At 45.2% G+C, this 113306-nt stretch carries 121 protein-coding genes, 7 tRNA genes and 1 other RNA gene (2 of these 129 cut by a window edge); 44 read left to right on the top strand and 85 right to left on the bottom strand.

Features of this window, described 5'->3' with window-relative positions:
• From WCT25_02795 to WCT25_02785, 3 genes are all read left to right on the top strand, one after another.
• A protein-coding gene (locus WCT25_02795; protein MFA6536336.1) for a hypothetical protein crosses the window boundary here: on the top strand, positions 1 to 87 show its 3' portion. 135 nt of this gene lie to the left of the window's left edge; the window shows 87 of its 222 coding nt (coding positions 136–222); its start codon lies beyond the left edge, outside the window; it ends in the stop codon at positions 85 to 87.
• Positions 88 to 316: 229 nt separating this feature from the next.
• Positions 317 to 1534, top strand: coding sequence for a S1 RNA-binding domain-containing protein (locus WCT25_02790; GenBank protein MFA6536335.1), 1218 nt, complete (start codon positions 317 to 319; stop codon positions 1532 to 1534).
• A gap of 177 nt (positions 1535 to 1711) precedes the next feature.
• Complete coding sequence (locus WCT25_02785) at positions 1712 to 2050, top strand: hypothetical protein (GenBank protein ID MFA6536334.1); 339 nt, start codon at positions 1712 to 1714, stop codon at positions 2048 to 2050.
• Between the two features lie 80 nt (positions 2051 to 2130).
• On the opposite strand, the gene WCT25_02780 is transcribed toward WCT25_02785, so the two are convergent.
• The 3 genes from WCT25_02780 to pth form a co-directional block, all read right to left on the bottom strand.
• A complete protein-coding gene (locus WCT25_02780) occupies positions 2131 to 3132 on the bottom strand; it encodes a hypothetical protein (protein MFA6536333.1) in 1002 nt (333 codons plus the stop codon).
• A gap of 237 nt (positions 3133 to 3369) precedes the next feature.
• Positions 3370 to 4374, bottom strand: a complete 1005-nt coding sequence (locus WCT25_02775; GenBank protein ID MFA6536332.1) for a hypothetical protein — start codon at positions 4372 to 4374, stop codon at positions 3370 to 3372.
• A 238-nt stretch (positions 4375 to 4612) separates the two neighbouring features.
• Positions 4613 to 5209 carry an aminoacyl-tRNA hydrolase gene (pth, locus tag WCT25_02770; protein MFA6536331.1) on the bottom strand — a complete coding sequence of 199 codons (597 nt, stop codon included), beginning with the start codon at positions 5207 to 5209 and terminating at the stop codon, positions 4613 to 4615.
• Between the two features lie 317 nt (positions 5210 to 5526).
• On the opposite strand from pth, the gene lepB reads away from it, so the two are divergent.
• From lepB to ftsA, 5 genes are all read left to right on the top strand, one after another.
• Positions 5527 to 6123, top strand: a complete 597-nt coding sequence (gene lepB / locus WCT25_02765) for a signal peptidase I (protein ID MFA6536330.1) — start codon at positions 5527 to 5529, stop codon at positions 6121 to 6123.
• A 17-nt stretch (positions 6124 to 6140) separates the two neighbouring features.
• Positions 6141 to 7379, top strand: coding sequence for a His/Gly/Thr/Pro-type tRNA ligase C-terminal domain-containing protein (locus tag WCT25_02760; GenBank protein ID MFA6536329.1), 1239 nt, complete (start codon positions 6141 to 6143; stop codon positions 7377 to 7379).
• Positions 7380 to 7562: 183 nt separating this feature from the next.
• Positions 7563 to 7817, top strand: a complete 255-nt coding sequence (locus WCT25_02755) for a hypothetical protein (GenBank protein MFA6536328.1) — start codon at positions 7563 to 7565, stop codon at positions 7815 to 7817.
• Between the two features lies 1 nt (position 7818).
• Positions 7819 to 8226 carry an rRNA maturation RNase YbeY gene (gene ybeY / locus WCT25_02750; GenBank protein MFA6536327.1) on the top strand — a complete coding sequence of 136 codons (408 nt, stop codon included), beginning with the start codon at positions 7819 to 7821 and terminating at the stop codon, positions 8224 to 8226.
• A 95-nt stretch (positions 8227 to 8321) separates the two neighbouring features.
• On the top strand, positions 8322 to 9494 hold the full coding sequence (gene ftsA, locus WCT25_02745; protein MFA6536326.1) for a cell division protein FtsA: 1173 nt from the start codon (positions 8322 to 8324) through the stop codon (positions 9492 to 9494).
• A gap of 70 nt (positions 9495 to 9564) precedes the next feature.
• Here ftsA and WCT25_02740 read toward each other — a convergent pair whose 3' ends face one another.
• Positions 9565 to 9813: a hypothetical protein gene (locus WCT25_02740; GenBank protein MFA6536325.1), complete on the bottom strand. Its 249-nt coding sequence runs from the start codon at positions 9811 to 9813 to the stop codon at positions 9565 to 9567.
• Between the two features lie 201 nt (positions 9814 to 10014).
• Between WCT25_02740 and ftsZ the strand changes: the two genes are divergently transcribed.
• Positions 10015 to 11187 (top strand): cell division protein FtsZ, encoded by a 1173-nt coding sequence (gene ftsZ, locus WCT25_02735; protein ID MFA6536324.1) that lies wholly within the window; start codon positions 10015 to 10017, stop codon positions 11185 to 11187.
• Positions 11188 to 11407: 220 nt separating this feature from the next.
• Positions 11408 to 12346, top strand: a complete 939-nt coding sequence (locus WCT25_02730; protein MFA6536323.1) for an FAD-dependent oxidoreductase — start codon at positions 11408 to 11410, stop codon at positions 12344 to 12346.
• Between the two features lie 6 nt (positions 12347 to 12352).
• On the opposite strand, the gene WCT25_02725 is transcribed toward WCT25_02730, so the two are convergent.
• The 25 genes from WCT25_02725 to WCT25_02605 form a co-directional block, all read right to left on the bottom strand.
• Positions 12353 to 13069, bottom strand: coding sequence for an NTP transferase domain-containing protein (locus WCT25_02725; GenBank protein ID MFA6536322.1), 717 nt, complete (start codon positions 13067 to 13069; stop codon positions 12353 to 12355).
• 72 nt (positions 13070 to 13141) lie between these two features.
• Positions 13142 to 13483 (bottom strand): hypothetical protein, encoded by a 342-nt coding sequence (locus WCT25_02720; GenBank protein ID MFA6536321.1) that lies wholly within the window; start codon positions 13481 to 13483, stop codon positions 13142 to 13144.
• Between the two features lie 53 nt (positions 13484 to 13536).
• On the bottom strand, positions 13537 to 14163 hold the full coding sequence (locus tag WCT25_02715; protein ID MFA6536320.1) for a Type 1 glutamine amidotransferase-like domain-containing protein: 627 nt from the start codon (positions 14161 to 14163) through the stop codon (positions 13537 to 13539).
• The gene (locus WCT25_02710) at positions 14160 to 14654 is read right to left on the bottom strand and encodes a hypothetical protein (protein MFA6536319.1); all 495 of its coding nucleotides are present in this window, start codon (positions 14652 to 14654) and stop codon (positions 14160 to 14162) included. Before WCT25_02710 ends, WCT25_02715 begins: the two co-directional genes overlap by 4 nt.
• Before the next feature lie 35 nt (positions 14655 to 14689).
• A tRNA-Val gene (locus WCT25_02705) sits at positions 14690 to 14761 on the bottom strand.
• On the bottom strand, positions 14752 to 15456 hold the full coding sequence (locus tag WCT25_02700) for a hypothetical protein (protein ID MFA6536318.1): 705 nt from the start codon (positions 15454 to 15456) through the stop codon (positions 14752 to 14754). Before WCT25_02700 ends, WCT25_02705 begins: the two co-directional genes overlap by 10 nt.
• A gap of 27 nt (positions 15457 to 15483) precedes the next feature.
• On the bottom strand, positions 15484 to 15903 hold the full coding sequence (locus WCT25_02695; GenBank protein ID MFA6536317.1) for an NUDIX domain-containing protein: 420 nt from the start codon (positions 15901 to 15903) through the stop codon (positions 15484 to 15486).
• Between the two features lie 68 nt (positions 15904 to 15971).
• Positions 15972 to 17165 (bottom strand): MFS transporter, encoded by a 1194-nt coding sequence (locus tag WCT25_02690; GenBank protein MFA6536316.1) that lies wholly within the window; start codon positions 17163 to 17165, stop codon positions 15972 to 15974.
• Between the two features lie 145 nt (positions 17166 to 17310).
• Complete coding sequence (locus WCT25_02685) at positions 17311 to 17586, bottom strand: hypothetical protein (protein ID MFA6536315.1); 276 nt, start codon at positions 17584 to 17586, stop codon at positions 17311 to 17313.
• Positions 17587 to 18316: 730 nt separating this feature from the next.
• Positions 18317 to 18877, bottom strand: coding sequence for an AAA family ATPase (locus WCT25_02680; GenBank protein ID MFA6536314.1), 561 nt, complete (start codon positions 18875 to 18877; stop codon positions 18317 to 18319).
• Positions 18878 to 19043: 166 nt separating this feature from the next.
• Positions 19044 to 19589, bottom strand: a complete 546-nt coding sequence (locus WCT25_02675; protein MFA6536313.1) for a YbaK/EbsC family protein — start codon at positions 19587 to 19589, stop codon at positions 19044 to 19046.
• Between the two features lie 31 nt (positions 19590 to 19620).
• Positions 19621 to 19980 (bottom strand): VOC family protein, encoded by a 360-nt coding sequence (locus tag WCT25_02670; protein MFA6536312.1) that lies wholly within the window; start codon positions 19978 to 19980, stop codon positions 19621 to 19623.
• Between the two features lie 12 nt (positions 19981 to 19992).
• Positions 19993 to 20601: a hypothetical protein gene (locus tag WCT25_02665; GenBank protein MFA6536311.1), complete on the bottom strand. Its 609-nt coding sequence runs from the start codon at positions 20599 to 20601 to the stop codon at positions 19993 to 19995.
• 118 nt (positions 20602 to 20719) lie between these two features.
• Complete coding sequence (locus WCT25_02660) at positions 20720 to 21073, bottom strand: pyrimidine dimer DNA glycosylase/endonuclease V (protein ID MFA6536310.1); 354 nt, start codon at positions 21071 to 21073, stop codon at positions 20720 to 20722.
• Positions 21074 to 21122: 49 nt separating this feature from the next.
• Positions 21123 to 21518, bottom strand: a complete 396-nt coding sequence (locus WCT25_02655; protein MFA6536309.1) for a hypothetical protein — start codon at positions 21516 to 21518, stop codon at positions 21123 to 21125.
• 11 nt (positions 21519 to 21529) lie between these two features.
• Positions 21530 to 22234, bottom strand: coding sequence for a helix-turn-helix domain-containing protein (locus tag WCT25_02650; GenBank protein MFA6536308.1), 705 nt, complete (start codon positions 22232 to 22234; stop codon positions 21530 to 21532).
• A 144-nt stretch (positions 22235 to 22378) separates the two neighbouring features.
• Entirely contained in the window at positions 22379 to 22900 is a 522-nt protein-coding gene (locus WCT25_02645; GenBank protein ID MFA6536307.1) for a hypothetical protein, read from the bottom strand.
• Between the two features lie 6 nt (positions 22901 to 22906).
• A complete protein-coding gene (dcm, locus tag WCT25_02640; protein ID MFA6536306.1) occupies positions 22907 to 24322 on the bottom strand; it encodes a DNA (cytosine-5-)-methyltransferase in 1416 nt (471 codons plus the stop codon).
• Between the two features lie 31 nt (positions 24323 to 24353).
• On the bottom strand, positions 24354 to 25742 hold the full coding sequence (locus tag WCT25_02635; GenBank protein MFA6536305.1) for a Sau3AI family type II restriction endonuclease: 1389 nt from the start codon (positions 25740 to 25742) through the stop codon (positions 24354 to 24356).
• A 22-nt stretch (positions 25743 to 25764) separates the two neighbouring features.
• Positions 25765 to 27369 carry an AAA family ATPase gene (locus tag WCT25_02630; protein MFA6536304.1) on the bottom strand — a complete coding sequence of 535 codons (1605 nt, stop codon included), beginning with the start codon at positions 27367 to 27369 and terminating at the stop codon, positions 25765 to 25767.
• A gap of 12 nt (positions 27370 to 27381) precedes the next feature.
• Complete coding sequence (gene radC, locus WCT25_02625; GenBank protein MFA6536303.1) at positions 27382 to 28035, bottom strand: DNA repair protein RadC; 654 nt, start codon at positions 28033 to 28035, stop codon at positions 27382 to 27384.
• Between the two features lie 176 nt (positions 28036 to 28211).
• A complete protein-coding gene (locus WCT25_02620) occupies positions 28212 to 28409 on the bottom strand; it encodes a hypothetical protein (protein ID MFA6536302.1) in 198 nt (65 codons plus the stop codon).
• A gap of 111 nt (positions 28410 to 28520) precedes the next feature.
• Complete coding sequence (locus WCT25_02615) at positions 28521 to 28769, bottom strand: hypothetical protein (protein ID MFA6536301.1); 249 nt, start codon at positions 28767 to 28769, stop codon at positions 28521 to 28523.
• Entirely contained in the window at positions 28751 to 29023 is a 273-nt protein-coding gene (locus WCT25_02610; GenBank protein ID MFA6536300.1) for a winged helix-turn-helix domain-containing protein, read from the bottom strand. The genes WCT25_02615 and WCT25_02610 overlap by 19 nt, the downstream gene beginning before the upstream one ends.
• A gap of 256 nt (positions 29024 to 29279) precedes the next feature.
• Positions 29280 to 29351 (bottom strand) — tRNA-Glu (locus WCT25_02605).
• Positions 29352 to 30681: 1330 nt separating this feature from the next.
• Here WCT25_02605 and WCT25_02600 point away from each other — a divergent pair.
• From WCT25_02600 to WCT25_02590, 3 genes are all read left to right on the top strand, one after another.
• Positions 30682 to 30772 (top strand) — tRNA-Ser (locus tag WCT25_02600).
• A gap of 17 nt (positions 30773 to 30789) precedes the next feature.
• Positions 30790 to 31560: an ABC transporter permease gene (locus tag WCT25_02595; protein MFA6536299.1), complete on the top strand. Its 771-nt coding sequence runs from the start codon at positions 30790 to 30792 to the stop codon at positions 31558 to 31560.
• Positions 31557 to 32342, top strand: coding sequence for an ABC transporter ATP-binding protein (locus WCT25_02590; protein ID MFA6536298.1), 786 nt, complete (start codon positions 31557 to 31559; stop codon positions 32340 to 32342). Before WCT25_02595 ends, WCT25_02590 begins: the two co-directional genes overlap by 4 nt.
• On the opposite strand, the gene WCT25_02585 is transcribed toward WCT25_02590, so the two are convergent.
• From WCT25_02585 to WCT25_02575, 3 genes are read right to left on the bottom strand one after another with little or no spacing between them, the layout of a single operon-like run.
• Entirely contained in the window at positions 32339 to 35194 is a 2856-nt protein-coding gene (locus tag WCT25_02585) for a glycosyltransferase (protein MFA6536297.1), read from the bottom strand. The two genes, WCT25_02590 and WCT25_02585, sit on opposite strands and share 4 nt — an antisense overlap.
• On the bottom strand, positions 35191 to 36282 hold the full coding sequence (locus tag WCT25_02580; protein MFA6536296.1) for a glycosyltransferase: 1092 nt from the start codon (positions 36280 to 36282) through the stop codon (positions 35191 to 35193). The genes WCT25_02585 and WCT25_02580 overlap by 4 nt, the downstream gene beginning before the upstream one ends.
• On the bottom strand, positions 36282 to 37436 hold the full coding sequence (locus WCT25_02575) for a glycosyltransferase family 2 protein (GenBank protein ID MFA6536295.1): 1155 nt from the start codon (positions 37434 to 37436) through the stop codon (positions 36282 to 36284). Before WCT25_02575 ends, WCT25_02580 begins: the two co-directional genes overlap by 1 nt.
• A gap of 61 nt (positions 37437 to 37497) precedes the next feature.
• On the opposite strand from WCT25_02575, the gene WCT25_02570 reads away from it, so the two are divergent.
• The 4 genes from WCT25_02570 to tsaD all read left to right on the top strand — a co-directional run bounded on the left by WCT25_02570 (position 37498) and on the right by tsaD (position 42990).
• On the top strand, positions 37498 to 39255 hold the full coding sequence (locus WCT25_02570; protein ID MFA6536294.1) for a hypothetical protein: 1758 nt from the start codon (positions 37498 to 37500) through the stop codon (positions 39253 to 39255).
• A 90-nt stretch (positions 39256 to 39345) separates the two neighbouring features.
• Positions 39346 to 39969 carry a hypothetical protein gene (locus WCT25_02565; GenBank protein MFA6536293.1) on the top strand — a complete coding sequence of 208 codons (624 nt, stop codon included), beginning with the start codon at positions 39346 to 39348 and terminating at the stop codon, positions 39967 to 39969.
• A 67-nt stretch (positions 39970 to 40036) separates the two neighbouring features.
• The gene (locus tag WCT25_02560) at positions 40037 to 41089 is read left to right on the top strand and encodes a hypothetical protein (GenBank protein ID MFA6536292.1); all 1053 of its coding nucleotides are present in this window, start codon (positions 40037 to 40039) and stop codon (positions 41087 to 41089) included.
• Positions 41090 to 41694: 605 nt separating this feature from the next.
• The gene (gene tsaD / locus WCT25_02555) at positions 41695 to 42990 is read left to right on the top strand and encodes a tRNA (adenosine(37)-N6)-threonylcarbamoyltransferase complex transferase subunit TsaD (protein ID MFA6536291.1); all 1296 of its coding nucleotides are present in this window, start codon (positions 41695 to 41697) and stop codon (positions 42988 to 42990) included.
• A gap of 6 nt (positions 42991 to 42996) precedes the next feature.
• Here tsaD and WCT25_02550 read toward each other — a convergent pair whose 3' ends face one another.
• Positions 42997 to 44241: a hypothetical protein gene (locus WCT25_02550; protein MFA6536290.1), complete on the bottom strand. Its 1245-nt coding sequence runs from the start codon at positions 44239 to 44241 to the stop codon at positions 42997 to 42999.
• Positions 44242 to 45075: 834 nt separating this feature from the next.
• On the opposite strand from WCT25_02550, the gene WCT25_02545 reads away from it, so the two are divergent.
• The 3 genes from WCT25_02545 (at position 45076) to WCT25_02535 (ending at position 48525) form a co-directional block, all read left to right on the top strand.
• Positions 45076 to 47268 carry a valine--tRNA ligase gene (locus WCT25_02545; GenBank protein ID MFA6536289.1) on the top strand — a complete coding sequence of 731 codons (2193 nt, stop codon included), beginning with the start codon at positions 45076 to 45078 and terminating at the stop codon, positions 47266 to 47268.
• Between the two features lie 103 nt (positions 47269 to 47371).
• Entirely contained in the window at positions 47372 to 48061 is a 690-nt protein-coding gene (locus WCT25_02540; GenBank protein MFA6536288.1) for a PrsW family glutamic-type intramembrane protease, read from the top strand.
• Positions 48062 to 48066: 5 nt separating this feature from the next.
• Positions 48067 to 48525, top strand: coding sequence for an Hsp20/alpha crystallin family protein (locus WCT25_02535; GenBank protein ID MFA6536287.1), 459 nt, complete (start codon positions 48067 to 48069; stop codon positions 48523 to 48525).
• Between the two features lie 48 nt (positions 48526 to 48573).
• Here the strand turns inward: WCT25_02535 and WCT25_02530 are convergent.
• From WCT25_02530 to WCT25_02515, 4 genes are all read right to left on the bottom strand, one after another.
• Positions 48574 to 48649: transfer RNA gene (locus WCT25_02530), tRNA-Phe, on the bottom strand.
• A gap of 35 nt (positions 48650 to 48684) precedes the next feature.
• Positions 48685 to 48963 (bottom strand): hypothetical protein, encoded by a 279-nt coding sequence (locus tag WCT25_02525; GenBank protein MFA6536286.1) that lies wholly within the window; start codon positions 48961 to 48963, stop codon positions 48685 to 48687.
• A 270-nt stretch (positions 48964 to 49233) separates the two neighbouring features.
• Positions 49234 to 49305: transfer RNA gene (locus WCT25_02520), tRNA-Arg, on the bottom strand.
• A gap of 103 nt (positions 49306 to 49408) precedes the next feature.
• Positions 49409 to 49642: a glutaredoxin family protein gene (locus WCT25_02515; GenBank protein ID MFA6536285.1), complete on the bottom strand. Its 234-nt coding sequence runs from the start codon at positions 49640 to 49642 to the stop codon at positions 49409 to 49411.
• A 99-nt stretch (positions 49643 to 49741) separates the two neighbouring features.
• Here WCT25_02515 and WCT25_02510 point away from each other — a divergent pair.
• Positions 49742 to 49812: transfer RNA gene (locus tag WCT25_02510), tRNA-Gly, on the top strand.
• A gap of 13 nt (positions 49813 to 49825) precedes the next feature.
• Here WCT25_02510 and WCT25_02505 read toward each other — a convergent pair.
• The 6 genes from WCT25_02505 to rnpB all read right to left on the bottom strand — a co-directional run bounded on the left by WCT25_02505 (position 49826) and on the right by rnpB (position 57064).
• A complete protein-coding gene (locus WCT25_02505) occupies positions 49826 to 50200 on the bottom strand; it encodes a hypothetical protein (GenBank protein MFA6536284.1) in 375 nt (124 codons plus the stop codon).
• A gap of 210 nt (positions 50201 to 50410) precedes the next feature.
• Complete coding sequence (locus tag WCT25_02500; protein ID MFA6536283.1) at positions 50411 to 50632, bottom strand: hypothetical protein; 222 nt, start codon at positions 50630 to 50632, stop codon at positions 50411 to 50413.
• Positions 50633 to 50709: 77 nt separating this feature from the next.
• Complete coding sequence (lepA, locus tag WCT25_02495; protein MFA6536282.1) at positions 50710 to 52590, bottom strand: translation elongation factor 4; 1881 nt, start codon at positions 52588 to 52590, stop codon at positions 50710 to 50712.
• A gap of 39 nt (positions 52591 to 52629) precedes the next feature.
• Positions 52630 to 54306 carry a lipid II flippase MurJ gene (locus WCT25_02490; GenBank protein ID MFA6536281.1) on the bottom strand — a complete coding sequence of 559 codons (1677 nt, stop codon included), beginning with the start codon at positions 54304 to 54306 and terminating at the stop codon, positions 52630 to 52632.
• A 25-nt stretch (positions 54307 to 54331) separates the two neighbouring features.
• Positions 54332 to 56407, bottom strand: a complete 2076-nt coding sequence (locus tag WCT25_02485; protein ID MFA6536280.1) for a tetratricopeptide repeat protein — start codon at positions 56405 to 56407, stop codon at positions 54332 to 54334.
• Positions 56408 to 56607: 200 nt separating this feature from the next.
• Positions 56608 to 57064: RNase P RNA component class A (gene rnpB / locus WCT25_02480), an RNA gene on the bottom strand.
• Positions 57065 to 57187: 123 nt separating this feature from the next.
• Here rnpB and WCT25_02475 point away from each other — a divergent pair.
• On the top strand, positions 57188 to 57586 hold the full coding sequence (locus WCT25_02475) for a hypothetical protein (GenBank protein MFA6536279.1): 399 nt from the start codon (positions 57188 to 57190) through the stop codon (positions 57584 to 57586).
• A gap of 86 nt (positions 57587 to 57672) precedes the next feature.
• Here WCT25_02475 and WCT25_02470 read toward each other — a convergent pair whose 3' ends face one another.
• The 6 genes from WCT25_02470 to WCT25_02445 all read right to left on the bottom strand — a co-directional run bounded on the left by WCT25_02470 (position 57673) and on the right by WCT25_02445 (position 64595).
• Positions 57673 to 59955 (bottom strand): ATP cone domain-containing protein, encoded by a 2283-nt coding sequence (locus WCT25_02470; protein ID MFA6536278.1) that lies wholly within the window; start codon positions 59953 to 59955, stop codon positions 57673 to 57675.
• Between the two features lie 184 nt (positions 59956 to 60139).
• Complete coding sequence (locus tag WCT25_02465) at positions 60140 to 60646, bottom strand: DUF192 domain-containing protein (protein MFA6536277.1); 507 nt, start codon at positions 60644 to 60646, stop codon at positions 60140 to 60142.
• Complete coding sequence (msrB, locus tag WCT25_02460) at positions 60643 to 61053, bottom strand: peptide-methionine (R)-S-oxide reductase MsrB (protein ID MFA6536276.1); 411 nt, start codon at positions 61051 to 61053, stop codon at positions 60643 to 60645. Before msrB ends, WCT25_02465 begins: the two co-directional genes overlap by 4 nt.
• Before the next feature lie 122 nt (positions 61054 to 61175).
• On the bottom strand, positions 61176 to 61688 hold the full coding sequence (locus WCT25_02455; GenBank protein ID MFA6536275.1) for a CYTH domain-containing protein: 513 nt from the start codon (positions 61686 to 61688) through the stop codon (positions 61176 to 61178).
• A 177-nt stretch (positions 61689 to 61865) separates the two neighbouring features.
• Complete coding sequence (locus tag WCT25_02450) at positions 61866 to 62795, bottom strand: sodium:calcium antiporter (GenBank protein MFA6536274.1); 930 nt, start codon at positions 62793 to 62795, stop codon at positions 61866 to 61868.
• A 69-nt stretch (positions 62796 to 62864) separates the two neighbouring features.
• Positions 62865 to 64595 carry a helix-turn-helix domain-containing protein gene (locus WCT25_02445; protein ID MFA6536273.1) on the bottom strand — a complete coding sequence of 577 codons (1731 nt, stop codon included), beginning with the start codon at positions 64593 to 64595 and terminating at the stop codon, positions 62865 to 62867.
• Between the two features lie 384 nt (positions 64596 to 64979).
• Between WCT25_02445 and WCT25_02440 the strand changes: the two genes are divergently transcribed.
• The 4 genes from WCT25_02440 (at position 64980) to WCT25_02425 (ending at position 68730) form a co-directional block, all read left to right on the top strand.
• Entirely contained in the window at positions 64980 to 65969 is a 990-nt protein-coding gene (locus WCT25_02440; protein ID MFA6536272.1) for a recombinase family protein, read from the top strand.
• A gap of 64 nt (positions 65970 to 66033) precedes the next feature.
• The gene (locus WCT25_02435; protein ID MFA6536271.1) at positions 66034 to 66771 is read left to right on the top strand and encodes an ABC-three component system protein; all 738 of its coding nucleotides are present in this window, start codon (positions 66034 to 66036) and stop codon (positions 66769 to 66771) included.
• The gene (locus WCT25_02430; GenBank protein MFA6536270.1) at positions 66768 to 66992 is read left to right on the top strand and encodes an ABC-three component system middle component 6; all 225 of its coding nucleotides are present in this window, start codon (positions 66768 to 66770) and stop codon (positions 66990 to 66992) included. The genes WCT25_02435 and WCT25_02430 overlap by 4 nt, the downstream gene beginning before the upstream one ends.
• Positions 66985 to 68730: a DUF2326 domain-containing protein gene (locus tag WCT25_02425; protein ID MFA6536269.1), complete on the top strand. Its 1746-nt coding sequence runs from the start codon at positions 66985 to 66987 to the stop codon at positions 68728 to 68730. The genes WCT25_02430 and WCT25_02425 overlap by 8 nt, the downstream gene beginning before the upstream one ends.
• Before the next feature lie 104 nt (positions 68731 to 68834).
• Here the strand turns inward: WCT25_02425 and WCT25_02420 are convergent.
• From WCT25_02420 to WCT25_02390, 7 genes are all read right to left on the bottom strand, one after another.
• Positions 68835 to 68922 (bottom strand) — tRNA-Ser (locus tag WCT25_02420).
• Positions 68923 to 68993: 71 nt separating this feature from the next.
• The gene (locus tag WCT25_02415; protein MFA6536268.1) at positions 68994 to 69365 is read right to left on the bottom strand and encodes a hypothetical protein; all 372 of its coding nucleotides are present in this window, start codon (positions 69363 to 69365) and stop codon (positions 68994 to 68996) included.
• A gap of 25 nt (positions 69366 to 69390) precedes the next feature.
• Complete coding sequence (locus WCT25_02410; protein MFA6536267.1) at positions 69391 to 70038, bottom strand: CDP-alcohol phosphatidyltransferase family protein; 648 nt, start codon at positions 70036 to 70038, stop codon at positions 69391 to 69393.
• A gap of 6 nt (positions 70039 to 70044) precedes the next feature.
• The gene (locus WCT25_02405; protein ID MFA6536266.1) at positions 70045 to 70968 is read right to left on the bottom strand and encodes a TPM domain-containing protein; all 924 of its coding nucleotides are present in this window, start codon (positions 70966 to 70968) and stop codon (positions 70045 to 70047) included.
• 44 nt (positions 70969 to 71012) lie between these two features.
• Entirely contained in the window at positions 71013 to 71570 is a 558-nt protein-coding gene (locus WCT25_02400) for a LemA family protein (GenBank protein ID MFA6536265.1), read from the bottom strand.
• A gap of 73 nt (positions 71571 to 71643) precedes the next feature.
• Entirely contained in the window at positions 71644 to 73278 is a 1635-nt protein-coding gene (gene groL / locus WCT25_02395) for a chaperonin GroEL (GenBank protein ID MFA6536264.1), read from the bottom strand.
• 116 nt (positions 73279 to 73394) lie between these two features.
• Entirely contained in the window at positions 73395 to 73703 is a 309-nt protein-coding gene (locus tag WCT25_02390) for a co-chaperone GroES (protein MFA6536263.1), read from the bottom strand.
• 163 nt (positions 73704 to 73866) lie between these two features.
• On the opposite strand from WCT25_02390, the gene WCT25_02385 reads away from it, so the two are divergent.
• The 6 genes from WCT25_02385 to WCT25_02360 all read left to right on the top strand — a co-directional run bounded on the left by WCT25_02385 (position 73867) and on the right by WCT25_02360 (position 80689).
• The gene (locus tag WCT25_02385; protein MFA6536262.1) at positions 73867 to 74337 is read left to right on the top strand and encodes a hypothetical protein; all 471 of its coding nucleotides are present in this window, start codon (positions 73867 to 73869) and stop codon (positions 74335 to 74337) included.
• A 246-nt stretch (positions 74338 to 74583) separates the two neighbouring features.
• Positions 74584 to 74820: a preprotein translocase subunit SecG gene (secG, locus tag WCT25_02380; GenBank protein MFA6536261.1), complete on the top strand. Its 237-nt coding sequence runs from the start codon at positions 74584 to 74586 to the stop codon at positions 74818 to 74820.
• A 96-nt stretch (positions 74821 to 74916) separates the two neighbouring features.
• Entirely contained in the window at positions 74917 to 76689 is a 1773-nt protein-coding gene (locus tag WCT25_02375) for an ABC transporter substrate-binding protein (protein ID MFA6536260.1), read from the top strand.
• Between the two features lie 85 nt (positions 76690 to 76774).
• A complete protein-coding gene (locus WCT25_02370; GenBank protein ID MFA6536259.1) occupies positions 76775 to 78733 on the top strand; it encodes a ribonuclease J in 1959 nt (652 codons plus the stop codon).
• Between the two features lie 7 nt (positions 78734 to 78740).
• Entirely contained in the window at positions 78741 to 79910 is a 1170-nt protein-coding gene (locus tag WCT25_02365; GenBank protein MFA6536258.1) for an MFS transporter, read from the top strand.
• A gap of 260 nt (positions 79911 to 80170) precedes the next feature.
• A complete protein-coding gene (locus WCT25_02360; GenBank protein MFA6536257.1) occupies positions 80171 to 80689 on the top strand; it encodes a hypothetical protein in 519 nt (172 codons plus the stop codon).
• Between the two features lie 98 nt (positions 80690 to 80787).
• Here WCT25_02360 and WCT25_02355 read toward each other — a convergent pair whose 3' ends face one another.
• The 13 genes from WCT25_02355 to WCT25_02295 form a co-directional block, all read right to left on the bottom strand.
• Positions 80788 to 81300: a GerMN domain-containing protein gene (locus WCT25_02355; protein ID MFA6536256.1), complete on the bottom strand. Its 513-nt coding sequence runs from the start codon at positions 81298 to 81300 to the stop codon at positions 80788 to 80790.
• Positions 81301 to 81302: 2 nt separating this feature from the next.
• On the bottom strand, positions 81303 to 81542 hold the full coding sequence (locus tag WCT25_02350) for a glutaredoxin (protein ID MFA6536255.1): 240 nt from the start codon (positions 81540 to 81542) through the stop codon (positions 81303 to 81305).
• Positions 81543 to 81642: 100 nt separating this feature from the next.
• Positions 81643 to 82155 carry a Gmad2 immunoglobulin-like domain-containing protein gene (locus WCT25_02345; GenBank protein MFA6536254.1) on the bottom strand — a complete coding sequence of 171 codons (513 nt, stop codon included), beginning with the start codon at positions 82153 to 82155 and terminating at the stop codon, positions 81643 to 81645.
• A gap of 548 nt (positions 82156 to 82703) precedes the next feature.
• Complete coding sequence (locus WCT25_02340; protein MFA6536253.1) at positions 82704 to 83300, bottom strand: CYTH domain-containing protein; 597 nt, start codon at positions 83298 to 83300, stop codon at positions 82704 to 82706.
• Positions 83301 to 83924 carry a cyclase family protein gene (locus WCT25_02335; GenBank protein ID MFA6536252.1) on the bottom strand — a complete coding sequence of 208 codons (624 nt, stop codon included), beginning with the start codon at positions 83922 to 83924 and terminating at the stop codon, positions 83301 to 83303.
• A gap of 27 nt (positions 83925 to 83951) precedes the next feature.
• Positions 83952 to 84341 carry a four helix bundle protein gene (locus WCT25_02330; GenBank protein MFA6536251.1) on the bottom strand — a complete coding sequence of 130 codons (390 nt, stop codon included), beginning with the start codon at positions 84339 to 84341 and terminating at the stop codon, positions 83952 to 83954.
• Between the two features lie 37 nt (positions 84342 to 84378).
• The gene (gene gnd, locus WCT25_02325) at positions 84379 to 85275 is read right to left on the bottom strand and encodes a decarboxylating 6-phosphogluconate dehydrogenase (protein ID MFA6536250.1); all 897 of its coding nucleotides are present in this window, start codon (positions 85273 to 85275) and stop codon (positions 84379 to 84381) included.
• A 10-nt stretch (positions 85276 to 85285) separates the two neighbouring features.
• On the bottom strand, positions 85286 to 86743 hold the full coding sequence (zwf, locus tag WCT25_02320; protein ID MFA6536249.1) for a glucose-6-phosphate dehydrogenase: 1458 nt from the start codon (positions 86741 to 86743) through the stop codon (positions 85286 to 85288).
• Between the two features lie 34 nt (positions 86744 to 86777).
• A complete protein-coding gene (gene msrA / locus WCT25_02315) occupies positions 86778 to 87257 on the bottom strand; it encodes a peptide-methionine (S)-S-oxide reductase MsrA (protein ID MFA6536248.1) in 480 nt (159 codons plus the stop codon).
• Between the two features lie 18 nt (positions 87258 to 87275).
• On the bottom strand, positions 87276 to 87503 hold the full coding sequence (locus tag WCT25_02310; protein ID MFA6536247.1) for an SHOCT domain-containing protein: 228 nt from the start codon (positions 87501 to 87503) through the stop codon (positions 87276 to 87278).
• Positions 87504 to 87598: 95 nt separating this feature from the next.
• Positions 87599 to 88063, bottom strand: a complete 465-nt coding sequence (locus tag WCT25_02305; protein MFA6536246.1) for a hypothetical protein — start codon at positions 88061 to 88063, stop codon at positions 87599 to 87601.
• 117 nt (positions 88064 to 88180) lie between these two features.
• A complete protein-coding gene (typA, locus tag WCT25_02300) occupies positions 88181 to 89971 on the bottom strand; it encodes a translational GTPase TypA (protein ID MFA6536245.1) in 1791 nt (596 codons plus the stop codon).
• 81 nt (positions 89972 to 90052) lie between these two features.
• Positions 90053 to 90448, bottom strand: coding sequence for a cupin domain-containing protein (locus tag WCT25_02295; GenBank protein MFA6536244.1), 396 nt, complete (start codon positions 90446 to 90448; stop codon positions 90053 to 90055).
• A gap of 51 nt (positions 90449 to 90499) precedes the next feature.
• Between WCT25_02295 and WCT25_02290 the strand changes: the two genes are divergently transcribed.
• Positions 90500 to 91369 (top strand): M23 family metallopeptidase, encoded by an 870-nt coding sequence (locus WCT25_02290; GenBank protein ID MFA6536243.1) that lies wholly within the window; start codon positions 90500 to 90502, stop codon positions 91367 to 91369.
• Here WCT25_02290 and WCT25_02285 read toward each other — a convergent pair.
• The 4 genes from WCT25_02285 to WCT25_02270 form a co-directional block, all read right to left on the bottom strand.
• On the bottom strand, positions 91356 to 91541 hold the full coding sequence (locus WCT25_02285) for a hypothetical protein (GenBank protein MFA6536242.1): 186 nt from the start codon (positions 91539 to 91541) through the stop codon (positions 91356 to 91358). The genes WCT25_02290 and WCT25_02285 overlap by 14 nt on opposite strands.
• A 194-nt stretch (positions 91542 to 91735) precedes the next feature.
• Positions 91736 to 92977 (bottom strand): DEAD/DEAH box helicase, encoded by a 1242-nt coding sequence (locus tag WCT25_02280; GenBank protein ID MFA6536241.1) that lies wholly within the window; start codon positions 92975 to 92977, stop codon positions 91736 to 91738.
• Positions 92978 to 93167: 190 nt separating this feature from the next.
• A complete protein-coding gene (locus WCT25_02275; GenBank protein ID MFA6536240.1) occupies positions 93168 to 93365 on the bottom strand; it encodes a cold shock domain-containing protein in 198 nt (65 codons plus the stop codon).
• Positions 93366 to 93568: 203 nt separating this feature from the next.
• Positions 93569 to 93880, bottom strand: a complete 312-nt coding sequence (locus tag WCT25_02270) for a hypothetical protein (protein MFA6536239.1) — start codon at positions 93878 to 93880, stop codon at positions 93569 to 93571.
• 70 nt (positions 93881 to 93950) lie between these two features.
• Here WCT25_02270 and WCT25_02265 point away from each other — a divergent pair, with 70 nt between their 5' ends.
• Positions 93951 to 94355, top strand: coding sequence for a hypothetical protein (locus WCT25_02265; GenBank protein MFA6536238.1), 405 nt, complete (start codon positions 93951 to 93953; stop codon positions 94353 to 94355).
• 47 nt (positions 94356 to 94402) lie between these two features.
• Here the strand turns inward: WCT25_02265 and WCT25_02260 are convergent, their stop codons facing one another.
• The 3 genes from WCT25_02260 to WCT25_02250 form a co-directional block, all read right to left on the bottom strand.
• Positions 94403 to 94921 (bottom strand): CxxC-x17-CxxC domain-containing protein, encoded by a 519-nt coding sequence (locus WCT25_02260; GenBank protein ID MFA6536237.1) that lies wholly within the window; start codon positions 94919 to 94921, stop codon positions 94403 to 94405.
• 105 nt (positions 94922 to 95026) lie between these two features.
• Positions 95027 to 95752, bottom strand: a complete 726-nt coding sequence (locus tag WCT25_02255; protein MFA6536236.1) for a hypothetical protein — start codon at positions 95750 to 95752, stop codon at positions 95027 to 95029.
• Between the two features lie 149 nt (positions 95753 to 95901).
• Entirely contained in the window at positions 95902 to 96165 is a 264-nt protein-coding gene (locus WCT25_02250) for an SWIB/MDM2 domain-containing protein (protein MFA6536235.1), read from the bottom strand.
• A gap of 170 nt (positions 96166 to 96335) precedes the next feature.
• Here WCT25_02250 and WCT25_02245 point away from each other — a divergent pair, with 170 nt between their 5' ends.
• Together WCT25_02245 and WCT25_02240 are read left to right on the top strand one after the other, a co-directional pair.
• A complete protein-coding gene (locus tag WCT25_02245; GenBank protein MFA6536234.1) occupies positions 96336 to 97745 on the top strand; it encodes a nitronate monooxygenase in 1410 nt (469 codons plus the stop codon).
• Between the two features lie 173 nt (positions 97746 to 97918).
• Complete coding sequence (locus tag WCT25_02240; protein ID MFA6536233.1) at positions 97919 to 98629, top strand: pseudouridine synthase; 711 nt, start codon at positions 97919 to 97921, stop codon at positions 98627 to 98629.
• A 4-nt stretch (positions 98630 to 98633) separates the two neighbouring features.
• Here WCT25_02240 and WCT25_02235 read toward each other — a convergent pair whose 3' ends face one another.
• From WCT25_02235 to WCT25_02220, 4 genes are all read right to left on the bottom strand, one after another.
• A complete protein-coding gene (locus WCT25_02235; GenBank protein MFA6536232.1) occupies positions 98634 to 100100 on the bottom strand; it encodes an ABC-F family ATP-binding cassette domain-containing protein in 1467 nt (488 codons plus the stop codon).
• A 39-nt stretch (positions 100101 to 100139) separates the two neighbouring features.
• Positions 100140 to 100535, bottom strand: a complete 396-nt coding sequence (locus WCT25_02230; protein ID MFA6536231.1) for a TspO/MBR family protein — start codon at positions 100533 to 100535, stop codon at positions 100140 to 100142.
• A 119-nt stretch (positions 100536 to 100654) separates the two neighbouring features.
• Positions 100655 to 101434 (bottom strand): methyltransferase domain-containing protein, encoded by a 780-nt coding sequence (locus WCT25_02225; GenBank protein ID MFA6536230.1) that lies wholly within the window; start codon positions 101432 to 101434, stop codon positions 100655 to 100657.
• A 74-nt stretch (positions 101435 to 101508) separates the two neighbouring features.
• Positions 101509 to 102468 carry a hypothetical protein gene (locus WCT25_02220; protein ID MFA6536229.1) on the bottom strand — a complete coding sequence of 320 codons (960 nt, stop codon included), beginning with the start codon at positions 102466 to 102468 and terminating at the stop codon, positions 101509 to 101511.
• Between the two features lie 113 nt (positions 102469 to 102581).
• Between WCT25_02220 and WCT25_02215 the strand changes: the two genes are divergently transcribed.
• From WCT25_02215 to WCT25_02195, 5 genes are all read left to right on the top strand, one after another.
• Positions 102582 to 103547, top strand: a complete 966-nt coding sequence (locus WCT25_02215; GenBank protein ID MFA6536228.1) for a hypothetical protein — start codon at positions 102582 to 102584, stop codon at positions 103545 to 103547.
• Between the two features lie 87 nt (positions 103548 to 103634).
• Positions 103635 to 103835, top strand: a complete 201-nt coding sequence (locus tag WCT25_02210; GenBank protein ID MFA6536227.1) for a hypothetical protein — start codon at positions 103635 to 103637, stop codon at positions 103833 to 103835.
• A 234-nt stretch (positions 103836 to 104069) separates the two neighbouring features.
• The gene (locus WCT25_02205) at positions 104070 to 104393 is read left to right on the top strand and encodes a YerC/YecD family TrpR-related protein (protein ID MFA6536226.1); all 324 of its coding nucleotides are present in this window, start codon (positions 104070 to 104072) and stop codon (positions 104391 to 104393) included.
• A gap of 115 nt (positions 104394 to 104508) precedes the next feature.
• Positions 104509 to 105405 carry a hypothetical protein gene (locus tag WCT25_02200; GenBank protein MFA6536225.1) on the top strand — a complete coding sequence of 299 codons (897 nt, stop codon included), beginning with the start codon at positions 104509 to 104511 and terminating at the stop codon, positions 105403 to 105405.
• 73 nt (positions 105406 to 105478) lie between these two features.
• A complete protein-coding gene (locus WCT25_02195; GenBank protein MFA6536224.1) occupies positions 105479 to 106300 on the top strand; it encodes a succinylglutamate desuccinylase/aspartoacylase family protein in 822 nt (273 codons plus the stop codon).
• On the opposite strand, the gene WCT25_02190 is transcribed toward WCT25_02195, so the two are convergent.
• The 4 genes from WCT25_02190 to WCT25_02175 are packed head-to-tail and all read right to left on the bottom strand — an operon-like array spanning position 106293 to position 110798.
• Positions 106293 to 107681, bottom strand: a complete 1389-nt coding sequence (locus tag WCT25_02190; GenBank protein MFA6536223.1) for an LssY C-terminal domain-containing protein — start codon at positions 107679 to 107681, stop codon at positions 106293 to 106295. The two genes, WCT25_02195 and WCT25_02190, sit on opposite strands and share 8 nt — an antisense overlap.
• Positions 107682 to 107686: 5 nt before the next feature.
• Positions 107687 to 109498 (bottom strand): glycosyltransferase, encoded by a 1812-nt coding sequence (locus WCT25_02185; protein ID MFA6536222.1) that lies wholly within the window; start codon positions 109496 to 109498, stop codon positions 107687 to 107689.
• Positions 109499 to 109526: 28 nt separating this feature from the next.
• On the bottom strand, positions 109527 to 110423 hold the full coding sequence (locus tag WCT25_02180; protein ID MFA6536221.1) for an alpha/beta hydrolase: 897 nt from the start codon (positions 110421 to 110423) through the stop codon (positions 109527 to 109529).
• Between the two features lie 33 nt (positions 110424 to 110456).
• Positions 110457 to 110798 carry a tRNA-binding protein gene (locus tag WCT25_02175; protein MFA6536220.1) on the bottom strand — a complete coding sequence of 114 codons (342 nt, stop codon included), beginning with the start codon at positions 110796 to 110798 and terminating at the stop codon, positions 110457 to 110459.
• Between the two features lie 144 nt (positions 110799 to 110942).
• Here WCT25_02175 and WCT25_02170 point away from each other — a divergent pair, with 144 nt between their 5' ends.
• A complete protein-coding gene (locus WCT25_02170) occupies positions 110943 to 111608 on the top strand; it encodes a hypothetical protein (protein MFA6536219.1) in 666 nt (221 codons plus the stop codon).
• Positions 111609 to 111701: 93 nt separating this feature from the next.
• On the opposite strand, the gene WCT25_02165 is transcribed toward WCT25_02170, so the two are convergent.
• On the bottom strand, positions 111702 to 112580 hold the full coding sequence (locus tag WCT25_02165) for an inositol monophosphatase family protein (protein ID MFA6536218.1): 879 nt from the start codon (positions 112578 to 112580) through the stop codon (positions 111702 to 111704).
• Between the two features lie 158 nt (positions 112581 to 112738).
• On the opposite strand from WCT25_02165, the gene WCT25_02160 reads away from it, so the two are divergent.
• Positions 112739 to 113023 carry a hypothetical protein gene (locus WCT25_02160; protein ID MFA6536217.1) on the top strand — a complete coding sequence of 95 codons (285 nt, stop codon included), beginning with the start codon at positions 112739 to 112741 and terminating at the stop codon, positions 113021 to 113023.
• 2 nt (positions 113024 to 113025) lie between these two features.
• Positions 113026 to 113306: the beginning of a hypothetical protein gene (locus WCT25_02155; GenBank protein MFA6536216.1), read on the top strand. It continues 334 nt past the right edge of the window; 281 of the gene's 615 nt are visible here — the first part of the coding sequence; it begins with the start codon at positions 113026 to 113028; its stop codon lies off the right edge, out of view.

The following is a 113306-nucleotide window of genomic DNA, read 5'->3' as shown; positions in this document are numbered from 1 at the left end:
GTTGAGGCTTCAAGGTTCCCGAACCACATCGATACGAAAAAGCGACCGTCCTACATTTTGGTCACCCACCAAATCGATTATGAGTGATTTGCTTCCTGACCCTGTCCCCGACCCCGCCCCGACCTTTGTCAGACAAAGCGTCGGGGCTTTTATCTTCTTCACTACTGACTACTACCTACTTACTACTAACTACTATCTATTTACTATTTCCCCTTCCTCAGGTATACTCTCTCCCATTATTAGAAGTACTGGCAAGTAACCTCGCTTAGGGATCATTCAGTCCACGAGTAGCGAAACCTGCCGGCTTTTTAAATATATGGGAATTTTTAGCAGAAAGTCGGCCAAGACTGATGAAGTCAAAGTGGCCGAAGAAGTTGTAGAAACCAAGGAGGCCAAGAAGGCCACCAAAGAAATTAAAGAAAAAGATAAAGTCGAGGAAACCAACGAAGAAAAAGAAGCCCGCCAAAAGAAGCAGAGCTTGATGGGCAAGTTGATGTCCGAAACCAAGAACCCGCCATCAGTTGGCGACTTGGTTGAAGGTCCGGTGATTGCCATCGAAAAAGCTTCCGTCTATGTCGACCTCGCTCCGTACGGAACCGGTATCATTTACGGCCGGGAATTTATCGTTGCCCGAGAAATCATTAAAAAAATCAATGTCGGCGATGTCATCGCGGCCAAGGTTGTCGGCACCGACCACGAAGAAGGTTATTGGGAACTTTCCCTCAAGGAAGCTCGCCAAGCGATTGTTTGGAGCGAAGCCGAAGCGGCTATCGCCTCGAAAACTATTTTCGAATTGCCAGTCAAAGAGGCCAACAAAGGCGGTTTGATTTTGGAATGGCAAGGCATCTCCGGTTTCTTGCCGGCTTCCCAGTTGAAGCCAGAGCACTACCCTCGCGTTGAGGATGGCGACAAGGACCGAATTTTGGAAGAATTGAAAAAATTGCTCGGCCAGAAAATTGCCGTCGCGATTATCGGCGCCAACCCTAAAGAAGGCAAGCTGATTTTCTCCGAGAAAAATCCTGAACAGAAGGAAAAGGAAAAAATTGTCGAGAAATACACGATTGGCGATGTTTTGGATGGCGAAGTCACCGGCATCGTTGATTTCGGAGTCTTCGTGAAAGTTGAAGACGGTCTCGAAGGTTTGGTCCACATCAGCGAAATGGATTGGGCGCTGGTTGAAAATCCAAAATTGCTTTACAAAGTCGGCGACAAAATCCGCGTCAAAGTCATCGATGTCAAAGATGGCAAAATTTCCCTCTCCATCAAGGCCCTGAAGCCGAACCCTTGGATTGAGGCCGGCAAGAAATACAAGAAAGATCAGCTGGTCAAGGGCGTGGTCATCAAATTCAACAAGCATGGCGCTCTCGCCTCAATTGAAGAGGGTGTGGCCGGTTTGGTCCATGTGAGCGAATTTGGCAGTGAAGAAAAGTTGCGCGAGAAATTGGAGCTCGGCAAAACCTACTCATTCAAGATTGCCCTCTTTGATGCCAAGGAGCAGAAGATGGCGCTGTCTTTTGTTGAGGCGACTAAGTAGTAAGTAGCCCCGACGCTTTGTCTTACAAAGGTCGGGGTCCCGACTTCTGACGTCAGGATTAGTAGGTAGTAGTAAGTAGTGGAGAATAAGACAAAACCCCCGCTCGAAACGAGCGGGGGTTTTGATTGACAAACTAATTTAAAGATGTAATCTAAGCCGAGAAGAGAAAGGAAAATTATGGCTTGTATCAGACCCTGTCCTTACTGCGAAAGAATGACTACTACGCCTTGGCATCCCGAGTGTCGCTCGGAATTCCTGGAAGACCTACTGGCCAGAGTGAAATCCGTACTCGAGACCGGGCAAACTCTGCCGAAAGCTCTCGCCAAAAAAATCCGAGCAGAAAAATTCCGAACAAAGAGGGAGTTTGAGAGACTCCGGCGTGTCGATGCCGACCGTCAAATCAAGAAACAGATGCACAATCTCGCCAAATTGGATTTCATGCAAAAGGCCGGCGCCGAATTCGACCGAAAAAATCCGGACCCTAATCCTTCGACCTACGCCAGCAAAATCGGCTGACGACTTCGCCCCGCGCATGCAACATGCGCGGGGCTTTTAAATTTAAAACCCCCCACTTGCTCGCAAGTGAGGGGCGGTTTTCAATAATTGAACGCGCCAATTAAATCGGTCTCCAGATTGGAGACTCCGTCTTCGAGGGCATCAAACCTGCTGATCAACCAGTAGCCGTGATCGCGATAACCGACCAGCAGATGACTCTTGAAACTCGTCGGTACCGCTTCGGGCGCGACACCGACTCGCCATTTCGGCACCCTCGCAACCAGAAAGACGCGACTGAAGCAACGCCCATCATCGGCACGCCTCCGTAAGGCCTTAACCGAAGTCGGCATGAAACCGACAAGTCGCGCTTTCATCCACCAGGTTCGCTTGAGGCAACGATGCGACAAGATTCCCAAGGTAAATATAACCGTAATCGACCAATGCCAGAGGGCCGCAGCCAGTAAAAGCAGAATACCAATTCCAAAAGCAAAGTCTTCAGTTGACACTTTGTCCGGATCCAATCCTGAACCATTGTTACCGAAAAAGATTGAGACCAAAGCGACAACCCCGACTACAAAAACGCCGCCGGCAATCCAGTTTATCACCGAGAAAAATTTCAAGGTTCCTGCGGGCCAATAAGTCAGCCCAAGGAAACAAAGAATCAGGGCGAGAACCGGAAAAAGCAGGCAGTTCAAGTAGGAGTTCCGCTTCTCCAGTTTCCGGTAAACATCACGATAAAATTCGGCGCAATGGCCCGGCAGGTCGCAGCCAAGACCACCGACAAATTCCACAGGACGACGATTGAGCTCAAATGGCACCCAAGTCGGCCAGCCATTTTTGTCTCGCTCGGTGAAGATCTCCGGCTTGAGCGGCCGGACTTCTCCCAGACTCAAGATACGGTTAAGCGCCACGCCTTTCCAGATTTGATTTCCCAAGTCATCTCGCAAGGCGCACCAGGGCCGCGTCTCCGCGTGACTTTTGGCTGATGAAATCCTGCTTTGCGCCTCCTGAAGCTTCGCCTCAAGAGCCTCGATATCAACAAGAGCAAGAGGCTCCTCAAGAAAATCTGCGAGGTTTTCGACCGGCAAGTCAGCTTTTTTCATAGAACACCTTTCTTTTTCCAAACAGAGCTTTTTGCGGAAGCAAAGAGTTGTCGGGAGTCTGTTTGCCATGATAAACAAAAAACTTGGTTTGTAAAGCAGAAGAGCCCCGAAAACTTGCGGCAAGTTTTCGGGGCTCTTCTGCTTCCCCTTCTTCCTAACAGCCAATAGCTAGTAGCTAAAAGCTAACTAAAAAACCACCCGAATCAATCGAGTGGTTGCGAGGAACTGCTGAGACAATTAGACCGCCGGATCATTTGGCTTGGTGACGAACTCATCGGCAACATACTGCTCGGCCGTGGTCGTTTCCCACGCATCAATAAGCCAGAACCGCTCGCCGTCGAAACCGACCGTGAGAGGGTCACCCTTCAAAGTCGGCATCGGCATCGGTTCATTCCTGACTTCCCATCTCGGCACTTCGGCGAGCAGGAAGATTTCCTTGAAACCGCCACACAACTTAGCTTCGTTAATCTTGGCACGGGCCGAAGCCGGAATCATGCCAGAGAATTTGGCACTCGCGACCCAGAGACGCCTGAAAGAGATTTGCGAAAAGGCTCCCAGAATAAGAAGACCTGCGATTGGCCAGAGTACCATCAACAAAAGAAAGCAAGCCCCGAAAATTATACCCTGCTTGAGTCTGCCTTCAGTCGCTTCCGCCACAATCGCGGTTATAAATAAAACGGTGCCGAATAAAATCGACGCCGGAAAAGTCTGATCCAAGACAGACGAAACAGTCAGGTCACTGAGCCAGAAAAACAGGTAGGCCAAAGCGACGGCGAAAATGGGAAAAATCAGACTTCCCAAGAAACCATTCCGGGCGGCCAACTTTTCCTTGACATCCCGGTAATAATTTAGACAGCAGACCGGAAGGACATCATTGCCTTCACTCTGAATGGTCGCTTCAGCGCTCCCCAAACTAAATGGCGCCAAAAGCGGCAGACCATCTTTGTTGCGCACAGCAAACGCGGCCGGGTCGAGCAATTTGGCTTCGCCGAGATGTGAAATGTTGTTCATCGTCTTGGCTAGGCCAACTTCTTCGAGAGCCACCCTTTCCTGTTTGGCCAACTCTGCCGAGGCTTCTGCCTCAACCGGCAAAAGTCGAGAGCGAATTCCTTGGATCTTCTTGAGACAAGACTCGCGTTCAGCGAGATCGTCGGTGACCGGAACGACTCTGGCATGGGCCAAAGCCTGTTTGATTCCGGCACCCGGAGCGTAATCCAACACGACAGTTTCGGCAGTTTTCATAGAACACCTTTCAGATTGTTTGAGCGGAGCTTATTTACACCAGTAAAAAGTTGCCCAAATTTCTACCACTCATGCTACAGGACTTATTTAAAATGTCAAGAGGCCGAAGTTTCGTGGCGAAACTTCGGCCTCTTTTCTCTCTTTGTTTCTCTCTTTGTTTTCCTAACTACTTACTACCCACTACTAATCCCAACGTCAGAAGTCGGGACCCCGACCTTTGTCTGACAAAGCGTCGGGGCTAGTTAAACTGACTCATCGCCTTATCCTTCCCCTCATTCGCCAGACATTCGAGCGCTTCGGCAATTCTTTTGGCAATTTTTTTGATAGTTTCAAGCTCCGGCTTTTTAAATTCACTGATGATAAAATCTCCCACCGCTTTCTCCCCTTGCGGTTTTTTGATTTTGCCGGACGGCGTCGCCGGCGAGATGCCGACCCGAATTCGCACAAACTCTTGAGTTTTAATCGTGCGGATAATCGACTCGACTCCGCGATGACCACCGGAGCTCTTATTAAAAGAAATTTTATATTTGCCAAGCGGAATGTCCAAATCGTCGTGAATCACCGCAAGCCCAAGCGCCGCTTTTTTACTCTTCACCAACTGTTTAAGTGTCTCGCCGGATTTATTCATGAAAGTCTCAGGAAGAACAAGTGACAATTGACCTTTGACATTTGACCCTTTACCTTTGGATACAAGGGCCTTAAGTTTTTTATCAAATTCCCAATCCGGCAATTCTTGAGATTTTCTAAACACTTCCAAAACGATTCGCCCGACATTGTGTCGAGTATTTAAATATTCTTCTCCGGGATTACCTAAACCAGCGATGATGTAAGACATAAAAAATTTTGAATTAAGATGAAAAGATTATAGCATGACCACCTCGGGCACTAAATTCAACACGACACACGAAACACCCTTGTGTAAATCATAGCGGTTGTAATACAATTGCCCCACTTATGGATCCCGTTAGAGATATTTTGTTTCGATACGCAAAGACAGTTGGAAATTTCACAGCAAGCTAAAGTTCAGAATTACATTCAATAACTCCGCGGAAACGCCACCAAACAAAAAGTCGGATAAATTATTAGCAATGATAACTTATAGGAAAATGCCCCAATATCACAACAACCCGGGCGTTTCCTATCTCTAACGGGATGGAGGAAAACAAATTAGAAAATTCCGAGCCGAAAGAAATTCTAGTTGAAACTCCGAAAAAGCGCCCAAACTCCTGGGGCGAACTCGTTCGCTTTGCCATTGTCGCCCTTGTCATTGTCATTCCAATCCGTCTTTTCATCGCCTCGCCTTTTATTGTCTCCGGTTCTTCAATGGAGCCGACCTTTCTCTCTGGCCAATACTTAATTATCGACGAGCTTAGCTATCATTTTGAGGCACCCAAGCGCGGCGAAGTCATCGTCTTCCACTATCCGAAAGACACGACCAAATTTTTCATCAAGCGAATCATCGGCTTGCCCACCGAGACCATCACAATCAAGGATGGGAAAATCGAGATTAGAAATACCAAAGGTGTGCGCCAAGAGCTTAGCGAACCGTATATTAAATATCCGCTGGGTGGCAACCAAAAGCGAGTTTTGGGACCGGACGAATACTTCGTGATGGGCGACAATCGCGCTGCGAGTTCGGATTCCCGATTCTGGGGACCGCTACCGGAGAAATTAATCGTCGGTCGCGCACTGTTTCGTCTTGCCCCAATTTCGACCTTTGCAGCCTTTCCGGGAGAATATGATTTTTAACTAAAAACAAAACGCTTATGAAAAAACAAGCTTCAGCCAAAAAGAAAACTTCTAAATCTGCCAAGAAAAGCACCGAGAAAGAAATTTATCTCGAAGGCAAAATGGATACACCGGCTGAGGTTGCCGTTTATTACGGTTTCAAAACCACTACCGACCCGATCATCAAAAAGGACGACATCGCCAAGGCTAAGGGTCTGGAAGAATCCGACCCGCGCAAAGGCGCCGACGGCCCGCGCTTCCCGCTTGAAGAACGCGTGGCAATCATGCGAACTTTTGCCGAGAAAAACTGGGGCGCCGAAAATCCGCCAGTTTCAATCTTTTACCGCACGCCTCTGCCGGGTGAAAAAAAGTCGACTAAAGCCGGCTCCAAACATGTGAGTTTCGGTTTGGAAATTATGGGCACCACCAAGAGCATCGCCGAGGCTTTGATTTTGGAAACTGTCATCGCTATTTTGAAAGAAGAGGGTTTTGAAAATCTCCACATTGAAATCAACAGTCTAGGCAACAGCGATTCGGCCACTAAATTTAGCCGAGAGCTTACCGCCTATTATCGCAAACACTTGGGTGACCTTTCGGCTGGTTGTCGGCAGGCTTTCAAAGACGGAGCTTTTGAGGTCTTGGGTTGCAACAGCCACGATTGCTGTTTGAAATTGACCGAGAGCGCCCCGCGAGCTGTGAGCTTTCTGAACGAAACCGACCGCATTCACTTCCAGGAAATTTTGGAGTTTCTCGAGAGCACCGGTGTCTCCTACCAAATCAACAACTCGCTCGTCGGCAATCGCAATTTTGAAACCGGCACAATTTTTGAAATTCGCGAAGACGGCAATGACCGCAGTAAACCACCCCTGGCCTACGGCGCGCGCTATGAGGGCTTGGCCAGAAAATTGGGCGCGAGACGGGACATTCCGAGTGTCGGCATCTCGGTAAGTTATGAAAGAAAAAACAAATCGGCCGGAACCAACCATCGAATCAAGAAGCCGAAAGTTTTTTACATCCAGCTCGGTTTTGAAGCCAAGCGCAAAAGCTTGGGCGTCATCGAACTTTTGCGCCACGCCAAAATTCCGGTTTACCAGTCTATCTCCCGCGACCGCCTTGGCAGTCAATTTGCCGCCGCCGAAAAAATGGGCGTTCCTTATATTATGATTATGGGCCAGAAAGAAGCCGTCGAAAACTCGGTCATTGTCCGCAATCTGGCCAACCGTTCGCAAGAAACTGTGCCAATCGCCGACTTGCCGAAATACCTGAGGAAAATCTAAATCGGAAATGTCAAAATGGAAAATGACATATTAAAATTCTAAATTTTTAAGAAATTTTTGCCTTTTCAACTGTCATTTTCATTTTTGAGATTTACATTTTCATTTCAGAACACATCCTAAGCCTTAAAATCGCCTAGCTATTCGCACTTGCCCGCAATTCAGAGTCATGTTAAGCTATGCCCCATGCCAATTAATGTTGAAATAACTAGAAATCCGACCGAGAATAACCTAAGCGCTTTGCGCCGTTTTACCAAACGCGTCCAAGGTTCTGGCGTTTTGCCTCGAGTTCGCGGAATCCGTTATCAGACCCGAAAACTTTCATCATACAAGGTCAAAATGAAGACCCTAAAGGTTCTAGCCAGACGCGCTGAAGTTGCCAAACTAATCAAACTCGGCAAGATGGCCGAGAAAGTCGTCCACGGCAAGCGAACCGCCTAAAATGAAGGAGGCGACCTTCAATCTCAATATTTCAAAGTTAGTTACGGGCCCCGCCGCGCTTAAGAGCGCGGCGGGGCTTCCCTTTGAGCCGATTAAAAATCATGTTTTGGGCCCGAAATACCAGCTTAACCTAAACCTCATCACTCCGGCCGAATCAAAAAAATTAAACTTGAAATATCGCGCGAAAAATCACTCAACCGACATTTTAAGCTTCCCGCTTTCCAAAGACGAGGGCGAAATTTATCTGGATTTGAAAACCAGCGCCACCGAAGCCGTCAAATTTGACCGGCCTTTTGAAAACTTTTTGCTTTTCCTTTTTATCCACGGACTTTTTCATCTCAAGGGCCTCGACCATGGCGCTAAAATGGAAAAATTGGAGGTGACCTGTCGCCGGCATTTCCAAATCTAAGCCAAGACACCAATCGCCAAACCTAATCCACAGTTAAGCCAAATTTTGGCATTCGGCCTTTTCTTTTTAGTGCTATAATTGGCCCATAAAATCTTATGGCGCGCAAAATCGCAGTCGGCATTGACATCGGGTCATATCAAATCAAAGTGGTAGTGGCCGAACACCTGAAGGATAAACCAAATCCTCAAATTTTAGGCATGGGTTACGCCGAGAGTCGGGGCCTTAGACACGGCTACATCATCAGCCTAAGCGACGCCGCCAGAAGTCTGCGTGTCGCGATTGAACAGGCCGAGAAAACTGCCAAAATAAAAATTCGCAAAGCTTTCGTTTCGGTTGGAGGCATCGGTCTTGGCAGTGTGACGTCCCAGGCTTCGGTCGTGGTTTCCAAAGCCGATTCCGAAATTACCGAGCTTGATGTTAAGAAGGTTTTGGAACAAAGCGAACGCGATATTCCGGCTTCACAATCAGCCAACCGGAAAATTTTGCACACCATTCCCCTGCAATACAAAGTCGACGGTAAACCGGTTTTGGGAAGGCCACATGGTATGCGTGGGAGCAAACTTGAAGTCCGAACTCTCTTCATCACTTCACTTGAACAGCATTTGAATGATTTGATTCAGGCCGTCGCCGAGGCCGGTGTTGATGTCGAAGATGTTATGGCTGCCCCGCTTGCGGCCAGTCTGGTCACCCTTTCCAAACAGCAAAAAATTGCCGGCTGCGTCCTTGCCAACATCGGTTCCGAAACTGTCTCAATCGCTATTTTTGAAAACAACATTCCAATCTCGCTCGATGTTTTTCCCATTGGCTCGACCGACATTACCAACGATATTGCTCTGGGTCTAAAAATTTCTCTCGAAGACGCCGAGAAATTGAAAGTCGGCACTGACGGCGAAATCCAGTACCCGCGCAAGAAATTGGAGGAAATTATTTTGGCCAGACTTTCCGACATTTTTGACCTCATCGAAGCTCACTTGAAAAAAGTTGGTCGTAGTGGCCTTCTGCCGGCCGGTATTATCATCACCGGTGGCGGTTCAGGAATTACTACCATCGAGGACTTGGCCAAGGCCGCTCTTAAATTGCCATCGCGAATCGGCACCCTAAGTTTTGGCGCCCACCTTGGCGACCATATCAAAGATGCGACTTGGTCAGTGGCCTACGGTCTTTGCATTTGGGGACTCACCACAAGCGACGACGCCTCGCTCGGCACCAAAATGATCAAACAGGGCGGTGGCGATTTGATGAAAATGATTCAGAGATTTTTGCCATAACTCATTTCAAAAAATATTAATTCCCCAGACAAGAAAAACCGCCCCTCGAAGCTCGGGGCGGTTTTGTTTTTCAGGTACCTGAAATTGAGACTTTAATTCGGTCTCTTGTGAAAGCAAGAACCGTAATCCTGCCTCTCAAATCATCATTGGCGACCGCCTCATTAGAGAGAACGCAGTGGGCCAGACAAATGACATCAAAAAGGCTGTCACCTGGCGGGGCATCGATGTTGGTGTCACCCAGCCCGACAATATTAACAATTAAGACCCGCGGAGACTTGGTCGCGTCCAAATCAAGTTTGGCCAATTCAGTTTTCGTCATAATAAACCACCTTTTGAGTTGCCTTTTCTAGTCAAAAACTAGCACTCGATACTAAGGATGTCAACTCTTTACAATTAATCCCCTTTGGCTATCATTAAGACCAATCATTTATGAGGCCGTTATCAACCATTATCTTATTGGTTGATAGTGATTTTGAGTTCCAAACTACTCACTACTCACTACCAACTACCAACTAATTTCATGCCCCAAATTACACCCGAAGTAGAAACTTTTGCCCGCATCAAAGTCATCGGCGTCGGCGGTTCCGGCAAGAACGCGATCAACCACATGGTGAACTCCAAGGTCAAAGGCGTTGAGTTTATCGTCATCAATACTGACGCGCAAGATTTACACCACTCGCTCGCCAAGAAAAAAATCCACATCGGCAAAAACTTGACCAAAGGATTGGGCACCGGCATGAATCCGGAATTGGGCAAGCGCGCTGTAGAGGAAACCAAGGAAGAAATTCAGGAATCCTTGAAAGGTGCGGATATGGTTTTCATCGCCGGAGGTTTCGGTGGTGGCACCGGCACCGGCGCTTCGCCGGTTGTGGCGAAGACTGCCAAGGAATTGGGCGCTCTCACTGTCGCCGTGGTCACCAAACCTTTCTTCTTTGAGGGCATCCAGCGAATGCGTTTGGCCGAACAGGGCTTGGATGAATTACGCAAATCGGTTGACGCCGTCATCATCATTCCAAACGACCGCCTACTCACCAGCATTACAAAAGAAACCACCGCCAAGGCCGCTTTCGCTATGTGCGATGAAGTTTTGAAACAAGCCGTCGAGGGCATTTCCGATTTGATTACCACCCCGGGTATCATCAACACCGACTTTGCCGACGTGCGCGCGATTATGGAAAATGCCGGCTCCGCTTTGATGGGCGTTGGCACCGCTTCCGGCGAAAAACGCGCCGAAGAAGCTGCCAAGGCCGCCATCAATTCCCCACTTTTGGATATTTCAATTTCTGGTGCCAAGGGTGTACTCTTCTCGATTGCCGGTGGCGACGATTTGACCATGTTTGAAATTCAGGATGCTGCCAAGATTATTACCGAATCAATCGACCCGAACGCCAAAGTTATCTTCGGAACCGTCAAAGACGAAAAGCTCAAGAAAAACGAACTCAAAATTACCGTCATTGCCTCCGGTTTTCCGGATGCCCCGGGCACCAAGAAAAGTCTGTTTCAAGCCCAAGGCGATGAAGACAATAAGCGTGGCAAAATTTTCAATGTCATGAGCTCGCCAAAGAAGGAGGAGTCGGCTGCGAAAGTCGAGGAGAAAAAGCCGGCTCCAGCACCAACTCCTGCCCCGGCAATTGAAGAAGATGATGATTGGGGCGCCGTGCCAGCTTTTCTAAGGAGAAGCAAACTAAAGTAACAGATAGTAGTAAGTAGATAGTAGTAAGTAGATAGTAGTAAGTAGATAGTAGTAAGTAGATAGTAGTAAGTAGATAGTAGTAAGTAGATAGTAGTAAGTAGATAGTAGTTAGTAGATAAGAATGAAAAAACCGCGAAGTCTCCGAGACTTCGCGGTTTGGTTGTCTCCCCCACTTCTGTTATTATTAGCTCTGTATTTTCTTATTCCTAATTCATAAATCATGAATCCTGAATCAAATCTCTATGATCTGGCCATCATCGGTGGCGGTCCGGCCGGCGTCGGCGCCGGAGTTTACGCCTCCCGCAAAAAATTAAAGACTGTTTTGATTACCAAGGATTTCCAGGGTCAAAGCTCGGTCTCCGAGGGTATCGAAAATTGGATTGGCACCATCAAAATTTCCGGCGCTGATTTGGCCAAATCTCTCGAAAATCATCTGAGAGCTTACGCCGATGATACTGTCGACATTAAAACCGGTGAATTCTGCAGCAAAATCGAGAAAACCGATTCCGGCTTTAAAGTTGCCACCAACAAAAGCTCTTACGAAGTGAAAACCGTCCTCATTACCGCCGGCAGTCGACGGCGGAAGCTCGAAGCCAAGGGCGCCGACAAGTTTGAACACAACGGCATCACTTACTGTGCCTCCTGCGATGGCCCCCTTTTCGCCGGTCAGGATGTTGCCGTAGTTGGTGGTGGCAACGCCGCTTTTGAGACCGTGGCCCAACTCGCCGCCTACTGCAAATCTGTCACCCTGATCAATCGCAGTGAAAATTTTCGAGCCGATCCCATCACCGTTGAAAAAATTTCCAAAAATCCAAAGGTAAAAATCCTTACCAATACCGTGGTCGTCGAAGCCAAGGGCGACAAATTTCTAAAATCAATTATTCTGGGCAATTTGATTAGCAAAAAGGAGACCGGGCTACCGATTAGCGGAGTCTTTGTGGAAATCGGCAGTGTTCCCAACACCGATTTTTCAAAAGATGTTGTCGAGCACGACCAGTACAATCGAATCGTTGTCGATCCAAAAAACCAAGAATCAAAGACCGAAGGCATTTGGGCGGCCGGCGACTGTACCGACGGGCTCTATCACCAAAACAACATCGCGGTCGGCGACGCGATTAAAGCCGTCGAGGACATCTACCTCCACATTCACACCCGCTAGAGAGACTTAAACAAATTCAGCCAACTGATCTTGCGTATTAAATCCAATCGCCTCGTTTTTTGGTATCTCGAAGGTTTCCACCTTGCACCCGGCCTTAAGAGCAACCTCGACAATATCAGTTAGGTAGTACTCATTTGTCACCGAGTTGGGCCGAAGCCGGCCAATATTATTTTTAACAAAATCGCCGTCTAAACAATAAAAGCCGGCATTAACTTCTCTAATCGCCAACTCTTCGGGCGTGGCATTTTTCTTTTCCACAATCCTTAATACGAGATTATTTTGGTCACGCACAATCCGACCATAGTCAGAAAATAGCTCACCGTCGATTAGAACTGTGCCAATAACTACCTCAGCCGTTTTCGACTCACCGACTCGAAGCAAGCCCCCAAGCGTCTCGGCGGATACAAATGGCATATCCGCATAAAGCACTAAAATTCTTTGCGCTTTCAGCAAATGACCCCTCGCCACCATCAAAGCATGGCCCGTCCCCAACGGTTCACCCTGTTCAATAAAATCACCCTCAAAATCGGGCAGAGACTCTTTGATCATTTCCCCTTGGTGCCCGATTACCACGGCCGGATGAAGATTTGGGATCTTTTTCACGGTGTCCAAAACATGGTGCAAAAGCGGTTTTTGATTAAGTTTAATCAGCGGCTTCGGCAACTCCCCACCCATCCGCGTCCCTTTTCCGGCCGCCAAAATCAGCGCTACAGTCCTCTTCATTTACTTTGGTATTTAGAAAATTAAAAAGCCGCTCATTATAACTGAAGCGGTAGATAAATATAACAGATTTAGTTAAACCTTAGCAAAACCGTTAAAGTGGGCGGACTTATCCCTAAAAATTTCCCTCACCTCATACTTGCCGACAGTGTAAATCTCGCCTTCAATCAAGATATGCTTGGCCTCCTTAATCACGATACTCGCGAGTGGCAAAGATAATTCCTGATTTCCCTTCGTCTCAAGCAGTGGCAATTCGCCAAAGAGCCAATAATTTCTCTGGCCCTTTTTCAGAAAATCGTAAATTTTGCCGACTTCAAGCTTTAGGGGGACACACTCCTCTTTTTTCCTGGCACCTTTCCTGAACTCAGAATAATTCCTTAGGGCCAAATCCGGATTAAATTCAACTTGAATACCCATAAATGTGTCCCCACACTATACCAGGTCAGAACCTATTTTCAAGTCCCAGAAAATTATTTCAAAATGGTTTCACTCCGTTCACCATAGAACTTTTCTTCGCTACTATTGATCAAAATTCCTTGTCCATCTCTTAAAATCCGAAGCGGATATTTTAGGGTTTTCATTTTTTCTTTTACCAAATTTTCCGCTTCATCTTTGTAATGAACTTTTAGTACAAATGGAACATAATTCAAAGCCGTAAAATCAGTTAAACCGAATCTGTCTCTGCCTGTTTCATTCCAGTTTGCCACTTCAATCGTGGGACACATGATATACGCTCCTGCACTTGTGCCGACATAAACTTTTTCCACACTTAATAATTCTTTCAAAACTTCCGCAAAGCCAGTTTCTCTGATTGCTTTTAGAAGATAAAAAGTATTTCCACCCTCGACATGAATAACATTTTTATTTTTGAAAAAGTTTAACAGCTCATCTTTACTTTTTCCCTCAATATCTATTTCCTCAAAAGGGATTTTATTTTCTCGCATAACATTTTTCACTTTTTCAAAAAATGTTATGTCTCTCGCACCTTTTGAGGCGGTCGTAACATATCCGATTTTCATTTCTGATTTTGAAATGCCCGTCAGGTCGTAACCATACTTCAAAAGAAAACTTAAATCTGAAGCAAGAATGATTTTCATATATTTTCAACAACCATTTTCTCAATTCCCGACTTTTCAACTTCGGAATCAATTTGTGCTCTCATATTAAAAACATCTTTCTCATTTGTGTCTCTCCGTCTAATTCTTTCTCGTAAAACATTGTCAGGAACAGTAATTTCAATAACCAAATCTGACGGAAAAACGATTGTACCGAAAACCGGATGACCAGCTTCAATTTTGATTAACTCGTGGGCTTTCTTAGTCATAAATTGACCAACTTCCGGTGTCCAGGGTCCACAAACATAATCAACTTCTTGTTGCGTTAGCAACGGCTCAATTCCTCTCCGTTTGTTGCCAAAAAGCAAATCGTCCATATCAACCGCCTCGGGTAAATAGCGAAGTAAGCTTGACTTTCCAACACAACTTGCACCGACGACACAGATTCGTTTTTCGGCATTGGACGAAAAAATGTGAGATATTTTTTCAACGGCTGCCGGAGATTTTTCTTTGGTTAATTCTGGATTTTCCACAATTTCATTGTATCATTTTTTGTTAATTTACACTGTGCGCGCTGAGGGGATTGAACCCCCGACCCTTGTCACGTCAAGACAATGCTCTACCACTGAGCTAAGCGCGCAATCCTTGGTTTTGACCGATTATTCTTTCACAAAACTTTTTACTAAGATACACTAATTTTCTTTGTATCGCAACATGCCCACATCTTACAATACAAACTCCCTTATAGTCAGGATATGTTGGTCTTCCTTTTGTTCTTTTATCCTGAGAAACCGCCTGAAACGCGGCCAGAGGGAGACCTAGCTTCTCTGACCAATACTTTTTAATCATATTAGGATCTTGATCAGCCCTTAAATGTAGCTGGCATGTAATTTTATTTTTTTCAACTCTATAAAAATTTAACAACATAGCTACAAAAAACCTTAGAATGGTCGGGTCTGAATTGCCAATACCCGTATCCAAGCTCTTTTTGAATCCTTCGCCTAGATATAGCATTGCCAAAGCTAATTCGGAAACTGATCCATGTGGTAAATTGATCTGTTCCAAAGTTTTGTCCGCCTCGGCCTCGGCAAGCCTTAGTCGATTTTCTTTCTGCTTATTGTGCCAGATTACCGCCTTTTCGCGAGCCTTAACCAAGCCTAGTCTTCTATTTACCTCCAGTTTGTGCTCCTGCTGCGAAGACAGCCTGATTAGCCGAAACCACCCACTCAAGGTCGACCGAGGAATTTTAAGCCTCTTTTCTATTATTTTAATAGAGAGGCCATCCTGTCTAAGTTTAATGGCTCGAGGCTTTAATCCGTACCACTGTGATATCATTAGACCATTATATCATCAGTGGTTTCGTCACGGCAAATCAAAAAGCACGCTGGTGAAAAACTCCTTGTCTTTCGGATGAGTCAGATACTTTATCACTTCATATTTCGGGAACCAGCGGGCCTCGCTAATATCAGGCTCCCGGGGATCCAAATCATCGACTTGAGTCCGAAAAAGAAACATATCGATAGTCTTGTGGGTGTTCACATCCTCTTTCCCGTCGGAGCCAGTGCGGTAGCGCTGATAGGTCCCAAGCGGTTTAATATAATTCAAATCCTCCGGCTCAATTCCGGATTCTTCATAAATCTTTCTTTGCGCCGCATCCATGGCGCTTTCAGATTTCTCAAGCGGGCCTTTGGGTAACGACCAGCAAGCCCCGTCCTGACAAACCAAAAGCACTTCGCCTTTTGGGCCGATTACTACCCCGCCGGCACTATGAATCTCTTGCATATTTAGATTGTACTCCGATCTAAAGATCCCGCCAGTTAAAGTCAAATGTTAAGTCAACAGGTCCAAATTCAGGCCCGAACTGGGCCGTTTAAAATCTTCGGCAACATAATGACAAAGACAATCATCGCCAACAAAGCTACGCCGGCCGCAAACCCGAAGGCGTAGGCCGGGCCAAACACCCAAAGCATTCCGGCAATTGCCGAAGCTGGCAAGTAAATAATGCCGTTTACAAAATTCGACATCCCAATCGCCGTGGCGCGTCGGTCAGTCTCTAAATCCGAGATAAAAGCTTTGCTCTGCGCTTCATCAATCGTGTAAAAGAGTCCGAACAACAAAAACAAAACGATCACTTGCCACTTGTCTGTCGCGAAGACAAAACCGAGGGACATTAAAATGTAAATACCGTAGCCAAGAGCAATAATGTATTTCCGACCCAGCCAATCCCCCAACTTCCCGACCGGCACCGAGAAAATCACAAAAGAGATGTTGAACAGCGCAAAAAGCAAAGTGACATCCTTAATTTCAAAACCAAGGTCATAGGCACGAAGCAAAAGGAAACCGAAACTGAAATAGGCCAGAGAGAAAATTCCGGACGGGATAAGATAAAGCTTGAATCCCCGACTCAAATCTTTCCAGGCCTTGAAAATATTTTCTCGTTCGTGAGGCACTCCCGGCTGATCCTTCATCATGGCCAAGACGACAACCGAAAGCACGGCGCCAATGACAGCAATCAAAAAAATTAGACGGAAAGTGCCCAAGCCTTGACCCAACGACAACAACAGGAAGTAGGCAATGAGCGGACCGAGAATTGCTCCGGTCTTGTCCATGGCTTTATGCAAGCCGAAAGCATAACCCCGATTGGCCGGTTCAGCCACCGCCGAAAGCCAGGCGTCCTTTGGCGGCCCCCGAAAACTTTTACCCAGGCGCTCCACTACCCGAAAAGCCGAAAGCGCGGAGACCGAACTGCCAAACAAGAGCCCCACTTTGGCCAAGGCCGAGAAGCCATACCCGAAAAGCGCCAACGGCTTTCGTTTCCCCGACTTGTCAGATAGCCAGCCAGTAAAATAATCCAGAGACGAGGCCGAGAAGTCCGACAGGCCCTCAATTAGACCGAGGAGCGCCGTCGAGGCACCGGCGACGATAGTGAAAAATATTGAAAAAACCGAAAAAATCGCTTCGGAACTGATATCGGTCAGAAAGCTAACCACCCCAAGCTTCAAGACATCAGGATGAACATTCAAAAATCTTTTCTTGTTTTCCATATAGGCCAATTATATAGAAGCCGCCACTCTAAGACCAGCCACGATTATAGGGTTCTTAACTCTTTATATTCGTGTGCCCTATTCGTAAGGGTTCTTAACAAAAAGCCCCGCGCGTCAGAACGCGCGGGGCCGAAACTCCAACTTGCTAAGCTGTCACCTCAACCGAGGCGACCGCTTTCACCTTAGTCAAAGCCGGGTCAGAGGTGTTCACACGAATCACCCTCTGCACCGTATCGGCCATGCAGACCCGACAACGACAAATTGTTGTGGTGTTAAAGTGCTCCGAACCGTCGCCATTGCTGTGCCTCCGAACAATCTTGACATTTTGGCAGGTCGCGCACTCAAATTCAACCCACAAATTCATTCGGTCAATTCTTTTGGACCTGGGAACCGACCAGGAAGCGAATCTCTTTTTAGCCATACTTTTAGCCTTTCATAGTTTTGACGCCAAACCTAAATTCAGGTAGCACCCGAATCCGGCCATCGTTCTACCCCGCACCATACCCGAACAGACACCCCCTTGTCAAACCGACCAATCACCCCCCCCAGCCCCGCCGTCCCCGTCGGCGGGGCCACCAAACTCCCGAACGGCTCATTTAACCGTTAAATGAGCCGTTCTGCTTTAGAAGTGGGCGACCTAAATCTCTTGGGCGACTTTGTTTTCTTACGAGCGTAGCTAATTAGAAAACAAGAAGTACTCTCGTGATGCGGAGCGATTAGAGATTGGAAGTACTCTTGTGGTACCGTTCCAAAGCTAAATTTTCTCGACTAGTAGCCTGTTTCGCTCTATTACTTGCTTTCATAGAAAAACCCTTTTCCCGATTTAAAACAAGACCGAACCTTGTAGAGATTCTCTATTTTAGCTTTTTGCAAAAAGCTAAAATAGAGAAAGAAGGATATTATTCAAGGCGAAATTTCATCAGTCAATTTTACGATATATTTCACAAGGCCAGACAGCGCAGGATTTAAATTTTTATTGTGACTGCGGATTCATCCCCGCCCGCTTTGAGGCGGGGATGAATCCGCAGTGAGAATCGTGTGTTGGCGGAGCCGACACTACTACAACAAAGTTTGCCCGGTTGCCTCGCCTAATACCCCGCCCTGGTCCGCGGGGGAACAGCTATGCTGTGGGAATAGGACGAGGCCAAACTTTATTTTAAGCGCGACAGGTATTCCTCGGCCTCTCGGCTGTTGTTAAAAAATTTATATTCGTACTTCTCGGCTTCCCTTTTATAAAATTCTGCCTGCTCGACGAACCGAAGAGCCTCAATTTTCTGCAATTCTTCAGTCGCGCCCCAGCGAGGCCTGGCCCTAAGCCTTTCCAGGAGTTCATCAGAGGAAGTGTTTAGCAAAACAATTCCGTCAAAAGGCAAATCTCGCTTGGCCAGATGTGGCAGAATATTCACAGCTTCAAATGCGGCTGGACGGCCTGTCGCTATTATTTTTTTAATTTTTTCCAAGATGACCGGCCAAAATGCTTCTGACTGATTCACGAGATTCTGCCAATCTTGTTCGGGCGCTGTTGTATTCCAATATTCTTTTTCATCTTGATTAGAAAAGAAATCAACCCAAGGTCGGGTCTCCTTATTTTGCCATAACTCCTCTCGCCAACTATCAATATCAACATGTATTCCTCCAATCAACTCCGCAGTTTTCTTGGCCAACGTACTTTTTCCTGAATTTGGAGTGCCGGTGATAAATATGTATTTCATATTCACAAAGAATATCATAGGGCGCCACCATTCACACCCGACCCCGCCACACGGGGCCAAAGAGTGTGGCGGGGTCTCTCCAGAAACCAACGGCTCACCCAAATACCCGAACGGCTCATTTAACCGTTAAATGAGCCGTTCGGCTTTAGAAGTGAGCCGTTTGAAACTACTTTGATTGCCCGAGGCCGACCAGAATTTGAGCATTAGGTAAGGAAGCAAGAATTTCCCCCGGAACTGCAATTTTCGATTTTCTAATCCCGCTCCCGATAATTACGTAGTCTAAATCTGCCACAGCTTTATCAATCAAAATCGGCCAGTCATTCGGCAACCCAATTGGACAAATTCCACCATACTCCATGCGAGTTTTTTCTACCGCAAGTTCCATTGGGGCAAAGGAAACCTTGCGGGCATCCAAAGTCCGTCTAGCCAAGCCATTCACATCCGCTCGAGTATTACTTAAAATCACACAAGCTGCGTACCAAACTTTTTCGGCTCGTTTCGCCTCTAGAATCACACAATTAGCTACTATTCCGGCTTCATTTTTATATTTTTGACAGAATTGAGCTGTATCAGAAAATGACGGGTCAATCTCTACCACACCCACCGCCCCCTGTTGCGGCAAAGCTAACAGCGTTTGAGCGGTAGAATTGGCTAGTAAATCCTTGTGTGTGGCAGCTGAAAGAAAACTTAGTGTGCCTAATTTAATTTCCATTTGTTTATTCCTTAAATTTTTTCCAACAACTTCAGCCTACAGTTCCATCTTTTCTCTGATGGAGAATAATCTCATTATTGTCCGGGTCGCAAATCGTAGCTATAAAACACACTTCAGTCTCGCTCGGCTCCTCGCTGATTTTTACTCCTTTATCCTTCAGGGTTTTGACAAATTTATCAACATCATCAACGGCCAAAGCTACCGCTGAGCCGCCTTTGATTGGTTGCTTGTTTGCGTGGATTGCCAGAACAACATTTCCGGCATCAAACTCTCCCCAGTATCCACCATATTCGCTGACAAATTTGAGTCCCAACACATCACGGTAAAACTTAACCGCTCGCTCATAATCAGTCACATTGTATAAAACAAAATCAGTTCCTTTTATTTTCATGTCCTCAATATACTAAATTTTCTCGTAGAAAACACCTTGACCGATCTTTCCAACTTGCCTAATCCGGTTCTCCCTTTCCAACACTTCAAGATACCTCGTTGCCGTAGCATCAGATACCCGAAGCAATTTCTCTGCTTCGTCATTTGAAATTTTGCCTGCCCCGCGTAGCTTTAGCGTAGTGGGGACTTTTCCATCAAGTGCCGCCATAATTTTTTCAAGTTTCCTACTCTTGGTCTCTTGAATCTTGGCCCAAGCCTTCGGCAAATTGCCCCGATTAATCAGAGCTGCATTCTGGCCTGAAATCGGAACTGAAACAGGTGCAGAAACCTCTGGGGCCGGCCCCGCCGCCTCCGAAGTCGGCGGGGCGGAAGCCACCTCGGCCAAAGGTTGGCCCACCGGCAAATCCGAACTCGAAATGATATCTTTCACCCCCTCCAAATTTCCGCTTTCCCCAGAGCCTCCCACGGCCCCAGACGGCCCCTCAGGCGCCAATGTTCCACTTGGCGCCCCCACTTCAGGTGCAATTTCAGGTGGGGCCATTTCGGAGCTTGGGGTTACTACTTCCGGTTCAGGCGGAGGTATTGAGGTGTCGGTCGGAGTTTGTGTTTGTTCGTCGGACATAAGCCCCATTTTAGCACAAACAGACTTAGCCATGATTATTCCAAATCTTTTCTTCGGAAGGTTGCAACAATGACGCCCGACCCCCTTTATCTCTTTTACCCTAAATTGTCACATCCCCTCACTTACTCCGATGATGCAGAGCAAAGCACTCGCAAGGCTTGTTTCTCAATATCACTCTTTGCTCCTTGATGGTATTTATAAAAACAATTTGACCACCTTTACCTTTTGCAAGTTTCCTATCAAGCAATGACTGATGCTTATAGCCTCGCTTCTCCATCTCTTTTACCAACGCTTGATGTCTACCAAAAAGCGCGCGAGTTTTCCCTACCCACCTTTTAGTTTCCGGATGCTGAGAATACCCGCCCTTACCGCCGTGTTTGGTCAAAATATTCCAAAGACCATGAAGCTCCCGGTGTTCTCCCAGCAGGTGCTTTCTGCATAAATGTTTTGGGTGTATGTCCCAGACGCGCATAAATTGTTTACTTAAATATGTCCCCCCCGCAAGAACGGTTCTTGCGAGCCTATTTGCAATGCTCTTTATACTCTGGGTAATTTTCTCGAATCAGCATTTTCCACTCCGCAGTCTCGTTATGACCACTTAAGTCCGTCTTACCGTATACAAGCAATACGGACACGAACTGCTTGTCCTTATGCCAGGCAACAATACACCTATTGCCAGAGGACTTAGCCGATTCTCCACTTTTGGCCACAGTAAACTTCATCTTAATTATCTTTACGCCATCGACATCAGATATCGTCTCGGCCTTATCGGTGAGAAGCAGTGAATCTATATGCTCAAGCGAAAAAACAATCGCTCTAAGCGTGACATCCCAATGCTGGTTATACTTCTTAGCGAAACTACTTATGAAGTGCCTTTCAGCATATTTCTCAATCCGTACGGAATAATTACCTTGCATGACCATTTCAATCAGTACACCTTATCGGCGTCTTCCTGGGTTATCAATTCATAAGGTATCACTTCATTATCTCGACAAACAGTGTAAGGAAATTGATTGTGCGTAAAAGTAACAATATCTTGAGTGTTTTTGCCTCTCCATTTTTTGGCAATCCTCTCCATCAACTTCCTTTCCTCGGCAGAGATAGTTGTAATTTTCTCATTTTTATTACTTTCCGATTCCGTAATTAAGAAAACATCCTTTCCGTCCTCTTTCTTCCTTTCAATATTAATTTTTCCATCTTCCTCCAACTCATCGAGAACACGAAAAAAAGTATCGGGCACCGGACCGTAGGCAAATTTTTTATATTGCATTCCACTCATACTTTCTAGATGGTCATAGAACCACGCAAAATCTGCAAAATAAAGAAGTTTGGCAAGCTTAGTCTTTGTAACCCTTCCATTTCTAGAAATTGAAAGGTTCATCCTAAGGTAAGCAAGTATCATCTGCTTATATTTCTCAACATTTTCTATTGTTCCAGAGACTAGCTCGTTCAAGCCGATTCCAAAAAAGTTAGCAAGCTTTTGAGCCTCATCAAGATCGAGATTCTGTTTTTTCCCAGCTTCAATTGCCGTATACGTCGGGCGGGAGACCCCGATAGCTTGCGCGACTTGTTCCTGAGAAAGACCTTTTTTAAGACGAAATTCCTTAATTTTTTGTATATACTTGTTGGTCATACCAAAAAGTATATACAAAACTTGTAAAAAAATCAAGCAATTTCTGTTGATAACTTGACATCCAAAATGCGGGCCTTAGAATACAGATATTATTGCCCTATCGGCCCAGTGAGGCCCCGCCGTGGGACACGGCGGGGCCAAAAACTACAACCCGACCTCAATGAAAAACTGCTTAAGGTCAACAATTCCAATCTTTCCCCTTAATTCTGCTTCAATTTCAGCTTGAACTTCGATTTCCTCAATCCTCACTTTCTCCTCCTTACTGAATAGATAGTTATACAATTCCGGAGCTCTGACAAAAATATCATTAATTTTTTCACCGAGACTTTTAGAGTCTTTAATCCCTTTAATCTTCATATACTCGTCAACTAATATCTCGTTGAAGAGATACCCAACATCAAACATTCGCCTCCGCCTAGCCTCGGCCACAGCCAAAGTCTTAAAACCATGTTCCTTGCGATAGGCCTCTACCGCGCATCGTTCACAGATGTGATGGATCTTACCCTTCTTGTCCTTAAAACCACTGCCGATATGCACAATATTTTGGAGGAGGCAATACGCGCAAGTAATTCCAGAGGGTCCGCCTTCCGGTTTTTCATTTTTATCGGAGAGACGATAGTATTTCAAAACAATCCCTGCCAAAACTTTTTCTTTGCCTTTTTTCATAAATTATTAACTTAAATATGTCCCCCTCACAAGAACGGTTCTCACGAGCCTCTTGGGGACATCTTCACCTAGTGGTTGTGGCGAGCGTTCGCCCCTTAAATATTTTTTCCTTTTTCCACTCATCCTGCCCTTTTTTGGCTTCTTGTTTATAAATTCAATCAGAGCTTTGCCAAGACCTTCAATGACACCGACAACTAACGCATTTCCCATAATAAACGCCCTCTTTGTATCTGGAGTAATCTTCCCGTTATGCATAAATTTTGTGTGGCCTTCCGGAAACATATTCAACCTCTCAAGCTCCTCTGAGGTCAATCTACGCAACTTACCGGTCTTTGTTTTTATCACATGCTTGAATCTGGAAGGTGAGATACCTCCTTCACCGGTCACAATTGTTCGGGACGGCTTTTCAAGAGAATCGGGAAAGACCATAGAGCCTTCTGAATAATCATAGGTAAAACCTCCCTTACTTTTTCGGGCCTCCTTCTTCCCTCCCTTCAAATATTTCCATGTTGGCAAATCTTTTTTATCAATGAAAAATTCTTTTTGTATTTTTTTCTCATCCGGCTCAATAATATCCTTCAAAATAATAAATTTGCCGTCATAATCAGGGGTAACTTTGTACGTATAAACTTCACCATTTATCATGATGCCAGAAATTTCAAAAGGACTTTTTTGGGGACTGCCCATTGAAAAATTTTTAGTTAATTTTACGAGATCTTTTTCCAATGTGAATTTATTTTTATTTAGGACTATATTTTTTACCGGAAAAGCCTTGGCGGTAACCCCGTCTTTATTTATCCATCTTTCCTTATCTTCTTGCGCTTCGAGATTTTTATAAATTTCCGTGCCTTTTTTATAGCCCAAAATATAGACTCTCCTTCTTCTTTGAGGCATCCCGTATTCTGCGGCGTTTATGACCCTCCACTCAACGGCATAGCCCAAATTATTAAGTGAGGAAAGCATCACAGCAAAATCACGACCTCTTTGTACTGATGGGGATTTGAGCAGACGGTCGACGTTCTCCAATAAAAGGAACGAAGGGGCCTTTTTACCTTTCCTTTGAAGAATATTGTATATTGACCACCACAAAACACCCTTTTTCCCTTCTAAGCCCTTCGCCTGACTTAATGTCCTAGCTACTGAGTAATCTTGACAAGGAAATCCTCCGACTAAAAGATCATGGTCTCGAATTTCGTGGAATTTATTATCAATAATTTTTTGAATATCCTCATTCGAGTGTCCATCTTTACCAAAATTTACTTCATAGATTTGAGAAGCATGCTGAGTACTTGCACCCGGTTCCCACTGACTACTCCAAACTACCTCATACCTGATGTGCCCATTATTTCTTGTAGCAGTCTCCAAACCAACACGAAAGCCACCTACGCCTGCAAACAGTTCAACAACTCGAATTCTTTTCATGTTCCCATTCTAACAAATAGAGATAAAAAGATCAATCTTGATCTTGACTGTTTTCTATGGCTTGCTGTATATATTTAGCGTTTAACCAGAAACAGCGCTTCATTTCTAATGTTTTTTGAGGTGTTTCTATTGTGTCCGTAGAATCTTTCCCGTGCGGGCGAACATGTGCAACCTTACTATCTTTAATTTTTGGTAATTCGTCATATCTTCCATCATTAATACAATCAACAGTTTTTTTCCAAACATTTTCTGCTTCAGCAATATCTTTCATTGGGAAATTCCAAAACATAGTTTTTTTGAGTAGTATGTCACCACTTCCTTTTTGTTTTTGAAACACAACGAATAAGAATTTTTTAGTCTCAAGTTGCAGGTGAAAATCAGCCATTGATTCTTCTTCGTCATCATTCCAAATTTGGATCATTAAATCTTTATAATCAAACGCAGGGAATGACATAGATTCCCTGAGTGTTCCACTAGATTCAAGTGTTATTACTTTAAGAGTTATATTAGCCTTTTCTAGTTCCTCAATATTATTTGAATTAACACCAAGAATCCTATTAACAATCAATCTCTTATAACTTTTTGCTTTTGTGCCAAGATTTGAGCCAAGTTTCTTAAGTATCTCTTTATCAGTTTTTCCTATAAATGCAGAAAATTTTTCCTTAATTAAATCTTCGATGGTTTCAATCCGTCTCTGTTTCTTAAAAATTGAATCCGTATTTGTTTTTTCGCCAAGTAGTTTTGTTTTAATTAGGTAATTTATATATTGTTGTTTGAAGGAAAATGCACGAGGTTTTGCAGGTGCACGATTCATTGGCTGGTCTCTTACAACTCTACTGTTCGCAGCCTTCGTACAAGCACCAAGATAATAGGTATCGCCTTCAGATAGAAGATGCGCTTCTCCTCGTTTTATTTTAGAAACAATATACTCCCAATCTTTCTGAATTTGAAAAACATCCTCATTGGAAATATCTTCTAGTAAATTCAATAAATGAACAAATTTAAATTCATAATCAAGAATGCTCTTATTTTCTATCCATAAGTAAAACATTAATAACAGTGACTTGTTTTTCTTCAAGAAAGAGCTTAGCTTCCATGTTTCATTTACAACAGTGTCGTAGTTAATCATCGAAAAAACTAATCTTTCCTTTGAAACCAATTTGTTATTGCTATGTTTCTTTAGCGGAGTTGTTTTAAGTTCAACTTCTGCAATTTTAAAATCTGGCTCGCTAATATTTCCTGGATTAATGTCGAAAAAGTATTTTTCTACCAAATCACCCAAGAAGCCTTTGCGCTTCATTCCGTATTCTCCAATTTGGGCCTCAATAATTCCGATTGCTTCTGTAGAGATAGCTCTACGCAAAGATTTATGCAAAATTGTTTCTGCTTTCTCCAAAACTTGCTCTTTTGTTTGATACATTTTTGTCATCGAAATGAAAAAGTTAGTTATTTAAAAAAGTTACAAATTCTGTATTATGAACAACAGACAGTTTACCTTCTTTTAACTGGCGTAGAACTTCAAGAGGTTTTTTAAACTTGCCTGTAACTGGAACTTTATCAAATCTAATATACGTCTCAAGGTCTATCGGGAAGTCTTTAATGTCTACGGTGAATAAATTTTTTGCATCTACAACAGCTTTATTCCAAGCTTTATGGTTTGCTGAAGTATCACCATCTTTATCAAACATAACGGAATGCTTGATGCCAAACTGCTCACATAGTTTCATAAAATTAGGCAAGTTGCTTTTATTCCCACAATCAACTATGTATGAATTTTTATCAAGGCTATTTTCTCTCGTAAGATAATTTAAGAAGGCTTTATCAGATGGGCCTTCCACTAGAATAACCTTATCAACAAAAAACATAGTATTACGATCAGGGTTAAGCCAAAGTACAAAATCAAAATCTGGTGCATTTGTTTTAAGATTATTCAAAAAAATTTCTGTTGCACTGTACTTAGTAGAAATACCAGAATTTTTTACAAATCTTGATACACATTTTAGAGATTCATTTTTTGCACTAATGAGATTGGGTGAATGCGTACAAATAAGTACCTGGCTGTTATTGGTCTTAGAAAGATCTTCAAGATTTCTTAACAACTTACACTCTTGATCATAATGAAGAAGTGCCTCCGGTTCCTCATACAAGAGAAGGGTTATCTCACCGCTAAATTTCTTTTTATCAGTCTTTATTTTTTTGCTTTCTATCTCAGCCCACAAAAGAAGTAGGTTATTTACAATCGAACGTTGGGCACCTGAACCAAGATTCATTGGGTCTTCTTCAACCCCTGTTTCATTTGAAATTAATCTTAGTTTGGCTCCCGACAAAATAATGTCTTCCGGAGAAGGAGCGGAAATTGTTATTTGAGATTTTAAACCCCAACCACTAAGTCGGTTTGATAAATTTTCTTCAATCTCAGTCACACTTCTAAATTCGCCAGTCGCTTTAACTGGACTCTTTAAATCATTCGCAAATTCCTCAGTATTTTTAATAAGATTATTCCACGAAGGAAGGTCTGTAAGCGTCTCTGTAAGTATTCGACTTATTAGTTTTGAAAATAGGGATGATTTTGTCTTTTTTAATTCCTCCCCTAAATCTTTAACAGCGGGGATATAAATAACCGTTCCTAATTTTCCCACAGCAACGTTTTTTGCTCCAAAAAATTCTTCCTCTACTTCCTTTATTTCACTAGTTGTCGAATCTTTAGTAAATCCGTGTGATTCACCCTTCAAAGAATCTCTCGCATATCTTTTGACTACAGAAAGAATATTATTGGGTAATTTGTATTGCTCAGGAAGCTGTAAGAATTCATCGTCGGAAAGCTTATACTCCATAGTAATCTCTATTGGCTTATTGGAACCATCTGCTCGGCAAAAGTCCTCGGCTTTCACATCATATTCACCATAAAAAGCTCTGATTGCATGCATTACTGATGATTTGCCGGCATTGTTTTGACCGACGAATGTCCACACATCATCAAGGGGTCCAGTTATTTCAACTTCTTTGATTGAGCGGAAATTATTTATTTTTATTGATTTTATTTTCATACAATTACTTTCTTACACTTCAATCTTTGACCACGAATCATTTACTACAATAATATGATCAATTATTTTAATATCTAGAATTTTCCCAGCATGAATTAATTTTTTTGTTATCTCAATATCGGCTTGCGAGGGTTCCAAATCTCCAGAGGGATGATTGTGAGCAATAATAACTGAAGAAGCATTATTTTTTATTGCACCCTCAAATACTTCTCTAGGGTGAACAAGGCTTTCATTTAAAGTTCCAACTGAAATAATTTCTTTTTTTATCTCTTGATTTCTACTATCTAGATAAAAAACTACAAAATGCTCTTTTTTGCTTCCCCTAATATCTTCCATTCGTTCCCAAACATCTTTAGAAGAAAGTAGAATTGATGATTTTTTACCTTTCAACATTCGTCTTCCAAGCTCAAAACAAGCAATAATCTCACAAGCCTTTACTGGCCCCAACCCGTGGATTGTCTTTAATTCGTCAATTGTGATATTAATAAATTTTTCATTTTCGAATTTTTGTAAAATCTTTTGCGCTAATTTTAAAACATTTAAATCTTTTGTACCTGTTCGAAGTAGAATTGCCAAAAGTTCAGCGTCGGATAATTTACCTGCGCCATACTTTTGCAGCTTTTCTCTTGGCCTATCAATTTTTTGAAGATCCTTGATCTTGGTCATAAATTTCTTTTCCCAAACCTATTGGCTATTGGCTAGTGGCTATAACCTATTCTAGCCCCACATTTTTCGGTGACCGAACGTCGAGTGAGGAAATACTGAGGTCAGTAGACCGAATGTGACAAACGGCAACGAAAGCGTCTTTCCGCACTTTTTACTTTACACTTTCAACTTTTCACTTACTTCCTCCCACCCGCCGGAACCAAAGCCTTAAGCCACGGCAAAGAATCCTCAATCATCAAGAGCCAAATCCCGGCGATTACATAAGTCGAGCCGGCTATAAAAAGCCGGCGAGTCCAACTCACCTCCCACGCCTTATCCATCTCCACCCTTTGGTTTCTGATTTTGATATCCTCAATTTCCTTTCCAATATCCATATAATATTTTAGCCACTAACTTCTGACCGAGCGTCGAGCGAGGGAATACTGAGCGCAGCAGCGCGAACGTGCTATCCCTAATTTCCAAAATTTCTTTTTCAATCTCCATACCTATATCTTAAATCCTGAATCTTGAACCTGCCTGCCGGTAGGTAGGTCTTGAATCACAGACCCCAGATCTACCCACCAAATATACGCCCAAAACCCCCGCTTTACAATCACCCAAACCCCCACCTCCACCCCGCCACCATCACCCCTTTCCCTCCCCTTTCTCTCTTCTTTTTCTTTTCTTCTCTTCTTTCCTTCCCCACTCTCTCTCCTACTTCTCCACTCCCCTTTCTCTATTTTAGCTTTTTGCAAAATGCTAGAATGCCCTCAGCTCGAGGTGTTAATTTGTGAAGTACAAACGGTCCGTTGCTACGCTTCATCAACAAACCGGCAATACTCATTTTACGGATGTGGTCCGAAACGTTCATATACCCGATTCCCAACTTATCCGCCACATCAATAACCGATAATTCTGGCTCTGCTTGGAGCAACTCAAGAATCTTGAGACGATTGTGATTGGCAAAACCTTTCACAATTCTTTCGACTATTCGATAATTAATCGCCATCCAAAAATTATACACCACAACCTCCCATTTCTCTATTCTAGCTTTTTGCAAAAAGCTAGAATAGAACGGCCCGATTTATTAGTGATCCTACGGGGAGATTCGACCCTTACAGGGTCAGTACCCTGTTTGGATTTTTCTTACGCTTCAGAAGCTTAGAAAAATACTCAAACAGGCTTCGACTCCCCGACGCAGAGCGTTTAGCTCTGCTTAGGGTCACAACGCAAAACCGCCTCTCGGCGGTTGCGCATTTGCGTTGTGACCCTACGGGGAGTCGAACCCCGATTACAGCCTTGAAAAGGCCGTGTCCTAACCACTAGACGATAGGGCCAATATTTTATTATCAAACTAAACCGGGTTCGACTCCTTTGAGTCGGTCACAGATATTTTTCTGCTGAAAAATTCTGCGACCCCGCCTCACTCGCCTTCGCTCGCTCCGGCCTTGCGCTTGGGTCCCACCCCAAGCTCACCCCTCTACAGCCTTGAAAAGGCCGTGTCCTAACCATTAGACGATAGGGCCAGCATTTAGTTGGTAGTGTGTAGTGGGTAGTTTGTAGTTAAGGATTGAGAAAAGACAGAGCTAACTACAACACAGAGAGCATAGCATTTTTTGCGAAAATCGCAAAAATTTATACAATCAGCATCTTGCCTGAGACGTTGATAGATGTATGCTACAATTGTTTTATGCTTAGATATTTTTTCACTCAAGAAGACCTGGATCAAATATTTACGCCCCTAAAGCACACCTACGGTTCATGGTCAAAGCTGGCAAAGGATTACGGTATCTCAACACGTAGCCTTCAAGACTGGCGAAATAGCAGAACTGCTCTACCTGAAAATTTTATCAAGTCAGTTTCGACTAAATTGCCATTCAGTTTACCGAGGCCAGCAAGAAAAATTGACGAATCAAAAATTAAGTCAACGAACGGAAAAATTGGCGGGCTGACGAGACAGGCTTTGTACGGCAACCCGGGAACAGCGGATGGTCGAAGACTTGGCGGGATTAGATCATCTGAAACCATGAGAGCCCAAGGTGTAACTTTTTTCTCACCTCTCGCTATCAAAGAGCCTGACCACTCGGTCAGGCTGGCCGAACTTATTGGTATAATCTTAGGTGACGGCGGAATGACAAGAAGACAGATCGTAATTACTCTGCACAAAATTGATGATGAACAATACTCTAAATATGTCGCGGATCTTATCAAAAAGGTCTTCGACATAAAACCTTCATTGGTATATCGGAAAAACACAAACGTCATAGACGTTATCGTATCGAGAACATTGGCAGTAAATTACTTATGTAAAATGGGCTTGTCGCCCGGAAGTAAGGTCAGGGAACAGGTCAAGGTGCCATCTTGGATTTCTAAATCTGACAACTACAGAAAGGCTTGCCTAAGAGGACTGTTCGACACAGACGGTTGTTTTTACGTTGATAGACATTTTATTAAAAATAAACTATATTTTCACAGTGGGATGAATTTTACAAATAGATCTTTACCGATCTTAGGCTTTTTCAAGGAGTCACTTGAGCATCTAGGTTTTCACCCAACCCAGAAGACCCGATTCGCAATTTTTTGGAGACGGGAAAAGGAAATAAAAAGATACCTGGATAAAATCGGGTCTTCAAATCCTAAAATCTGGAATAGGTATCGTAAATTTATGGAAGGGTACCGAAGTGGTTATAACGGCACCGACTCGAAATCGGTTGGGGGCGTAAGCCCCACGCGAGTTCGAATCTCGCCCCTTCCGCCAAAATTCGGAATCAGAAAATGAATCCCCTACTCCAAGAAATAAAAAGCGTCCTTGGGCTTAGCCTCTCCTTGGCCAAGGCGAATTTCAAAGTCCGAAATGAGGGCAGTTTTCTTGGCATTTTTTGGTATCTCCTTGAGCCTCTCGTCTTTTTTCTAATTCTATTTTTTATCAGTAGCACCTTAGCCCAAGACTCAATCGAAAAATACCCGCTTTATCTTTTCATCGGCCTAATCATGTTCAATTTTTGGAGCGCCGTCACCGGCTTTTCAACCCAAGTAATTTCTAGCCACTCCGGTTTTATCAAGTCGCTTAAGATCAAGATGGAACCCTTCGTTCTCTCTGGGGTTTGGCAATTCATTTTCTCTCACCTCTTCGAGCTGGTCGCTTTGCTAATTTTTGCTTTCTTTTTTCAAGTTGACATCAGCTGGCTAATTTTTTATCCAATAATTCTATTTTTTTTCACCCTTTTCACAGCCGGTATTTCTCTCATACTTTCGGTCTGCGGTGTCTACATCGGTGACCTCCGAAATGTTTGGGTCGTCTTTACTCGCCTACTTTGGTTCGCCACGCCGATTTTTTATTCAATTAATCCGAGCAGCCCCCTACACCGGCTCAACACTTGGAACCCCCTTTCTTACTTCATCACCGCAGCAAGAGATATTGTTATTTATCAAAAAATCCCAAGCGTCGAGACTGTCACAATCATCACGCTTGGCAGTATTGCCGTCTTCCTGTTGGGCCTTTTGATTTTCGAAAAGTTTAAAAATCGTCTAGCCGAAAAATTATGAGCGAAAAAATTAGACGCATCGAAATCAAAAATCTCTCCAAGAAATTCCGCGCCGACTTTAGGAAAAGCGACACCGCTCTTTCGCGGTTCGTCGGCCTCCTTTCCGGTCATACCGAGAAAAGAGAAATTCCTGTACTCGATGATATCTCTTTCGAGGTCTCCGCCGGCGAAATCCTCGGCATCATCGGCAAAAACGGGGCCGGCAAAAGCACCTTGCTCCGCCTCATCGCCGAGGTCTATCAGCCGGATTCCGGCCAAATCACGACCCGTGGCAAGACCGTCTACCTGACAGGCGTGAATCAAGGCTCCGTCCCCAAGCTCACGATGCGCGAAAATATTTACCTAATGGGCTCCGTCATGGGCTTGAGCCAAAAGGACATCGGCTCTCGTTTTGATGAAATCGTCGACTTCTCCGGTCTGCGCGAATTTGTCGACATGAAGGTTTACCAATTTTCTACCGGCATGCTCGCCCGCCTCAATTTTTCGACCGTCATTCACTGCATCAAACACCAAAGCCCCGACATCCTGCTTCTCGACGAAATCCTTTCTTCTGGCGGCGATGCCAAATTTAAGGAAAAGGCCACGCAGAGGATGGACGACCTCATCAAGGGTGGCGCCGCCGTCATCCTCGTGAGTCACGACGAAGAAAGCATCTTGAAAAATTGCCACAAAGCCATCTGGCTCGATCAGGGTAAGATCCGAGAAATCGGCACGCCAGCAAGCGTTTTTCAAAAATATTTGGAGGCCATGAAACTCAAACCCGAAAATACCAGTCAGTCTTAATTTTTATCCGGAAAATATCTTTTTAGTGACAAATATAATCCCTGGTTATTTCCCTTGATTTTCTGTCCGACCAAACCCAACAACCTGAAATAGCCGTCACCCAAATCAAAACTGGCAACAATCTTAGCCTGTCTCCAAAATAGGCGCATCTTAAGTCGTGCCCGAGGTTTACGAGCCGACTCAATCCTACTCGGCGCCACCGATTTCAGCTTCCCCTCCTCGTTCCTTACCCAGAAATATTCCCTCAACCCGGCCTTAACCTCTTCATCGTGAGTTGTCCACTCCAAAATACCGTCTCGATTAATCGTCACATCAAAATTCGGATCAAAATTCCTCACCCGCAAAATGTTATCTCTATACGAATATCGCCTTTCAGGAATTGTGCCATGCCACAAATGAAAAATATCACCGGGAATAAAATAGATACTATTTTGAACCTCCTTATATGCCAACAGCGACCAGCGATCCTGTCTTTTGATTAAGCCCTCCGACAAACCGTTTAGATTTGTAAAATGCCGCCAACCGCAAAAAGCCCGAATCATCACCGAATCGGCCGCCCCGGTAATCGCCCTGTCATAGAATCCAATCTTGTCCATAACTTCCCTTCTAGCAGCGCAGACAAAACCCGGTTCATATTTAGTGAAATCCCCAGACACCATTTCGTTGGTTTTTAACTTCCAGGCCAAAGCAAAGCTTAGACTAGGCTCAACCGGTTTCTTACTGGCCTCGCCAGCCTTGTGTTCTTCAATTTTTTTGACACCCGACTCCATCCTGACAACCCTCTCGAAAGGTTGAACGACTTTGTACTGTTCGAGCAATTCCGAGGTCTTCCTAATCCAATCGTTATCGGAAAAAATAATGTCACAATCCACCCAAGCAAACTTGTCGCAACCACCGGGCAAATGCTTTAGGCCGACATTAAGCAACGCTTCTTTCTGCCACATAATATTTTCTCTGCCACCTCGAATCCGGACAACAATTTCAGCATCACTATCCTTGAGCTCAAACTCACCACCATCAAATACCAACTCGACGGCTACAAGCTTGAGACCTTGCCGCCTAGATTCCTCGCGAAAAACCAAATAATTTTCATACTTATTTTTGTAACCGGCCGGATTAAAAAAAGAGGTGATGCCCCAAAATTCTCCCGGCAGAGATTTGGGAGATTTAGCTGCCAACTTAGAATTATTCCTGACGACTGAAAAATTGTTTTCATAGTACTGCTGGTTTAGCTTAATTCGCCTCGACAAATTCGAATCATTACTTACTCCCTCATTTTTCTCATGCCACTGGTGAATCGCTTGCGTATAATTCGAAACATTCAAAATCTCAACGCCGGAATTCTGCAACCGATTCATCATATCCAAATCTTCCGAACCCCAACTCTCATAAAATTCATCATACCCGCCGAGTTGCTTCAAAATTTCTGTCTCGGTAAATAAAATCCCGACACCATACGGGAAGTGCCCCTCATATTTATCGCCTCGATAGGTCGATTGTTTTACGAGCCGATTGAAATTTCCAACCACATCCGTACCGGAATCAACTGCACCTTTAGAGCAATCCAAAATTCCTGGATAAAGACCTACCCCGTCTTTAAATTCACCGGCGATTGAGACACAGGTCTCCAGATAGCTCCTTTCAAGAACCACATCGACATCGGCGACAAGTACATACTTTGATTTTACTTCCCTAAGACCGAGATTCAGGCATTTTGATTTATTCCAAACTTCATTTTTTCGTCCGGTCCAAATGCCTCGGGCATTAAATTCTTCACAGAGTCCACCAAAAAAATTTTTGTGTCTCTTTTCACTGCCATAATCGATGATAATAATTTTTAAAAGAGACTGTTTATGAGACTGGCCCCTCAAACTTTTTAAACAATTTTTAATCCGATAATCGTAGCGATTTCTCACCGGCACCAAAACCGTAATACTCTCATCAAAACTCCTTTCACACTTCTTCCCTAAAACCGGAGCCGACTTGCGCCTCGAACGGGCCAGGCCAAATCGCCAAGCCACACCGGTCACCAGATCGAAAAGCAAATACCCGAAACCCTTGTCAAAAATCGTCGCCCTAAGATTAGAGAGCGACTCACGAATCGGCTTGCGGGCCTGTTCAGTTTCCTTCAAGAAATTAGTTTGCCGTAAAAAGAAATGGTGAGCCGTGGTAATTTTCTGGCACCAAAAACCACCCCAAAAATACTTGCGCGCCACAGCCAGAAAATTATCACAATGCTCGTGCGCGACTCTGATATCATTTTTGATGACCGGAATAATCTCCTTTTTCAACAGCCGAATCGCCAAGTCGGTATCATTACCCCTCGCAAAACTGCGGCTGCTAAATCCCAATTTTTCCAAAAATTGTCGGCCGATTGCAAAATTTTTGGTATCCACCATAACCATTCGGTCGCCCCGCTTAAAAGCTTCGAATCTCTCCTCAGCTCTCAAATCGGCCTGCCGACTCCAAAAATTTTGCTTAAGCCCAATTTCCCCACCTTGAACCGCAACGGCCTCTTTGGCCAAAATTGGCCCCGCCATGGCCCTTACCCAGCCTTTTGGCGCCACACAGTCCGAATCGGTCATTAAAATTACCTCCCCCTTGGCTTGTTTTTCACCAGTATTCCGGGCCGCTCCGCGACCGATTTTCGGCTCAAAAACATACTTTAAATTTTGATGCTTTTCCGCCAAACCCGAAATGATTTCCTTGGTCCCATCAGTCGAATTATTGTCCACCGCAATCACCTCAAAATTCTCAAAATCTTGAGCCAAAACCGAACGCAAACAAGCGCCGAGATACTTTTCGGAATTACGCGCCGGAATTATGACGCTGACTAAAATTTCTTTTTTCATTCTTTTTGAATCACTCTTTTAATCTTGGACCCAAACTCTGCCACGCTAAAAATTTTGGCCCTTGCCAAACACGCCTCCCGATAAGCTGTCGGATTTTCATTAATCTTCCTGACAGCCTCGACGATTGTTTCTGCCTCCAAATTATTAATCAATACCCCCGTACCATTGGTGACAGTCTCTCTGTAACCGCCTTCGTCTATCGCCACGACTGGTTTGCCGGAGGCCATTGCTTCGACCGGTGTCATACCAAAATCCTCATCTTTCGCGGTCGTGATAAATCCTTTGCACCGTGAATACAGATCAATCAATTTTTCATTCGTCGCCCAATTTATTATCTCAACGTTTGCCGGTTTGATTTTCTCCAGATATTTCTTGTAGCTTTCAAACTGTCTTGAGCCCTTCTCATAACTGCCAACAATAACCAGTCTCTCATCCGGCATTTTGGCAAAAGCTCCCATCTGATTTTCAATCCGTTTGTGCCGAGTTAGACGATTGACCGACAGCCAGAAATTTTCACTTGGCCGATTGAGGTACTTGGAGATATCAGTCGGCGGATAAATAATTTCCGATTCCTGATTATAAAATTTTTTAACTCGAGCCCGCGTATTTTCTGAAATCGAAACCATCTGGTCAGCGCTTTTGGCATATCTTATAGTCAACCAGCGGTTAAACCGGACCCACGCGTCGAAAATCGGCCGTTGCCACCAGCTCAATAAATCCTCTCTCACATGATTCCTAAATTGCCACAACTCATTGAGTGGCGAGAAGATATACCAAAGATTCGGATGATGATTTACCAAACCGGACATTGCCCAGTCACCGGCGATAATATAAAAATCATACTGCCGACCAAGATTTAGGCGTCGAAAACGCCATAAGGTCAACTGCTGTCGGAAGGGCGCATTTTTCGGCACCCAACCAATCGACTTAATCCTAGGCAAGACTTCACCAAAACCCATTTGCTTAATCTTTTCCGCGCTAACATTCGTGGTATAAAGGTCAGCCTTAAACTCACGGGTGAGAGTCAGAGCCACGACTTCCGCCCCGCCGATATTGTCTAGAAAATTATGAAGAATCGCGATTTTCATTATTGCTTAGATTTAATCCCTAGAGTGCTTAGCATAAAGGCCGAAAAGAAGGTCTGGACCCCAACTACGAGCAGGGTGAGCGCCACAATCGAATTTTTGATTTCATCAAGCTCGCCAAAACCGGACGAAAACCATTTTACAAAAATAAAAAGATAAATCAAAAGTCCGAGCAGAAAAAAAGTCATTCCCAGAATGCTGGCGCGTTCGACGGTGATTTTTCTGAAGAGCGATTCAATGAGCCGGTTATGATCGCCCAGATGAGAGATGGCATAAATTTTTGAAAAAGCCGAAAAGGCAACCAACTGATAGCCGAGGAGAATCATCACCGAAAAGACGAACATAGGATGGACATAAAAATTCATACCAAACAAATTCAGACTGCCAAAGTAAAAGCCGACTAAGCCGATGACTCCCAAACCCAAAATAATAAGACCGGGTAAAAGGAAAAGCAAAAGCGGTGAATAAAGCAAAATAAAACGCAAATGTCGCCAGCCATCACTAAACGATTCGAGCTTTGAATCCCCGAACCTTTTTCGATAAGAAATGTCTACCTCACCGATCTTGAGGCCTCGCCTCGCGACTTTAATTACCATTTCCGAAGCAAACTCCATACCGGTGGTATTTAAGTCGACAGCTTCAAGAGCCCTTCTGGTAATTGCCCTCATCCCGCAATGTACATCTTTAATTTTCGCGCCGAAAAATGCTCGGACGAGAAATGACAAAAACGGATTGCCAATCCTGCGGTGCAGCCACGGCATCACCAAATTGACATCCTTGGTGGCAAACCGATTCCCTACCACCAAATCAAAACCGGACTTCAATTTAGAGACAAAATCAGTAATCAAAGAAAAATCATATGTACCATCACCATCCGCCATAATCAAATATTTTCCCGATGCCACCGCCAAACCTTTTAAATATGCCGCACCGTAACCGGGCCTTTCTTCATTAACCAAAACCAAATCAGCAAATTTTTTCTGGTACTCAGAAACAATCTCCGCCGTTTTGTCAGTCGAATTATTATCAACCACAACAATTTCGGCCGACAAATTTCGCTTCCTAATAACACCCATCGCCTCCTCCAGACAAAAACCGATACCCTTTTCCTCATTTAGGCACGGGATGACCACTGATATTTCGTGATTTTTAGTCATATATTCATTCGTGTGCCCCATTCGTAGGGGTTCTTAACTATTTTCATGCTAAAGTGTTCCTATGTTTATGGCCTGTTTTGGAATAATTCTCTCGATTATACCACTCTCCTTGGCCCTCCTGTTTAAGGACCGTTTTAAAGGTTTTTTGACCATTTCAGCGGGTTTAATCGGTTTCCATCTAATCTTGGCAGTCGCCTCACAGGCTCTAGGAGTTTTTACCTACAATCTTCTCATCTCGACTCATTCAATCGTCGTTTTAGTTTCCCTAATAATCCTTTTTTTAAAAAGACACCGAACAGATAAACCCAAACTGGCTATCAACTATTTTATTATTTTCACTGTTTTCATTATTACCTTCCAACTCTGGTCTGTCCACTATTCCTACACCGGCCTCATCACCACCTCAAATGGCTATCAGACGGTCGAGAATAGTAGCTCCGACTATCCCTACTTTTCGGATGAATGGATCGGCATTTCGCTCATCAACTATTCAATCGAGAATAAATCTCTCCCTTTAGTCAATCCTCTCTGGCAAAACGGCCGTTTCAATAATCCGACATTCCCCTTTTTTTCCACCATTTCAGAGTTTTTCTTAATCACGGAGCTTAACCCCTTAACGACTTACCCCGCGCTCGCAATCTTATCCGGTCTCCTAATTTGCTTTTTGGCTTATTTGATTTCGAGACGACTTGGCGCCGGCTTGCCCGCTTCACTTTTGGTAGCACTTTCAATTCCTTATATTGTAAACGGCGCCAACCTGCCGGGCATTTGGAATTTCCTGCCTCTCACGGCTGGATTAATTCTTTTTTTATTTGCTCTTTTGTCCGTCGCTTCCGAAAAGAGAACTCTAGTGGCAATTTTTTCAATCTTATCAATAATTTTCTACCCGCCAATAATCGCTTTCTCACTACCCTTGATCATCGCCGTGGGACTAAAAAATCGTAGCCAAAAAGAAATTTGGCTGACTCTTGGTTCACTCGCCATTATTTTCCTAGTCGCCCTAGCCTTCATTTTTGGCAACAGCAACCTCATCTCACTTAAAGATTCGATTCTTTCCCTGATCTTCCGAACCAATCTTCAAAACGGCATCCCGAAATTTAACATTTTTACGATAATCCCAATCTGGGTCATACTTCTCGCACTTCCAGGCTTCTGGCAAGAATTTAAAAACAAAAACTGGCCAATTATCGGCCTCACCCTAATCGGCCTCGTTTTTTGGACAGTTTACTCCGGCACCCAAAAAGTTTTTATCATTGAATACCAACGAGTAATTGTTATCACCTCAATTTTGCTCACTATTCTTTCTGGTCTTGGGGCCGCCGATATTTTTGCCTGGCTCCAAAAAAAATATCGGCGACTTTCCGATTTCAATTTAACCATCCTGATTTTAATAATTTTCACTCTCGCCTCACCTTTCTACACCAGATATACCGACTGGCAGAAACTGGTAATGCAAATCCGCGTCGGCGAAAGCCTAGCCAAAATTGCGCCCGCCTCCCCGGCCAATATCTATCTGACTCCAGCCGACCTCGAACTTTTCAAAAATATCAAAAACCAACGCTTTATCGCTCCGCCATGGAAAGGCCTTGTCATCGGCGTCGCGACACAAAATTTTCCACTGGACTCCAAACCCTCAACCCTAACCAACAAAATTTTGACTTACAACACCTTCCTCTCTGCCAACTGCGCCGAAAAAACTGCCCTCGCCCAAAAATTCCAAATCGCCTACGCCTACTCCGCGCCGTTCACCTGCCCCAACTTCACCAAACTTGGCGAAAGTGACAAAAATTTAGTTCTATACAAATTTCAAGCAAGGTAAAAAACTGAACTGTTTACAGTCTGATTGCAATTGCCACTGTAAGGCGGTAACATTTATACATTAGTAAGCTAACTTTTAACCAATACTGAAATGACTCCTAATAATCTCGGCGAGCCTAACCAGCCACCAATCGACGCCAAACGTGCCTGGCTTTCTTTGATAGTTGTTTTGATTTTGGCTCTTATAATCGGCTACGGCAAAAACCGAGAAATTAAATTTGATGTCAACAAGCAAGTCGCCGATGTAATCATATACTCTTCCGACGATTATTCCCATGGATTAATAAACAGCTCAGGAACGCATAGTTTGGTTCAAAGTGACGACACACACGATACTGCGCTTAGTAACTTCCTCGACGACCACGATCTCACTCAAAGTGCTAAAGATAACGGAACGCATGAAAAAGCAGTGAGCGATTTTATTGACGATCATGATACGACTATAAGTATCCAGGAAGATAAGGATAACGGAACGCATGAAAAAGCGGTGAGCGATTTTTTTGACGATCACGATACGACTATAAGTATCCAGGAAGATAAAGCTAACGGCACCCATGATGAAGAGCTTAGCGTCTTTTTCGATTCAGGATTTGCTTCAGACGACCTAGACTTTAACCTAAATAGTCAGTCAAACATTAATAATGTAAACAACAGCGACTCTGGTGGGATATTCGACGCAATTACTGACTGGTTCAATGGATTCTTCAATTGGTAAATTGCGGCGGCTAGTTACACGAGCGTGTAACGACTTTACAATCAAGAAGTCCTCAACGATTGGTTTTATGTTAGCTTATGGATTGGCAATTTGTCTTATTTTGCCTTTGTTTTTTTCGATACCAAGCAACTTTAGACTCAACCAATTTTACATCTTGGCCAACGACCTCTCATACAATACGCTTCGTCCTTCGGAAATGTTTCAGTCATTTCGAAGTTACTATTCTCTGGGGATAAATAATCTTCTATCACTTACCCTGCCAGTCCCAGATTATACCCAACCTGTAGAATTCTTAAATTACATCTGGAAGCGTTTGCCAAGTCTGGCAATCGTCTACCCAACTGAAGGCTATTACTACTATCGGTTAAAAATTCCAAATAAAATTATAGCCGGTAACATCAGATTTTCAGACATAGAAAATGGGATCTTGCATTTCGGTTATTTCGACATGGACAACCCCCATGCAACCTCAACAAAGAACTGGGCCGGGGACATCACTGCCCATGACGGGCTAGCAATCAAACGCGAATCAGGACATGAATACAAAATCTCGTACCTCGGAAAAACAGTGACATTTATACTTAATGATTCCAATCAGCAACTGCCTAAAAATCTTAAGCTGCTAGCCGACGAACAGTTCATCTCTCAAATTGTAGACGAGTCAGGAATACGCTTCGTACTAATTTTCAACAACAAGACAAGCGCCTTTTACTTCATAGCAAATCCAGATGAGAATATCGGGGATGAATTGACCGACTTAGGAAACAACTATCGGCTAGGGAAGAATACGGATTTTGTTTTCTATCAAGGTCCCCAACGCCTACTTCTGGTTGGAATAGCCAGACAAAATGTGGCGAAAAACAATTATTTTGACGGACCATTCGATCAAGTGCCACCTCATTTAAACCTCCGCGCCAAGCTTTATCTGGCCTATCCTCAGTCGCGACTTCGATACGGCGGACTCGACCCAAATGGAAATTATATCGAAAAGTCCAATACTCGGGTCGCTATCACCCCTTATTATCAATACAGTAACTATACCGATTTGATAAAACACAATCTGAGATGCTCCTCCCAAAAAGACGACTCGAAATTTTGGACATGCTTAACCCATTTTTAGCTAAACAAAACTGCCCAACTTCGCCCGACTCAGCGAAAGCGGTGAGGGCTTAGTTTTGTACAAATTTGTTCAACAAAAATAAAGGCCGGCAATCTCTCGATTACCGGCACACCACGTAGAAAACTCAATCACTTTGAAACCTCGACAGATTGCTGATTTGCCAATTCAGCGAACCTTGACAGGAACTGGGTAAGCCACTTGGCCGCCGACCCGCCGACTGCCAAACTAAATTCGCAATAATACCCGCTGTCACTACACCCCAAATCGATTGGCAACTCAGCCGCACAAGACTCGGACTCAAAAGGGCGACGGGCCAATCTCTCGCTTTTACAAACTGAGACCGAACTCGCATCCCCTTGATCAATCAGGCGGAGCCATAAATCACCATGGGTAGCAGGAGCCACAGTGTGCGTCCAATAACAATCCGGCGACAATTGCAATTGAATCGGCTCGAAGTCCCGCTGTCGAAATTCATCAAAAAGACGGGCTATAGTTGCATCCACAATTTTCCTTTCATTTAAGTTTACCTTCTGCTTTCAGCTTACTACCAAATTTAGGAAAGTCAAGACATGCAAGTCGCCAGTTTGTCCTGTATATTAAATCCCATGATAATTCTCGGCATTGAAACATCCTGCGACGAAACTGCCATTTCCTTGATTGAATTCAAGAAACCGCTTTTTGGCCAGCCAAAAATAAAAATTTTGGCCAATGAACTGATTTCGCAAATCAAAATCCACGAGCAATATGGCGGAGTTTTTCCAATGATGGCCAAACGCGAACACAGCCAGAATCTAGTTCCAATCCTATTGAAAGTTTTAAAGGAACTAGATTCTGGAAATTCCAAATCACAAGAAACAAAAACCAAACAAACTTCAAATCCAAAATTACAAACCTTAAACACCCCCGAAATTACAAATCTCTATTCTAGTGTTTTGCAAAAGACTGCAATAGACTTTGCGAAAGATACGATTCTTTTTGAGAATATAAAAAATAATTTGAGTAGACTGGTAAAGCCAAAGAAGCTCGATGCGATTGCTGTCACTAATGGCCCCGGACTTGAGCCCTGTCTTTGGACCGGTCTAAACTTCGCTCGCGCGCTCGGCGAACTCTGGAAAGTGCCGGTGACCCCGGTAAATCATATGGAAGGACACGTCCTTGTTTCGCTACTGCGAGAACAAGGAATTTCCAATAACCAATTTCCAAATTCCAAATCTGAAAAACTACTCCCTACCCACTACTCACTACAAACCCCTGCGTTTCCTGCCATTGCCCTGCTCATTTCCGGCGGGCACACTGAACTGGTTTTGATGAGGGACTGGGGAAAGTATGAAATTGTCGGGCAAACCAAAGATGACGCTGTCGGCGAGGCATTTGATAAAGTTGCCCGCGTTCTCGGCCTACCATATCCCGGCGGACCCCAAATCTCAGCCCTGGCTGAGATTGCTCGGAATCCTTCACTACCCACTACTCACTACCCACTACCCACTATTTCTCTCCCTCGGCCAATGCTCAAAAGCGGTGACTTGAATTTTTCTTTCTCCGGTCTTAAAACCGCCGTGCTTTATCTAGCACAAAAAATCGGCACGCTCTCCGATACCGACAAGCAGCAAATCGCTCGAGAATTTGAAGACTCAGTCGTAGAAGTTCTCACCACTAAAACCGCCAAAGCCATTGAAAAGTTTGGCGCCAAAAGTCTGATTTTGGGTGGTGGAGTCATCGCCAACAAAGAAATCCGCCAGGCTTTCACCAAGTTGGCGCAAGAAAAAAATCTTAAGCTATTTCTCCCCCAGCTCGACCACGCCACCGATAATGCCATTATGATTTCCATCGCCGGCGCCTTGAATTTCAAGCACCAGGCGAACCAAAATCTTTCCGCCTTGGGGAATCTAAAACTTTCTTAAATTACCCTAAAGCTTTTTGGAGAAGAGCATTGAAAATCGTTGTTCAATCAATTCAAAGAGCTGACTCATTTGCTCATTAAGTTCACGATTAACCCCACTCACATGTTTTCGAAGGGCTTCTCTTTGATCGTTCAGCGCCGATCTCTCCTCTTCGCTTAATGAGCCTAAATTGAGAATTCTGTTGTGGTCAAAATAGACCGCCTGTTCAAAAAGTTTACTGCCAAGACCCACTTCATTCCGAATTTCCCCGCGTAGAGGTTCCCTTAATGCCTCTGCCTGCGCTTTTATCTTAGACGCTTCTTCTGAGAAGTTGTCCTTTTTAAAACTGAACCAAGAACTTTTCCGCGAAGCCCCGAACAAGTCATCACTCAGTTTCTCAAGACTCGCCACACTAGGCAAGGTAGGCACATCACGTCCAGCACTCAATGCTTGGCGTATATTTTCGGCATGTTGCATGGCTAAAGTCCTGTGGTTGTTGACCTGCTCCGTCAAGGATGTCAGAGTAGCTTTTATCTCCGCCGCCTCCTCTCTTTGTGAGGTCTCGGCTCTGACCTGTCCCCGTCGCCTCGATTCAGTATTAACTGCCTTCGCCAAATCTTCTGGTGAAATATCTCCTACCGTCTCGCCGGCCTGTTTTCGGGCCTCCAAAATCTGTTCGGCAGCGAATTGTTCAGGATTCTCCATCGTTCGCTTCTGCTCTTCGTCAAACCCCTTCCAATTTACCCGGGCTGCCCCAATTTTCTCCGGCACTTCCTCATCTCCTCTATTAAGTAAGGCCACCTTCTCATCCAGGGTTATTTTCATCTTCTCCAGCTCTTTTTTAGCTTCAGCAATCGCGGCAGATACCTCAGCCGAAGAACCCTTAGCCGAAGCTTCTAAATCAGCTTTTGCGCCTTCGAACTCCTTGACCAATGCTTCGTAGTTTTGATTTAACCTAAGAATTTCTTGATCCAAAGCATACCTACCTTTTGGACCCCAAACTCTCTCCCCAATCTCCGCTTCCTCTCTTTCTGCGCCGACTAGAGGTCGGTCAAAATTCGGCTTGTAATATTGGACACTTCTCTCTGCCAATTTGGCATTACCCTCGGCCATATCAGTAGCCTCGGCAATGATGGCCGCCTTTCTGTCATCATCCGCTTTAATCCCTTCTCGTTTTTGTCTCTCAATTTCTTCTCTTATGAGACGCAGTTTTTCTAATGGACCAGGAGACTCGTGGGAAGCTTCTTGGAGATTGGGGTGTTCAGTTTTCATCAAAATTAGTTATTGTTTTAATATCACCATAATGAACCCAAGCCCTAAATTACACAAGCGCCAGGATGTTTAAAAAACATTGACTTTATATTTAAATCTGTAATTTAAGGCCCGAGCGCAAGCGCTCGGGCCTTTTAATTTTCATAAGATTCACCACGCGGATTCACAAAAAGGTCAGCCTTTGACCTAAAATAGGGCTACACAGGGGCTTATTTCACGAGGACTCAAAACTTATTTGAAAAATGCTTGACTTTTATACTCCAATATGCTAAACTACTGATAGTTGATCTTTAAGAATCACCGGTGACCAACGCGGCTTGCGCAAGCGAACCGCCCATCACCGGAGAGATCGGTCAGGATGTTAAATCCAAGGACTCGCAAGAGTCGCCTTTCGGAGGGAGAATCCGACATCTGTGATCCGATCTGGAACAGGTACGGGCATTCAAGGCTCCTGGGGATCTGCGTCGTATTCGAACGTAGAAACCAAAACCCCTGCAGGGCAACCGGCAACCTAAAAAAGGAAACGCCGATTGTTGGGCCCCGAAAAATCGCCGCGCTTAAACGGTGACACGGAGAGACTCTCTCCCATGTGTCCGGCGAATTAGCCATCGGCGCACAAAGAGCACGCAAAAAGGATTGGCCTCCCTCCCGGGGACTAGTCCATTCCCGCTCAGTCGCCCTCGCGCCCCACCGTTCCTCTGCCGGGTTTGGAGAAATCCGACCCGGCACGATTTCCCCGCCACACTTTTCACCAAAAGTCGTGGCAACCCCGATCGCATTTGCGACCGGGGTTTGTTTTTTGTTTTAAGCCATATTTTTTGCTATGATTTGGCGATGGCGGACCCAAAACCCGAAATCCAAAATTTGTATAATATCCCTGAGAAATTCCTAAAACCCTACGACCCCAAGGAGACCGAGGAGAAAATTTACCAGCTCTGGGAAAAGAGCGGTTTTTTCAATCCTGACAACCTCCCCACTACTCACTACTCACTACCCACTACTCACTTCACCCTAATAATGCCCCCGACCAATGCCAACGGCTCGCTTCATGCCGGCCACGGCTTGGTTATGACTATCGAGGACATCATCATCCGCTACAAGCGCCTCAAGGGCTTCAAAACCCTCTGGCTACCCGGACTCGACCATGCCGGTTTTGAGACGCAGGTAGTTTATGAAAAACAATTGGAAAAAGAAGGTCGCTCGCGTTTTGAAATCGAACCTAAAAAACTCTACCAGGAAATTCTCGACTTCACTCTGAAAAATTCCAGCAACATCAAGTCGCAAGTCCGAAAAATTGGCGCTTCGTGTGATTGGTCGCGCGAAAGATTTACCCTTGATGAGAATATCGTCAAAACCGTTTATCAGACTTTCAAGCAACTCTCCGACGACAAACTACTCTATCGAGGTAAGAAAATCATCAGCTGGTGCCCCAAACACCAAACTTCTTTTTCCGACCTGGAAATCAAGGACGAAGAAAAAATCGACCAATTTTATTATTTGAAATACGGACCATTTACAATTTCCACCGCGCGCCCAGAAACCAAATTCGGCGACAAATATGTTGTCATGCATCCGAAAGATAAGCGTTATGCCGAGTACAAAGACGGCCAGAAAATCGAGCTCGAGTGGATAAATGGCCCAATCACCGCGACCGTCGTCAAAGACGAGGCTATCGATATGGAATTTGGCACCGGCGTCATGACCATCACTCCGTGGCACGACCCAGTAGACTTTGAAATTGCCGAGAGACATAATTTGGACAAAGAACAGGTCATCGACGAACGAGGCAAGCTATTGCCGATTGCTGGCGAATTTGCCGGAATGAGCATCAATAAAGCCCGACCGCTAATCATTGAGAAACTTAAAGCCAAAGGTTTAGTAGAAAAAATCGATGAAAAGTACAAGCATGTCGTTCGCACCTGCTACAAATGTGGCACGACAATCGAGCCTCAAATCAAAAGCCAGTGGTTTATCAGAATGAAGCCGCTCGCCGAAAAAGCGCTCAATGTTATCAAAAGCGGCGAGATTAAATATATTCCGGAACATTATGAAAAAATCAGTGTCCACTGGTTGGAAAATATCATTGACTGGAATATTTCTCGTCAAATTGTCTGGGGTATCCCAATTCCGGCCAAAATCTGCGACTCCTGCAATGATGGCTTTGTCGATTTAGACAATAAATTAGAGAAGTGCGAAAAATGTGGTGGCCAGTTAAGACAGGACAACGATACCTTTGATACCTGGTTCTCGTCGGGGCAATGGCCTTTTGCCACTCTCGGTTTCCCGGACAGTAAAGACTTCAAGGATTATTACCCAACGGATGTGATGGAAACTGCTGGCGAAATCATCTTCTTTTGGGTATCAAGAATGATTATGCTGGGACTTTACCGCACCGGAAAAATTCCATTTAAAACCGTTTACTTGCACGGCCTGGTTCTCGACGCTAAGGGTCAAAAGATGAGCAAGAGCAAAGGCAATGTCATCAATCCACTCGACCTGACCGACAAATTTGGCACTGATGCTTTCCGAATGGGCATGGTAATCGGTAACACGCCAGGCACTTCACTTGCGCTTTCCGAGGATAAAATTCGCGGTTACAAGAATTTTGCCAACAAGCTTTGGAACATCACCCGATTTATTTTGGAGAAAACATCCGGCCATAAATTTGATGCCAATTTCAAGACTTACACCGAAAAAGACTCGACTTTAATCAAAGAACGAGATGCTCTAATTACCGAAATCACCAAAGAAATGGACGAGTATAAATTTTACCTGGTTGGCGAAAAGCTATACCACTACACTTGGCACAATTTGGCTGATATAATTCTCGAGGAGACCAAAACAATTTTCGCGACTGGCACTGAAGCCGAAAAAAATTCCCGCGCACAATTTTTACTCCACACTCTGCAAAAACTCCTGATTACTCTTCACCCCTTCATCCCTTTTGTGACCGAGGAAATCTGGTCCAACCTAGCAAAGGAAATCACCGACCAGCAATTACTGATGGTCTCAAAGTGGCCAATCTAATTAGTTGGTAGTGCGTAGTGAGTAGTTTGCAGTTGTAAAAAATCAGCTAGCATTCACTCTCCCCACTACCCACTACAAACTACTCACTATAAACTAGCTAAACATGTTTTCTATCAACACTATAATTTGGGCAATGCTGGGCGGGATTCTACCGGCACTTTTCTGGCTCTGGTTTTGGATTAGAGAAGACCGCCTTCACCCCGAACCGCGAGGCATGCTCCTGTCGGCTTTTTTGGCCGGTATGATTGTGGTGCCAGTCGCCGGCTGGCTGGAGAGCCAGGTCTCTGATTATCGCCTCTCATTGCTCATGACTATCATAATCTGGGCCACAATCGAGGAAATGCTCAAATTTGTTGCCGCCGCTTTCTGCTTAGAAAGTAAACACTGCGACGAACCGCTCGACCCAATGATCTACCTCATCACCGCCGCCCTAGGCTTTGCCGCCTTGGAAAATACCCTGTTCATCATCACCCCACTATTGAAAGGCGACATTATTGGTTCCTTAATCTCCGGAAACCTCCGCTTTGTAGGCGCCAGCTTGCTCCATGTCTGCACCTCAGGGATTTTGGGCGCCTCCATGGCCTTGGTCTACTACCGCAGTCGAAAGATAAAGAACTGGTTCCTTATTCTCGGGGTTGTCCTCGCCATTACATTGCACACCCTCTTCAACTCTTTTATAATAGATGTAAGTAATGAGAAAGTAATTGCCGTCTTTTCAGTCGTTTGGATGACGATAATTCTACTTATCCTAATCTTTGAAAAAGTAAAAACCATTAGCAAGTTTAAAAATTAAATCATATGGCCAAGAGATCTTTTTTTGAAAAATTAACCGGTACTATTCGACTTGATGAGAAGGCGATGAATGACGATGCCGGCTCCGAGATTGAGGAAAAAGGTGAAAATTGGCTGGAGGAAGGTGGCGATGTCGGCCAGCTGACAGTTGATGTCCATCAGACCCCCAATGAAATTATCGTCAAGGCCATGGTCGCCGGAGTCAAACCGGAAGACCTCGATATTTCCATCACCAGAGATATGGTGACAATCAAAGGCACCCGTGAAGAAACCCACGAGGTAGCTGACGAGGATTATTTCGTCAAGGAACTCTATTGGGGCTCATTTTCTAGGACCATTCTCCTACCGGCCGAGGTCCAAGCCGACGAAGCCGATGCTTCCGAGAAACACGGCCTCCTTACGATTCGTCTGCCGAAGATTGACAAAGGCAAGCAAACCAAACTCCGGGTCAAATCAAATTCATAAGCCAAACCAAAACCGCCCTAGGGCGGTTTTGGTTTTGTTTTAATATTTTGGTGCCGAGACCCAGGTTCGAACTGGGGACCCTTCCCTCTTCAGGGGAATGCTCTACCAACTGAGCTATCTCGGCATTTATCTGGCAGACCCAGACCTAGAGAGTTTAGCCTATCTGCCGAGATTTTTCAACAAATCAGTCGCTCCACCGGCCACGCTTTTTACAGTGCCAACATCCGCACCTAAACCACTATAGACACCCATCAACTGGTTTACATAGGGCTGGATGAAGTAATACGACCCCACCGATAGACCGATAATCACGAGCCAGTACGCGGCCCTGACAACTGTCCCCCATCTGGCCTTGCTATAAAGCTTATGCAGAAGTTTATTATTCTCGGCCACCTGCTCGGCAATATCGCGGAGCATTTGTTTTTCGTCGGGATTCATAAGAAGTGAGTAGTTAGCCCCAACGCTTCGGTCGGGATCCCGACTTCTGACGTCGGGATTATTAGTTTATTGTTAAAGACAAAATGATTATAGCACAGGAAATCTAGTACTTCCCAAACTACCCACTACTCACTTATTCATGTGCCCTCGGCCAGAATTGACTACCACGTAGCCAGGTGCTTTTCCATCTCCCAGAGTCGATAAGGAAAAGCCTTTCAATTCCGGCACACAAGCAAGCAGTTGCTTGCTCTCGGCCAAAACTTCGTTTTGTGCCCTCGGCCAGAATTGAACTGACATCAGACCCTTAGGACGGGCCTGTTCTATCCGTTGAACTACGAGGGCAATGAAATTAAGATATCACACAAACCAAAAACCTTGAAGCATCTGCTCCAAGGTTTTTGTCTTATCTTTATACTTATACCTATACTTTATACTTATACTTCCCTTAGATTCCCAACAAACTAGAGATCTTCGCCTCGTCAAATCCGACAATTAACTCATCTCCAATCTCAATCACCGGCACCCCCATTTGCCCGCTCTTATCAATCATCTCCTGTCTCTTGGCCAAATCGGTTCCAACATTGTAATCGGTAAACTTTACTCCGTTAGCATTGAAGAAATCCTTGGCCAGGTGGCAAAAGTGGCAGGTCGCAGTCGAATAAATAGTCACATTTTTCATGTTGTTTAGAAGTTATTTATAAAGCCAAATTATTATATCACAACCGCAAGACTTCAAGACTTATCGTCTGCCGAAATTAGTGGTATATTTTCACAGTAGGCGGGTATAGTATAGTGGCAATATGCGTGCTTCCCAAGCATGAGACGGGGTTTCGATTACCCCTACCCGCACAACATTAGAGCCTTACTTAAACAAGCCGACAAGCCAACTCCAAAAACCGGAGCTCTTGGCTTCCGAACTGGAATTGGTCGCCGATTGGTCGACAATAAAAACCACCTTCTCCCCCGCCTTGGCCACCGGAAATTTTTCCCGAATTGCCGCCTCAACACCCGATTCAGTCTCCAAAGAATTCACTTTAACACCGAGTTCTGACCTGCGAAGCTGGAGCGAATTATATTCTTTCTCGGTTTCAGTCAATTTATTAGCGCTTAGCTTATTCTTTTCATAAACTCCCCAAGTAGCCTTGACCAGAAGCAAAAAAAACAAAATTAAAACCACCAAGGTCAGCTGGGAATAGATCAGACGCTTAATTTTTCTCCTTTCTTGAAATTCTCTCATAAAGATGCGAAAATAGCCTTAATCTGCGCTTTTAGTATAACAGATAACTGCAGAGCCCACTCATATGCTTTTTCACAAAAAGAGTAAAAAGATAATCAACATTATCTGGATCATCATGTCGATTCTCATCATCATCAGTATGATTATCCTCTACATGCCAAACCTCTATCAGTAGACAGTTAAAAACAGCCCCAGATGGGGGCTGTTTTGCTATTTGTGAGCCGTGGCTATTGACTTATCTTTCCGAAAACAAGCAAACGGCCAGGCCACGATAAACCAAAGTGCGCCCAGAAGGTAGGCGGAGCAGATTCCCAGCCAGATGATAATCCCGACCAAGCCCATCCGCCGCCAAATCTTGACGGCCAGACAAACCAAAATCAAAGCCACCACCGCAAGGAAACCGACCGTAGCCGTAGAAATTGCAAGTATCATATCAGGCCTTTCTCTTTTTACATCTTAGCAGAAAGCCCTCCCCTTGCAACCGTCTGACAAAACCGGCAAACTCGAGACTACTCCCCGGATCTCAACATTTTCAAAAAGACATCTTGGGGAATATTAACCTTACCTCTCGCCTTCATTCTCTTTTTGCCTTCTTTTTGTCGTTCACGCAGTTTCATCTTACGAGTAATATCGCCACCATACATATGTTGCGTGACATCCTTTTTCATAGCCGAAATAGTTCGAGAAGAAATAATCCGACCCAAGGCCTGTCCTTGAATTTTCGTAGTAAACATCTGTCGAGGTAAAATTTTGTAAAGCTTTTCTACAGCCTCCTCCGACTCCAATTCAACTCTCTTCCGCGAAACGATTCTGGAGAACGCCGGTACCGGCTCGTCGGCAACCAAAATTTCCAACCGAACAACATCAGCCTCCTTGCTCTCGCCGATTTGATAAGACAACGACGCAAAACCGGAGGAGACACTCTTAAGTTTATCGAAAAAATTGCGCATCAGTTCACGCAAAGGCATCGCGACCGAGACCGAGGTGCGGTTATCGCCAAAATTTTCGGTGGCGCCGACAATCGCCTCATGTTCAAAAAGCAACGACATCAGATTGCCCAAATACTCTGCCGGCAAGATTATTTGCAAATCCGCCCAAGGCTCAAAGACTTTGGCAATCTGGCCGTAATCTGGAAAGGCCGAAGGAGAATAGGCAATAATCTGCTTCCCTTTTTTATCTTCAATTTCATAAGTAATCGAAGGTGTCGTGACAACTAAATTCAAATTAAATTCACGATGCAATCGTTCAGAAATAATTTCCAAATGAAGCATCCCCAAGAAACCGCACCGGAAACCCCGACCCAGAAGTCCAGACGATTCCTCTTCATAGGTGAAAGACGAATCAGACAAACATAGCCGATCGAGCGCCTGTCGCAATAATATGAAATCATCCTGACTTTCGGGATAAACCGAGGCCCAAACCACCGGCTTCGGGCGCTGGTAGCCGGAAAGTGCCGGCAAAGGCTTTTTGGCGAGAGTGATGGTGTCTCCAACCGAGGCAATGCCCGGCTTTTTAATTCCTGTCACAATATAACCGATTTCTCCGGCACCCAAAGAGTCCCGGGGCCTCAAATCAGGAGAAAAAATCCCCACCTCAATTGGCGAAAAACTTTCACCCGCCACACAAAAAAGCAACTTATCGAATTTGGTGACAGTCCCATCAAAAACTCTCAAATAAACAATCACGCCGGTATGATTGGAGTATTGAAAATCAAAAACCAAACCCCGAAAAGATCCACTTTGAGAAAATTCTTCTTTCGGAGGTGGAACCCGCTTCACAATTTCTTCAAGCAACTTTGGTACACCTTCTCCGGTTCGTCCGGAAACTTCCAGGATTTCCGCTTCCGAAATATTCAGCAATTTGGCCAATTCTTGCTTAACTTCGACAACTCTTGCCAAAGGCGAATCAATTTTTGTGACAACCGGAATAATCACCAGACCTTGCTCGCGCGCCATGCCGAGCGTAGTGAGAGTTTGAGCCTGCACACCCTGCGTAGCGTCAACTAAAAGTAGTGAACCCTCAACCGCCTTCAGAGCGCGCGACACTTCATAGGAAAAATCGATGTGCCCAGGAGTATCAATCAGATTCAGAACATATTCTGAATTTGCAAACTCGAAATTATCTTGATCATTTGAATTTTGGATTTGAGATTTGTTTGGAACTTCGGATTTAGAATTTGGTGTTTCTGAATGATTTACTCTGTAAATCATTCGGACCGGTGTCATCTTGATAGTAATTCCCCGCTCCCGCTCAAGCTCCATCGAATCAAGCACTTGATCATGCATTTTTCTCTTTTCGATAGTGTGAGTAAACTCCAAAAGCCGATCGGCTAAAGTCGACTTACCATGATCAATATGAGCGATGATGCTGAAATTTCTAATGTTTTGCATGACAACAATTCACAAATTACATCAATTGCCGAATCTGCCCTAACTAAGCTCCGGTTGCTCGAGACTAACCAATTTAGTCTTCCAAATCTTGTGGTGCAAAGTCCGCCACACTTCACCAAGCTCTCGACTTTTAAGCAGTCTGAGGATTATGACATAAGTAAGTATTCCACCCAAGCCCGCTCCGAAACCTTGCAAAAATACCCCGAAAACCGTATTAAGATCAAAAATTCGCGAGAAAACCCCGAGCAAGAGATATGCTACCCCGCCCATCAGCACCGCCGAAGCAAAGGTTTGATAAAGGACGATCAAAACCGGCGCTGAAAACTCTCGATACTCTTTTGAGAAATCCAGCCAATGAATAACCAGATTCACAATCGCCCCAATCGAGAAGGCCAAAGGCAACATCAAGGCCACTGTGCCGGAGATGTCGGAAACTCGAAGCAAACTCGCGACAAAGTCGGCAAACATTTGATGAGAAGCGAAGAACTGTGTCAGACCGTAGCCCAAAACCACCATCAAAATTGCCGAGATGGCGTTAATCACCAAAGGTCGCTTGGTGTGACCTCTTGAATAATATGACCGTACGAAAAGCAGAAGCAAATTTTGGCAGACTAGAGAAACTGAAAAAATTGCAAGTGCAGCAGCCGTGAGCCGCGTATCAGACCAGTTAAAATGACCGGAACCTAAAATTGTTCGGACAATTTGGGCCCGCAAAACAATGAACAAAATTGAAAGCGGTACTGACCAAAAAATAATGTGCCTGGCCGAGTCAATCATCTGAGCAATAAACTCGGCACGCCGACCGGAGGTGAAATGACGGGTCAAAACCGGAAAGGCCGCCAAGGAGTAACTGACACCGATAATCGAAAGCGAGACCGATTGCAAATTAAATGACAGATTAAACACCGAAACCGAACCGAAAGCCAAAGTCGAAGCAATGGCAATCAAGAAAAACTCGGCAATTTCGTTTGAGGAGGCGGTAATGGTTCGAGGTAGAGACAGAAGCACCACTCGCCGAACCGAACTGAAAGCAATCTTAAGTTTTAATATCGGAAACATCCCCTGCTTAATGACAAAAGGCAACTGAATCGCCATATGCATGACGGCGCCGATTGCCACCCCATAGGCTAGGCCCGCCAGACCAAAAATCGGCCGTAAGACGACAATGCCAAAGATTATCCCAAGGTTGTATAAAAGCGGACTGATGGCGTAGATGAAAAATCGGTTGTAAACCTGGGTGATGCTCGCAAAAAAGTTTGAAAAGCCGAGAAAAAGTGGCGACAGAAGCATGATTCGAGCCATCAAAACCAACTCGGGGTGGTTGACACTTAAAGTCGGAAAAAACCAAGACATCAGCTCTGGCATCAAGACAAAAGCCAGCGCCACTACGACCAAAATAACGAAAAGAAAAATTGTGAAAACTTCGCTGATGAATTCTTTACCCTCCTCCTTGCTTTTATCCAGACGCTCGACCAAAAATGGAATCAAAACAGAAATGGAAACCAGCGAGGCCACCGAAGCGAAAATTAAATCCGGCACCCGGAAAGCGGCATAATAAACATCAAGCGAACTGGTAGCCCCGAAATAATTGGCCAAAAGACGGTCTCGAAACAAAGCCAAGACCTGTGAGAGCAAGGCAAAAAAGCCCAACAAGTAGGCTGCCTCGTGAAGACCGTTGATCTCCCGATTTATGAAGCTAAACAGTTTTTTAACCATTACAGTCCCTAGGTTACCCCCTCACCTATCTTAACTGATTTAACAGCGATTGCGCGTCAGAGTAATCCGGCTTGGCCAGAAGAGCTTTGTTAAGAAAATCTCTGGCCTCGGAGCGATTGCCACGACCAAGTTCAAGGCGACCCAGGAAGGCCATGACCATCGGACTATTCGGATTTAGGGTCAAAGCTTGATTGTAAGCAGACTTGGCATTCTCATAAGCATTCGCAATATTGGTCGGCATAATCGTCTCATAAATTCTTCCCAAATACAGCCAGTTTTGATAATTACCCTGGTCAAGCTTCACCGCCTCAAGCGCCACGGCCTCCGCCTGGCCCAGCAGAGCTTGGAATCGTGTCCTCAACTCTTCACCGGTGACTTTTTTGCCAGACACCAAATTATTCATTTTGCCCAAATAAACATCGGCCAGCGATCGGTAGTAAAGATCGTTTCGGCTCAAGGCCACCGCTTTAGCGACTCCACTTTCAGCTTGATCAAAGTCTCCGCCACCAAAGGCCGTGATACCCTGATTGAAATAAATCGAGGAAGCAAATCGTTCGGCATAAAGATAGCCCAAAGCGATCGTGGCGATAAAAACCAAAACCAAAACAAAGACATAAGCAAAGCTCGATTTCGGCTTCTCCACCAAAGAGACTGCACCAATCGAGATTGCGCCCTCACGCGAGGCTGAGGCAACAAACAGACCGAAGAAGATAAAGGCCAAAGTCACAATCGAAACCCCCGGTGTGTAAGCAATCAAGATCACCAGCAAGTAAAGCGAACCGAAAAATGACGAAACCGTGAGATAGCGATTAAGTTGATTACCAATTGGTAAACTCAAAACCGAATAACCGAGATAAACAAAGACCAGCAAGAAGAACAGCCAAGCCAAAGTACCGATAGCGCCAACCGTCACCATGGCAGTCGGGATCAAGCCGTAGCCAGAATTAAAGTCGCTATTCCAAAAAGCAGTCTGATTGACTTCAGCCGGCTTGTTCAAAACCCAGGCTGAGAAAAATCGGTTTGGACCGACACCGAAAAATTGGCTGGCTCCTGCACTGGACTTGGCAAGTGACAAAGTAGCCATCATCGTTGGCCTAACATCCAGACTTTTAATACTGAAACGATCGGCCAAGGCGCCGGCAATCGGCTTGCCGCCAATAATAAAAACCAAGGTTATCACCATTACCAAAAGCGGGATAATCGGAATCCGCCTCGGCAAGCTTATCTTCGGAGTCTTGACCGTAGCCACCTCGGCCCCGAGAGGCGTGGCTTCAGACGATCGAAACGAGAGCGCTCCGCCACCAAAGGAAATGCTGTAAACCAGAAGCATTAAGGCAAAAATACCGATGCACCACCAAACTAAAGCGAAATCAACCAGGGCCAAGAAGAACAAGGCGACTAAGATGGCGAGTGCTACCAAAATCTTAGCGAAGTGTTTTAGCTTAAACATTTCGATAGTTGAGAGCAAGACTACCGCCACCAAACCAAAGAAGACTCCGAAGTCGAACCATGAGCCGATGGTATTTACGGTAATGGTACTAAGGAAAGACAGCTTAATTAAACTGAAGTTGAAAACAATTTCCGCCAAACGGATAAATTGGAAAATAGATACCAAAATAAAAACGGTGAAAATCGAGCCGTAAAAGTAAAACATGCGCTCTGGTCGACGGAACAAAAAGGCGGTGAGCATCGAGAGAATTATAAGAATCAAAACGAAAGCAAAAGTTTCGGTTTCATTCCCCAATCCGATAAAAGAAGTTAGGAAGGCCGACGAGGCGAAAGTAGAGACCAGATAGACCAGCGCCAAAACCCCGAAGGCCCAGAAAATCGGGTGCTTGAAAGTCACCAACACGCCATCTTTGAGTCTGGCGACAATCCAAAGACAAAAAGCCAGGGCAACTAGCCAAGCGACCAGACTAACCTTAAGAGAGTTTTGGGAGACAAAAGGCAGAGGTGCTAGGACCAACAAACTCAAAACCGAAGCGGCAATAATCAGAAGATAAGAAATCTTCTCCAAAAATGAAGACTTCGGCGAAGGTAGAGGACGACTCGAGCTCGCTACCGGAGTCGAGCCAGGAGTATTAATTTTTATAGTTGTCATGGGCCTCAAAACTTATCAATAATGGCTTAATTATATTAGATACGGGGCATAAAACAAGTTAGGAACCCTTACGAATAGGGCATACGAATATAAAGACAGTTAAGAACCCTTACGAATAGGGCACACGAATAGGAGCACGAGAGAACATTTAAAAAACCACAAAAGCAAAATCCTCCGCTTTGGGCGGAGGATTTTGACTTTGTTGATTCGCGTCTATAAGCCGAATTCTGTCCTCAATCTTGCGATTGATGAATAGTTATTTATCTAGGCCTAAAATCGCTTTTAGGCTCGAGCGATTCCCCGCGCGAAGCGCGGAAATATCGATATATCGAAATATCGAAATCTCCGCGCTTCGCGCGGTGCGATCTTGCACTTGGGTAAGGGTTTGGCCGTTGCACCCTCGATGTCACCATCGAGACTCATCCAAAAATCTTGCGACTTTTGGATGCCGCTTTCTTTCGTCTGCGGCGTCTCTGTTCGCACCTCGTGGATTACTCCAGACAGGCATTACCCCCGACGCGCCTTACGGCGGTCGGGACTCCGTACCCTTTCGGGCGTCGGAGCTGCTACCATTTTAACTTCCCTTGCGGGAGCGTAAGTGTTCGGACTTTCCTCACCAATTTTTTACAAAACTGGCGCAACTATCCGACGCGAATCTGCCTTGTAGTATAGCACAATTTAGTCTCCTTTGCAAATCCAAACATTTGACTCGCATGACACTTTATGGTAAGACAAGTACAGACCCATCCAAATGAGACGGATACAACCTGAAAGGTCCTTATGCGATTGACAACCCAGACCGTAGCCCGCTTTATTGGCGGCCAAATGGAAATTCAAAACCCAAGCGAGGGTTATTTATATCGAGGTGAAATCCAGACCGCTACAGTGGAAGAGAGTGCCAACGAGCTCCATGTAAGGTTTGCTTGGCTCGCTAAAGGTGAAGGATTTCCCCCGCTTCCGAAAAGTTGGGTCAACGCCCCGGAGGACCTTGACTACTCCGCAAGTCTTGAAATCTACACGGTAAGCGATATCGGCCCGAGCGGTCATATCGATGGCGATCACCGGCTTTGCCTCAACTCCTCAATAACCGGCGAAACCGTCATCCTCTTTCCGCCCAATAGCAGCAAACTTGACCCAGACAAGGTCAAAGGACTCCGACTGCCCGAGAAAGTCGCTTGAGTCTTCTGACAAAACGCCAAACGGCGACCACAGAGTGGTCGCCGTTTTTTATACCATATACTATATACCTAATACTTTATACCTTCCTAGACTATCTCACACACTCCTGCTACGCATGCCAATTCTTTTTTCACCTCCGTCTCATCATGCTTTTCATAAGTCATAATTTTTGAGAAGTCAATCTTTGGCATCTTGGCGAGCATTTCATGGTAGCGTTTCTCGTCAATCGTCTCGTACGGGGCCAAACGGTAGACATGGTTGTCGCGGGGCAAGAAGGACAAGCCACCGATAATTTCCCAATTTTGATAGAGCCAGTTGGCTACGGCAATCCACTCATCATCGCCAACTGAAATCGTGACTGACGGATTGTGCTCGGTGTACTTGGTCTTCACAACCTTCCAATGCTCCAGCTGCTGAAGCGCAGTGAGGTCATCTTTATAAATCGAACCTTCAGGAGCTTTGACCGGGAACTCGAAGACATAAGTCGTGGCATTCTCAAGATTTTGGCCGACTTCCGGATAGAAAGGCATGCCCTGGTCCTTCATCATCTTAAAGAGCGAGTCGGTGGCAGAAATTCGAATTCGGCGAATGTAGTAAGGAGCATGTCGCGGGTGCATACCCGAAGAAGAGTCTACCAATTGAGAAAGTGTGCCGGAAGGTTTAACGCAAGTGATACAGGTCGAAGCATTGACACCAAAGCGCTTGGCAAAAATCTGATTGACCCGAATGGTCTCCTTGCGCAGTTTCTCCAAAATCTTCGGGTCACGAGCCGCCTTGGAATCCCATTGGCCGGTAATCGAGACACCGAGCAATCTCTCCGCTTCGCAGTGCTCTTTCCATTCACTTGAAAGATACTTAAAGTTGGTCAAAGTCGATTGATAGGTGCCAAGCATTGTTGCCAATCGCACCTTCTTCATCAAAGTCGCCTCGGTATCGGTAGAGCGGGCCACAACTTCGGAAAGATTACAGAATTGCTTACTTTGGAGAATAATTTCACCGCAAGGATTGGTGCCAAGGCCGCCCAAATAGCCCTTTAAGGCCTTAATTCGCCTTTCCGGCAGGGTCTTAGCCAGACCGCCTCGGTTAAAGATACCTCGTTCGCCGGAGCCGGAAGTCATGAGCGCCACCCATTCAGAAAGAAATTCCGGGTTGGTCGGCTTATGAGTATAAACGGCCGAGTTGTTGGCGATGCTTCTTTGTGGTTCAGTCAGATAGAATTGGCCCTTTTTAGAATCCCGCATCAATTCATCATCCAAGTCAGAGAGCGAGATCAGAGCGCTTCGTCTTACTCCGCCGGCTACCACGCAATCGCCAATCTTGCAGATAATGTCATGAGCATCGATGTTGGAAAGTCGTCGGCCCTGCTTGCGCATAATCTTCTCGCGAGAAAAATCCAGAAGTGCTCGCAACGGTTCCGGTCCGGAGGCTCGGCCACCCATCGTCTTCAATCTTTCGCCAGCCGGTCGGATTTGAGAATAATCAAAGGCAATATCTTCACCGTTAAACCAAGCTCTGAGTCCGGCAGTAAGCGCATCGGCCCAACCCTCTTTGTCATCAGAAATAGTTAAAATTTTATTCATCTTGCCGGTCTGCATTTTAATTTGTGGCAAAGCTTGAATATTCTGACTCTCGACAGAAAAACCGACACCAGTTCCACACATCGAGATATACATAATCTCGGCGAAGTCTTCAATCTTAGAAGGAGCGATGAAAGAACAGTTGTAAGCGGCAACATTCGAAACTCGCGCCGCATTACCGGCAAACTGAAGCAGTCGCATCGACGGCATCGCCTCTTGATTCAAAATTGCTTCGCGCAACTCTTTGTATTCGCTGTCCTTAAATTTCTTGCCAACATTTTCCTTCATGAAGGCCAGGTAGCGGTCAACAGTTTCAATCCAAGTTTCGCGTCGCCCTTCAGCGTCAATCCAACGCGAGTATGATCGGTAGTAAACAAACTCGGCCAAAGGGTTGTGGAAATAGTTCTGACTCTCCTCGGCCAACTTTTTAACTTTAGCTGGAACCTGAAAACCTTTTTCGCGGAGTTTGGCGCGCTTGTCTCGGTACAGAATGTAGGCCTTGGCAGTCTTTACATACTCCGAAAGCATCAGTTCGGTCTCGACTGTGTTCTGAACACCTTCAACGGTCGGCTGAAAAGTCTTGTGCTTTCTGGCGATTCGCACCAAATCAGCAAAAACTTTGTTGGCCACGAGTTCGGCTTCCTTCTCGGAACCCTCACCAGAAGCTAACATCGCTTTATGAATGGCGGTGACAAGGCGAATCAGCTCGAAAGGCACGACGGAACCGTCGCGCTTCTGAATTGTTTTGATAAAGACGACCTCTTTGCTCGAATCTTTTTTGTCTTTTGGCATGTGAGCTTAAGAAATTTTTTTAGAGCGACCTAAAACTTTGATAATAATTTTGTATCAATATTGTAGCTCAAATTTCAAAGAAAAAAACAGTGGATAACAACCTTTTTTCGCCCACGAAACAAAAAAAACCGACTGTAAACGGCACAGCCAGAGAAACGAGCAGCCACTTAAAAATTTAGACCACCTATTTCAAAAATTTCAGAACACTACCAACTCGAATCCCCCGTTTTTCGGCAAAACCGGCATTTCCTTCAAGCACGAAGCTCGCTTTTGAGTTTGGATAGAAAATTTCCGGATAGGTTGAAGTCGCGACATTGATTTTTTCATCAATTACAGAAAAATTTTCATCTAACCAAAAAATATCAATCGGAAATTTCATATCTTTCATCCAAATCCCGTACGAATCCGGTTTGGGAAAAATAAAAAGCATCACCGAGTCATCCGGCAAAGACTTGCGACCACCCAGACCTAAGGTTCTCTTGGCGTCATCATCGGCAATCAGAACATTGATGGTCTCGGCGCCACTTTTCGGCTCACCTAAAACCCCACCGGTGCGTTCATAAATCTGACTGGCCGTCTCTTTGGCGTTATCAAATAAGCTTTTTTTGAGAGCCAGCCCAGAAAGCACCAGAAAAGCCACGAGGGCTATCAACAAAATCAATCTTCTTATTGCTTCACTTCTACCATTCATATTTTTTCCTGATTATCTTTCTCAAAACCAAGACAAACCGAGTTGATGCAGTACCTCTCGCCGGTTTTAGTCGGGCCGTCATTAAAAACATGACCAAGATGTGAACCGCATTTTTTACAAATTACTTCAGTGCGTGACATGCCATCACTTTCATCTTCTCTTAGTTCAACATTTTTTAAATTCATCGGCTGGTCAAAACTTGGCCAACCCGTGCCGGAGTCAAATTTCGCATCCGAAGAAAAAAGTTTCGCACCACAAACCGCGCAAGTGTAAAATCCTTTTTCTCTGTTGTGCAAAAGTTTTCCAGTGAAAGGCAGCTCGGTTCCCTTCTCGCGTGCCACTCGATACAAGTCGACCGGTAATTCTTTCTTTAAATCTTCTTCAGTTTTTTTAAAATCCTTCCCCATTTTTTCTTTTCTTATTTCTCTTTTCTTTTTTAATTTATTACCATCTTTCTTCTCTTCATACCATATACCATATACTATCTACCTTATACCTTCTCCTTCTCCCCATACCTATACTTAATACCTTATACAATTTTCTTGTACTTCAGCCTTCCGAGTTCCTTTTCAATATCTCGATAGCTTTTCCCGCAAAGCATCCCGCCAGCGAGAAAATCTTCATCAGTCACCTCGACCAGACAAAAGTCCGGCATAGCGAATTTTTTGAGCTCGGTCGCAGTCTCAAACTCAAAATCAACTTCGATCAAACCCGCAAGCTCATCCTGAAACACATCAACCTCGGCAGTGAGTCCCTCGTAAGGATAATAGTATCTAATCTTTCTGACTTTTTTGCCGGGCGCTTGGGCAATCGCCTCGTATTCGGCCTGATCTAAAGGAATGGTTGTCTCCAGTTTCTGCGATTTATCCGCCCCGGTATCGGTCTTTTTGGTCATTTCGTACTCGGAACCGCTCTTCCTCAAACGCAAGACCGCATGTTTGGCGGAAATAGGATAGTAGATATCAATAACCTCCTTCGTTGGAGCTTGGGCAAAATCAGCCGGCAAATACTTGATTAAATAGGTTTTTTCAAGTTCGAGCATAATTTAGAGCAACTTATGACTAATAACCGACAACTAATGACAGGAATTCACTCAATATTATACACCTCTTGAAATTCGAGGGCAGCCAGACCATAAAACTTTAATGTTTACCAACCTAAACCAATCTATGGAACCATTCGCGCGAATTAGAGATATATAATTTGCAAATTTACTTATTTATCGACTGAATAGATACTCGGTTAGGACAAAAACGATGTAAAAAAGAAAAAGGATGAGACCTTCGTGTTTAGTGAGCACTCGGTCCGACCGCATGAGAGTGAGAAGCAAAATTGAAGAGAGAAACATGAAAGCGGCGGTGATGTAAACAATCTCAACCGGAAAATCAAAAGGCCGAATGACCGCCATCACACCAACCGCGATTGTTGCATCAAAAATCACCGTACCCAAGACATCGCCGAGCGCCATACTGTCACCGCTCCCTTTGGTGGCACGCAAAGAAAAAAATAATTCTGGCAGAGTTGTCCCGAGTCCAACAATGAGCATGCCGATCAGAACCGGATTAATTTTAATCGCCTCGGCAAAATTTACTCCAAAACGCACCGTGAGTGATGCGCCGAACAGTAGCACACCCATACTTAAAATCAGAGAAAATAAATTCCTAAAAAAATGATTTTTACCTTTGCCGGGCAAGGGTGAAACTTTTCGCCCGCGTCTCAAAGTCCAAAGAAAAAATAAAAGTCCGGCAACAATCAGCAACCAACCTTCACTGCGCGAGTAGTGACCATCGAGCCCGATTAAAATCGGCAGAGCCAGAAGAAAAGGATAAAACCGATTGTTTGCCAAAATCCGACTGCCAACTTTGATATCCCGCCCGGCGGCAAAAATGATAATGGCAAAAACTAAAGTGAGGTCAGCCACATTCGAACCGAAGAGCGTCCCAAGTCCAAACGCCGGCACACCCTGAATCGCCGAGTTAATCCCGATGAAAGTTTCAGGCAAAATTGAAATCACGGCCACGATGATAAAACCGACTGTGTATTTCGGTAGCCGCAAGGTCGTAGCCAAATTGCTCGCGTACTTGATGGCAAAATCCGCGCTTTTGATTACGACAACTAGAGAGATTACTAAAAGTACCAGATTAAACATTTATCCTATATTCTAGCAGATATCTCATAACTTGTGAGGCCTTGCCTCACAAGCAAGCACTTCTAAAATTTACATAAACAAACGCGCCAGACGGATTTCTTCGAAAGAAAAGCTCTCGCCAAGGATGTCATGGACAGGGGTCAACAAATATTCGCCATCCTTTTTGCCGGCAGTTTTAAAAGCCTTGGCGATTTTTTGAAAGCGGGAAGGTAAAGGTCGTAAATAACCACAATCTCTTTCGGGCTTAATACTTCCCTTGTCTTTCAAGGTCTCCAGATGCGACATTATTGTACCGACCGTCATTTTCCGCTCCTCGGCTATTTCCGAAAGCGAAAGCTGGCGAGAAAGTAGCCCTTTGGTGACTTCGTAGGTTGGGACTTTCTTCGATTTGGTCAACTTTTTCCTTTTGCCACCGAAAATCGGCTCAAGACTGCCACCACAGGCACGGATAAAATTGTGGTGGAATTTGGTGAGCTCCGTGGAATCAAGCGAAGAGAACTTTTCTCGCGCCGCCGCGGCGGCGGCGCGAAACTCCTCATCTTTCTCCAAAATATCCGGGTGCACCTGGAGCGCCCGCGCGTTTAACCCGGCCAAAGACAAACCATCAAGCGTCCTCACTCTTGAAAGCGCCACATAGCCCTGTCCGTATTCAAAAGTGCTCGACAAATCCATATGCGCCGAATCGAGTGACATCCCCTGACTTTTGTGCACCGTCATCGCCCAAGCCAACCGCAAAGGAATTTGCGTAATAGTTGCCAGGATTCGCCCGCCATCTTCCAAATTCCAGCTCGTGGGCTCCACCTCAATCGTCCGTCCAGATTTAATCTTCACCATCGGCATTCCGCTTGCCCTGGCAAAGCCGGTCACCGTCCCCAAAGTACCATTAGCAAATTTCCGCATGACAATGTCATTTTTGGTAAACATCACGCGCGCGCCAACTTTGAGCCAAAGCGATTGCGGTGACAAACAGCCACGTTTGAGCGACGCGACCAAGGGCTCCGGCCCGGCGTCTTCCATTTCAAAAACTTTTTCCTTCTCCGGCAATTTGGAAAGCTCGGCCGAATTCAAATTATCAACATCGGCATTGTGCGAATATAGTTGAGTAATATCATCTTTCGGAAATTTCGAGTAACGCTTTCGCAAAAGCTCCATATGCGCCTCCTCCACCTCGCCTCGCCGTACCGCCGAAAGAAAATTTAAAAATTCCACGTCCTCCTGCCGATGTTGTTCCGATAAATAGCAGACGAGCGGTTGAGCTTTCTGCCAAGCCGAGGAAGCAAAAGCAAATTGTAATGGCGTATTTTCTTCAATAAAAGATTCCTGGGTCATTTCAAACCCATCATCATCATTTCGCTCACGCTTATTTATCGGAGGAAGCTGAAAAAAATCTCCGACAAAAATAACCTGCAAACCGCCGAACGGTTCATCGTTCCGTCGAATTTCCCGACAAACCGCATCCACCATACCGAGCGTCTTGTCGGAAAGCATCGAAACTTCATCAATTATCAAAATCCGCGCGCCGGAAACTCTCTGATAGACTCTTTTATTGCTGGCAATTTTATCGAGCTCATACTGGTCGAGCCTTCGTTTAATCCCGATTCCACTCCACGAATGAATGGTAAAACCGCCAATGTGAGTGGCGGCAATGCCGGTCGAAGCAGTAATCGAAGGTTCAATTCCTCGTTCACGAAGCCAAGCGACGTACTGATTTACCGTGTGAGTCTTTCCGCTCCCCGGCTCGCCTGTCAAAAACACATTCGCCCCGGTTTTCAAAATATCCAGAGCTTCATTTTGCGTCATACCCAAAATTGTCCCATATTTGAGAGGGATTACATAGTCTCAAATAGTGGCCGGTCCCATTTATACCTTTATAACCGCGAGCGGGTTTGCCATTTTCCGCCAAACCACACAAACAATGGTCCGGTAACTGCAAGCAAAACTGGATACCAATGATTGCCATAGCCCCACCCATTTATAGCTCCCGCTACACCACCGACAAATCCAAGCACAGCTAGTGCATAAACATGACGCATCGGACTCGTAGGGGCAAGTCTTGCTGTGATATATCCGCCAAGAATTGTTGTGAGGCTGCGATATACAAGCGCAAGCACAAGCATCCATGGTGCATATAACTCCGGATGTGCTATATATTTCCGTAAGGTTTAACCTTACGAATTTATTCGGGTGGTAGATCTGATGGATGCTGGGAAGCTCACGGAAATCAGAACATTCAGTCAGAGCTTCAGAGACAATCCAAACGAAAAATTCCTCCTCACTATATTGGGTGGACAAGCCAAGCTCGAGAACGATAACCGAGGCATCAACGTGAAGCGTGGACTACGAACGAGGGTTGAAATGGGGTTGTGGCCCGGAGTTGCACCAGTCGGTTATCTCAATCAGAAGCACATGGACAAGAAGTGCCAAATTATTATAGACCCCGAACGTGCGCCGATTGTAAAAAGGATGTTTGAGAAGATGGCGCATGATAAATGGTCGGGTCGAAAAATACATCAGTGGCTCAAATTTGAAATTAACTTCAAAAGCATAGGCAACCACAACATGGCACTAAGTAACGTATTTAGAACATTACAAAATCCAATTTATTACGGAACATTTGAATATCCAAAAAAATCAGGAAACTGGTATCAGGGTAAACACGAACCAATCATGACGAAAGAATTGTTCGATAAAGTACAAGAACAACTCAAGCGAGATAACATTAAAAGAAAGAGTCATGAATTCGCATTTACCAAACTGATGGTTTGCGGATTATGTGAATCAGGCATATCAGCAGAAGAGAAGTATAAACAACTCAAAGATGGAACTGTAGCAAAATATATTTACTATGGGTGTGGAAGATCAAAAGACCGGCACTGTAAAAATCCATATATAAGAGAGGACGAGCTGACAGAACAACTGACAAAAATCTTGGACAAGATAAACATCAATGAGGTTGGTATACAAATAAAGTTTGAAGAAGAATTGAAACGTTTCAATAAATTCCAACGCGGAGTGCTCGGTTTCTCAAAAATGAACAATGAGCATGAAGATATCGATTTGAAAACATACGCCAAGTACATACTACGGGAAGGAACGAATGAGGAGAGGCGTGAGCTGATGGGGTGTTTCAAATCAAGAATCAAAGTCCTGAAAAGGGTGGTGACAATTGAGTAAGCACTGAATAAAATACCGTCATCCATACGTTCACAAAAAAGAATAAGTGAGATAAAATGTACACATGGGAATCACTATTATTGTTCGTAAAAAATTATGGGGTAAAAGTGGTGGCCGATGTTCCATATGCAAGACTGTGCTTTTCGAGCGTACGAAAGATTCAACTGAAACGGACATAATTCTTGGTGAAGAAGCACATATCTGCGGGGATCAGCCTGGGTCAGCTCGTTACGATTCTGCAATGTCTGAAATACAGCGTGATGCCGAGGATAATCTTATTTTACTTTGTCCGACAGATCACACAAAGATCGATAAAAATGAGACGGAGTATGTAGTTGAAAAATTGAGGAGTATCAAAAAAGATCACGAGCAGTCAGTGCAAGATGCGATTCGTGAAGAAATGCCAAACGTGACCTTTGCAGAATTAGAGGTAACCATAAGTTATTTAATACAAAATAGTGGGGTTTCTGATGACTCAATTTCTTTCATTAAACCAAAAGATAAAATACAGAAAAATAGCCTTTCAATAGATACTGAGAATCTAATCACGACAGGTATGAGTCGTGTTCAAGAGGTTAAAAATTATCTGAACACTAACCCCGATATGTTTTTTGCGGATAAGCTAAAGACCGGATTAGTTTATAAGTATAATGAATTAAAGAATCAAAATATCGACGGAGATGCAATTTTCATTGAATTGCTGAGATTCGCTTCAGGCAACTCAAGAAACAGCAAGGCCCAAGCTTCCGCGCTTTCAGTCATTGTTTATTTTTTTGAGATATGTGACATTTTTGAAATATGATATTACCTAACAAAAATATTTATCTTCGAAATTCGCTCCTCGGGCTAGGGGCGATTATCCTAGAAAAATTCCACAGAGGAGACACGGTTTCTTCACTCTGGGAGCGTATTCGTAGTGACACTGAGATAAACACTTTTGAGAAATATATTCTGACTCTCGATTTTCTATACATACTTAAGGCCGTGGATATTCGAGAAGGGATTTTAATTCAATATGATTAAAAGAGTTTTTAGTAATAAGCAATCTTTTCGAGAAGTGACCTTTGAAAAAGGGTTTAATGTTGTGCTTGCAGACAAGGCTCTCGGGTCTACAAAAAAGGATTCCAGAAATGGAGTTGGTAAAAGCTTTCTCATTGAGATAATACATTTTTGTCTTGGTGCAGACGCAAATCCTGGTAAGGGCCTGCTGATTAGCAAACTAGATGAATTCACATTTAGTCTAGAGTTGGTATTGGACGATAAAAATATTATCGTCCACAGAAGTGTCTTGGAGTACGGCTCTGTAGATATAGAGGGGGATTTTTCTTCATGGCCACTTCAACCACAATATAGTGGCACGACGAAGACGAATCGTTTATCTATTGAGGATTGGAAAAGTATTCTTGGTTATTTTAAATTCAAACTTCCAATAGAGGGAGGAAAATATTCACCTACATTCAGAAGCCTTTTTTCATATTCTGCAAGAAAAGGTATGGGTGCATTTAATAACCCATTTAAATATTTTCCACAGCAAAGAGAGTGGGGTGTGCAAATAAACAATAATTATCTACTCGGAATAAACTGGGAATACGCAAAGGATTTTCAGGTTATAAAAGACAGAGAAAACACTCTCGATGAACTACGAAAGGCCGCTCGGCAAGGCCTCTTAGAGGACGCTGTAGGTACTATGGGTGAACTTCATGCTGAAAGAGTTAGATTGGCCGAAGAGTTGCTTACTCTCGAGTCTCAGCTAAAGGATTTCAAAGTTCATCCCCAATACAAAGAGGTTCAGAAAGAGGCTGATGAATTCACACAAAAAATACACGCACTCTTAAATAAAATTAATACAAACGAAAGGATTCTAAGGGAATATCAAAAAACAATACAAATTGAAGAGGATGTTTCTATAAAAAAGGTCCAGGATTTATATACTAAGGCAGGGGTTGTCTTCTCAGACACACTTGTTCGTTCTCTTGAAAATGTTGAGAACTTTCACGAAACCATAGTCGTTAATCGTAAGGAGTATTTACAAAACGAAATTAAACGATTAGAACAGGCAATTGTTAAGGATCGCAAGACCGTTGAAGAGTTTTCTGAAGAACGGTCCGCAACAATGCGACTCCTCCAGTCCCACGGCGCGTTAGAAGAGTACGATTCACTGCAAGGAAAGAAAACCGGGATAAAAGAAAAACTCGAAAGAGTGAAGTCTGCTATTAAAAATCTTAGTAGTTTTGAAGAAGGTAAAAGTGCTCTAAAAATCGAGCATGAAGAGCTTACTCAAAAAGCCAGAATGGACATGGTTGAGAGGTCAGAGTTTTCAGAAAAAGCTATTAGTTTGTTTAACAAAAATTCGAACTCCCTGTATTCAAAGCCGGGTCGTTTGACTATCGACATACAAAAAAGTGGCTACAAGTTCAATGTGGAAATTGAGAGATCTGGCAGTCAAGGCGTGGACTACATGAAGGTCTTTTGTTACGACCTTACGTTGTCACAACTATGGTCAGGTATTGTCAAAAATTACCTTCTCATACATGATAGTACGATATTTGACGGGGTAGACGAAAGACAGGTCGCAAAATCACTTGAGCTCGCCGCAACAGAATCAGAAAGGCTTGGTTTTCAGTATATTTGCACAATCAATTCAGACGACATTCCTTCTGGTGAATTTTCAACTGATTTTGCTAAAAAGTTTAACGACGCTATCCGAATCACATTGACCGACAAAGACGAAAATCAAAGCTTACTAGGTTTTCGTTTCTAACAGATAGTTCGAATCCCGCAGAGGTTGATTACTTGCGGGATTCGAACTATTCCAAACTACGGCCTGTTATCGAGATACTCGGGTCATCCGATAACAGGTATTTTTGGCGGAGGGTAAGAGATTCGAACTCTTGGTGGGTTTCCCCACGCCACGTTTCCAACGTGGTGCACTAGACCACTATGCGAACCCTCCTTATACCTAAATACCTAACAAGACAGCCCATATTCTGCCTTAAATTGAGAACTTAGACAAATCGAACCGATCTATTCCTCATCGCCCCAGTCTTTCGGCTTCATTTTGTCGAAATCCTCCATCATCCAAATAGGCGTAAACCGATTTCGAATAAAGGCAAAAAATTGCAAGCGAGATTTATTACCACCCTGCACAACACCCTTTGCATAAGCATCGAGATCACCTTGGTCAAATTTTCCAACCTGCGGATAATGTTTGATTCTCTGCCACATGGCAAAATCTTCGCCAGTCAAATCTTCCAAAACAATTCCGGTCAGATGACCGCTACCAACATTACCAATCTCTTCTTTTTTCTTGAATTCGGCAATCTCCCCCAAAAAACCCTCCATCAGCTCTTTTGGAACCTCGAATTCCGGCTTTTCAATTTTTTTCTCTATATTCATAATTCCTAATTCTTAATTCCACCCCTCACACCGATCGATAAACAAAAAGTGACAACAGTGCACACAACACTGCCCCATACAATAGATAAGTGGCAATCAAAAGCAAAATTGGATTGCCTATCATCACAAAAAGCAACAAAAAGCCCAGACCGAACGATTGCAAAATCATTTTAATTTTACCGCTGATTTTGGCCGGTACGACTTTGCCTTTATAGCGGTGGTAAGCGGAAAAAACTAAAGCCAACTCGAGAAAAATAATTAGAAAAGCCAACCAAAGCCCAATAAATTGCGAGACCAGAATAATCGCCGTAAGTCCGATCAAAAGCTTGTCGGCCAAAGGGTCGGCCAAAATCCCCCAGCTGGTGATGTGGCCGGTAGTTCGGGCGCGCGCACCATCGAGAGCGTCAGAGAAAGCCGAGATGGAAAAAAGAATTGTACCGAGCAGATAAAATTTGGCGAGAAGCAAACCTAAAACAAAAGGAATTGTGGCAAAACGGAAAAGAGTCATCTGATTGGGCGTCACTGAATTTGGAATCAGTTTCAAAAAAGTCTTGTCCAGAAAAAAATCAATCTTGTTCGGCTTGGTCAAATATTTGACCCGCGCTTCGGTGACATTCAAAACCCTCTCCACGAAGGTTAAGCGCCGATTGGGTTGTAGAATTTCGCCATTCATAAATTATTACCAATGCCCGGACGAACCGCCGCCGCCGGATGAGCCACCACCAAAACCTCCACCTCCGCCGAAACCACCCCCGCCAAATCCTCCGCCACCACCATGAAAACCACCGCCGCCAATCCACCAAGGAACCTTTCCTCCAGTAAGCTTAGCTTTGGAGTAAGCTTTGGAAATCGTGAAGTCGAAGAGTAGGCCGAGCAAGGTGAGAACAACAATCGCTATTATACCGATATAAATAAAACCTAGCCAAACCCCTACGACAATTCCTAAAATGCCACCAAAAACCCCGCCGGCCCACCAAGATTTTGAGCGGGCCAACGCGCTGATTATCCAGGTCAGAAAAATAACGGCCAAATAGAGAATAGACATCACACCGTCACTCGATGGAGTAGCTGACGACTCGCTTACAGTCAAATTCGGATCAACTTCACCGGAAATAGTTTTAATGATTGAGGTCACGCCGGCGCTCACCCCACCATAGTAGTCACCAGATTTGAAAGCCGGCGTGATGACATTCCTAATTATCTGCGAGGAAATTGCATCGGTTAAAACCGGCTCAAGGCCGTAGCCGACTTCGATACGCAATTCCCGATCATCAATCGCGACCAAAAGCAGGGCGCCGTTATCTTGACCCTTCTTACCAATGCCCCACTTTTGAAATAATTCGTCGGCATAATTTTCGACCGTATCACCATCAAGCGACTTAATAATCGCCACCGAGACTTCATTACCGGTTGTTTTCTCAAAATCAATCAGCCTGTTGTTCAGGCCGGCTTTTTCTTCCGGCTTGAGCACGCCGGCAAAGTCATTCACATAGCCAGTTGGGCTCGGATAAGAAACGGCAGCGCTCGCCACGCTACCGGAAAGCGCGACGAGCGCCAAAATCGAGGCAATCTTTAAGACAAATGAAGCGGTTCGGCTTGGCATAGATTTCCTCAACTTCTTAACTTAAAACTTCTAAGCTGTTCAAGCTAAAGGCTGACCTTCGGAGCAACCTCGCTTCCTGAAACGGCATCGAATAGTGCTCGGTCGGCAAAGCCAAATGTCTTAGCAAGCAAGCTTGACGGGAAGGTCTTAACTTTCAAATTATAGGCCATGACGGTCTCATTGAATCGTTTGCGTTCAACACTGATGCGGTTTTCCGTGCCTTCCAATTGCGACATCAGGGTTTGGACATTTTCTGAAGATTTGAGAGTTGGATAATTTTCGACAACCGCCAAAAGCCGTCCCAAAGCAGTTTCAACTTGACCGGCCGCTTGAGCTTTGGCATCGGCAGAAGTTGAGCCGGAATATTTGGTTCTGGCGTCAGCCAAAGCCGTGAAAATCGCTTGCTCTTGCTTCATCACACCTTTGACGGATTCGACCAAGTTAGGAATCAAATCAAAACGCCTCTGATATTGTGTTTCAACTTGTGACCATTGAGTGTCGGCCGCGAGATTGGTCGTGACCAAGCCATTATAGCCACCCCAAACATACAATAGAATGACGATAACAACTGCAATAATAATGTAGATAGTTTTTTTAGACATAATTTTACGGATTTGGTTAGATTTGACCAACTAATAATTTAATATCCATAAATGATAGCACAGTTGGGCTATTCTAGTATTCCGGTACCGGCTGATGCAAGTGTTCTTTCTTTTCTTCCGGCTCATCCGCAATCGCCACTTCAGTGGTGAGCAAAATCGCCGCCGCGGAAGACGCATTCTCTACCCCGCTTCTTGTCACTTTCACCGGGTCAATGATACCGGCCAGCAACATATCAGGGACCATTTCATCTTTGAGCGCATCGTAGCCATGATTGCCTTTGCCCTTTTTAACTTCATCAACAATCACCGAGCCATCATCCTTGCCGGAATTGATGGCAATTTGGCGCAGTGGCGCCTCCAGAGCTTTCAAAACAATTTGCATTCCAACCTCAGCCTCTTTGCTCATCGTCTTATTTTTCGAAAGTTCGACCCGTGCTTTTTCACCAGCTTTAATGAGCGCGACTCCTCCACCGGCCACGACTCCCTCTTCAATCGCGGCTTTGGTCGCATTAACCGCATCCTCGATTTTCAACTTCAAATACTTCATTTCAGTTTCGGTCGCGGCTCCGACTCGAATGACCGCCACGCCACCGGAAAGCTTAGCGATTCTCTCATCCATTCTTTCCAAATCATATTTTGATTCCATTTGGGCTTTTTGTTTGCGGAGCTGGGACAGTCTGGCTTCGATGTCGGCCTTCTTGCCTTTACCTCCGACAATCACGGTATTATCTTTGGTCGCGATGACTTTACTGGCCTTGCCCAACATATTTAACTCGGCGCTCTCGAGCTTCACACCAACATCTTCAGAAATAACTTTCGCGCCAACCACAGTCGCAATATCAGCGAGCAGATCTTTTTTCTTGTCACCATAACCCGGAGCTTTGACCGCCAGGACATTGAATGAACCACGCAATTTGTTGACCACAAAAGTCGAAAGGGCTTCACCATCAACATCATCAGCGATAATCACCAAATCTTTTTTGCCGGACTGAACCAATTTTTCCAAAAGTGGTAAAATTTCTTTAATTGAAGAAACTTTTTTATCAACAATCAGAATAGCCGGGTCTTTGTATTCCGCTTCCATTCTTTCCGCATCAGTAATCATGTAGGGTGAGACATAGCCCTTCTCAAACTGCAGACCTTCAACAACTTCCGACTCAACGCCGAAGGATTGCGATTCTTCGACTGTCACCACGCCGTCTTTGCCAACTTTTTTAATCGTGTCGGCAATCGTCGCGCCCAATTCTTCTGACTCGGCCGAGATAGTGGCCACTTGCCTAATTTCCGCATCGCTTTTAATCGGCTTGGAAATTTCCTTCAGTGCCTTAACTACAGCCTGTGAAGCTTTTTCAATCCCCATTCTGAGTGCCATCGCATTAACCCCCATGGCCGTCTGCTTCATACCTTGCTCAACAATCGCTTGAGTCAAAATCACGGAGGTCGTGGTACCGTCGCCAGCCACATCGTTGGTCTTGGTCGCCACCTCTTTAGCAATTTCCGCCCCCATATTCTCAAACTTGTCCTTCAGAGTAATATCTTTGGCAATTGAAACGCCGTCATTCGTAATCGTTGGCGCGCCATAACCCTTGTCCAGTACCACATTTCGGCCCCGCGGACCGATGGTGATTTTTACGGCATCAGCTACCGCATCAATGCCTCTTTTCAAAGCCTTACGAGCTTGTTCGTTGTAGATAATTTTTTTGCTCATACCTATCTCGACACCAATCCACGAATGAAAACGAATTACACGAATATTAGTGTGCCCTATTTGTAAGGGTTCCCAACTATTTGTGTCATTCGCGCTAATTCGTAATTCGTGTCGTGTTAATTAATAATTGCTAAAATATTTTCCTCTTTAATAATGAAGTACTCGACCTCATCGATTTTAATCTCGTCATAACCATATTTTGAAAACATCACGGTATCGCCGACTTTGACCTTAATCGGCACCAGTTTGCCATCTTCAGTGCGACCTGGGCCGATGGCGACCACCTCACCCTGCTCCGGCTTTTCTTTAGAAATCGTGTCAGGGATAAAGATGCCCGATTTGGTCTTTTTGCGGTCATCACTTGAGACCGGCTTGACCAAAACCCGATCACCCAAAGGTTGGATTTTATTTTTGTTATTTTTCATATCTTTCAAACAAAATTAAATTGATAAAAGTTACAAAAACAAAGACCTTTTCCTAGATCTCTGCCTTAGTTTGTGTGAGTGAATTATACTCGCCTACCAGCCCATCACAACTTGACAGATTTTCGTGAAGTTATATCCTCAAACCAGACTCGAACCTCAAACAATGCTGAAAATGCAAAAACTCATCACGGTCCGGCACGGCCATCATCAATGGGGAGAATTAAGCGAAGAGGGTAAAAAGCAGATTGCCGATTTGGTCCCCAGACTTAAGTTAATTTTGGGTGATTACAACAAATCAACTGTCGCGGTTTTAAGTTCAACCTCACTCCGTACCAAGCAAAGCGGGGAAATTATTGCTGGCGAGTTTGGTGTCACAAATCAACCCCTTGGCGTCTTCCTTTACGATAATTACGATATGTTTGGAAATGTTCAACTAAGAGATTGGATTGTTGAAGGAGTCAAATCACATGAGGCAAACATCGTCATCATCGTCACTCATTTTGAAGCTCCGGCCGCGATTCTCAACATTTTTTCGCAGGCACGATTCGGTAAAAAGGTAGGGTGCTTTCAAACCGCTAACGGCTTCGCCAATCTGCTCAACCTTGAGACCGGCGAAGTAATTTTGGGCATTTGACTGACTGGGTTTGGCGCGCGAGCCGCTCGCGCGCCTTTTTCATACCTAACATTAAATTCAAAATTTCACCCTGCACTAATTGTAGCGATAGCAACAATTAGTGCAGTTAGCACATGAAGCATGGCTGGTCCTTTTTTTATTCATACCAGATACCACATACTTTATACTTAATACCTTTCCCCCTCCCATACCTATACTTCGCTCCGCTTGCCCAGTTTCTGGGCTTATGCTAAACTCTCCAAATCAATGAACCTAGCGACCATCCTGCCCTACATTCAAATAACGCTCGCAATCCTGCTCACAATCGGAGTCATGCTCCAACAGTCCGACGCCGGTGCCGGTAGCGCTTTTGGTGGCGGAGACAATTTTGGTTCAGGAATGCACACCAGACGAGGTTTTGAGAAATTCCTCTTTTACGCTACGATTATTGTTGCCATTCTTTTCGTGATTTCCGCTTTTACCGCAATCTTCCTCAATCGCTAGAAACCATTTCATCTAATTCTAAAACTTTATTAGTCTGATTAGTCTTTAATATAGACAATCTTTTGCTTCCGGGCGTCAACTGCCTACAATATCTTTGTGAAAAATAAAATTTGGTCAGCTTTGTTTTCCCATTTGTCGATTCCGGCCATTTCGAAAGCCGAGAAAATCCGCCAGACTTTCCGCCCGGTCGAGAAGGTGATTTTCTTCATCCTGGCTTTAGGCCTTTTGTTCTCGGCTTTGGCACTTTTCACTTCGGCTAATCGTTATTTCACCGTAGAGATTCCAAAAGACGGGGGCACCTTACGCGAGGGTATCGTCGGTTTTCCGCGCTTCATCAACCCACTCTTTGCCATTTCCGACGCCGACCGAGATTTGACCGGCCTGGTCTACTCCGGACTGCTTTCCTATGAACCGGGCGCCGGCCTCGTGCCAAACCTGGCCGAAGATTATCAGATCTCCGACGACGGTCTGTCTTACACTTTCAAGCTTAAAAAAGATCTAACCTTTCAAGACGGCGCGCCCTTGACCGCCGACGATGTCGCCTTCACTATCCTCAAGGCCCAAGACCCAAACCTGAAGAGTCCGAAACGACCAAACTGGGACGGCGTGAAAATTGAAAAAATCGGCGACTTAGAGATTCGCTTCACCTTAAGCCAGCCTTATGCGCCATTTTTAGAAAATGCCACTTTGGGAATTTTGCCGAAACATCTCTGGCAAGATGTAAGCGCTGACCAATTTACCTTTACCACCCTAAATACCGAACCAGTCGGTTCCGGCCCTTACAAAATCAAAAGTTTAAGTCGAGACCAAAGTGGCCTGCCTGAATTTTATGAATTAGTCCCATTCAAAAATTACGCTCTAGGCAAACCCCACATCTTAAACTTAATCACAAAATTTTACACAACAAGTGACAAGGCGCTAACCGCTCTTGAAATGAAAGAGCTCGACAGTCTAAGCACTATTTCCCCACACGATGCCCTGCGCCTAAAATCCGGTGGCGAAAATGTCGTCACAACTGCCCTGCCAAGAATTTTCGGAATCTTTTTCAATCAAAATCAAGCCACGATCTTCGCCAACAAGGAGGTTCGCCAAGCTCTAAATTTGGCCACCAACAAAGACTCGATTGTCGAAGAGGTTCTCGACGGCTATGCGACCAAACTCACCGGTCCGATTCCCCCGGGCTTTCTGGGTAGCAACTTAAATGACACAGCTTCAGAGTCCGATGATTTTGACAACGCCAGACTCGCCCTGGCTACGAGCACCCTCGAGAAAAACGGTTGGAAGAAAAACACTAGTGGCATTTACGAAAAGAAGTCCAAAAAAGAGAGTCAGCTTCTATCGTTCTCCATCGCTACCGCCAACACGCCCGAGCTCAAAGCCACTGCGGATATCCTGAAAAATCAATGGCAGAAAATCGGTGCGGAAGTCGACATTAAAATTTTTGAACCTGGCGATCTCAACCAGAATGTTATTCGTCCAAGAAAGTATGATGCACTCTTGTTTGGCGAAGTCGTTGGCCGAGACCTCGATTTGTTCGCCTTTTGGCACTCATCGCAAAGAATTGACCCGGGGCTCAATATCGCGCTTTACGCCAGTATCAAAGCCGACAAATTACTCTCCGACGGACGGAAGCTTTCCGACCGAGCCATCCAAATCGACAAATATCGTCAATTTGAAGATTTAGTCGCCGATGATCTGCCAGCCATCTTTCTTTACTCGCCAGATTTTATTTATGTAATTCCGAAATCTCTGCAAGGTCTTACTCTCGGAACCATCAACACTCCGGCCGAGCGCTTCGCCGACATCCAAGATTGGTATTTAAGCACTGAACGAGTCTGGAAAATCTTCGCCCCAAAAGAACAAAATTAAAAAAACATTATTAACCAGTGAAGATGGCGCCCGAAGAGACTCTCTTCAACTACGCACGACTCACTACTTACTACTAACTAATTAAATGAATCCACTAAACAACAACAGAACAGGCGGTTTTCGACCTCGAGGTCCAAGGCCAGGCGCCGGACACTACGGCAATCGGCCGGCAGGGGTCGCTCCAACCGGTGGGCGCCAAACGACACCAGGTGCAGCACATCGCACCCATAACCACAACCCAGCCGGAGCCGGCGCTTCCAGAAACGATGGTGCCCGCTCACCCTTGCGACGAAAAGACGCCGGCAGACGCGGTCCGAGCCGAAAAGTCTCTTTGGTGAGACAGGCGGGACCAAACGAAGTCATTCCTTCAGCCGGTGAAAGCATCCGTGTCATTCCTTTGGGTGGCGTTGAAGAAATCGGCAAAAATATGACTCTCATCGAATACAAAGATGAGATTATCGTCATTGACGCCGGCCTGCAATTTGCCACCACCGACACTCCGGGCATCGACTTTATTTTGCCAAACACCAAATATCTGGAAGACCGCAGAGACAAGGTCCGAGCTTTGGTAATTACCCACGGTCACCTCGACCACATCGGCGCGATTCCCTACATTATGGACAAACTTGGCAATCCGCCAATTTACACTCGCGAATTTGGCGCCCTCTTAATCAAAAAGCGTCACAGTGAATTCCCTCACCTGCCGGCTTTGAATTTTAAAATTGTCGGCAAGGATGACGGCGCCATTCCAATCACCAAACACCTGAAGGTCCGCTTTTTCGGCTTGACCCACTCAATCCCTGATTCTTCCGGCGTAATCGTGGAGACACCTTTCGGTGATATCGTGGCAACCGGTGATGTGCGAGTTGAAAACAAAGATGGCGTACCAGTCGAAGAGGAAGTCGAACACTACGCGCTCTTCAAGGATCGGAAGGTCATGCTCTTGTGCATGGACTCGACCGGCGCCGAAAAGCCCGGCTGGAGCCCGTCCGAAGAACTGGTAATTAAAAACATCGAGAAAATTGTCGGTACCGTGCCGGGCCGAATCATCATTTCTACTTTCGCCTCTCAAGTCGAAAGAATCATTTCATTTATAAACAGTGCCGCGAAATATCAAAAAAAGGTTGTCGTGGAGGGTCGCAGTATGAAAAACAACATTGAGATTATCAAACACCTCAAGTTGGCCGAAACCAAGCACATCATCCAGGTTGAAGACATGGAAGCTTATCCGCCAAGCAAGTTGATGATTTTGGCGACCGGCGCCCAAGGTGAGGAATTTGCGGCCTTGATGCGCATCTCCAACCGCACTCATAAGCAGATTAAGCTCAACAAGACCGACACCATTATTCTTTCATCTTCAATCATTCCCGGAAACGAGAAATCGGTGACCGCCCTTAAAGACAATCTTTACCGCCACGATTGCAAAATTATCACTTATCTGGATTCCGATGTGCACACTTCCGGCCACGGCAAACGCCAAGAGCTAGAGTGGATTCACAAGCAGATTCCTTATCGATTCTTCATGCCGGTTCACGGCCATCACTTCATGTTGAAAATTCACGCCGAGATGTCCAAAAATCTTGGCACCCCGGCCGAGAATATTGTCGTGCCGGACAACGGTAGCATCATTGAGTTTTACGACGGTGGCACCAAATTCAAAGTGCTAAAAGAGAAAGCTCCTGCCTCAATGATGATGGTTGATGGTTTTGCCGTCGGCGACGCCCAGGAAGTCGTGCTTCGTGATCGCCAAATGCTTGCCCAAGACGGCATGTTCGTGATTGTAGCCAGCATCAATGCCACCAATGGCAAACTGCGCAAATCCCCAGACCTGATTTCCCGCGGTTTCGTTTATCTGCGTGAATCTCAAAATTTGCTCCAAGATACCCGCAATGTGATCAAGAAATCAATCGAAGATTCGACTCATGGCATGAACCCGATCAACTTCGACTATGTCAAAAACTCGCTTTCGGACAATGTCTCCCGCTTCCTGTTCCAGAAAACAGCCAAACGGCCAATCGTCATTCCGGTTCTAATTGCGGTATAATTTACTCATGGATCCAGCCACCCTAGCCAACCATCGACAGATCCGAGCCATCTCAGCGCTCGGTTTCCTGTTTACGCTCCACGCGGTTCTGCCGACCTACATCAGCTCCACTTTTCTCTCAACCTTGATCGGAGAGAAATCTGTCGGGATTATCTACACCGCCGCCTCGATTTTGTCAGTTCTGGCTTTTATCGCCATCAACCGGATCTTACAGCGCTTTGGCAACTTCAAAACTATGCAGGCCCTAATCGGCCTCGAATTTGTCGCTTTCCTGATCTTGGCCATCAGTAAGGACCCGGAGATTCTGACCGGAGCTTTTATTTTCTCAGTTATCACCGGAGCTTTAATCGGGTTCAATATTGATTTGTTTCTCGAACAATATTCGAGCAACGACAAAACCGGCTCAATTCGAGGAACTTTTTTGAGCATCATCAATATTGCCTGGATTATCAGTCAGTACTTGGTAAGTCTGATCCTGACCGATGGTGACTATTGGAAGATTTATGCCATTAGCGGAATCATCCTCGTGCCGGTCTGGTTGTTATCGCTCCAGAGTCTTCGGGGCTTTAAAGATTCTGAGTACCGCAAAACCGACTTCATTACCACCGCCAAGGAAATCCTGCGGGACCAAAATATCTACAAAGTGGTAATGTCCAACGTTATTTTGCAGTTTTTCTACGCCTGGATGGTTATTTATATGCCAATTTACCTTCACAACTATATTGGTCTGCCCTGGAACGAAATCGGCATAATCCTCACCATTTTGCTCCTGCCGTTTGTGCTGATCGAAGCGCCACTCGGTTTTCTGGCCGATAAAAAATTAGGTGAAAAAGAAATTCTTTCCATCGGCTTTGTGATTATGGCGATTACCACCGCCTCAATCAGTTTTATCGACTCAAGCAGTATGTGGGTCTGGGCCTTTGTCCTGCTCCTCACCCGAATCGGCGCCAGTATGATTGAGATTATGAACGAAACATATTTTTTCAAAAAGACCTCCTCGAACGACGCCAACCTTTTGAGTGTCTTTCGAATGAGTCGTCCGATTGCCGGCGTTATCGCCCCAATTATTGCCTCACTCCTTCTTATTTTCCTACCAATGAGCCAACTCTTTGTAATTTTGGGCTTGATCACTTTTTACGGTCTCCGATACAGCCTGACGATTGAGGACACAAAATAGGTATATAGTATAAAGTATATGGTATGAAGAAAAATGGCTTGGTTAGGCCGTTTTTTGATGGTTGACAATAAGCGAATTTGGGTGTATAATTTCAACAGACTAATCTAGCGCACTTCTGTATTTTAAGGAGTCACAGTTTGCCAATTACTGGGTACGGTGGCGAACCAAAGCTAGCATTCTCCCACATCCTTTAGGATGCAAGAAAGAATGGGTATTCCTGATTTTATCGGCAGTGTTTGTCGGTAAAAGAAAGGAATACTATGTGTATCATCAAGTTCATCAAAGAAAAGTTACAGGCCTATCAAAGAAGGAAATTGGACGAAGAAGTCTACCGTTGGCTAGAGGGCTGGAAATCTGCCTGGGAATGGCGCGCTCAACAAGTTGCCGAAGAAGAAAATTGGCAACAAGAAGAAAAGAGGCGATTCGCAGACTACCTGGAAGCACAGGCCGAGGAACAGGAAAGAACTAGGCTTGAAATTCTTGAGGAAAGACTAGCAGAAGCGGTCACGAAAAAGGAACACCAAATTCTTCAAGAGATTCAGGATGACACTATTCGAGAGCGCGACAGGTGCCCTGATTGCGGCAGATCAGTCTGGGACTGCCATTGTCATCTGAATGAACAGGACGAAGTCGCTGAAATAACTCTCATCCAGAAACAATGCACAGAGTCCGACAAAGAGGAAGACGAGGAAATGCCTCAGTGGCTTGAGGACGCTCATGGCCTCTGCCCTGGCTGCAGCCTTCCACGAGAGTCGTGCCGATGTCACGAAGAAGAGTAGCAGATTCACCCCCCCCCCGCACAAGTGTGCGGGGGTTTTCTTTTCCTGACCTAGCTTACCATTCCTAATTCCTAATTCTTAATTCCTAGTTCACCTCCCTATGGCTGTAGTATCTCCGCCGTCCTCCCATTCACCGAAATCACCACCTCTTTAATAGTTGGAAATTGCTCTAGGGTCGCGGCAATTTGTGAACGAATGGCGATAACTCGACAAGAACCGGCTACGCCATAATCCAGAGCTTCATCAAAATCAGCGTAAGCTCGGGAGTTATTTATCGTCAAACTATTAAGTCTGGTGGTGGTTGCCAAATTGCTGAAGTACCCGAGTTCCTTTTCTTGCGCATTTGGCCCGTCGATTATGGCCTGAACTGCCGCTTTGGCTCGATGCACCGAGACACTCACCTGTCTTTCCGTAGCTTCCACTTTCGTGCAGTCCTGACCCGAAGCCTTGCTCCAATAAACTTTAACCGGAGCAGTTTGCCACTTGGTAAGTGGTCCCTCATAGCCAAACGGCGAATAATTAAAGACACTAGCCAGCAAGACATATCCCAAAAGCGCCAAAACCAAAACTAGAAGGGTGATTAAAAATTTAAGCGTGTATTCGCTTTTCATTTCTATTTAATTATTTCCTTGGCGCGCAGATAGATCTCGATTGCTTTCGCATCGGTATCCGGCAAAATCTCTCCGTCAATATCAAGAGTTGGCGCTTTACTTTGACCAGACTTAGCCCTCATCTCCTCAAAGAATTTTGGATTAGACAAAACCTCTCTTTCTTCGAAAGGTACGCCGACAGATTTCAAAAAAGCTAAGGCCTCATTGCACCAAGGACAGCCGGTTTTTGTGTAGATAATCATAAATTAGTGGGTAGTTAGCCCCGACGCTTCGGTCGGGGTCCCGACTTCTGACGTCGGAATTAGTAGTTTATAGTTTATAGTTTATAGAAAATTCAAAAAATCATTCTGGAGTGGTAGTAGCCGGTTCATCTATAATCACGGCTGGAGTTGAAGTTGAAAACAAAACGGGCAGAGTTACATAATCATCAAATTCCGGTAGACCGGAAGGGTTATCTTTCTTGAAAACAATCGCACCTCGACCAAGAAGATGCTTCGGTAAGGTGAGACTCGCTTCAAAAGGCACGAACTCGGTCGTCATCCAATCAGTTTTAGCCGTAGCAATTGTTTGACCGACGACTTTGTCCGACCCGTCTCTAAGCTCAATCGGGAATGAAGCTTCGAAAAACCAATTACCCCTGGCAAAACCGGAAATCCTAATCTGATCGGCCAGTAAAATATCCGGTAGTGGTTCGCTAATTTTAACCGAGTCGGTCCGGAAAAGATAGTTGTGAGAATTATAATCTGAAGACCAATTTTGACCAGTTTCAGCATTTCTACCAACATCAAAAATTGCCAACAAGCAAATTGTCCCGGCAAGCAACAGGACTATGATTAAAATCCAAATTTTCTTCATTTTTAAATTATATCATCCTGTTAGAGATTTTTTGTTAAGGGTGACAGTTCAGTGTCACCTTTCACGATATCGGCTAACGGATATTAGCTAATAGCTACGGTCGCCTTTGGTGACCTATCTCTAACAGGATATCATCCCGTTAGAGATTGTTTGTTAAGAATACTCACTTAAACAATAAATTACCGCCGATTATAGCATGCCGGAGATTTATCAAAAGCAACGGTCACCTAGCGACCTATCTCTAACGGGAACACACCCAGCAAATCCAGCCTTTTAGCCGTATTTTGAAGCTTGTCCCGGTTGGCAACTTGACGCCAAGTTTAATAGGTCTATAGTAATGTTAGAAATTTTGCCCTTCGGTGGCACATCTAACGGTTCCTCCTTGCGTTCTCGGGTTGCGTTATCCCGAATCCGCTTGCCACTGTCATGTTCGCTCGCCGAAGGGCACCTTTCCTCGCCTATTGGAATCTGCGTTGTGGCTTCGCCCTACACCCGACACAGAAGAACCTCTAGGCGGGGTTTTTCTTACCTGAGCAGTTCCGATTGTTTTAGGGTTTTTTCCTTTTAGCTTCCAGCCAATCTGGCACAGGAATAAAGGTTATTTCCCGCCAATCGTCAATCTCGTCCTCCGTCACATTATAATATTTCTGATAGGCAGTCTCAACACTACCGTGGAGCGCTTCACCCCAATTCAATCCGAGAAGCCTAGATACTTTTTTAATAACCTCTTCATTTGGCGATTCAATTTCTACAAAAGTCGGTATCCATGGCCAGGTGTCAATCGTAATCTCCGATTCGGCCAAAACCCACTTCTCTCTTTTGGTCTCTTGAAATGATTTCTCTTCAAAACCGACAATCCCGAGTAATTTATCGGTGGTCTCGAAGTCACTCACAATCACCGTGATTTCTTTGGTTCCGTGCAGAGTGCGGTCGTTAAGTTGTTTGTAGCTTAAAGTAATCTTATCACCCTCATCCCGTAGGCGAATCCAGCCACCAACTTTGCGCAAACTCGAAGCCTTATCATCATAAGTTTTCCGCCTCATCGGTCTTTCCGAGTGCTCCAAAGTCGCGCCGATTTCCTTCAGCTTCAGTCTAAGCCCAGCCACATCGATATCCAAGAATTTTGCTTCAACTTCAGTTTCCATTTAATTTTTGGTTAAAATTGCTCTCGCCGGACCACCTTCGATTCCGGTAAATTTTAAGGGCAAGCAAAACAAATTATATTCTCCGGCTTCAACTTTCGACAGATCAATACCCTCAATAATCGGAATACCTTTAGCCAAAAGCGAAGTGTGTGGACGGTGGTCTTTACCGCCCCGCTTCTTGATTGAGAGATAATCAATCCCAAACAAACTGATATCTAGGGAGACCAGATAATCGGCCGCATCGCCATCTAGGTAAATATAGTCGTCATAAAATTTATCGAAACCGCGTTTAGAGTTTGAGGTTTTAACCAAAAGCCGCTCGCCTTTTTGAGGAGAAAACTTTTTCAAATCCTCGATTTTCACCGACTCTTTGACTTCGCTAAAATCCAAAACCCGACAAGGCCCAATTAAAATCGTAAGTGGAATCTGATCAAGACTCACACCACCAATCACTGCGTGAGCTGGCGCATCAATATGAGTGCCAGTGTGTGAACCCATGACAATCTTGGAAAGATGCGTCGCGTGCTCCGGCATTTCATGATGCACTGAAATCTCCAATGGCACATTGCCCGGATAGACAACAGTTTGATTATTTAGGGGCAGTGAAATGTCAATTATCTTCATAATAAGGCTGGAATAATGAATAATGAATTAAGAATTATGCGCGTCAACAGAAAACAATTTCGATTTCTTAATAAGCCCATTGATAATTTTGTGAACTTTTATCGATTGGTTGTCTGCATTATGATAAGTATCGCTATTTATATATGAAACATCAAGTGCAATATCAAACTGACTTTGCAATTCAGTAACTGAACCTTGAGCGATTGAATAAAATTGAGCCTTCTCTTTATATGACTGGCGACTGAAACCTTCCGCAATATTAGAAGTGGCAGAAACAGCACTCCGTCTCATCTGACTCGCCAATGCAAACATCTCCTCTTTGGGAAAAGACTTTACTAACTTATAGACTAGCAACGCCAACGCGTGTCCCTCTTTCCACGCGTCAAGGTCCCTAAAAGATTTTATTGGAATGGACATATTAAATTTCCCTAATTCCTAATTCATTATTCCTGATTCATTTCTTGTCCACCTTATGCCCGCCAAATTGATTTCTCAAGGCCGAGACCACTTGGCCAGTATAACTCGGATGACCTTTTGACTTCACTCGAAAATCTAGAGAGCCCTTAATTATTGGCACCGGAACCTTCAGCCGCTTAGCCACTTCAACTGTCCACTGACCTTCTCCACTATGAGAAATCTCACCGGAAATCTCTTTTAAGTCTTCGCCGTAGGCTTTATAAGCCGACTCGAGCCAGCCCACGAGGCGAGATTCAATCACACTGCCACGATTATAGATTGAGGCGATCTTCTCTAGAGGCAAATCGAAGCCGGACTTCTTCATCACCTCAAATCCTTCGCCAATCGCCTGCATCATGCCGTATTCGATGCCGTTATGGACCATTTTCACAAAGTGCCCGGCGCCGGCCCTGCCAAAATAACCAAAACCATCTTTGACTGACAAATCTTTAAAAAGTGGTTTTAGCTTTTCATAATTTTCTTTTCGGCCACCAATCATGAGACAGGCGCCATTCTTGGCCCCACCAGGACCGCCGGAAGTGCCTACATCCATAAACTTAAATCCCTTGGCCTCAATCTTTTTAGCCCGTTTAATTGTTTCCAAATATGGCGAATTGCCACCATCGACAATCAAATCACCTTTAGACAAAAGCGGTAAAATCCGTTCGATTACCTCATCAACCGCCTGATGCGAAACCATAATCCAAATTAACCTTGGAGCCTTTAAACTTTTCACCAACTCTTCATATGAATAAAACCCCTTGGCCCCAAGAGATTCGGCCTTCTTAATCGGCTCCGGACTGCGGTTGGAGACCGAAACCTGATGGCCGGTTTTGACCAAACGCTCCACCATATTAAGACCCATTTTTCCCAAGCCGATATAACCGATTTTCATATTTTTGTAATTAATTATTTTTAATTCTACCAATATCAATTCCCCGACTACCCTTCGGATACTCGTAAATCGAATCAGTCTGCCAACCTTCTAAAATTGGGTTGATCAGATTCCACTCGGCCAAAACTTCCTGCGTTGAAGCAAACAGAGTTTGGTCGCCACGAATCGCATCAATCAAAACTCTTTCGTAAGCATCGGGAATTTTGCTGACCAAATTGTCTTCGCGATACTTAAAAGAAAGCGACTTGGCTTCCAGGGCCAAATCAAGACCTGGCTTCTTGGCCCAAAAAATGACCTCGATACCCTCGTCCGGCTGAATCCGAAAAGTCAGAACATTTTGTTCACAAACACCCTTAGAATCCTGACTCATCAGACAGTCGATCGGTCGCTTAAAGTAAACTACGATTTCAGCCTTACCAGAGTCTAGGGCTTTACCACCCTCGAGATAAAAAGGTACACCCCGCCAGCGACGATTTTTAACCAAAAGCTTCAGACGAAAGAAGGTCTCGGTCTTAGAGTCCGGTCCAACTCCATTTTCCTGAAGATAGCCCTCATACTGACCCTTGATGGCATAATCTTTGGTTCTTTTGCCCCCACTCACGACCGCTTTCAAAAGCTTGGCCCTGGCTTGGCGGATCAGATTGGCATCCAACTTTTTAGGATTTTCCATCGCCACCACCGCGAGCATTTGCAACATATGATTTTGCCCAACATCACGGAGAGCTCCGACGCCGTCGTAAAACTTACCCCTTTCAGAAACCAAATTTTTCTCATGAAACTTGATTTCGATACTCTCAATTTGTTTCGCATTCCAAATTGGCTCAAAGAGGCTGTTAGAGAATCGGAAACTTAAAATGTTTTGGATTGTCTCTTTGGCCAGATAATGATCGATTCGAAAAATCTGCTCTTCCTTAAATAACTTTCCTAATTTTTGATCAAGCCTTTTAGCTGTCGCGAGATTGTGACCAAACGGCTTCTCAACCAAAATTCTGGTCCAGACCAAACGCTCATTATCAAATCCGGGGGCACAAGGTGTCGCTAGGCCGGAGGTGGCCAGGTTGTCAAAAATGGTCTCATAGAGATCCGGTGGTACGGCCAAATAGAAAAGCTTATTGGTGCAAACTGTAAGCTTCCGATCGGCATCAGAAAGAAATTTGCCCAATTTCTGATAATCCTCCGCCAAGTCAAGCCGACCCTGATGATAAAAAATCTTTCCTAGAAAATCGCGTGCCGCCGAAACACCAAGCACGCGCCCCTTTTGAACCAAACTTTCTTTAATCAAATCTCGGAAACTCTCATTCGAAAACGGCCGGCGCGCAAAACCAATCAACCGAAAATCTTTCGGCAAGGCGCCTTTAACAAACAAATCAAAAAGCGCCGGTGCGAGTTTGTTTTGAAACAGATCCCCCGTCGCCCCAAAGACAACAATAGTAGTCGGGTAGTTTTTGTCGTTTTTTCCGTTCTGCATACCCTATACTATATACCATGTACCCTATACCATCCTAGATGTGGCACACCCCCACTCCACCCTTTTCAAAATATCTCTGGTGATACTCCTCAGCTCGCCAGAATGTACCAACCGGAGTAATCTCGGTCAAAATCGGCCGATTGAATCTTCCCGATTCATCAAATTCTTTTTTAACCCGAAGGGCAATCCTCTTTTGATCATCGGTGTGATAGAAAATCGCCGAGCGGTATTGCTCGCCAACATCCGGCCCTTGCCGATTGCGAGTTGTCGGGTCATGTTTGGTCCAAAAAATTTTTAGAAGATCCTCATAAGAGACTTCAGTCGGGTCATATTCAACCTGCACCGCTTCAGCGTGGCCAGTCTCACCGGCACAAACCTCTTCATAAGTTGGCTCGATTTTATGGCCACCGGTATAACCAACCATCGTATTTTTAACTCCGGGAATCTTCCTGAATAATGCCTCCACACCCCAAAAACAACCGGCAGCGAAAGTGGCTAGAGCAGTTTTGGGCATATTGGTAAAAATAGTTAACTAAGAAAGGTCTTTCTTTTTGGTCTCAAATTCTGCTTTCTCGATCTCGCCTTTAGCATAGCGCTCTTTCAAAATATCGAGAGCTGATTTTCCCAAATTGAAACTGTGGTGACCGGCTTTCAGATTCTTGACTACTTTGATAATCAAAAAGATAATCGCAATCCAAAAAATAACTTCCAGAAGATTACCGAAAAAATTAAAGGTGTGAGGATAGTAATAGTACATCATAGATTTTAAACTAGCTGATAATAGCCGTCTAATTATACACCTTTGGTAAATTTAATGTAAAAACCCGAGAAAATCTCGGGTTTGCGATGACATGCTTAGAACTTCCTGACAAGCTCGGCCAAACTTTTGGAAACCGAGAGCGACTCGGACCGGCCGCGCCACTTCAGGCGAACCGTCGTTTGTTCAAACTTTTGGCCCAACATAACAGCCAAACCGATAACCAGCTTCTTGAGTTTCTTGTCACTCTTGGTATCGAGGTCGGCCGCGTTGCCGGACAATTTGGCCGCCCGTGACATGGCAACAAAATCCTGGCCAGAAATATTTGGCCCGACACAAGAAATGATAAGCCGTGGAGAAATCTCCCAGTCGAAGTGTCGTTTGACCGATTTCGGGTGGTGCTCCACCCAATGAAGCAACGAGATTCCAATCTCACCCCAATCATAGGTATGGTTGTTTCTGGACTGGGTCAAGCCGACAATAATCGAGAATTTGTCATGCGACGACTTGGCGCTTTCCTTCGCCCGCTTCACCTTCACCGTACAATCTTTTGCCTTACTCACACTTTGCCTTTCATTTGATGATTTACTGTCTTTAAAGAACGAGGGACTATTCTAACCAAATAAAAGCCTAAAGTCAAGACCGCCCCTAAGGGGCGGTCCGATTAGGCAATTTTGGACTTAGACCTTCCTTTTCACCTTAGAGCGATCGAGCTCGGTCAAAAGCTGTTTGCGCAAGCGGACACTTTTCGGAGTAATTTCCAAGTATTCATCTTCTGACATGGTCTCCAATCCGCGCTCAATCGTAATTTCAAAAGGTGGCACCAAATCAATCGATTCGTCGGAACCGGAGGCCCGCATGTTGGTCAACTGCTTACCCTTGGTCGGATTAACCATCATCTCCTCGCCTTTTGAGGTATTGCCGATTACCATACCTTCATAAACTTCGGTAGTTGGTCCGATATACAAAACTCCGCGTTCCTGCAAATTCCAAAGAGCGAAGCCCAAAGCTTTGCCGTTCGCCATTGAGATCATCGAGCCGACATGGCGTTTGGTAATTTCGCCGGCATAAGGTTTGAAACCGACAAATCTTGACGACAAAATTCCCTCACCGCGGGTATCAATAATAAATTGGTTGCGATAGCCCAAAAGGCCGCGAGTTGGTCCGGTAAAAATCATACGTGAAGTGTTGCCGTGAATTTTCAAGTCAACCATAATAAAACCGCGCTTGCCTAACTTTTCAATAACCACACCCTGATATTCGCTCGGCACATCAACCACCGCCTCCTCAAAAGGTTCGGTCTTCACCCCGTTCTCTTCGCGAATAATGACTTGCGGTTCTGAGACTTGGACTTCATAACCTTCGCGTCTCATATTTTCCAGCAAAATCGCAATATGGAGTTCACCTCGGCCGTAAACCTTGAAAGTGTCACCGGAGGAAAAATCGACTTTCAGGCCAACATTGATTTCCAGCTCCCTTTCCAATCGTTCGCGAATTTGGCGCGAAGTGACCAGCTTTCCATCCCGACCCGCGAAAGGAGAATTGTTGACCAAAAAATTCAAAGTAATTGTCGGCTCATCAATTGCAATTGCCGGCAAAGGTTCAACACTTTCAATATTAGTAATAGTCTCGCCGATGTAAATATCCGGCAGGCCGGCAATCATCACAATATCGCCGGTCTCGGCCGATTCCGTCTCAACTCTTTGCAAACCATTAAAACTGAAGACTTTGGTGATTCGGCCGGTACGAGTTTCGCCAGTTGGCCTTTTAACAAAGACGCTCTGGTTTGGCTTAGCGTGCCCCTCGTAAATTCTACCAATCGCCAATCGGCCAAGAAAATTATCATAACCAAGATTGAACGACTGGAGGCGCAAAGTTGTCGAGGCCGTCTCCGCAGAAGCCGACTTAACTTTTTCTAAAATCAAATCCAAAAGTGGTGTCAAATCCTTCGATTCGTCGGTTAACTTTCTCTTGGCGATGCCCAAACGCCCAATTGCATAAATTACTGGGAAATCAGCCTGCTCGTTATTGGCACCCAGCTCCAGGAAAAGCTCAAGGACTTGCTCCTCTGCTCGGTGCGGATCAGCCGCCGGCTTATCAATTTTATTAATAACAACAATCGGCCGAAGTCCTAGCTCCAAAGATTTCTTCAAAACAAAACGAGTCTGCGGCATCGGACCCTCTTGAGCGTCAACCACCAGAAGCACCGAGTCGATTGAGCGCAAAACCCGCTCGACTTCTGAGCCGAAGTCGGCGTGTCCGGGGGTATCAACAATATTAATTTTGGTTCCTTTGTAAGGAACCGAGGTGTTCTTAGAATAAATGGTAATTCCTCGTTCTTTTTCCAAACTGTTTGAATCCATTGAGACACCCTCTCCTGTCACACCAGTCTGCCTCAAAATCGCATCGGTAAGGGTGGTCTTGCCGTGGTCAACGTGGGCAATAATTGCAATATTTCTGATTTCCATAATTAAATGTCCCGCCAATTAAGCGGGGTTAAACAATATCAGAAAATGCTCCCGAAGTCAAAATTTCTTGGGCTAACACCGCAACTACCGTACGGCCTCGCCAAAAGCCTCATCATCCGCATCTTTATCCGCCTCCGCTTTTGTCCGATGCACTCGCCCGTCCAAATGATTGGCTGGCGCATAAACAGTATAGACCTTTAGGGCTAAAGAGCCGGTATTCACAAAATTATGTTTGGTTCCGGGGGTTACCACGACCACATCACCGGCAGTAACCGGAGTTTCTTTGCCGTCAAGAATGGCCTTACCATCACCGCTTAGAAAGAATAAAGTTTGCTCGACATGGGCATGAACCTCCTCACCGATTTCCCCGCCAGGCGGAACTTCCATAACCACGAGCTGACTTTTATCACCAGTAAAAAGTACTCGACGAAAGTTATCATTCTCTTCAGTCGCTTTGACAATGTTTGTGGTGTAGGACATAAGAGAATTTTACCATAAAAACCTGCCGGTAAGCGGTGCTATAATTCACTTATGAAAAATCTCGTAGCCATCGGCCTCTTAGTCCTATTTTTCGGCTTTGGGAGCGCCGCGGTTCTGGCCGCGGCGACACTTCCGACAATCTCCGTCATTCCGAATGAACCGGCTCAAGGCGAACCGGTAATGATTACCGTCTCAAACGCCGGACTCAATGAGGTGGCGAGAATTAAACTTGAAAACCGATCACTCTGGTTTTTTGAATTTAAAAGACAACCGACAGCCTTTGCTCCAATCGACCTTTATGCCAGGGCCGGACCAAGGAAAGTTGAAGTTGTACTTGAAAACGGTGCCAAAATTGAAAAAACTTTCGAGGTTCAAGCCCGAGAAAAAATTGAAGCTCCTCTCGGCATTCCGGAGAAACTTGGTGGCGACACGCCCCAAGCCGCAAACAATTTGGTCTCAAACCTCACCAAGGAAAATTTGATATTAAATAATATTTTTTCTACTAGCAAGAGATACTGGACACAGCCTTTCCGTTATCCGGTTCCCACTCCTCAAATCACCGACATTTATGGTTACTTAAGAAAAACCGGCTACTACTCAATCCCTCATAAAGGCACGGACTTCAAAGCCACAGTCGGCACTGCCGTCTATCCCATCAATCGCGGCATAGTTAGGTTAGCAAAAAAATTTGAAATCTACGGCAACACCATAATTGTTGATCATGGTCTTGATGTTGTCTCTTATTACATGCATCTTTCCAAAATGAACGTAAGGGCCGGAGAATTGGTCGGCCGCGAAACTAAAATTGGCCTAAGTGGTGAAACCGGCTACGCCTTAAGTCCGCATTTGCATCTAAGTATAAAAATTAGCGGCGTTTCGATCGATCCGGCCAGATTTTTGGAGTTTTTTAAGCAGTCCTAACAACAACCAGACAGCGCAAACAGGCCTCCTGGTCAGGACGAGTCTTGATGTATTTATTGCCGCAACTGCAAACCAAAATCACGGTTTTCACCGGCTTAACCACCCATTTCCCGTCTTGCTGAAAATGTTTTTTAGAGACTGAAAGATTATTTTTTAATTTGTGAGGCTTCATCCCGTTAGAAATAGGAAACGCTCAATCCACGTGGCTGGAGCAATTTTCTATTTATTAAATTTGATAATCGGTTGTTCATACTAAATGTTTTACTTGAGGGCGTTTCCGTAAAATACCGATAGAAATATTTTGATTAAGATTTTTTAGCATTTACTCTTGTGCTGTACCTCTTAACAAAACATTTCTAACGGGATTCATTCGATAAAAGTTAGGGCTTTGCCCTTTTTATCACCCCTACCGGTTCGACCAATCCGGTGAACATAGTCGTCGTGAGTCGCCGGGATATCATAATTGATCACATGGCTGACATCGGGGATATCCAAACCGCGAGCCGCCACATCAGTCGCCACCAAAATTTGGATATGATTCTGCTTGAAAAGGCCAAGAGCTTTTTGGCGCTTAGAATGATTCTTGTTGCCGTGAATTGATTCCGCTTTAAAGCCTTTCTTGGCCAAGACTTGCGAGAGTTTTTCTACACCGTGTTTGGTACGACCAAAAATTAGAACCTTGCTGAATTCTTTCTGCTTTAACAAATCGTGCAACATCTCGAGCTTATTGGTGCCGAGACCAACTTTAATAACATCTTGGTCAACATTTTTAGAAGTATCGCCAGTTTTGACGGAAATTCGCACCGGCTCACGCAAAAATTCGGTAATTAGTTTTTCAATGTCGCTTGAAAGTGTTGCGGAAAAGAAAAGTGTCTGGCGAGTTTTCGGCATACCATTCATGATGGCTCGCATATCTTTGACAAAACCCATATCAAGCATCCGGTCAGCTTCATCCAAAACTACCGTATTAAATTCAACCACCCGAAGGGCCTTCCGCTCAATTAAGTCTTTCAAGCGCCCAGGAGTGCCAATAATGAAATTATTTTGATAGCGCAATTCTCTTAACTGCGAACCGATGCCTACCCCGCCAACACAAACTACCGAGAAAATCTTTAGACCATTGGTTAAGGCCTTGAGTTCGGCATCAATCTGGATGGCGAGCTCACGGGTCGGCACAATTACAAGAACCTGCTCCTTGCTATTTTGCATCACCTTATTAATCAAAGGGATTAGAAAAGCGCCGGTCTTACCAGTGCCGGTATTAGCCAAACCGACGACATCCCGACCCTGCAAAATGTGAGAGATCGCCCGGTCTTGAATCGGTGTTGGTTGCTTAAAACCCTTGGTGACAATCGCCAGTTTCAGTTTTTGATCAATCTTAAAATCTTCAAAAGCGTGCTCGGGTTTGAAATGTTCAACCTCTTCGGTAATCACGGCTTTGTTGATAAATTTCGCCGGGTTGATGTGTTCGCCCCTCATTTTGCCACGCCCGCCAAAATTACCCCCGCCACCACCGCGGAAACGAGAAAATTGCCCGGCCCTAGAGGTGCCGTGCCGAGTAAAAGAGTTTCGGCCGTAGCCGTTATTGTTGTTTGATTTCTGATGCATTGATTATCTATAACCTCTCGTCTTTAAGTGATTGGCGACGAGTCCGTCTCGAGAGTTTTTAGATAATTAATCAACAAAAACCGTGAGATTTAGTTACCCTAGTACTATACCAAATAGTAGCTTTGCTGTCAACAAAAACCGTTATAACGAAAAACCACCTGATTTTACTCGGGTGGTTTTTCGTTGAGCATTAAGCTCGTGAGACACCTACAGCGGCCGGGCCTTTTTCGCCCTGGACAACTTCAAAGGTGACAGTATCTCCTTCCTTCAATTCCTCGAAGGTGACACCCTTCAATTCCTTTGAATGAAAGAAGAGGTCTTTGGTCTCGCCCTCTCGAGCGATGAAACCGAAGCCTCTCGGAGTTAAGGTCTTGATTGTTCCTTGCATTTGAATTTTTTGCTTATTTGGAAACTTCGACGATAGAACCCAACTCAATAGAAACTAAGCTTAATTTCGATTGAGCTGGGCTCTTGGTTTCTTGTGCTATAAATACACGCTGACAAGTATATACTAAAACAATATAATTGTCAAGTCGATTTTACTACTAACCTAAATACGGCCTAGATTATGGGTTATTTAGAGATTAAGCCTTAGTTTAAAATTAAGATAACCGAGACCAGGATACCTATTAAAACGAGGACCAAAACTGTGGCTATGGCCAAACTAACCGCCTCTTTTTTCTGCCCATCCAGATACCAGAGGATTGGCCGACCAAAAATTAGCATCCCCATCGTAGCAACTGAAACCACAAGAAGAAGCAGAAAAAGGACCCCTCCTAAGGTTTCTTGCGCAGGGCCCAAAATATACTCGGCATTACCCATAAAGGTCGCCACCAAATAGATGTAGGCTACAGCACCGAATGCGTGGAGTAAGGCAGGTTTCAAAATTTGGGAGTTTTTCATTTGGTAATTATAACCCTTAACACCGGCCGAATGTAACCAGCTCGACACGTGCTATACTTAGCCGACTTAAATGAACAAAGTGACCTTAACAGTTGAAGAAGCTAAACCGCTAACTCCGGAGCGTGAAGTGGTAAAAGCCACCGCTTCCGGCCTGCTCGGTCTTAGTGATTTGCCGGCGCTTCAGGCTTGGGGACAAGAGCTAAACGAGCAGGCTCGAAAACACTCTTGTCCAACCAATCGACCGATAGCGATTCTCCTCGACATCCAAGAACTTGAGGGCTACAACTCGCCAGAAATTCTCTCTGCCCTAGTTGAACTAATGAAAGCCGATAAGCCCTTCGTCTACAAGACTGCAACTTATGGCGGGACCAAAACCCACGAGCTAATCCAACAAATCCTTGAGGAAATGGCTGAACGGGATAATTTAAAAAATTTCCCAACTGAAACCGAGGCCATCGCCTGGCTCAAAGAGTAGCCGGCAAACAAAAAACGCCGAATTGGCGTTTTTTGTTTTCTGGCAATTTACTTTTTCTTAGCTGACTTTTTACTGGCAGTTTTTTTAGCCTTGACCGGGACGTCTTTAGCTTCGCTTTTGGTGGCTACGGCAACCGATTCCTTTAGCCCCTCTTTCACAACCGGCACTTTGGGTCCGGCATTCAGACTTAACGCCGCGACCAGCTTGTCCAATTTGGAATTAATCATTTCCAATTGACGCTTAATATCAGCCCCACCCTGATTGCCCCCTTGGTTGCCAGCAAATTGTGGCTTGCTGAAACTGCGATTATTGAAATCTGGTCGAGGTCCACGATTATCCCCCGAAGGCCCGCCTTTGTTCATAAAGCAGTCCTTACAGTAAACCGGCCGCTCATTGGTAGGACGAAAAGGCACTTCACAGCTCTTTCGGCATTCCGCGCAAATTGCTTGGTGCATCTTAACTTCTCGGTCACCGCCCCGAAAACCACCACGGTCGCCACCGCCAAAGCGCGAACCGCCACGATTATCACCAAACCTGTTGCCTCCACCTTGTCTAAAATTTGCCATAGATATAAAGCTAGGATTGTACTAATTCACCTATTCTGCACTATTTTTGAAAAATAGCAAATTTATCAAAAACCCCTTACCTATCTTAAGGTAAGGGGTCACTCGCTAATTGGATGACTCGGCAAAATCCAGAACCGAGCCAGCCCGCAGAGCATAGACGCTCGGGATTGGACAATCAGCCGGATCAAGTTTGACACCCTCATCCGATTCGCCTTGCAGTTCCGAGAATCGACTATGACCGAGACGCAGAGTCGCCGGGTCCGGTTGAATTTTTTCTCCGATTGCCAGCCCGACAAACCTTCCGGAAAGATCCCAAACGCCCCCTCCAATTAAGCCTCTGGGTGCTTTGGGTCTGATTTTCCAGGACTCTTCAAATCGTCCGGAGACTCTCGTCGAATAGAGTGCCCCAGCATCACGGACCGAATGGGTTCCGGCCTCGGTATTAACTACCAAAAGCGGGTCTCCGATTGCTCCAAATTTTCCCAAGTCCGGGTTTGGTGTTGAGACCAGAGGCTTTCGCGCGCTCGGGACCTCCAGACTTCGATCAGTCGGTAATAGCTCCGCCAAATTTAGGTCCGGATTTCGCCTGACCACAAACGCCGGCACACTCTTGCCTTGATAGAATCGAACTCGAACCATCTCACAATCTCTAACCAAAAGAAGCGAGGTAATGATTTTATCGGCAATAACTGTCGCCGAGCCGATTACCGTCGGCGTCTTAACAATCACCGTCCGGTCGATGGCGAGAGCAATCACCCTCCTCAAATCCTGATCCGCGCAATTTTCGGCCACCACGACATCAGTCTTGGTGAACAAGAAGGCTTCTCTCATAGTTTCCCTTTCGTTCAGTTTCTGTTTCAATAATACGCAAGACGCGAATGAAAGCAAGCAAAACAAAAGACCGGCGCGCGGCGCGCCGGTCTTTTGTTTTTTCTTTCTTTTCCCCAACTACTTGCTACCCACTACCCACTCCCAACTTCTTAGGACAAGTGCTTGGAAACCAACTTGGTCATTTCAAACATGTTCACAACCGCCTTGCCACCAAAAACTGCTTTTAGGTTGGCATCGGCGTTGATGTTTCGCTTGTTTTTAGGATCCTGAAGATTCTTGCCTTTAATGTAGACCCAGAGAGCCTTAACGACCTCTGATCGAGGCATTGGACCTTTACCGACAACGGCTGCCAATTCCGGACTAACATTTAACGGCTTCATAAACGCCGAATTCGCTTTTGCTTCTTTTGCCATAATATTTTTAGACTGTTAATTGATACCCCGGTATTTTAACACCCTTTCCCCTAGGGACGCCACTCCCAAAGCCAGGGTCAAAATAGCCACCCTGTCCCCCGATTTTCTCGCATAACTTTGACACTCTGCTATGATGTAATCTGAAAGTTCCTTAAAAGAAAGTGACTCTTATGAATGTCTCGATATCTCAGCCGATTATTCAAGGCGGCATGGGATTCAACATCTCAAGCTGGCCCTTAGCTCGCGCAGTTTCAGCGCTCGGACAGCGCGGTACAGTTTCCGGAGTATCTTTGGAGAGAGTAATGGTCCATCAACTCCAAGATGGCGACTGTGGCGGCCACTTGCGTCGCGCTCTCCAACATTTCCCGTTTCCCAAAATTGCCCAAGAAGTTTTGGATGCCTACTTTATCGAAGGTGGCATTCGCAAAGGCGATCTTTATCGCAATGCCCCAATCTGGAGCATTCAACCTTCGTCCCGCATTATTGCCGCCACAATAACGGCAAACTTCGCATTTGTCTGGCTTGCCAAAGAAGGCCACAGCAACCCTGTCAGCATCAACTATCTGGAGAAGATTGCGATGCCGCACATCTACGCCATCACGGGCGCCATGCTCGCCGGTGTGGATTTCGTCACCATGGGTGCCGGCATCCCGCTTCAAATTCCGGAGGTGCTGACCAATCTGGCAGAAAATCGGGTGTTGAATTATCGCATCCCGGTCGAAGGTAAGACGATTACCGGATACACGATGAGTTTTGACCCTCAAGCCTTTTTTGGTGAAAAACTTCCAGAGCTCAGCCGTCCCGGCTTCATTCCCATCATCGCCTCGAACCTACTGGCGACAATCTTCACCAAGAAGTTGCCGCCAGGGAGTGTCCAGGGCTTCGTGGTCGAAGAGCCGACCGCCGGCGGACACAATGCGCCACCAAGAAAAATTATCCGTGACGAGTCTGGTGTCCCCCAGCCTACCTACGGCGAAAAAGATGTAGTCAACTACGCCAAAATCGCCGAGCTTGGTTTGCCATTCTGGATTGGCGGTTCTTACGCCTCACCGGAAAAACTCAAATGGGCTAAATCTGTCGGAGCAACCGGAATTCAAGCCGGCAGTATCTTTGCTCTTTGCGAACAATCCGGCATGCGACCCGACATCAGGCAAAAAATTCGTGAGCTCGGGTTCGAAGGCAAGCTACAGGTGCGAACCGACATGCGGATTTCCCCGACCGGATTTCCGTTTAAGGTTGTTCTCCTTGATGGCACTATCTCTGACTTGGCTACCTACCAAAGCCGAGAGCGAGTCTGCGACCAAGGTGCCCTAGCAATTCTCTACGAGAGGCCTGATGGCAGTATCGGCTATCGTTGCCCTGGCGAACCAATCGAAAGATTTGTGAGCAAAGGTGGTGACCTGGCCGAGACTACCGGACGAGGCTGTCTTTGCAACGGTCTCTACGCCACCGCCGGATTGAGTGACGACGAAATACCGATTGTCACCTTGGGTGATGATGTCAGTTTCTTGCGAAAATTGATGACCAAGGCAGATGATTCATACAGTGCCACAGATGCCGTCGGGTATCTTCTGTCTTGAGAAAGCTCCGCCCCGCAAAACAGCAACTGTTTTGCGGGGCTTTAAATTTCCATTAGTAAATTTTGAACTGCAATGCTACACTGCGAATCATGAGAAAATCCCCCGACAATCACCGCCGACAAAATAACCCGCCTTCCCCGGCTAACCCGAATAATAATCCGGCGCAATTTCCTATGCGCATTAACAAATACCTCGCCTTAAAAAATTATTCCACCCGCCGCGGTGCCGACGAAATCATTTCAGCCAAAAAAGTTTTCATCAACGGCCGTCTCGCCGTCCTCGGAGACAGGGTGAATGAAACCGATACCGTCGAGGTAAAATATCGCGGCAAAACCGCTCCGAAATTCGCCTACTTTGCCTTCAATAAACCGATTGGCATGCCGACCGGAGCCGAACCGGAAAGACACGGCAAAAGAGATCTCGACATCATAAGTTCCTTACCCAAGGAATTGCAAATGCTAAAAATTTTCCCAATTGGTCGACTAGACAAAGACTCGCACGGACTCATCATTTTGACTAACGACGGTCGAGTGACTGATCGCCTGCTTAATCCAAAATTTGAACATGACAAAGAGTATGAGGTCACAACCGCGCAACCTCTGCGCAGTAATTTTGAAGAGAAAATCGCCAGTGGTTTGAAAATCGAGGGCGAAATTGCCAAACCGGCCAAAGCCGAGAGAATCGGCGAAAAAAAGTTTCGCATTATTCTAACCGAAGGCAAGACCCACCAAGTCAGGCGCATGGTCTCGGCCCTTTTCAACGAAGTCGTCGACCTCAAACGTATCCGCATTATGAATATCAAGCTCGGCTCCCTTAAATCCGGCACCGTAAGAGAGCTCGCCGGCAGAGAACTGGCTGATTTTCTCTCTGGCCTAAATCTATAGCCAACTATTTTTCTAAATCAAGAATCTCGTCAATCCGGATTTTGCTCACAAAATCTGGCACGTGACTTACCAAAATCATCGCGCCCCCATATTTATCAAGCGCCTCGGCAATAATTGGAATATGACGAAAATTAATATGATTCGTCGGCTCATCGAGAATCAAAAGACCGGGTTTTTGTAAAACCAAACGGGCAAAAGCCACCAGTCCCTTCTGCCCTTCCGAGAGACTGCCGATTTTACTCTTGATCATTTCCCCGTTGATTAAAAAACCGGCGGCTGTCGATCGCATCACCTCCTCAATGTGTTTATCCATCACTGACAGCAGTGAATCATGGACCGTATCTTCAAAATTGAGGGTCGAAAAATCCTGCCTATAATAGCCGACTTTAACTCCACTCATAATGGTCACCCCTTTTGATTCACCTTTGGCAATCGATTCGAGCAAGGTGCTTTTGCCAATACCGTTTGGTCCTCGCAAAAGTAAGTGCTGATTGCGACGCAAAGTGATATTGGTTTTGCGAGAAAGTAATTTGTGAGTTTTAGGACTCATGGTTGAGAAAGCTGTGATTTTCAAAATGTCACCGAGTAAATCCGATTGAGTCGGGATGGTGAAAGGGCGGATAGTTTTATCCTCGCGCCTGATGTCAACCTTGGACTCCTCAAGTTCCTCAGCTTTCTCTCGCATCCGCTTGGCTACCAAGCGCATCTGGCCACCTTTGTTGGCAAAAAAGTTGGCCTTGTCTTTGTTCTCTTGAATTTCCTTGGCCAGCTGGGCATTTTTGCGATTTTCTTTTTCCACCCGAGCAGTAATCTGCTCGGCCACGTCAAAATAATTGCCCACATACTGTTCCAGCTGGCGAGTAAAGATATCCAAGTAAAGCACACCGGTTGAAAAAGCATTAAGAAACTCGGCATCGTGAGAAATTACAATAACTGTCTTCTCATAATTTTTGAGAAATTCGGTCAGATGAAGGATGCCGGCTTTATCTAAATTATTAGTCGGCTCATCCAAAAGCAAAAGATCTGGATTTTGGATTAAAGCTGAAGCCAAAAGTAGCCGAGCCTGCTGGCCACCGGAAAAACTTTTAATGATTCGATCATGAACTTTGGTATGACCTTTCAGGTTTACAACCTCAAGCACCGCATCAATCCTGGGATCAATATCATAAATTTTTTTAGGAAAACATTTTAGGAAAAACTCCCGAACGGAAAGCTCAAGTTCGTCGCGCGGCACCACCTGTCTAGAAACGGCGATAGTCACGCCATTACCGACAACGACTTTGCCGGATTCCGGCTTCAAGACTCCGGAAATTAAACCAAAAATCGTAGTTTTACCGGCGCCATTTTGCCCCATAATCGTGATTTTTGAACCACGACGAACAGAGCAATTGACCTCATCTAGGATGGGTTTGTTGTGACCATATTCAAAACTGACATCTTCGAATCGAAATATTACTTCATCTTGAGCCATGGGCCCATAGAGTATCCCATTTTGAGCCAAATAGAAAGCCTAACGATTGAGAAAGGTTATGGTAAGTTGCAAAGCTGTTGCAAATAGAACCCAAACTAAGTATGGAATTTGAAGATAAGTAATCCACTTAAAATGTGGATAAATCACAATCATGGCCCAAATCAAAGTTCCGAGTACCAATAAAATGTCGGCTGCTCCCAAATAATTATTTTGGAGACCAAATTGGATTGGCGTAAAAGCGAAATTAAAAATCAGATTGAGGACAAAAGGCAAAGCAACAATAGCCGGTAATTGCTTAGTAAAAACTTTATAGAAAACTGTGCCATAGGAAATTGCGATTAGAACATAGAGAAAAGTCCAAACTGGGCCAAAAAGCCATGAAGGTGGCGCCCACGAGGGTTTGATGAGTTGTGAATACCAAGAGTAAGCCGACATAGCAAAATTATATCACTTTTGGCCTGAATCCTTGTCTTGGTCCGACTTTGGCAAACCCCATTGCCATCGTGGCGACTCCTCCATCGCCCCACTCGCCCCTTTATTTAGTCAGAGTAATATTAATTTAACAACTTAGCTTCCAAACACATAAACATTGGGATTTCTTTCCGGGCTTTGTCCTCGGCGACTACGCGCAAAGCACTCGGCTGGCTCTTCTTATGAGAAATCCACTCTTCCAGCCGAACTACGGCAAAACTATTTTTAGCGAGCCACTTGAAATAAACTTGAAGTGGCCTGTGAAAAGAGATTGTTTGCGAACTGTTCTCCCGACCAGGATGGGTCTTAATCTCAATCTGTGCTTCGGATAAATACTTATCAACTATTCGACCCTGAACTTTAGTAAGTTCATTGAAATGCCAATCAGAGAACTGAGGCACTCGAAAAGCCGGGTGATTTAGAATCAAGATGAGGCGGCCGGACTTTTTGAGAACCCGGGCACATTCGACAAAAACTCGATCCAGCTCCTTGATATTTTGCGCCGCGAGCACCATTACCACCGTATCAAAAAGTCCGGCCGGAAGAAAATCCAGTTTATCGGCCGGCGCCACCTGAAAATCAATTCCTAGATTAGCCTTTTCACTTTCCATCTGCGCCTTTTTAATTAGTTCTGAAGAGATGTCCACCCCCACAACCGAAGCGCCCAGTTTGGCGATTTCAAATGAAAAAAATCCTTGACCACAGGCCAAATCTAACATCTTCTGTCCTTTGACCTCTCCCAATATCCTCTTCAAATTAGGCCAAATCACTTGGCTTTGATAAGAGTCCGGATCATTAAGAACTTGGTCATACCAATTTGCAACCTGACTCCAAGAAGTCCCTGATTCCTTTGTTCTAGTCATCTTTTTCTTTTCCATAACCAAATCGTAGCATAAAAAAGCCCCACACGCGCACATGCGTGTGGGGCAAGCTCGGTTCAAAGCGCCGACAACTGAGCCGCCGTCCGAATTGAATGCAGGGCACCACGTAGGCCATCCAGTTTTTGGCCTTTCCCGCAGTTGGGGTAAGCCCCTGCCCGTCGCAAATCAACGTCCTCGCCGCCAGTGTTGGCAACAAAGATGATTTCCTTCGTCGCAATCTGTCGAATGACAGGGATCAGTTGCGACCCTTCAAAATCAACAAGACCTTGATCCATCAAAACCACATCCGGATCAAGTGCGATGACGGACTCGGCTGCTTTTTGCATCGCGGCCACTTTGGCATCAACATCACCACGGCGACTACCTACGCCTGGACGATATTGCAATGACACCAAGTCCAAACCAGGCCAGCCTACCAACCCGACAAGAGTTCTGGCAATTTCGGTACGGTCATCGTCAAAGATGAGGACCCGAACTGGTTGCGAGGTGTTCGACATGGCGAGAGCCGGACCGGGCTTCCAATCAGAATAATCAGGCCGGATCGGCTTCAGGTCATTCAGAATCAAAAGCCTGTTAACGAGCCGGAGCAAATCGGCCCCGCTGACCGAACCGTAATCGGAGCAAAGATGCGGAAAGGATGCGAAAAGTCCGGCAATTCCCGCAATCAACACTTCGTCAAGCTTACGAGCTTTCGGTGCCAATTTATCAATCTCGGTGGTAAGCCGCTCCATCACCGTACGAATCTTCTCCGAAGGTTCGTCCTGAAACTCCTCCACAAAAATCGGCTCAAATGGCGGAAGGGGTAAACCAGCTTTAGTGAAGACGGCGCAAAACAAGTCAAAAAACTTGATTCGCTCGTCAGCGGCGCGTCGCTTCTCGTAGTCGCCAGCCTTCTCACCAGCAAAACCGGTAAAATCGGGGCCGTCAAGAATCTTGGCCACATCCATCGCTAATTTGTAGAGATTGACTTGCTCGAGATCTGACCTGCCAGATTCAGACAATTCTGAATATTTCATAGTACTTCCTTTTTTGAGGTTTCTTCGCGGATTATATCAAATTTGGGTGAAAAGTCAACTGGCGTTGACTTTTCACCTATTTCAAGTATTTTGAGTCAAGAAAGGAATAGATTATGAACAGATCCTTTAAACTGATAGCTTTGCCGAGACAGGAAATGACCTGGCCGGAGTTCGTAGCAAACACACCGGCACGGTCAATCGCCTTAGACGGAATGGTCAAGGGCCCGCCTTGTTTTGATCCAAAAACTCTGCACTTTAATTTTGATCACCATCATGGCGTCGTGCGCGACGCGACCATGTCAACCGCCATGCAGGTTGAGATTGCCATTAAGACCGGTTTGATGGAGGCCTTAGCGGTCAACGGCGAACCACAGGGCCAGATCTACTTCAACGACACCGATGAAGACACTTCCCTCGCGACTTGGCAACTCGTCAACCATAAACTGCTTGAGGGGACAAGAACAGTACCGCCAATAAGCCGCCTACTCAACCTAAGTAGTAAGTGGGACATCACTGGTGGTGCCTACCCACTTGATTTGGATAGCGACTTAGCGAAACAATGCTTCTGGGTCTTCGAACCCTACACCAACTTGCGAAGGTCTGGCGAATTGGCTAAGGCTGGGCCTCAGACTCTCCACGACAACCTGCTTGCCGTGATGAGTCGCATCACCGATCTCATGATGGGTCAGGCTGGGCAAATTGAACCGGACCTGCGCTGTGACATTCTGCACAACTCTCCGTATTACAAAATCATTCGTGAAATAGGCGGCACTACAGCCCGAAAGCATCTCTTCAATCAGGGTATGTGCGCCTGCATCAGTTTTGTAGCAATGCGACCTGACGGTAAGCATGTGGTCTCGGTTGGTCGTCGCTCACAGTACACTCCCTTCCCGGTTGAAGAACTTTATGAAGCCTACAACCAGGCCGAGGGACTGACGGAAGGAAGCCGATGGAGTGGCTCAAGTCTTATCGGTGGCTCACCCCGACTAACCGGCACACGTCTCACTTGGCAAGAACTCCGAGACATCACTGATCCGATCGTGGCCGCTCATTTGGCCAAAATGGCCAGTCTTTCCTAAGCATTTCCAAGGGCGCCCTCCGGGCGCCCTTTTTACTTACTAGGTTAGTTGACAAAAGCTCCATTTTTTGCTATAATGTAGGTAGACATGAACGCTAACTCTCCCGTTGTTCTTTCCTTCCTACTCACGACCCTCTTGTTGTGGGGCGCCGGCTACTTCTTCGCCAAAGCCTTCGGTTGTGGTGGGGCGTACAGCGCTCGCAGTAAGAAAATCGTGAGTACGGTCTTTAAGAAGTTATCTTGGCAGTTCTGGGTCGGAGTCGCCTTCGGCCTGATCTTGCGAAGTTAACTTCCCTCACCCGCCCGAGACTTATTTTGGACAGCCCACAAAACAAGTCTCGGGCGGTTTTTAATTGCCCTCAAAATCTAAAAAATTGATTCCTCGGGCCTATCACCGCCTCCTGTATCTCATTTCTCATTTATCTTTGCTTACTCTTATATTTTTCACTTATCCACACCCGAACTTCCACTTTACTTGACTAAAGCGCTTTACTAGACTAAAGTGGTACTTATCAGATCAAATATGAAAAAAGTCGATTGGAATACAACCGAATATAAGCAACTGGTCAAAGCCATCTTGGCACTAAAAACCGGAGACGAAACCGAGCGTTTTTTGCGCGACCTGCTTACTGAATCCGAAATCGAAGAATTTGCCAAGCGTTTTTTGGCTGCCGAGATGCTCTCCAATGGGGCCTTTTATTCCGCTATCGAGGAACGCACCGGCTTAAGCTCGGCCACAATTTCCCGAGTCGCCAAGTGGCTCAAAGGTAAGGGTCGCGGCTACAAAACTGTTATCGGTCGAATCCATCATCACAACTCTATCCAAGCCGGGAGGGGGTTGTCTTAACATTTTTGCATTTAAAAAATGAAAATAGCCCTCTCCAACCTTGGAGAGGGCTATTTTGTCTGGCCTGGCTCAACCTAAAGTAGACAACCAACATAGTTCCTTGAAAGGATCAGCAATGAAGAAGCCGGACCTGTTAGATTACTTCACCAAAGGGCTCGAGACGGACCGGCGATGTTTCGTCGGCGCCGAAATTGAGACGCACTTCGTGGATGGAGCCTCGCAACCGATTACCCTGGCCGCCTCCCAAGCGATATTTAAGAGATTAATTTCGCAAGGTTGGTCGCTGAGTAAAACTAAAGGTCAACTTATTGCTGAAATTACCAAAGACGGCAACAAGTTGCTCTATGAACTCGGCCGGCAAAATATCGAACTGGCCACTTTGCCAGTTACTCACACATGTGCCTATTCGCCTCCACTGAGGACAATCCAAGAGCTATATCGAGTCACGAGACGCTACGGCATCTATCCTCTGCCTCAGCCCATCATTGAGACAGACGAGGATCTTTTGATCATCCCAGATGAAAGAGATGCTTCGTGGCTTAAGCTCGATGGACGAGAATCACTCGCCCTACTCGCCAGAACCGCTTCGGTACAGTTTACTATTGAAGCAAACGACCCGAATCATGCGATCCGGCTCATCAACAGTTTGGCCGAATTCAGGCCACACATTCTCGAATCTAATCCTTATCCTCAGGAGGAACTTTGGCGAAAATATATCGCCACTTCAAAGGCCGGATACCGGTCTGATCGGTACGGAGTAGTGAGACCGGAGTCGATTGAAGACTACGTGGATAAATTGGCCAAGCATGAAGTAGTTGTAAATGGCAAGTTGGTGCCATTTGAGAAAGCCGACCAAGATATCGACTTGTTCCTCCGCTCGGTTTGGTGGAACTTTAGGCTCAGGCGCTACAATAATCGCCTCTGCATTGAAATCCGAACCTTGGCTAGACGCAGAGATGAAGCAGTTTGGCAGAACTGGGAGATGCTCGACAGTTTCATTAGTTCCTTGTAAGCACACGGGGAAGGTTCAGTCCTTCCCCATTTTCTCCAGCGCCTTACTTAATAATTAGGACGCTGAAAAAAATATGAAATATCAAAAAACTATCTTCATCAAAAAGGGACAAAAGCCCGGCAAAACCCTGGCGGTTTTTGCCGGCGTTCACGGCAATGAAAAAGTCGGCGTACTGGCACTTGATAAAATTATTCCTAAAATCGAAATAGAATTCGGCACGGTTTATTTTGTCTATGCCAATCCCGAGGCTATTCTCGCCAACACTCGAAAAATCAAGAAAGACCTGAACCGTTCCTGCTTGCCTAATAACTGCGGGAAATCTTACGAGGACAATCGAGCCCGGACTCTGATGCGCATTTTAGACAAGGCGGATGCTTTTTTAGATCTCCACGCCTTCAGCGACAGGAAGGGTTCGCCTTTTGTTATTGGCGAAAAAGATTCCTACGACTTAGCCCGAAAAATGGACTTTCAGTTTGTCATCTCCGGTTGGGACAAATTTGACATCGGCTCGACCGATGGCTATATGCGATCTTTGGGTAAACCCGCAATCTGCTTGGAATTGGGTCCAAATTCTAAGGCCAAAAAGTATTTACCCCTAGCCATAAAATCCGTCAGGCAGTTTTTGGAATACTACGGAGCCACAAAGAGTCGGCAACAAAAAGAACCTCGCCAGCGCCAGATTTATTCAAAACTGCAAAAAAGGGTTTGCAAAGACAGCGCGAATTTTAAGTTCTCAAAAACTTATTACACTTGTGCCCTACTAAAGGCTGGCACAATTTTTGCCACCAGTGGAAATCTTAAATATCGGGCCGGCAGAAATAGCCAAATCCTCTTCCCTAATCAAAAAGCCGCAACCGGGGATGAGGCCTGTCTAATTGCCAAACTGATTATTTAAACTGAAGCAATAAAACTCGTCCATCGGTAAAATACGCCTGTTCATCGTCTTTGGTACTGGCAACAACCTTACCCCAAGTCTCATAGGTACTGCTCGCCAAGGCTAGATCGCCCAAAAAGGCAGTGGCAATCGCATCTCTTGCCGAATCGGCATCTGGACTCACTTGATGAAATGGCACCGGAAAATGATTGTAGATTGCCAGGCTTAGACCGTCATCGCTGCTCACCGAACCTAAATAGACTCGAGTCTCTTGATTTTCCAGAAAACCAATCGGCCAGAGGCGAATATGTAAACGACGCAAGGATGATTGAGTCTTTTCCTGAAACGCCAATTCCTGCGGGTACCCGTCCAGGAATAAATCAGAAACTGGTGGCTCATGATCCCGCCAAAGTCTAATAAAGGCTTTGGCCGTCAGGTTGGCTTCAGAAAACAGCACATCTCTGAGCCAGTTATTATTTTGAAAACGGTCCTCGACATCACCTTTCAAAACCATTATCACATTCACCGGCTGGACCGGCTGTTTGGCACCGTCTCGAAATACCAGAAAATTAGTCTCACTTTGAAGTTCGTTAAGTGCCATAAAAATCGGCAAATTAGTCCTCGTCGGTTGATTATTAGTTCCACCTTCGACAAAAAATAGGATGTAAAGGAAAGCAACATAAATCAGAAACACAATCAGAATAACTGCAGCCATATGTTTTAAAACACTCTTGAACAATTTGCGTTTTTCATATTGCCAAAGATTACGAACCTGAGCCAAAAGTTGCGGATAATTTCTTTTGACAATCAGATAAACCGCTGCCGAAACCAAAATTACAAAAATGATGATCGCGACATAAGTCTGAATGAAGGATAAAACTTCTTTATAACGGCTGCCGAAGAAATAACCAACAATGAGAAATTCTCCGATGCCGGCAAAAACTCCGGGAATGTTGTACTTTAGAAAACGACTGTAGGGCACCGCATAAATTCCGGCCAAAAAAGGTGTGATCCAGGACAAGGGACCAAGCAAACGAGCCAGGAAGATTCCCTTATCACCATACTTTTTGAAAAACTCTTCACCTTTGGCCCTATTAGTATGATTCAGAAAGCGGTGCTCCTCCTTGAAGAGCTTAACGCCATATTTGCGACCAATGAAAAAGCTGGCGCTATCCCCCGCAATTCCACCGGCGATCAGGAAAAAGCTGACCAACCAAATATTTAATACATGAGCACCGGCCAAGAGCGAGGCTGGAATAAAAATCAGCTCACCATAGAGAAAGAAGCCGATGCCGATTAAGGTTTCAAAAAATGAGCCCCAGAAAAGGATGGCGTAAGTGAGCACGGTGTGCGCGCCGATAAAAGCTCCGATTGCCGTCAAAATTGAATCGAGAAAGTCCATCTAAATTAACGTATTACTTTGTATTGCATTTTTTGCTTCTTCTGCTCCGGAATAAAAATAGCCTGGAAGTTCCACTCAATAAATAATTTTAACCAACCAACTCGATCAAACCGTCGCGTTGAAGTCAGAACACTTCGAGTTGGCAGATAAAAGAATTTCCCAAAAGCCTGAGCATCTTTGATAAATTTCAAATCCTCTGACAAGGTCAAGGTTTCATCAAAGCGAACCTGGTTTTTAAGTTTGGCCTTGAAAATCTGAACGGCAAAGGAGGTTTTGGTAAGGCGATGCCCTAGATTATATATCCAAAACCAAATTTTGGCTTTCAGCCTAAGGTCACCGAGCGGGTCAACCTCGGTCGTACCAATTGAGAAATTAGTTTGTTGATTAGCCTTTAAATGCTTGGCAATTTCAAGCAAAAGTGGCTTCTCTATTACAGTGTCCGCATCAAGGAAAATCAGCCAATCGCTCTCCGGATTCGCCTTATCGGAGCCGAAATTCCGCGCCCGAGAAACTCCCTTCCCTGTCATTTGCCAAACCTTAATATTTTCACCTTCGTAGCGGCGGGCAATCTCAAGGGTTCGATCAGTTGAACCATTTTCAACCACGATTACCTCATAAAGATTTTTGGGGTAGTCCAAAGACTTCAGATGCGTCAGAGTATCACCAAGATACTTCTCCTCGTTGTGTGCCGGAACAATAATCGAAAAGAACGGCTGTCGGAAATAACTGTCAACAATTTTCTTCACTCGCCTTACCGACTCGGCTGTTTTCCAAGGCACTTTGATAGCCGGCTTCGAGGTACCACTTAGGTCGCCGAGCTTGGCGGGCGGGAAAAGAAAATTATCCTGCCTCAAATGATGCTTGGCCAAATATTCTTGTTCAGTCTGATTCGGTGTCGGCACCAAAAAAGCCGGCTTCTCCAATTCCGCCAAATCCATAATGGTGCTGTAACCGGCTCGGGAAATTATAAACCTGGCCGAACTGAAAAGCCTGGCGCGCAAATCGCCGGTGGCATTCTGATAAACCGTAATCTCGGCAGATTTTTCTTCTGGAGTAATAACTCCGACTTCCGCCTTACCAAGGACAAAAACTTTTTGCCCAGACAAATTCTCGGCCTCAGCAAAAAGCTCTTTGAGAAACGGCTCTTTGTGTTCCTGTAAATAACCACTCAAAGTAAAAAGATAGTCGACCTCTTCGGTCACCTCCACCCTCTCAATCGACGAGAGGACACCGACAAAATTATGCTTAAGTTTTCTAAGCATCGGATGATGAGACAGACGGCCAGCCAGGCTAAATTTAGGATCTTCGTAATCAGGAATTATGATCTCATCAAACTTCCTAAACTGCCGGTAGTTGAAAAGATCGGAAATCCATGTAAATGGCCGAAACCAAGCCGGCGCTACAAAACTGATCTGATGTGAAATTAAAAAGGACGGCGTTCCTTTGACATAGGCGCCATAGCGACCGTCAGAAATAATAAAATCAAAACTATTTTTCTTGGCCAGGTCGAAAGCAAAACGATGCTCTCGGCGAATGACACCAAAAATCCTGAGGGAGTCAAAAATGAAATAAAGATAAAATTTCAGACCTCGTCCTCTTTCAATTGGCGGATAATCGGGAAAATCATAAAAAACTGCCCCGGTTGAAGCGAGTTCCTGCCTAAGAAAAGCTAAGGCCGAGCCAGTTGAGACAACATGAAGCTCGTGGGTCTTCCCATAGATCTTTGCAATCGGCAGGGTTCTGGTTGCATGACCTAGGCCAAGTGAACTAATGCAAAATAAGGCCTTTTTAGGCGATTTCTGGAGCATGTCAGACATGGGCACATTTTAGCACAAAAGCAAGATTTTACTTTTCCGCCTTAGCTTTCAAGGCATCGAGCATCTTTAGTGCCAAAGCCACATATCTCTCAGGGTGTTCGCCAATCGCGCCATGGCCACCTTTTAACGAAATAAAACCATCAACTTTTTTAGTATCCACCGCCTTTTGCACCAATTCCATCGGAAAGACCGGGTCATCGACAGTCGCCATGACCACAATGCCAATTCCCTGCTCACGCAGAGCCTGGAGCATTTCATCAATTTGAGTCTCCGAAATATCCATCGCCTCCATCGTGGCGCGCAGAGGATTCTTGAGAGCATATTTAACTGATTCGCGCAGTGCGGTTTCCGCCGCCCATTTTTCTTTTTCCGTCACTGGAAACTCTTTCATCGATTCCGCCCGGCCTTTTCCTTGCTCAAAAAAACCTTGGAGCAATCTGGGAAAAGTATCCTTGCCAATAAGACCGGATGGCGCAAACAAAACCAAGTTGCGAAATCTTTCCGGTTCAAGTGTCGCAGCGATAATTCCGTTGATCGCTGATTCAGAGTGCATAATCATATCAGTCTTTTCGACACCTTCGGCCTTGAGTACATCGAGAATTGTCAGAGCCTTGCGAACCTCATTTTTAGGAAAATCCGGCGACAATCTGGCATGCCTAAAATCCATCGGCGCTTGCCCGCCAACTCTCGGATGATTGACGGTAATTGTCCGCCGATCATTATCAAAAATTTCTTTCAAGGCAAACTTGTAAACTTCAGAGTTGCAACCCCAACCGGGAGCAAAAAAGACAGGGGTCTCTTCTTTTGGGTTTTCAGGTTCTAAGTCCAAAACTTCGGCCGTGCCGCCGGCAGTCTCAACCTGCTCGCGTCTGACAAATTGACTTTCAAAATCAAGTCCTACCGGTTGTGCAATTTTCTCAATCATACAATTTTATTTTAACAGCAAGTAAGATTTTCACTAGGCCAATTTGCTACCAGGATCGACCGAATCTTTAAGTGGCGAGACCAGGACCCAGCCGAGACCGGAATTATTTTTAAAACCCAGAGTCAACACCTCCGACTGAAAACCGGCAATACTTTTAGGCGGGAAATTTATCACACAACAAACCAACTTCCCCAGAAGTTCATCTTTGGTATGCGGACCGACTGCTTGGACACTGGAAACCCTGGTTCCTATTTCTGGGCCAAAATCAATCTTCAACTTAAAAGCCGGCTTTTTGGCTTCCGGGAAATCAGAAATCTGAATCACTTTTCCAACCCGAATATCCACCTTTTCAAAATCCTCATAGGTTATTGTCATCTTAGAATTTTATCACGCAAAAGCTCATATTCTAAGGGATTTTGCGTGTATTGACAATCTGGTTTAAATTTGATATAATATACATAGAAAGCTGGAAAACCCAAAAATAACCGACAAAATCCAGCTCAAACCAAAAGGAAAAAGATGAAGAAACTGATGCTCCTCTGCTCTCTGCTCATTGCCACCACGATTGCCTACGCCCAACCGGCACCGCCGACGGGGCGGTCGTTCTCGGTCGAGCCAACGATCCTGGCCAATAACAACTCGATCTGCCAGGTCCTCACGATCTGGAAGCAGACCGGCAAGACCCCGGCCATTCAGATGCTGGCACACTTCGCGCCGGATGGAGAACTCACAAAGTTGGAAATCACGGCGTATCGGATCGACGCCGACTCGGCCTATTTCGTCTACCCCAAAGAGGGTGACGAACAGGAAATCAAAAGCTTGAAATCCTGGACGGAATTCGCCAAGGAAATCCGGGGGCAATTCCGAGTCATCTCGGATAACCTCTACGTCGAGGCAGCGAGCTACAAAGTCATCGCCACCACCAAAATCCTCGACGGCTTCGAGGGTTCGCCCGATCTGGAATGCCTGGTTCTGAAGAACCGCTTCCGGACCATCTCGGTTCCGCTTGTCCGTTGGGTCGGTCGGATCCCGGAAGAGGGTGAATCGCTTCACCTCGGCCGAGACCGAACCTTCGGCGGTGCCCTCTTCGCGGTTGAGGGTATGTCATACGGCGGTTACGGAGTCGATTCGTCGACGATGGACTGCCTCCGGGAGTACCGGAAGGTTCGACAAACGTCGAAGTAGTGGCACAAAAGTCCTTACAACGCCTCGCAGGTTTTCTGCGAGGCGTTTTTTACATTAAAAAGCCGACTGTTTCCAGCCGGCTCGAGGTACGCTTTACAAACTGACAGACATGACTTCATCCACATTGGACTGGTGCACAATCACCAGGTCATGCTCGCGACGCTGCGTTTTGGTAATCGGCTGAATCGGGCAGATTTCCCAACTCAAGTTATCCGGGCAAGGCTTGATGTGCACAAAGCCAAGCGCTTGGGAGATGGCATTCACCGGATTGGCGTCCCAAGGAGTTTCCACTCCAGATGGAACAAGGGCCGCTCCAACTTCGCCCTTCCACAACCTGGCCAGCCAGATTCCAATACTGCCACCGTCAATAATCTGACTTTTGAAGCCGGAATTGATGAGTCTCCGAGTCAAAACCGAACCGTAAGCAACTTCAGGATCACGGAGCATCACATACTGCTTCTTGAGTGGCTTAGGCTGGATAGTCAAAGTCTCGTTATTGGTAAACTCATCAATCCGATGGACATTTTGTGAACCAGGACGAAACCCGTAGATTTCCTGGGTATTGATGTCACCGACATAGGCCGCCAGGAATCCATCGTCACAAAAGAGCGAGATCATTGTCCCGACACCATGTGACTGACGGCGAACAAAAGCCTTAGTCCCATCAAGTGGATCGACTGTGAAGGCGAGCTTGGCCACACAGCTAGAAGGCAAGATTCTCAAACCGTCTTCCTCCGCAATGACTCCAAAGCCAGGGAAACATTCTTGAATTGAACGGAGGTAGATTAGCTGAGCCAGTTTATCGGCCGAGGTCAGTATGTCATCCAATCGCCCACTGTGGCCAACCTTGGTCTGAACTTCAAAAACTTGCCTCTGGTTGCGGATTGTCACGATTGCCCGGCGAACCATCTCCTTCATAATAATACCGGCGCCGGAGGGCGTTAACTCCCCCAACTGATTACAGTTTGTCATTTTTTTCCTTTCTTCTTTTATGTAGTACTTCCATTACCCTTATAGCATACTTAGACAATTTTGTCCAGTCCTATTGCCGGCCGCAATTTGACTGGAGAATTATTTGTGGTATCATTCGGCCAGAAACTGAATCACCTTAAAAAGCGAAAGGTTCAATTATGGTTCGTTTACAGCTCGTAATAAGCGACGAAGAGGCCGCAACTCTTGAAGCCACGCGAAGAAGATTAGGCCACTCCACTATGAAGGCGTATTTCAATGACGCTTTTTGTTTACTGGAATTTGCAATTCAACAAACCGAAGAGGGCCGTGAAATTGGCACATTCAATTCGGGAAGAAATTCTTTCCGCGCCCTTGCCATCCCCGCCCTCATAACTGTCAGGCGCAAAGCTGAAATGGCAAAATTGGCCGGAAGTTTCCGCGCGCCGACAACCGAGAAAGGATAAGTATGCCCACTGCCGAATTGGTGGCCGAACCGAGAGATCAGCTACTCTCTCAAGGGGCCATTTCTGACTTACTTCAGACCTACGGCATCTCGACTGATGTATGGGGACATGGCACCGCCAGAAGTTTTGCGGACCTACTCAACCATCATAAACGCGACCAGCTTTTCTTTCGTCCTGAAGAGTCTAGGCTGGTACTTGATGTAAATGTCGCTATGGTCTTAGTTTATTACCAAAGTCGTGGACGAACCTTCGAACTTTACGAGGATCGTCAGGAATTCCCTGA

The sequence above is a fragment of the Candidatus Paceibacterota bacterium genome, from assembly GCA_041666545.1.
In the GTDB taxonomy this organism is placed as follows: domain Bacteria; phylum Patescibacteriota; class Minisyncoccia; order Phycocordibacterales; family JBAYGS01; genus JBAYGS01.
The sequence above is the reverse complement of the archived record's forward strand: the minus strand, read 5'-3'. Positions and strand labels throughout refer to the sequence as shown.

Bases quoted from the DNA above. Each gene is read 5' to 3' on its own strand.
- WCT25_02790 (MFA6536335.1), top strand. From the start codon at position 317: ATGGGAATTTTTAGCAGAAAGTCGGCCAAGACTGATGAAGTCAAAGTG.
- WCT25_02785 (MFA6536334.1), top strand. From the start codon at position 1,712: ATGGCTTGTATCAGACCCTGTCCTTACTGCGAAAGAATGACTACTACG.
- WCT25_02780 (MFA6536333.1), bottom strand. From the start codon at position 3,132: ATGAAAAAAGCTGACTTGCCGGTCGAAAACCTCGCAGATTTTCTTGAG.
- WCT25_02775 (MFA6536332.1), bottom strand. From the start codon at position 4,374: ATGAAAACTGCCGAAACTGTCGTGTTGGATTACGCTCCGGGTGCCGGA.
- pth (MFA6536331.1), bottom strand. From the start codon at position 5,209: ATGTCTTACATCATCGCTGGTTTAGGTAATCCCGGAGAAGAATATTTA.
- lepB (MFA6536330.1), top strand. From the start codon at position 5,527: ATGGAGGAAAACAAATTAGAAAATTCCGAGCCGAAAGAAATTCTAGTT.
- WCT25_02760 (MFA6536329.1), top strand. From the start codon at position 6,141: ATGAAAAAACAAGCTTCAGCCAAAAAGAAAACTTCTAAATCTGCCAAG.
- WCT25_02755 (MFA6536328.1), top strand. From the start codon at position 7,563: ATGCCAATTAATGTTGAAATAACTAGAAATCCGACCGAGAATAACCTA.
- ybeY (MFA6536327.1), top strand. From the start codon at position 7,819: ATGAAGGAGGCGACCTTCAATCTCAATATTTCAAAGTTAGTTACGGGC.
- ftsA (MFA6536326.1), top strand. From the start codon at position 8,322: ATGGCGCGCAAAATCGCAGTCGGCATTGACATCGGGTCATATCAAATC.
- WCT25_02740 (MFA6536325.1), bottom strand. From the start codon at position 9,813: ATGACGAAAACTGAATTGGCCAAACTTGATTTGGACGCGACCAAGTCT.
- ftsZ (MFA6536324.1), top strand. From the start codon at position 10,015: ATGCCCCAAATTACACCCGAAGTAGAAACTTTTGCCCGCATCAAAGTC.
- WCT25_02730 (MFA6536323.1), top strand. From the start codon at position 11,408: ATGAATCCTGAATCAAATCTCTATGATCTGGCCATCATCGGTGGCGGT.
- WCT25_02725 (MFA6536322.1), bottom strand. From the start codon at position 13,069: ATGAAGAGGACTGTAGCGCTGATTTTGGCGGCCGGAAAAGGGACGCGG.
- WCT25_02720 (MFA6536321.1), bottom strand. From the start codon at position 13,483: ATGGGTATTCAAGTTGAATTTAATCCGGATTTGGCCCTAAGGAATTAT.
- WCT25_02715 (MFA6536320.1), bottom strand. From the start codon at position 14,163: ATGAAAATCATTCTTGCTTCAGATTTAAGTTTTCTTTTGAAGTATGGT.
- WCT25_02700 (MFA6536318.1), bottom strand. From the start codon at position 15,456: ATGATATCACAGTGGTACGGATTAAAGCCTCGAGCCATTAAACTTAGA.
- WCT25_02695 (MFA6536317.1), bottom strand. From the start codon at position 15,903: ATGCAAGAGATTCATAGTGCCGGCGGGGTAGTAATCGGCCCAAAAGGC.
- WCT25_02690 (MFA6536316.1), bottom strand. From the start codon at position 17,165: ATGGAAAACAAGAAAAGATTTTTGAATGTTCATCCTGATGTCTTGAAG.
- WCT25_02685 (MFA6536315.1), bottom strand. From the start codon at position 17,586: ATGGCTAAAAAGAGATTCGCTTCCTGGTCGGTTCCCAGGTCCAAAAGA.
- WCT25_02680 (MFA6536314.1), bottom strand. From the start codon at position 18,877: ATGAAATACATATTTATCACCGGCACTCCAAATTCAGGAAAAAGTACG.
- WCT25_02675 (MFA6536313.1), bottom strand. From the start codon at position 19,589: ATGGAAATTAAATTAGGCACACTAAGTTTTCTTTCAGCTGCCACACAC.
- WCT25_02670 (MFA6536312.1), bottom strand. From the start codon at position 19,980: ATGAAAATAAAAGGAACTGATTTTGTTTTATACAATGTGACTGATTAT.
- WCT25_02665 (MFA6536311.1), bottom strand. From the start codon at position 20,601: ATGTCCGACGAACAAACACAAACTCCGACCGACACCTCAATACCTCCG.
- WCT25_02660 (MFA6536310.1), bottom strand. From the start codon at position 21,073: ATGCGCGTCTGGGACATACACCCAAAACATTTATGCAGAAAGCACCTG.
- WCT25_02655 (MFA6536309.1), bottom strand. From the start codon at position 21,518: ATGCAAGGTAATTATTCCGTACGGATTGAGAAATATGCTGAAAGGCAC.
- WCT25_02650 (MFA6536308.1), bottom strand. From the start codon at position 22,234: ATGACCAACAAGTATATACAAAAAATTAAGGAATTTCGTCTTAAAAAA.
- WCT25_02645 (MFA6536307.1), bottom strand. From the start codon at position 22,900: ATGAAAAAAGGCAAAGAAAAAGTTTTGGCAGGGATTGTTTTGAAATAC.
- dcm (MFA6536306.1), bottom strand. From the start codon at position 24,322: ATGAAAAGAATTCGAGTTGTTGAACTGTTTGCAGGCGTAGGTGGCTTT.
- WCT25_02635 (MFA6536305.1), bottom strand. From the start codon at position 25,742: ATGTATCAAACAAAAGAGCAAGTTTTGGAGAAAGCAGAAACAATTTTG.
- WCT25_02630 (MFA6536304.1), bottom strand. From the start codon at position 27,369: ATGAAAATAAAATCAATAAAAATAAATAATTTCCGCTCAATCAAAGAA.
- radC (MFA6536303.1), bottom strand. From the start codon at position 28,035: ATGACCAAGATCAAGGATCTTCAAAAAATTGATAGGCCAAGAGAAAAG.
- WCT25_02620 (MFA6536302.1), bottom strand. From the start codon at position 28,409: ATGGATATTGGAAAGGAAATTGAGGATATCAAAATCAGAAACCAAAGG.
- WCT25_02610 (MFA6536300.1), bottom strand. From the start codon at position 29,023: ATGGCGATTAATTATCGAATAGTCGAAAGAATTGTGAAAGGTTTTGCC.
- WCT25_02595 (MFA6536299.1), top strand. From the start codon at position 30,790: ATGAATCCCCTACTCCAAGAAATAAAAAGCGTCCTTGGGCTTAGCCTC.
- WCT25_02590 (MFA6536298.1), top strand. From the start codon at position 31,557: ATGAGCGAAAAAATTAGACGCATCGAAATCAAAAATCTCTCCAAGAAA.
- WCT25_02585 (MFA6536297.1), bottom strand. From the start codon at position 35,194: ATGAAAAAAGAAATTTTAGTCAGCGTCATAATTCCGGCGCGTAATTCC.
- WCT25_02580 (MFA6536296.1), bottom strand. From the start codon at position 36,282: ATGAAAATCGCGATTCTTCATAATTTTCTAGACAATATCGGCGGGGCG.
- WCT25_02575 (MFA6536295.1), bottom strand. From the start codon at position 37,436: ATGACTAAAAATCACGAAATATCAGTGGTCATCCCGTGCCTAAATGAG.
- WCT25_02570 (MFA6536294.1), top strand. From the start codon at position 37,498: ATGTTTATGGCCTGTTTTGGAATAATTCTCTCGATTATACCACTCTCC.
- WCT25_02565 (MFA6536293.1), top strand. From the start codon at position 39,346: ATGACTCCTAATAATCTCGGCGAGCCTAACCAGCCACCAATCGACGCC.
- WCT25_02560 (MFA6536292.1), top strand. From the start codon at position 40,037: ATGTTAGCTTATGGATTGGCAATTTGTCTTATTTTGCCTTTGTTTTTT.
- tsaD (MFA6536291.1), top strand. From the start codon at position 41,695: ATGATAATTCTCGGCATTGAAACATCCTGCGACGAAACTGCCATTTCC.
- WCT25_02550 (MFA6536290.1), bottom strand. From the start codon at position 44,241: ATGAAAACTGAACACCCCAATCTCCAAGAAGCTTCCCACGAGTCTCCT.
- WCT25_02545 (MFA6536289.1), top strand. From the start codon at position 45,076: ATGGCGGACCCAAAACCCGAAATCCAAAATTTGTATAATATCCCTGAG.
- WCT25_02540 (MFA6536288.1), top strand. From the start codon at position 47,372: ATGTTTTCTATCAACACTATAATTTGGGCAATGCTGGGCGGGATTCTA.
- WCT25_02535 (MFA6536287.1), top strand. From the start codon at position 48,067: ATGGCCAAGAGATCTTTTTTTGAAAAATTAACCGGTACTATTCGACTT.
- WCT25_02525 (MFA6536286.1), bottom strand. From the start codon at position 48,963: ATGAATCCCGACGAAAAACAAATGCTCCGCGATATTGCCGAGCAGGTG.
- WCT25_02515 (MFA6536285.1), bottom strand. From the start codon at position 49,642: ATGAAAAATGTGACTATTTATTCGACTGCGACCTGCCACTTTTGCCAC.
- WCT25_02505 (MFA6536284.1), bottom strand. From the start codon at position 50,200: ATGAGAGAATTTCAAGAAAGGAGAAAAATTAAGCGTCTGATCTATTCC.
- WCT25_02500 (MFA6536283.1), bottom strand. From the start codon at position 50,632: ATGATACTTGCAATTTCTACGGCTACGGTCGGTTTCCTTGCGGTGGTG.
- lepA (MFA6536282.1), bottom strand. From the start codon at position 52,590: ATGCAAAACATTAGAAATTTCAGCATCATCGCTCATATTGATCATGGT.
- WCT25_02490 (MFA6536281.1), bottom strand. From the start codon at position 54,306: ATGGTTAAAAAACTGTTTAGCTTCATAAATCGGGAGATCAACGGTCTT.
- WCT25_02485 (MFA6536280.1), bottom strand. From the start codon at position 56,407: ATGACAACTATAAAAATTAATACTCCTGGCTCGACTCCGGTAGCGAGC.
- WCT25_02475 (MFA6536279.1), top strand. From the start codon at position 57,188: ATGCGATTGACAACCCAGACCGTAGCCCGCTTTATTGGCGGCCAAATG.
- WCT25_02470 (MFA6536278.1), bottom strand. From the start codon at position 59,955: ATGCCAAAAGACAAAAAAGATTCGAGCAAAGAGGTCGTCTTTATCAAA.
- WCT25_02465 (MFA6536277.1), bottom strand. From the start codon at position 60,646: ATGAATGGTAGAAGTGAAGCAATAAGAAGATTGATTTTGTTGATAGCC.
- msrB (MFA6536276.1), bottom strand. From the start codon at position 61,053: ATGGGGAAGGATTTTAAAAAAACTGAAGAAGATTTAAAGAAAGAATTA.
- WCT25_02455 (MFA6536275.1), bottom strand. From the start codon at position 61,688: ATGCTCGAACTTGAAAAAACCTATTTAATCAAGTATTTGCCGGCTGAT.
- WCT25_02450 (MFA6536274.1), bottom strand. From the start codon at position 62,795: ATGTTTAATCTGGTACTTTTAGTAATCTCTCTAGTTGTCGTAATCAAA.
- WCT25_02445 (MFA6536273.1), bottom strand. From the start codon at position 64,595: ATGACGCAAAATGAAGCTCTGGATATTTTGAAAACCGGGGCGAATGTG.
- WCT25_02435 (MFA6536271.1), top strand. From the start codon at position 66,034: ATGGGAATCACTATTATTGTTCGTAAAAAATTATGGGGTAAAAGTGGT.
- WCT25_02430 (MFA6536270.1), top strand. From the start codon at position 66,768: ATGATATTACCTAACAAAAATATTTATCTTCGAAATTCGCTCCTCGGG.
- WCT25_02425 (MFA6536269.1), top strand. From the start codon at position 66,985: ATGATTAAAAGAGTTTTTAGTAATAAGCAATCTTTTCGAGAAGTGACC.
- WCT25_02415 (MFA6536268.1), bottom strand. From the start codon at position 69,365: ATGAATATAGAGAAAAAAATTGAAAAGCCGGAATTCGAGGTTCCAAAA.
- WCT25_02410 (MFA6536267.1), bottom strand. From the start codon at position 70,038: ATGAATGGCGAAATTCTACAACCCAATCGGCGCTTAACCTTCGTGGAG.
- WCT25_02405 (MFA6536266.1), bottom strand. From the start codon at position 70,968: ATGCCAAGCCGAACCGCTTCATTTGTCTTAAAGATTGCCTCGATTTTG.
- WCT25_02400 (MFA6536265.1), bottom strand. From the start codon at position 71,570: ATGTCTAAAAAAACTATCTACATTATTATTGCAGTTGTTATCGTCATT.
- groL (MFA6536264.1), bottom strand. From the start codon at position 73,278: ATGAGCAAAAAAATTATCTACAACGAACAAGCTCGTAAGGCTTTGAAA.
- WCT25_02390 (MFA6536263.1), bottom strand. From the start codon at position 73,703: ATGAAAAATAACAAAAATAAAATCCAACCTTTGGGTGATCGGGTTTTG.
- WCT25_02385 (MFA6536262.1), top strand. From the start codon at position 73,867: ATGCTGAAAATGCAAAAACTCATCACGGTCCGGCACGGCCATCATCAA.
- secG (MFA6536261.1), top strand. From the start codon at position 74,584: ATGAACCTAGCGACCATCCTGCCCTACATTCAAATAACGCTCGCAATC.
- WCT25_02370 (MFA6536259.1), top strand. From the start codon at position 76,775: ATGAATCCACTAAACAACAACAGAACAGGCGGTTTTCGACCTCGAGGT.
- WCT25_02365 (MFA6536258.1), top strand. From the start codon at position 78,741: ATGGATCCAGCCACCCTAGCCAACCATCGACAGATCCGAGCCATCTCA.
- WCT25_02360 (MFA6536257.1), top strand. From the start codon at position 80,171: ATGTGTATCATCAAGTTCATCAAAGAAAAGTTACAGGCCTATCAAAGA.
- WCT25_02355 (MFA6536256.1), bottom strand. From the start codon at position 81,300: ATGAAAAGCGAATACACGCTTAAATTTTTAATCACCCTTCTAGTTTTG.
- WCT25_02350 (MFA6536255.1), bottom strand. From the start codon at position 81,542: ATGATTATCTACACAAAAACCGGCTGTCCTTGGTGCAATGAGGCCTTA.
- WCT25_02345 (MFA6536254.1), bottom strand. From the start codon at position 82,155: ATGAAGAAAATTTGGATTTTAATCATAGTCCTGTTGCTTGCCGGGACA.
- WCT25_02340 (MFA6536253.1), bottom strand. From the start codon at position 83,300: ATGGAAACTGAAGTTGAAGCAAAATTCTTGGATATCGATGTGGCTGGG.
- WCT25_02335 (MFA6536252.1), bottom strand. From the start codon at position 83,924: ATGAAGATAATTGACATTTCACTGCCCCTAAATAATCAAACTGTTGTC.
- WCT25_02330 (MFA6536251.1), bottom strand. From the start codon at position 84,341: ATGTCCATTCCAATAAAATCTTTTAGGGACCTTGACGCGTGGAAAGAG.
- gnd (MFA6536250.1), bottom strand. From the start codon at position 85,275: ATGAAAATCGGTTATATCGGCTTGGGAAAAATGGGTCTTAATATGGTG.
- zwf (MFA6536249.1), bottom strand. From the start codon at position 86,743: ATGCAGAACGGAAAAAACGACAAAAACTACCCGACTACTATTGTTGTC.
- msrA (MFA6536248.1), bottom strand. From the start codon at position 87,257: ATGCCCAAAACTGCTCTAGCCACTTTCGCTGCCGGTTGTTTTTGGGGT.
- WCT25_02310 (MFA6536247.1), bottom strand. From the start codon at position 87,503: ATGATGTACTATTACTATCCTCACACCTTTAATTTTTTCGGTAATCTT.
- WCT25_02295 (MFA6536244.1), bottom strand. From the start codon at position 90,448: ATGTCCTACACCACAAACATTGTCAAAGCGACTGAAGAGAATGATAAC.
- WCT25_02290 (MFA6536243.1), top strand. From the start codon at position 90,500: ATGAAAAATCTCGTAGCCATCGGCCTCTTAGTCCTATTTTTCGGCTTT.
- WCT25_02285 (MFA6536242.1), bottom strand. From the start codon at position 91,541: ATGAAGCCTCACAAATTAAAAAATAATCTTTCAGTCTCTAAAAAACAT.
- WCT25_02280 (MFA6536241.1), bottom strand. From the start codon at position 92,977: ATGCATCAGAAATCAAACAACAATAACGGCTACGGCCGAAACTCTTTT.
- WCT25_02275 (MFA6536240.1), bottom strand. From the start codon at position 93,365: ATGCAAGGAACAATCAAGACCTTAACTCCGAGAGGCTTCGGTTTCATC.
- WCT25_02270 (MFA6536239.1), bottom strand. From the start codon at position 93,880: ATGAAAAACTCCCAAATTTTGAAACCTGCCTTACTCCACGCATTCGGT.
- WCT25_02265 (MFA6536238.1), top strand. From the start codon at position 93,951: ATGAACAAAGTGACCTTAACAGTTGAAGAAGCTAAACCGCTAACTCCG.
- WCT25_02260 (MFA6536237.1), bottom strand. From the start codon at position 94,921: ATGGCAAATTTTAGACAAGGTGGAGGCAACAGGTTTGGTGATAATCGT.
- WCT25_02255 (MFA6536236.1), bottom strand. From the start codon at position 95,752: ATGAGAGAAGCCTTCTTGTTCACCAAGACTGATGTCGTGGTGGCCGAA.
- WCT25_02250 (MFA6536235.1), bottom strand. From the start codon at position 96,165: ATGGCAAAAGAAGCAAAAGCGAATTCGGCGTTTATGAAGCCGTTAAAT.
- WCT25_02245 (MFA6536234.1), top strand. From the start codon at position 96,336: ATGAATGTCTCGATATCTCAGCCGATTATTCAAGGCGGCATGGGATTC.
- WCT25_02240 (MFA6536233.1), top strand. From the start codon at position 97,919: ATGCGCATTAACAAATACCTCGCCTTAAAAAATTATTCCACCCGCCGC.
- WCT25_02235 (MFA6536232.1), bottom strand. From the start codon at position 100,100: ATGGCTCAAGATGAAGTAATATTTCGATTCGAAGATGTCAGTTTTGAA.
- WCT25_02230 (MFA6536231.1), bottom strand. From the start codon at position 100,535: ATGTCGGCTTACTCTTGGTATTCACAACTCATCAAACCCTCGTGGGCG.
- WCT25_02225 (MFA6536230.1), bottom strand. From the start codon at position 101,434: ATGACTAGAACAAAGGAATCAGGGACTTCTTGGAGTCAGGTTGCAAAT.
- WCT25_02220 (MFA6536229.1), bottom strand. From the start codon at position 102,468: ATGAAATATTCAGAATTGTCTGAATCTGGCAGGTCAGATCTCGAGCAA.
- WCT25_02215 (MFA6536228.1), top strand. From the start codon at position 102,582: ATGAACAGATCCTTTAAACTGATAGCTTTGCCGAGACAGGAAATGACC.
- WCT25_02210 (MFA6536227.1), top strand. From the start codon at position 103,635: ATGAACGCTAACTCTCCCGTTGTTCTTTCCTTCCTACTCACGACCCTC.
- WCT25_02205 (MFA6536226.1), top strand. From the start codon at position 104,070: ATGAAAAAAGTCGATTGGAATACAACCGAATATAAGCAACTGGTCAAA.
- WCT25_02200 (MFA6536225.1), top strand. From the start codon at position 104,509: ATGAAGAAGCCGGACCTGTTAGATTACTTCACCAAAGGGCTCGAGACG.
- WCT25_02195 (MFA6536224.1), top strand. From the start codon at position 105,479: ATGAAATATCAAAAAACTATCTTCATCAAAAAGGGACAAAAGCCCGGC.
- WCT25_02190 (MFA6536223.1), bottom strand. From the start codon at position 107,681: ATGGACTTTCTCGATTCAATTTTGACGGCAATCGGAGCTTTTATCGGC.
- WCT25_02185 (MFA6536222.1), bottom strand. From the start codon at position 109,498: ATGTCTGACATGCTCCAGAAATCGCCTAAAAAGGCCTTATTTTGCATT.
- WCT25_02180 (MFA6536221.1), bottom strand. From the start codon at position 110,423: ATGATTGAGAAAATTGCACAACCGGTAGGACTTGATTTTGAAAGTCAA.
- WCT25_02175 (MFA6536220.1), bottom strand. From the start codon at position 110,798: ATGACAATAACCTATGAGGATTTTGAAAAGGTGGATATTCGGGTTGGA.
- WCT25_02170 (MFA6536219.1), top strand. From the start codon at position 110,943: ATGAAGAAACTGATGCTCCTCTGCTCTCTGCTCATTGCCACCACGATT.
- WCT25_02165 (MFA6536218.1), bottom strand. From the start codon at position 112,580: ATGACAAACTGTAATCAGTTGGGGGAGTTAACGCCCTCCGGCGCCGGT.
- WCT25_02160 (MFA6536217.1), top strand. From the start codon at position 112,739: ATGGTTCGTTTACAGCTCGTAATAAGCGACGAAGAGGCCGCAACTCTT.